At 69.5% G+C, this 110,496-nt stretch carries 109 protein-coding genes and 11 pseudogenes (2 of these 120 running past the window's edge); 52 read left to right on the top strand and 68 right to left on the bottom strand.

Translation table 11 applies throughout. The features are described from left to right. Positions 1–495, bottom strand: the 5' portion of a protein-coding gene (locus ACIQ5Y_RS01615; RefSeq protein WP_403873818.1) for a hypothetical protein. 6 nt of this gene lie to the left of the window's left edge; 495 of the gene's 501 nt are visible here — the first part of the coding sequence; its start codon is at positions 493–495; its stop codon lies off the left edge, out of view. 9 nt (positions 496–504) lie between these two features. Continuing rightward, on the bottom strand, positions 505–1,443 hold the full coding sequence (locus ACIQ5Y_RS01610) for a MerR family transcriptional regulator (protein WP_403873815.1): 939 nt from the start codon (positions 1,441–1,443) through the stop codon (positions 505–507). Between the two features lie 280 nt (positions 1,444–1,723). Here ACIQ5Y_RS01610 and ACIQ5Y_RS01605 point away from each other — a divergent pair, with 280 nt between their 5' ends. Together ACIQ5Y_RS01605 and ACIQ5Y_RS01600 are read left to right on the top strand one after the other, a co-directional pair. Then, positions 1,724–2,272 (top strand): CbrC family protein, encoded by a 549-nt coding sequence (locus tag ACIQ5Y_RS01605; RefSeq protein ID WP_403873812.1) that lies wholly within the window; start codon positions 1,724–1,726, stop codon positions 2,270–2,272. A 61-nt stretch (positions 2,273–2,333) separates the two neighbouring features. Next, positions 2,334–2,813, top strand: coding sequence for an NUDIX domain-containing protein (locus ACIQ5Y_RS01600; RefSeq protein WP_403873809.1), 480 nt, complete (start codon positions 2,334–2,336; stop codon positions 2,811–2,813). Positions 2,814–2,901: 88 nt separating this feature from the next. Here ACIQ5Y_RS01600 and ACIQ5Y_RS01595 read toward each other — a convergent pair whose 3' ends face one another. Next, complete coding sequence (locus ACIQ5Y_RS01595) at positions 2,902–3,240, bottom strand: TfoX/Sxy family protein (protein ID WP_403873806.1); 339 nt, start codon at positions 3,238–3,240, stop codon at positions 2,902–2,904. A 108-nt stretch (positions 3,241–3,348) separates the two neighbouring features. On the opposite strand from ACIQ5Y_RS01595, the gene ACIQ5Y_RS01590 reads away from it, so the two are divergent. Continuing rightward, positions 3,349–3,990, top strand: coding sequence for a carbonic anhydrase (locus ACIQ5Y_RS01590; protein ID WP_403873803.1), 642 nt, complete (start codon positions 3,349–3,351; stop codon positions 3,988–3,990). Between the two features lie 11 nt (positions 3,991–4,001). Here the strand turns inward: ACIQ5Y_RS01590 and ACIQ5Y_RS01585 are convergent, their stop codons facing one another. The 9 genes from ACIQ5Y_RS01585 to sigK all read right to left on the bottom strand — a co-directional run bounded on the left by ACIQ5Y_RS01585 (position 4,002) and on the right by sigK (position 11,874). Then, entirely contained in the window at positions 4,002–4,646 is a 645-nt protein-coding gene (locus tag ACIQ5Y_RS01585; RefSeq protein WP_403873800.1) for an L-threonylcarbamoyladenylate synthase, read from the bottom strand. 179 nt (positions 4,647–4,825) lie between these two features. Then, positions 4,826–5,539, bottom strand: coding sequence for an alpha/beta hydrolase (locus tag ACIQ5Y_RS01580; protein WP_403873797.1), 714 nt, complete (start codon positions 5,537–5,539; stop codon positions 4,826–4,828). Next, entirely contained in the window at positions 5,536–6,375 is an 840-nt protein-coding gene (locus tag ACIQ5Y_RS01575) for a DUF1295 domain-containing protein (protein WP_403873794.1), read from the bottom strand. Before ACIQ5Y_RS01575 ends, ACIQ5Y_RS01580 begins: the two co-directional genes overlap by 4 nt. Next, entirely contained in the window at positions 6,372–7,001 is a 630-nt protein-coding gene (locus ACIQ5Y_RS01570) for a class I SAM-dependent methyltransferase (protein ID WP_403873792.1), read from the bottom strand. The genes ACIQ5Y_RS01575 and ACIQ5Y_RS01570 overlap by 4 nt, the downstream gene beginning before the upstream one ends. Continuing rightward, positions 6,998–8,338, bottom strand: coding sequence for a class I SAM-dependent methyltransferase (locus ACIQ5Y_RS01565; protein ID WP_403873789.1), 1,341 nt, complete (start codon positions 8,336–8,338; stop codon positions 6,998–7,000). Before ACIQ5Y_RS01565 ends, ACIQ5Y_RS01570 begins: the two co-directional genes overlap by 4 nt. Beyond that, on the bottom strand, positions 8,335–9,078 hold the full coding sequence (locus tag ACIQ5Y_RS01560) for a DUF1365 domain-containing protein (RefSeq protein ID WP_403873787.1): 744 nt from the start codon (positions 9,076–9,078) through the stop codon (positions 8,335–8,337). The genes ACIQ5Y_RS01565 and ACIQ5Y_RS01560 overlap by 4 nt, the downstream gene beginning before the upstream one ends. Further along, complete coding sequence (locus ACIQ5Y_RS01555; RefSeq protein WP_403873784.1) at positions 9,075–10,388, bottom strand: NAD(P)/FAD-dependent oxidoreductase; 1,314 nt, start codon at positions 10,386–10,388, stop codon at positions 9,075–9,077. The genes ACIQ5Y_RS01560 and ACIQ5Y_RS01555 overlap by 4 nt, the downstream gene beginning before the upstream one ends. A 146-nt stretch (positions 10,389–10,534) precedes the next feature. After that, positions 10,535–11,284 (bottom strand): anti-sigma factor domain-containing protein, encoded by a 750-nt coding sequence (locus tag ACIQ5Y_RS01550; RefSeq protein WP_403873781.1) that lies wholly within the window; start codon positions 11,282–11,284, stop codon positions 10,535–10,537. Further along, positions 11,281–11,874 (bottom strand): ECF RNA polymerase sigma factor SigK, encoded by a 594-nt coding sequence (gene sigK, locus ACIQ5Y_RS01545; RefSeq protein ID WP_403873778.1) that lies wholly within the window; start codon positions 11,872–11,874, stop codon positions 11,281–11,283. The genes ACIQ5Y_RS01550 and sigK overlap by 4 nt, the downstream gene beginning before the upstream one ends. A gap of 446 nt (positions 11,875–12,320) precedes the next feature. On the opposite strand from sigK, the gene ACIQ5Y_RS01540 reads away from it, so the two are divergent. Continuing rightward, positions 12,321–13,430: a substrate-binding domain-containing protein gene (locus ACIQ5Y_RS01540; protein ID WP_403873775.1), complete on the top strand. Its 1,110-nt coding sequence runs from the start codon at positions 12,321–12,323 to the stop codon at positions 13,428–13,430. Positions 13,431–13,565: 135 nt separating this feature from the next. On the opposite strand, the gene ACIQ5Y_RS01535 is transcribed toward ACIQ5Y_RS01540, so the two are convergent. The 3 genes from ACIQ5Y_RS01535 to ACIQ5Y_RS01525 form a co-directional block, all read right to left on the bottom strand. Beyond that, positions 13,566–14,009 (bottom strand): SRPBCC domain-containing protein, encoded by a 444-nt coding sequence (locus tag ACIQ5Y_RS01535; RefSeq protein ID WP_403873772.1) that lies wholly within the window; start codon positions 14,007–14,009, stop codon positions 13,566–13,568. Between the two features lie 508 nt (positions 14,010–14,517). Next, entirely contained in the window at positions 14,518–14,841 is a 324-nt protein-coding gene (locus ACIQ5Y_RS01530; RefSeq protein ID WP_403873769.1) for a DMT family transporter, read from the bottom strand. Beyond that, positions 14,838–15,491: an FMN-dependent NADH-azoreductase gene (locus ACIQ5Y_RS01525; protein ID WP_403873766.1), complete on the bottom strand. Its 654-nt coding sequence runs from the start codon at positions 15,489–15,491 to the stop codon at positions 14,838–14,840. Before ACIQ5Y_RS01525 ends, ACIQ5Y_RS01530 begins: the two co-directional genes overlap by 4 nt. Positions 15,492–15,603: 112 nt before the next feature. Here ACIQ5Y_RS01525 and ACIQ5Y_RS01520 point away from each other — a divergent pair, with 112 nt between their 5' ends. Beyond that, entirely contained in the window at positions 15,604–16,164 is a 561-nt protein-coding gene (locus ACIQ5Y_RS01520) for a TetR/AcrR family transcriptional regulator (RefSeq protein ID WP_403873763.1), read from the top strand. Between the two features lie 31 nt (positions 16,165–16,195). Here the strand turns inward: ACIQ5Y_RS01520 and ACIQ5Y_RS01515 are convergent, their stop codons facing one another. The 5 genes and pseudogenes from ACIQ5Y_RS01515 to ACIQ5Y_RS01495 all read right to left on the bottom strand — a co-directional run bounded on the left by ACIQ5Y_RS01515 (position 16,196) and on the right by ACIQ5Y_RS01495 (position 20,665). Continuing rightward, positions 16,196–16,462, bottom strand: a complete 267-nt coding sequence (locus ACIQ5Y_RS01515) for a hypothetical protein (protein WP_403873760.1) — start codon at positions 16,460–16,462, stop codon at positions 16,196–16,198. Positions 16,463–17,049: 587 nt separating this feature from the next. Beyond that, positions 17,050–17,178, bottom strand: a pseudogene (locus ACIQ5Y_RS01510) (IS630 family transposase); the annotation flags it as partial. 62 nt (positions 17,179–17,240) lie between these two features. Continuing rightward, on the bottom strand, positions 17,241–18,239 hold the full coding sequence (gene gap / locus ACIQ5Y_RS01505) for a type I glyceraldehyde-3-phosphate dehydrogenase (protein ID WP_403873757.1): 999 nt from the start codon (positions 18,237–18,239) through the stop codon (positions 17,241–17,243). A gap of 117 nt (positions 18,240–18,356) precedes the next feature. After that, the gene (locus tag ACIQ5Y_RS01500; protein WP_403873754.1) at positions 18,357–19,313 is read right to left on the bottom strand and encodes a GlxA family transcriptional regulator; all 957 of its coding nucleotides are present in this window, start codon (positions 19,311–19,313) and stop codon (positions 18,357–18,359) included. A gap of 338 nt (positions 19,314–19,651) precedes the next feature. Next, the gene (locus tag ACIQ5Y_RS01495) at positions 19,652–20,665 is read right to left on the bottom strand and encodes a polysaccharide deacetylase family protein (RefSeq protein WP_403873750.1); all 1,014 of its coding nucleotides are present in this window, start codon (positions 20,663–20,665) and stop codon (positions 19,652–19,654) included. 277 nt (positions 20,666–20,942) lie between these two features. Here ACIQ5Y_RS01495 and ACIQ5Y_RS01490 point away from each other — a divergent pair, with 277 nt between their 5' ends. Both ACIQ5Y_RS01490 and ACIQ5Y_RS01485 read left to right on the top strand, forming a co-directional pair. Continuing rightward, entirely contained in the window at positions 20,943–22,499 is a 1,557-nt protein-coding gene (locus ACIQ5Y_RS01490) for a putative glycoside hydrolase (protein WP_403873748.1), read from the top strand. A 171-nt stretch (positions 22,500–22,670) separates the two neighbouring features. Beyond that, positions 22,671–23,003, top strand: a complete 333-nt coding sequence (locus ACIQ5Y_RS01485) for a hypothetical protein (RefSeq protein WP_403873745.1) — start codon at positions 22,671–22,673, stop codon at positions 23,001–23,003. A 127-nt stretch (positions 23,004–23,130) separates the two neighbouring features. Here ACIQ5Y_RS01485 and ACIQ5Y_RS01480 read toward each other — a convergent pair whose 3' ends face one another. Further along, on the bottom strand, positions 23,131–24,300 hold the full coding sequence (locus ACIQ5Y_RS01480; protein WP_403873743.1) for an aminotransferase class V-fold PLP-dependent enzyme: 1,170 nt from the start codon (positions 24,298–24,300) through the stop codon (positions 23,131–23,133). Between the two features lie 817 nt (positions 24,301–25,117). Between ACIQ5Y_RS01480 and ACIQ5Y_RS01475 the strand changes: the two genes are divergently transcribed. Next, positions 25,118–26,266, top strand: coding sequence for a M23 family metallopeptidase (locus tag ACIQ5Y_RS01475; protein WP_403873740.1), 1,149 nt, complete (start codon positions 25,118–25,120; stop codon positions 26,264–26,266). Between the two features lie 51 nt (positions 26,267–26,317). Then, positions 26,318–26,803 carry a hypothetical protein gene (locus tag ACIQ5Y_RS01470; RefSeq protein ID WP_403873737.1) on the top strand — a complete coding sequence of 162 codons (486 nt, stop codon included), beginning with the start codon at positions 26,318–26,320 and terminating at the stop codon, positions 26,801–26,803. A gap of 43 nt (positions 26,804–26,846) precedes the next feature. On the opposite strand, the gene ACIQ5Y_RS01465 is transcribed toward ACIQ5Y_RS01470, so the two are convergent. Continuing rightward, positions 26,847–27,179: an FAD-dependent monooxygenase gene (locus ACIQ5Y_RS01465; protein WP_403874477.1), complete on the bottom strand. Its 333-nt coding sequence runs from the start codon at positions 27,177–27,179 to the stop codon at positions 26,847–26,849. Between the two features lie 162 nt (positions 27,180–27,341). Between ACIQ5Y_RS01465 and ACIQ5Y_RS01460 the strand changes: the two are divergent. Next, positions 27,342–27,503: pseudogene (locus tag ACIQ5Y_RS01460) on the top strand (transposase); the annotation flags it as partial. A gap of 97 nt (positions 27,504–27,600) precedes the next feature. On the opposite strand, the gene ACIQ5Y_RS01455 reads toward ACIQ5Y_RS01460, so the two are convergent. Next, on the bottom strand, positions 27,601–28,134 hold the full coding sequence (locus tag ACIQ5Y_RS01455) for a hypothetical protein (RefSeq protein ID WP_403873735.1): 534 nt from the start codon (positions 28,132–28,134) through the stop codon (positions 27,601–27,603). Positions 28,135–28,223: 89 nt separating this feature from the next. On the opposite strand from ACIQ5Y_RS01455, the pseudogene ACIQ5Y_RS01450 reads away from it, so the two are divergent. Then, a pseudogene (locus ACIQ5Y_RS01450) lies at positions 28,224–28,547 on the top strand (DUF2199 domain-containing protein); the annotation flags it as partial. Between the two features lie 193 nt (positions 28,548–28,740). Continuing rightward, positions 28,741–29,346: a dihydrofolate reductase family protein gene (locus ACIQ5Y_RS01445; protein WP_403873732.1), complete on the top strand. Its 606-nt coding sequence runs from the start codon at positions 28,741–28,743 to the stop codon at positions 29,344–29,346. A gap of 250 nt (positions 29,347–29,596) precedes the next feature. On the opposite strand, the gene ACIQ5Y_RS01440 is transcribed toward ACIQ5Y_RS01445, so the two are convergent. The 4 genes and pseudogenes from ACIQ5Y_RS01440 to ACIQ5Y_RS01425 all read right to left on the bottom strand — a co-directional run bounded on the left by ACIQ5Y_RS01440 (position 29,597) and on the right by ACIQ5Y_RS01425 (position 32,124). Further along, entirely contained in the window at positions 29,597–30,043 is a 447-nt protein-coding gene (locus tag ACIQ5Y_RS01440) for a hypothetical protein (protein WP_403874496.1), read from the bottom strand. A 192-nt stretch (positions 30,044–30,235) separates the two neighbouring features. Continuing rightward, positions 30,236–30,430: pseudogene (locus tag ACIQ5Y_RS01435) on the bottom strand (IS481 family transposase); the annotation flags it as partial. Positions 30,431–30,526: 96 nt separating this feature from the next. After that, entirely contained in the window at positions 30,527–31,036 is a 510-nt protein-coding gene (locus tag ACIQ5Y_RS01430) for a hypothetical protein (RefSeq protein WP_403873730.1), read from the bottom strand. Next, positions 31,033–32,124: a MerR family transcriptional regulator gene (locus ACIQ5Y_RS01425; protein WP_403874475.1), complete on the bottom strand. Its 1,092-nt coding sequence runs from the start codon at positions 32,122–32,124 to the stop codon at positions 31,033–31,035. Before ACIQ5Y_RS01425 ends, ACIQ5Y_RS01430 begins: the two co-directional genes overlap by 4 nt. Positions 32,125–32,866: 742 nt before the next feature. On the opposite strand from ACIQ5Y_RS01425, the gene ACIQ5Y_RS01420 reads away from it, so the two are divergent. The 7 genes from ACIQ5Y_RS01420 to ACIQ5Y_RS01390 all read left to right on the top strand — a co-directional run bounded on the left by ACIQ5Y_RS01420 (position 32,867) and on the right by ACIQ5Y_RS01390 (position 37,765). Beyond that, a complete protein-coding gene (locus ACIQ5Y_RS01420; protein ID WP_403873727.1) occupies positions 32,867–33,283 on the top strand; it encodes a hypothetical protein in 417 nt (138 codons plus the stop codon). Between the two features lie 118 nt (positions 33,284–33,401). Beyond that, on the top strand, positions 33,402–33,821 hold the full coding sequence (locus tag ACIQ5Y_RS01415; RefSeq protein ID WP_403873724.1) for a hypothetical protein: 420 nt from the start codon (positions 33,402–33,404) through the stop codon (positions 33,819–33,821). A 132-nt stretch (positions 33,822–33,953) separates the two neighbouring features. Continuing rightward, the gene (locus ACIQ5Y_RS01410) at positions 33,954–34,694 is read left to right on the top strand and encodes an ATP-binding cassette domain-containing protein (protein ID WP_403873721.1); all 741 of its coding nucleotides are present in this window, start codon (positions 33,954–33,956) and stop codon (positions 34,692–34,694) included. Positions 34,695–34,697: 3 nt separating this feature from the next. Continuing rightward, the gene (locus tag ACIQ5Y_RS01405; protein ID WP_403873719.1) at positions 34,698–35,957 is read left to right on the top strand and encodes a hypothetical protein; all 1,260 of its coding nucleotides are present in this window, start codon (positions 34,698–34,700) and stop codon (positions 35,955–35,957) included. After that, the gene (locus ACIQ5Y_RS01400) at positions 35,954–36,544 is read left to right on the top strand and encodes a hypothetical protein (protein ID WP_403873716.1); all 591 of its coding nucleotides are present in this window, start codon (positions 35,954–35,956) and stop codon (positions 36,542–36,544) included. Before ACIQ5Y_RS01405 ends, ACIQ5Y_RS01400 begins: the two co-directional genes overlap by 4 nt. A gap of 205 nt (positions 36,545–36,749) precedes the next feature. Next, a complete protein-coding gene (locus tag ACIQ5Y_RS01395; protein WP_403873713.1) occupies positions 36,750–37,187 on the top strand; it encodes a transposase in 438 nt (145 codons plus the stop codon). 140 nt (positions 37,188–37,327) lie between these two features. Continuing rightward, positions 37,328–37,765 (top strand): SMI1/KNR4 family protein, encoded by a 438-nt coding sequence (locus ACIQ5Y_RS01390; protein WP_403873710.1) that lies wholly within the window; start codon positions 37,328–37,330, stop codon positions 37,763–37,765. A gap of 9 nt (positions 37,766–37,774) precedes the next feature. Here the strand turns inward: ACIQ5Y_RS01390 and ACIQ5Y_RS01385 are convergent, their stop codons facing one another. Together ACIQ5Y_RS01385 and ACIQ5Y_RS01380 are read right to left on the bottom strand one after the other, a co-directional pair. Next, the gene (locus tag ACIQ5Y_RS01385; protein WP_403873708.1) at positions 37,775–38,512 is read right to left on the bottom strand and encodes a hypothetical protein; all 738 of its coding nucleotides are present in this window, start codon (positions 38,510–38,512) and stop codon (positions 37,775–37,777) included. Between the two features lie 207 nt (positions 38,513–38,719). Next, positions 38,720–39,253 (bottom strand): hypothetical protein, encoded by a 534-nt coding sequence (locus tag ACIQ5Y_RS01380; protein WP_403873705.1) that lies wholly within the window; start codon positions 39,251–39,253, stop codon positions 38,720–38,722. A 132-nt stretch (positions 39,254–39,385) separates the two neighbouring features. On the opposite strand from ACIQ5Y_RS01380, the pseudogene ACIQ5Y_RS01375 reads away from it, so the two are divergent. Continuing rightward, positions 39,386–39,484 (top strand): annotated as a pseudogene (locus tag ACIQ5Y_RS01375) (AAA family ATPase); the annotation flags it as partial. A gap of 14 nt (positions 39,485–39,498) precedes the next feature. Here ACIQ5Y_RS01375 and ACIQ5Y_RS01370 read toward each other — a convergent pair. From ACIQ5Y_RS01370 to ACIQ5Y_RS01355, 4 genes are all read right to left on the bottom strand, one after another. Then, on the bottom strand, positions 39,499–39,966 hold the full coding sequence (locus tag ACIQ5Y_RS01370; protein WP_403873702.1) for a hypothetical protein: 468 nt from the start codon (positions 39,964–39,966) through the stop codon (positions 39,499–39,501). A 251-nt stretch (positions 39,967–40,217) separates the two neighbouring features. Continuing rightward, positions 40,218–40,802 carry a hypothetical protein gene (locus tag ACIQ5Y_RS01365; protein ID WP_403873699.1) on the bottom strand — a complete coding sequence of 195 codons (585 nt, stop codon included), beginning with the start codon at positions 40,800–40,802 and terminating at the stop codon, positions 40,218–40,220. Positions 40,803–41,029: 227 nt separating this feature from the next. Further along, the gene (locus tag ACIQ5Y_RS01360; protein WP_403874473.1) at positions 41,030–41,260 is read right to left on the bottom strand and encodes a transposase; all 231 of its coding nucleotides are present in this window, start codon (positions 41,258–41,260) and stop codon (positions 41,030–41,032) included. 689 nt (positions 41,261–41,949) lie between these two features. Beyond that, positions 41,950–42,234: a hypothetical protein gene (locus ACIQ5Y_RS01355; protein WP_403873697.1), complete on the bottom strand. Its 285-nt coding sequence runs from the start codon at positions 42,232–42,234 to the stop codon at positions 41,950–41,952. Positions 42,235–43,004: 770 nt separating this feature from the next. Here ACIQ5Y_RS01355 and ACIQ5Y_RS01350 point away from each other — a divergent pair. Next, on the top strand, positions 43,005–43,340 hold the full coding sequence (locus ACIQ5Y_RS01350) for a hypothetical protein (protein ID WP_403873695.1): 336 nt from the start codon (positions 43,005–43,007) through the stop codon (positions 43,338–43,340). Further along, positions 43,337–43,663, top strand: a complete 327-nt coding sequence (locus ACIQ5Y_RS01345; RefSeq protein ID WP_403873692.1) for a winged helix-turn-helix domain-containing protein — start codon at positions 43,337–43,339, stop codon at positions 43,661–43,663. Before ACIQ5Y_RS01350 ends, ACIQ5Y_RS01345 begins: the two co-directional genes overlap by 4 nt. Positions 43,664–43,781: 118 nt before the next feature. On the opposite strand, the gene ACIQ5Y_RS01340 is transcribed toward ACIQ5Y_RS01345, so the two are convergent. The 7 genes from ACIQ5Y_RS01340 to ACIQ5Y_RS01310 form a co-directional block, all read right to left on the bottom strand. Then, entirely contained in the window at positions 43,782–44,261 is a 480-nt protein-coding gene (locus ACIQ5Y_RS01340; protein ID WP_403873689.1) for a hypothetical protein, read from the bottom strand. Positions 44,262–44,363: 102 nt separating this feature from the next. Further along, on the bottom strand, positions 44,364–44,903 hold the full coding sequence (locus ACIQ5Y_RS01335) for a hypothetical protein (protein ID WP_403873686.1): 540 nt from the start codon (positions 44,901–44,903) through the stop codon (positions 44,364–44,366). Positions 44,904–45,112: 209 nt separating this feature from the next. Further along, positions 45,113–46,804 carry a protein kinase gene (locus ACIQ5Y_RS01330; protein WP_403873684.1) on the bottom strand — a complete coding sequence of 564 codons (1,692 nt, stop codon included), beginning with the start codon at positions 46,802–46,804 and terminating at the stop codon, positions 45,113–45,115. A 234-nt stretch (positions 46,805–47,038) separates the two neighbouring features. Continuing rightward, positions 47,039–47,692, bottom strand: a complete 654-nt coding sequence (locus ACIQ5Y_RS01325; RefSeq protein ID WP_403873681.1) for an SMI1/KNR4 family protein — start codon at positions 47,690–47,692, stop codon at positions 47,039–47,041. Between the two features lie 327 nt (positions 47,693–48,019). Beyond that, positions 48,020–49,195, bottom strand: a complete 1,176-nt coding sequence (locus tag ACIQ5Y_RS01320; RefSeq protein ID WP_403874472.1) for a beta-ketoacyl-[acyl-carrier-protein] synthase family protein — start codon at positions 49,193–49,195, stop codon at positions 48,020–48,022. A 66-nt stretch (positions 49,196–49,261) separates the two neighbouring features. After that, positions 49,262–49,828 (bottom strand): GNAT family N-acetyltransferase, encoded by a 567-nt coding sequence (locus ACIQ5Y_RS01315; protein ID WP_403873678.1) that lies wholly within the window; start codon positions 49,826–49,828, stop codon positions 49,262–49,264. A gap of 190 nt (positions 49,829–50,018) precedes the next feature. Further along, the gene (locus ACIQ5Y_RS01310) at positions 50,019–50,597 is read right to left on the bottom strand and encodes a TetR/AcrR family transcriptional regulator (RefSeq protein WP_403873675.1); all 579 of its coding nucleotides are present in this window, start codon (positions 50,595–50,597) and stop codon (positions 50,019–50,021) included. 125 nt (positions 50,598–50,722) lie between these two features. Here ACIQ5Y_RS01310 and ACIQ5Y_RS01305 point away from each other — a divergent pair, with 125 nt between their 5' ends. The 6 genes from ACIQ5Y_RS01305 (at position 50,723) to ACIQ5Y_RS01280 (ending at position 55,629) form a co-directional block, all read left to right on the top strand. Further along, positions 50,723–51,649, top strand: coding sequence for an NmrA/HSCARG family protein (locus tag ACIQ5Y_RS01305; protein WP_403873672.1), 927 nt, complete (start codon positions 50,723–50,725; stop codon positions 51,647–51,649). Beyond that, the gene (locus ACIQ5Y_RS01300) at positions 51,646–52,527 is read left to right on the top strand and encodes an LLM class flavin-dependent oxidoreductase (RefSeq protein ID WP_403873669.1); all 882 of its coding nucleotides are present in this window, start codon (positions 51,646–51,648) and stop codon (positions 52,525–52,527) included. The genes ACIQ5Y_RS01305 and ACIQ5Y_RS01300 overlap by 4 nt, the downstream gene beginning before the upstream one ends. Before the next feature lie 229 nt (positions 52,528–52,756). Next, a complete protein-coding gene (locus ACIQ5Y_RS01295) occupies positions 52,757–53,287 on the top strand; it encodes a hypothetical protein (RefSeq protein ID WP_403873666.1) in 531 nt (176 codons plus the stop codon). Positions 53,288–53,439: 152 nt separating this feature from the next. Then, complete coding sequence (locus ACIQ5Y_RS01290) at positions 53,440–54,213, top strand: hypothetical protein (RefSeq protein WP_403873663.1); 774 nt, start codon at positions 53,440–53,442, stop codon at positions 54,211–54,213. 203 nt (positions 54,214–54,416) lie between these two features. Continuing rightward, positions 54,417–54,923: a hypothetical protein gene (locus tag ACIQ5Y_RS01285; RefSeq protein WP_403873660.1), complete on the top strand. Its 507-nt coding sequence runs from the start codon at positions 54,417–54,419 to the stop codon at positions 54,921–54,923. Positions 54,924–55,041: 118 nt separating this feature from the next. Beyond that, entirely contained in the window at positions 55,042–55,629 is a 588-nt protein-coding gene (locus ACIQ5Y_RS01280; protein WP_403873657.1) for an Imm21 family immunity protein, read from the top strand. Between the two features lie 38 nt (positions 55,630–55,667). Here ACIQ5Y_RS01280 and ACIQ5Y_RS01275 read toward each other — a convergent pair. Then, positions 55,668–55,748: pseudogene (locus tag ACIQ5Y_RS01275) on the bottom strand (IS5/IS1182 family transposase); the annotation flags it as partial. 146 nt (positions 55,749–55,894) lie between these two features. Further along, positions 55,895–56,269, bottom strand: coding sequence for a winged helix-turn-helix transcriptional regulator (locus ACIQ5Y_RS01270; protein WP_403873654.1), 375 nt, complete (start codon positions 56,267–56,269; stop codon positions 55,895–55,897). A 74-nt stretch (positions 56,270–56,343) separates the two neighbouring features. On the opposite strand from ACIQ5Y_RS01270, the gene ACIQ5Y_RS01265 reads away from it, so the two are divergent. Further along, positions 56,344–57,027, top strand: a complete 684-nt coding sequence (locus ACIQ5Y_RS01265; protein WP_403873651.1) for an NADPH-dependent F420 reductase — start codon at positions 56,344–56,346, stop codon at positions 57,025–57,027. 127 nt (positions 57,028–57,154) lie between these two features. Beyond that, a pseudogene (locus ACIQ5Y_RS01260) lies at positions 57,155–57,457 on the top strand (transposase family protein); the annotation flags it as partial. Positions 57,458–57,489: 32 nt separating this feature from the next. On the opposite strand, the gene ACIQ5Y_RS01255 reads toward ACIQ5Y_RS01260, so the two are convergent. Together ACIQ5Y_RS01255 and ACIQ5Y_RS01250 are read right to left on the bottom strand one after the other, a co-directional pair. Then, complete coding sequence (locus ACIQ5Y_RS01255; protein WP_403873648.1) at positions 57,490–57,960, bottom strand: nuclear transport factor 2 family protein; 471 nt, start codon at positions 57,958–57,960, stop codon at positions 57,490–57,492. A gap of 94 nt (positions 57,961–58,054) precedes the next feature. After that, complete coding sequence (locus ACIQ5Y_RS01250) at positions 58,055–58,537, bottom strand: hypothetical protein (RefSeq protein WP_403873645.1); 483 nt, start codon at positions 58,535–58,537, stop codon at positions 58,055–58,057. 255 nt (positions 58,538–58,792) lie between these two features. Between ACIQ5Y_RS01250 and ACIQ5Y_RS01245 the strand changes: the two genes are divergently transcribed. Beyond that, positions 58,793–59,584 carry a hypothetical protein gene (locus ACIQ5Y_RS01245; protein WP_403873643.1) on the top strand — a complete coding sequence of 264 codons (792 nt, stop codon included), beginning with the start codon at positions 58,793–58,795 and terminating at the stop codon, positions 59,582–59,584. 105 nt (positions 59,585–59,689) lie between these two features. Continuing rightward, complete coding sequence (locus ACIQ5Y_RS01240; RefSeq protein ID WP_403873640.1) at positions 59,690–60,214, top strand: hypothetical protein; 525 nt, start codon at positions 59,690–59,692, stop codon at positions 60,212–60,214. A gap of 119 nt (positions 60,215–60,333) precedes the next feature. Here ACIQ5Y_RS01240 and ACIQ5Y_RS01235 read toward each other — a convergent pair whose 3' ends face one another. The 4 genes from ACIQ5Y_RS01235 to ACIQ5Y_RS01220 form a co-directional block, all read right to left on the bottom strand. Further along, positions 60,334–61,674, bottom strand: a complete 1,341-nt coding sequence (locus ACIQ5Y_RS01235) for an RNA polymerase sigma factor (protein ID WP_403873637.1) — start codon at positions 61,672–61,674, stop codon at positions 60,334–60,336. A gap of 10 nt (positions 61,675–61,684) precedes the next feature. Continuing rightward, a complete protein-coding gene (locus ACIQ5Y_RS01230; RefSeq protein ID WP_403873634.1) occupies positions 61,685–62,092 on the bottom strand; it encodes a YciI family protein in 408 nt (135 codons plus the stop codon). A gap of 221 nt (positions 62,093–62,313) precedes the next feature. After that, a complete protein-coding gene (locus tag ACIQ5Y_RS01225) occupies positions 62,314–63,141 on the bottom strand; it encodes an SMI1/KNR4 family protein (protein ID WP_403873631.1) in 828 nt (275 codons plus the stop codon). A gap of 118 nt (positions 63,142–63,259) precedes the next feature. After that, complete coding sequence (locus tag ACIQ5Y_RS01220) at positions 63,260–63,730, bottom strand: PH domain-containing protein (RefSeq protein ID WP_403873628.1); 471 nt, start codon at positions 63,728–63,730, stop codon at positions 63,260–63,262. A 370-nt stretch (positions 63,731–64,100) separates the two neighbouring features. On the opposite strand from ACIQ5Y_RS01220, the gene ACIQ5Y_RS01215 reads away from it, so the two are divergent. Both ACIQ5Y_RS01215 and ACIQ5Y_RS01210 read left to right on the top strand, forming a co-directional pair. Then, positions 64,101–64,250 (top strand): hypothetical protein, encoded by a 150-nt coding sequence (locus ACIQ5Y_RS01215; protein WP_403873625.1) that lies wholly within the window; start codon positions 64,101–64,103, stop codon positions 64,248–64,250. A gap of 12 nt (positions 64,251–64,262) precedes the next feature. Further along, positions 64,263–64,730, top strand: a complete 468-nt coding sequence (locus tag ACIQ5Y_RS01210; protein ID WP_403873622.1) for a hypothetical protein — start codon at positions 64,263–64,265, stop codon at positions 64,728–64,730. 151 nt (positions 64,731–64,881) lie between these two features. Here ACIQ5Y_RS01210 and ACIQ5Y_RS01205 read toward each other — a convergent pair whose 3' ends face one another. Continuing rightward, positions 64,882–65,355 (bottom strand): nuclear transport factor 2 family protein, encoded by a 474-nt coding sequence (locus ACIQ5Y_RS01205; RefSeq protein ID WP_403873619.1) that lies wholly within the window; start codon positions 65,353–65,355, stop codon positions 64,882–64,884. A 312-nt stretch (positions 65,356–65,667) separates the two neighbouring features. Between ACIQ5Y_RS01205 and ACIQ5Y_RS01200 the strand changes: the two genes are divergently transcribed. The 4 genes and pseudogenes from ACIQ5Y_RS01200 to ACIQ5Y_RS01185 all read left to right on the top strand — a co-directional run. Next, positions 65,668–66,027, top strand: coding sequence for a hypothetical protein (locus ACIQ5Y_RS01200; protein WP_403873616.1), 360 nt, complete (start codon positions 65,668–65,670; stop codon positions 66,025–66,027). A 64-nt stretch (positions 66,028–66,091) separates the two neighbouring features. Beyond that, positions 66,092–67,357, top strand: coding sequence for a hypothetical protein (locus tag ACIQ5Y_RS01195; RefSeq protein ID WP_403873613.1), 1,266 nt, complete (start codon positions 66,092–66,094; stop codon positions 67,355–67,357). Positions 67,358–67,611: 254 nt separating this feature from the next. Continuing rightward, a pseudogene (locus ACIQ5Y_RS01190) lies at positions 67,612–67,665 on the top strand (hypothetical protein); the annotation flags it as partial. Between the two features lie 160 nt (positions 67,666–67,825). Continuing rightward, positions 67,826–67,969 (top strand): annotated as a pseudogene (locus ACIQ5Y_RS01185) (ATP-binding protein); the annotation flags it as partial. A 56-nt stretch (positions 67,970–68,025) separates the two neighbouring features. On the opposite strand, the gene ACIQ5Y_RS01180 reads toward ACIQ5Y_RS01185, so the two are convergent. From ACIQ5Y_RS01180 to ACIQ5Y_RS01170, 3 genes are read right to left on the bottom strand one after another with little or no spacing between them, the layout of a single operon-like run. Next, the gene (locus ACIQ5Y_RS01180; protein ID WP_403873610.1) at positions 68,026–68,799 is read right to left on the bottom strand and encodes a class I SAM-dependent methyltransferase; all 774 of its coding nucleotides are present in this window, start codon (positions 68,797–68,799) and stop codon (positions 68,026–68,028) included. After that, complete coding sequence (locus tag ACIQ5Y_RS01175) at positions 68,792–69,148, bottom strand: hypothetical protein (RefSeq protein WP_403873607.1); 357 nt, start codon at positions 69,146–69,148, stop codon at positions 68,792–68,794. Before ACIQ5Y_RS01175 ends, ACIQ5Y_RS01180 begins: the two co-directional genes overlap by 8 nt. 34 nt (positions 69,149–69,182) lie before the next feature. Beyond that, positions 69,183–70,328: a HEAT repeat domain-containing protein gene (locus ACIQ5Y_RS01170; RefSeq protein ID WP_403873604.1), complete on the bottom strand. Its 1,146-nt coding sequence runs from the start codon at positions 70,326–70,328 to the stop codon at positions 69,183–69,185. 195 nt (positions 70,329–70,523) lie between these two features. On the opposite strand from ACIQ5Y_RS01170, the gene ACIQ5Y_RS01165 reads away from it, so the two are divergent. Then, a complete protein-coding gene (locus ACIQ5Y_RS01165; protein WP_403873602.1) occupies positions 70,524–71,249 on the top strand; it encodes a DUF4241 domain-containing protein in 726 nt (241 codons plus the stop codon). A 205-nt stretch (positions 71,250–71,454) separates the two neighbouring features. Here ACIQ5Y_RS01165 and ACIQ5Y_RS01160 read toward each other — a convergent pair whose 3' ends face one another. From ACIQ5Y_RS01160 to ACIQ5Y_RS01150, 3 genes are all read right to left on the bottom strand, one after another. After that, positions 71,455–72,105 carry a hypothetical protein gene (locus tag ACIQ5Y_RS01160; protein ID WP_403873599.1) on the bottom strand — a complete coding sequence of 217 codons (651 nt, stop codon included), beginning with the start codon at positions 72,103–72,105 and terminating at the stop codon, positions 71,455–71,457. Between the two features lie 20 nt (positions 72,106–72,125). Further along, a complete protein-coding gene (locus ACIQ5Y_RS01155; RefSeq protein WP_403873596.1) occupies positions 72,126–72,470 on the bottom strand; it encodes a hypothetical protein in 345 nt (114 codons plus the stop codon). 300 nt (positions 72,471–72,770) lie between these two features. Continuing rightward, entirely contained in the window at positions 72,771–73,733 is a 963-nt protein-coding gene (locus ACIQ5Y_RS01150) for a GlxA family transcriptional regulator (RefSeq protein ID WP_403873593.1), read from the bottom strand. A 159-nt stretch (positions 73,734–73,892) separates the two neighbouring features. Between ACIQ5Y_RS01150 and ACIQ5Y_RS01145 the strand changes: the two genes are divergently transcribed. The 3 genes from ACIQ5Y_RS01145 (at position 73,893) to ACIQ5Y_RS01135 (ending at position 76,284) form a co-directional block, all read left to right on the top strand. After that, complete coding sequence (locus ACIQ5Y_RS01145) at positions 73,893–74,792, top strand: NAD-dependent epimerase/dehydratase family protein (RefSeq protein ID WP_403873590.1); 900 nt, start codon at positions 73,893–73,895, stop codon at positions 74,790–74,792. A gap of 204 nt (positions 74,793–74,996) precedes the next feature. Further along, entirely contained in the window at positions 74,997–75,569 is a 573-nt protein-coding gene (locus tag ACIQ5Y_RS01140) for a DinB family protein (RefSeq protein ID WP_403873586.1), read from the top strand. A 202-nt stretch (positions 75,570–75,771) separates the two neighbouring features. Then, positions 75,772–76,284 (top strand): protein phosphatase, encoded by a 513-nt coding sequence (locus ACIQ5Y_RS01135; RefSeq protein WP_403873584.1) that lies wholly within the window; start codon positions 75,772–75,774, stop codon positions 76,282–76,284. Positions 76,285–76,608: 324 nt separating this feature from the next. Here the strand turns inward: ACIQ5Y_RS01135 and ACIQ5Y_RS01130 are convergent, their stop codons facing one another. Continuing rightward, positions 76,609–76,995, bottom strand: a complete 387-nt coding sequence (locus ACIQ5Y_RS01130; protein WP_403873582.1) for a DUF6221 family protein — start codon at positions 76,993–76,995, stop codon at positions 76,609–76,611. A gap of 63 nt (positions 76,996–77,058) precedes the next feature. After that, positions 77,059–77,946 (bottom strand): DUF3710 domain-containing protein, encoded by an 888-nt coding sequence (locus tag ACIQ5Y_RS01125; RefSeq protein ID WP_403873579.1) that lies wholly within the window; start codon positions 77,944–77,946, stop codon positions 77,059–77,061. A gap of 87 nt (positions 77,947–78,033) precedes the next feature. On the opposite strand from ACIQ5Y_RS01125, the gene ACIQ5Y_RS01120 reads away from it, so the two are divergent. Next, on the top strand, positions 78,034–78,543 hold the full coding sequence (locus ACIQ5Y_RS01120) for a hypothetical protein (RefSeq protein ID WP_403873577.1): 510 nt from the start codon (positions 78,034–78,036) through the stop codon (positions 78,541–78,543). A 773-nt stretch (positions 78,544–79,316) separates the two neighbouring features. After that, positions 79,317–82,145 (top strand): BTAD domain-containing putative transcriptional regulator, encoded by a 2,829-nt coding sequence (locus tag ACIQ5Y_RS01115; protein WP_403873575.1) that lies wholly within the window; start codon positions 79,317–79,319, stop codon positions 82,143–82,145. 74 nt (positions 82,146–82,219) lie between these two features. Here ACIQ5Y_RS01115 and ACIQ5Y_RS01110 read toward each other — a convergent pair whose 3' ends face one another. Continuing rightward, on the bottom strand, positions 82,220–82,582 hold the full coding sequence (locus ACIQ5Y_RS01110; protein ID WP_403873572.1) for a hypothetical protein: 363 nt from the start codon (positions 82,580–82,582) through the stop codon (positions 82,220–82,222). 7 nt (positions 82,583–82,589) lie between these two features. Next, complete coding sequence (locus ACIQ5Y_RS01105) at positions 82,590–83,357, bottom strand: TSUP family transporter (RefSeq protein ID WP_403874470.1); 768 nt, start codon at positions 83,355–83,357, stop codon at positions 82,590–82,592. A 314-nt stretch (positions 83,358–83,671) separates the two neighbouring features. Here ACIQ5Y_RS01105 and ACIQ5Y_RS01100 point away from each other — a divergent pair. Both ACIQ5Y_RS01100 and ACIQ5Y_RS01095 read left to right on the top strand, forming a co-directional pair. Next, a pseudogene (locus tag ACIQ5Y_RS01100) lies at positions 83,672–83,821 on the top strand (helix-turn-helix domain-containing protein); the annotation flags it as partial. Positions 83,822–83,914: 93 nt separating this feature from the next. Next, positions 83,915–84,184, top strand: coding sequence for a hypothetical protein (locus ACIQ5Y_RS01095; RefSeq protein WP_403874494.1), 270 nt, complete (start codon positions 83,915–83,917; stop codon positions 84,182–84,184). 425 nt (positions 84,185–84,609) lie between these two features. On the opposite strand, the gene ACIQ5Y_RS01090 is transcribed toward ACIQ5Y_RS01095, so the two are convergent. Further along, a complete protein-coding gene (locus ACIQ5Y_RS01090) occupies positions 84,610–88,821 on the bottom strand; it encodes a ricin-type beta-trefoil lectin domain protein (RefSeq protein WP_403873570.1) in 4,212 nt (1,403 codons plus the stop codon). Positions 88,822–89,559: 738 nt separating this feature from the next. Here ACIQ5Y_RS01090 and ACIQ5Y_RS01085 point away from each other — a divergent pair. After that, positions 89,560–95,559 carry an RHS repeat domain-containing protein gene (locus ACIQ5Y_RS01085; protein WP_403873567.1) on the top strand — a complete coding sequence of 2,000 codons (6,000 nt, stop codon included), beginning with the start codon at positions 89,560–89,562 and terminating at the stop codon, positions 95,557–95,559. A 523-nt stretch (positions 95,560–96,082) separates the two neighbouring features. Beyond that, positions 96,083–96,181 (top strand): annotated as a pseudogene (locus ACIQ5Y_RS01080) (IS5/IS1182 family transposase); the annotation flags it as partial. Positions 96,182–96,302: 121 nt separating this feature from the next. Here the strand turns inward: ACIQ5Y_RS01080 and ACIQ5Y_RS01075 are convergent. The 3 genes from ACIQ5Y_RS01075 to ACIQ5Y_RS01065 form a co-directional block, all read right to left on the bottom strand. Beyond that, on the bottom strand, positions 96,303–96,836 hold the full coding sequence (locus tag ACIQ5Y_RS01075) for an SMI1/KNR4 family protein (RefSeq protein WP_403873565.1): 534 nt from the start codon (positions 96,834–96,836) through the stop codon (positions 96,303–96,305). Between the two features lie 816 nt (positions 96,837–97,652). After that, entirely contained in the window at positions 97,653–98,663 is a 1,011-nt protein-coding gene (locus tag ACIQ5Y_RS01070; protein ID WP_403873563.1) for a hypothetical protein, read from the bottom strand. 169 nt (positions 98,664–98,832) lie between these two features. After that, positions 98,833–99,660, bottom strand: coding sequence for a hypothetical protein (locus tag ACIQ5Y_RS01065; RefSeq protein WP_403873560.1), 828 nt, complete (start codon positions 99,658–99,660; stop codon positions 98,833–98,835). A gap of 969 nt (positions 99,661–100,629) precedes the next feature. Here ACIQ5Y_RS01065 and ACIQ5Y_RS01060 point away from each other — a divergent pair. After that, the gene (locus ACIQ5Y_RS01060) at positions 100,630–101,556 is read left to right on the top strand and encodes a hypothetical protein (protein WP_403873557.1); all 927 of its coding nucleotides are present in this window, start codon (positions 100,630–100,632) and stop codon (positions 101,554–101,556) included. A 189-nt stretch (positions 101,557–101,745) separates the two neighbouring features. Here the strand turns inward: ACIQ5Y_RS01060 and ACIQ5Y_RS01055 are convergent, their stop codons facing one another. Together ACIQ5Y_RS01055 and ACIQ5Y_RS01050 are read right to left on the bottom strand one after the other, a co-directional pair. After that, positions 101,746–102,168 carry a DUF6924 domain-containing protein gene (locus ACIQ5Y_RS01055; protein ID WP_403873555.1) on the bottom strand — a complete coding sequence of 141 codons (423 nt, stop codon included), beginning with the start codon at positions 102,166–102,168 and terminating at the stop codon, positions 101,746–101,748. 95 nt (positions 102,169–102,263) lie between these two features. Then, positions 102,264–103,757, bottom strand: a complete 1,494-nt coding sequence (locus ACIQ5Y_RS01050) for a hypothetical protein (RefSeq protein WP_403873552.1) — start codon at positions 103,755–103,757, stop codon at positions 102,264–102,266. Positions 103,758–103,972: 215 nt separating this feature from the next. On the opposite strand from ACIQ5Y_RS01050, the gene ACIQ5Y_RS01045 reads away from it, so the two are divergent. After that, entirely contained in the window at positions 103,973–104,776 is an 804-nt protein-coding gene (locus ACIQ5Y_RS01045; RefSeq protein ID WP_403873549.1) for a metallophosphoesterase family protein, read from the top strand. Positions 104,777–104,845: 69 nt separating this feature from the next. Here the strand turns inward: ACIQ5Y_RS01045 and ACIQ5Y_RS01040 are convergent, their stop codons facing one another. The 3 genes from ACIQ5Y_RS01040 to ACIQ5Y_RS01030 all read right to left on the bottom strand — a co-directional run bounded on the left by ACIQ5Y_RS01040 (position 104,846) and on the right by ACIQ5Y_RS01030 (position 108,239). Next, on the bottom strand, positions 104,846–105,946 hold the full coding sequence (locus tag ACIQ5Y_RS01040; protein WP_403873546.1) for a hypothetical protein: 1,101 nt from the start codon (positions 105,944–105,946) through the stop codon (positions 104,846–104,848). Between the two features lie 3 nt (positions 105,947–105,949). Further along, positions 105,950–106,933 carry a serine/threonine-protein kinase gene (locus ACIQ5Y_RS01035; RefSeq protein WP_403873543.1) on the bottom strand — a complete coding sequence of 328 codons (984 nt, stop codon included), beginning with the start codon at positions 106,931–106,933 and terminating at the stop codon, positions 105,950–105,952. 805 nt (positions 106,934–107,738) lie between these two features. Then, positions 107,739–108,239 (bottom strand): hypothetical protein, encoded by a 501-nt coding sequence (locus tag ACIQ5Y_RS01030; protein WP_403873539.1) that lies wholly within the window; start codon positions 108,237–108,239, stop codon positions 107,739–107,741. A 1,103-nt stretch (positions 108,240–109,342) separates the two neighbouring features. On the opposite strand from ACIQ5Y_RS01030, the gene ACIQ5Y_RS01025 reads away from it, so the two are divergent. Next, positions 109,343–109,969 (top strand): hypothetical protein, encoded by a 627-nt coding sequence (locus ACIQ5Y_RS01025; protein WP_403873536.1) that lies wholly within the window; start codon positions 109,343–109,345, stop codon positions 109,967–109,969. 437 nt (positions 109,970–110,406) lie between these two features. Then, positions 110,407–110,496, top strand: the start of a protein-coding gene (locus ACIQ5Y_RS01020; protein WP_403873534.1) for an N-acetyltransferase. The gene runs 414 nt beyond the window's last position; only the first 90 of its 504 coding nucleotides appear in the window; the start codon lies at positions 110,407–110,409; its stop codon lies beyond the right edge, outside the window.

Below are 110,496 nucleotides of genomic sequence, written 5' to 3'. Positions count from 1 at the left end.
TGCCCGGTCGAGCGTGACTTCGATGTCGATCGCAGGGGACCGCCACATCGCGCTCAGGAGCGGGTCCTGGTCGATGAAACGGCGTGTGGCCGCGAGCGCATCCGCTCTGGGCCGGCCGATGGCAGCGTCGTCGAAGCCGCTGTCTCCGCCGATGTGCAGGTCCGCCCAGGCCGGGTCCTCGGCGAAGGATGCCTGGAACTCCACCTTCCAGTACTGGGGCTGCCAGAGAGGATCCTGCCGATCGGCGTCCTCGTTGACCGCCAGCAGTCGTCCAAGGGACAGCGCCGGCCGGTTCCCGTTCCAGTCCCAGACGCCCCACTCGACGATGAAGGCGTCCCCGTCGTCCTCAGGTCCTTCAATGCCCTCGACCGGTACCTGCACGAACTCCTCAAAGGCAGCCCATGCCGCCTCCATGGTGCAGTCCCCGGCGGCGACGCCATGCCGACCCAGTATCTGCTCGAACGCTGCGGCGGTGGACCGCCAGGAGATGGACATGCCGCCAGGCTAGCTGCACCGATCACCCCCCTCCGACCCGGGACGGAGGTCCCCGCTCCGTGATCCACAGGAAACGGCCTGGTCGTCGGCCGACTCGTCGGCCGGCTCGTCGATCGGCTCGTCGATCGGCCAGGCGATCTCCAGGCGGTTGTCCGGGTCGTCCGGTGTCCCGGTCCACCGGCGGTAGACCATCCGGGCCGGGCCCGCGAAGGCGAAGCCGTGCTCGGTGATCCAGTCGGCGACGGCGTCGTACGCGCCGAGGATCTGTGGGAACGAGGCTGCCGCTCCCTCGACCTCCGTGTAGGCGAGGGTGCTCTCGGGCAGCTCGCGCACGATCATGCCCTCGGGCAGGTCCGTGGGCTGCGCGCCGTCCTCCCAGAACGGCAGGCACGCCTCGACGAGCGTCTCGTTCTCGTCGTCGCACACCCCGTGGAAGCGGACGAAGGCAGGCCCGGTGAAGGTGAGCGGGCCGCGGCCGGCGACCGCGTACATTTCCTGGAACGCACCGCGGAGGAAGGCGTCAAGCCGGGAGTTGTCCAGGGTCGCCCCGCGGACGAGGATCCGTTCGGCGGCGCCCTGGCGGACGGTGACGCGGTGGGTCATCTCTGCTCCTTCGGTCAGTCGGCTCAACAAGCTGTGGACCATCGAACGTTGCAGCGCCAGCCGCCGCTCGGCCGCCCACAGACGCGCCTGCAGGGCGGCGACCAGCTCCTCCTCGCCGCCGCCGAGCAGCCGGCGCACCTCCTCGACCGGGATGTCCAGCTGCCGCAGCGCCCTGATCGACTGCGCCGTACGTACCTGGTCACGCCGGAAGTACCGGTAGCCGCTCACCGGATCGACGAATGTCGGCACCAGCACGCCACTGGCGTCGTAGTGTCGAAGCGCGGTGATCGATAGGCCACTGGCCTGCGAGAACTGCCCGATCGGCAGCAGGTTTTTCCTGTCCACGGCTCTGACTGTGCCGTCTCGCGTTACCCGAGAGTCAAGCCCGTCCTCCGATGAGGGCTTCACCGCCATCGCCGAGCTGTGCCCACGCACCCCCGCGCAGCGCAGAGTGGAGGGTGCGGGCGACGGTCCCACGGAGCGCCTCTACCCACTCCCGACCAGCAGGACTTCAACCCCACTGCTTGATCGAGGGCCTGCTCGCGGACAGACTTCGACCCATGAGGTTCACAGGCATGCCCGCCGAAGCGCAGACCACCGGCGCCGAGACGGACCTTTCCAGGCGATGGCAGGCTCACCAGTGAGTACCGCCCTGCCCCACTTCCGCTACCACCCGGACCCCGTCGCGAGCGGGTCCGTCCGCGAGAGCACCGAGACTTGCGCCTGCTGCCATCGCGGTACGGGGTGGATCTACACTGCCACCTTCTACACCACCCAGGATGTCAGCGGGAGCTTCTGCCCCTGGTGCATCGCCAACGGGAGTGCCGCTGAACGGTTCGAAGGTGTGTTCACCGACGCATACGGGCTCGACGGCGTCAGCGAGGAGACCGCGGAGCAGGTCGCCCACCGCACCCCCGGCTTCCGCGCCTGGCAGGATCCGTACTGGCTCGTCCACTGCAACGACGCGGCCGCCTTCATCGGCGAGGTCGGCTACACCGAGTTGGCAGCCCACCCCGAGGCACTCGACCAGCTTCGGCTCGACCTTCGGATGAATGGATGGCACGACGCATCCCAGCTCGAGAATTTCCTGACCGACCTCGGGCACGGGGCAAGCGCCATGCTCTTCCGCTGCACCGTCTGCGGCACGCATCTCGCCTACGCCGACGCTTCATAGCCGCGGTCCACGCCGCAGCGCCGGCAGGCCACGCCGTTCACCTGCAGGAGGGAATTCCCACATGAACCGCATCCGCACAGCCGCAACCGGCCTGGTCGTCCGTGACGGCCACGTCCTGCTCGTCAGAGGGAACTGGCCCCAGCCGGATACCTGGCTGCCGCCCGGCGGTGGACAGAAGCCGGGCGAGGCTCTGCACCGCACGGTCGAGCGGGAGGTACTGGAGGAAACCGGGGTGGCCGTTCGCGCCGGACAGTTGCTGTTCCTACGCGAGCACATCCCCGCCAACCACGAGGACGGCCCAATCGCGAACGACCGTAACCACCGCGTTGACGCGCTGTTCTGGTGCGAGGTCGTTTCCGAGCCGCCCAAGCTGGGCGGCGGTATCCCGGACCCCACCCACACCGGCGTCGAATGGGTGGCACTCGACAAGGTCGGTGGGCTGAGGATGATCCCCCTGTACCTGCGCGACCAGCTCACCGACGTCGCTGCCCAGGCCGCTGCCGGTACCTGGCAGACGAGGTACCTGGGCGACATGGCCTGACCCACGCAGAAGGTGCCACGCCTGCCCCGCCCCGCCGAGCCGGAAGCAGCGACGGACCGTGAACCACCGTGTCGGGGGCCGTGTGACTTCATTTGGGCGGGAGCGTGTCGGCGAAGGCGGTCGCCGTCGTGATCCAGTGGTCGAGAACGGCGTCCTCCACGAGGGCGGGACCGCCGACCGTCACCCAGCCGCGCATCGGGCGTCCGGTGAAGTCCATGGGGCGTGCCTCGGGGCGGGCGAGGGCCTGCTCGGCCCGCTCGGGGCCCACCCGGGCGATGAGTTCGTCGCCGACCACGCCCACGGTCATGTTGCCGTGCAGCAGGAAGGCGAGGCCGCCGAACATCCGCTTCTCGGCGACGTCGGGCCGCTCGCCGAGCTGCTCCCGGATCCGCTGGGCCAGCCCTTCGTCGTACGTCACACGATCCATGGTCCGAGGTGGTCCCACCCGGCACACCTCGGACAGGGGCGGTGCGCCGCTCCGGACGCGGTGGGGGGTGGGCGCGCGGCTCGAGGAGCAGGGCCGTAACCTGCGGCCATGACCGATACCCCGCTGCCGACGCCGCACGAAGCCTTCGACATGCTGCTCGCCGGAAACCGGCGGTTCATCGCCGGCACGGTGGAACACCCCAACCAGGACGCCGCCCGCCGCACCGAGATCGCCCCTGCGCAGAATCCGTTCGCCGCGCTGTTCGGGTGCTCCGATTCCCGCCTGGCCGCCGAGATCATCTTCGACCGGGGGCTGGGTGACTTGTTCGTGGTCCGCACCGCAGGCCATGTCATGGGTCCCGAAGTGCTCGGCAGCATCGAATACGCCGTGAGCGTGCTCGGCGCACCCTTGGTCATCGTACTCGGTCACGACGCGTGCGGCGCCGTCGCGGCCACCCGCTTGGCCGTCCAAGAGGGCACCACCGCCCCCGGCTACGTGCGGGACGTGATCGAGCGCGTGACGCCCAGCGTGCTGGCCGCTCGTGCGGCCGGACACGCCAAGGACGAGGAGTTCATAGCCGAGCACATCCGGCACACCGTCGACCTGCTCCTGGACCGCTCCCGGATCCTGGCACAGGCCGTCGAGGAGGGCCGGGCGGCCGTGGTGGGCCTGTCCTACCGGCTGGCCGACGGCGCCGCCCACCCGGTCGTCACTCGCGGCCTCGACCTGCCGGAGGACGCGGCGGCCTGATCCTTCCCTGCTCAGCGTTCCCGGAGCCGGGGAACGACCTTGCGGATCTGGTCGGCGCTGATCGCGCCGGCCCGCAACAGCAGCGGGGCCTCACCGGTGACGTCCACGATCGAGGACGGCAGGGCGGCAGCGGTGGGGCCGCCGTCGAGATAGACGCTCACCGCGTCACCGAGCATGCCTCGCGCGGCGTCGCAGTCCTGCGGGGAGGCCTGTCCGGTGAGGTTGGCGCTGGACACGGCCATCGGCCCGGTGTCGGTGAGCAGATCCAGGGCCACCTGATGGGCCGGCATCCGGATCGCCACCGTTCCGTGCGTCTCGCCGAGGTCCCATTCGAGCGACGGCTCGTGGCGGGCGACCAGCGTCAGCCCACCCGGCCAGAAGACGTCCATGAGCAGGCGGGCCTGCTCGCTCAGGCCGGTGACCAGCCCGTCCAAGGAGTCGGCCGAGGCGACCAGGACCGGCGAGGGCATGGCCCTGCCCCGGCCCTTGGCGGCGAGGAGCCTGGCGACGGCCGCCGCGCTGAACGCGTCGGCGCCCAGGCCGTAGACCGTGTCCGTGGGCAGCACCACCAGTTCGCCACGGCGCACGGCATCGGCGGCCGCACGCAGCCCCTCGCCGCGCCCGGACGGACCCGAGCAGTCGAAACGACGGGACATTCCTGCACTCCCACCCATAGGGGATACCGTCCACTCCCTTGGCCGGCCACACCCTTGCCGGTGTGCCCGAGCACGTCACGCTACCCCGGGCTCTCCAACAGGCGGGGACACCTCCCCCAAAGGGTGAACGCGGATCGCCGGTACCCCGGCATGGTGTGGTGGTCGTCCGCGGGCCGGGGTCAAAACAAGGACGCGTCCAGAGGGCCGGCATTCCATGCCCTGCCGGGGGCCGGCACACCGGGTGGGGACGCCGGCCCGAGAACCTCGGCCGTGCACCGGGTGGCGAGGCTGTGCCAGTGGCGGGCGTGGCGGATCATCGTATGGCGTCCGCCGGGCATGCGGATGCCGCGGACGCGGGCCCCGGCGGCATCGGCACGGCGGAGGTAGGCCCAGGTGTCGGTGGCCGATGTGATCCGGTCGGCCTCGTCGTGCAGGGCGATGACCGTGCGGCCGGCCAGGTGGCCGACCGGTTCGCCGGGAGGGCACCAGGGGGCGAGGGCGACGACGCCCCGCACCCGCGGATCGTCCGCGGCACGCAGGGCTGCGCGGGCGCCCATGGAGTGTCCGAGAAGAACCACGGGAAGGGGGCCGGCCAGGTCGTCGAGTTCGGCCAGGGCGCGGCGGGTGTCCGTGACGGGGTCGGCGCGCTCCCCGTTCCAGCCGCGAGTCCGGTAGCGGACGAACCCGATGAGGACGTCCGCGTGGCGCGGGTCCTCGCGCAGCGCGCGGGCGAACGCCCTCATCCGCAGGCCCGGCAGGTTGAGGGCGGGCGGGGGCGCGAGGGAGTCGGCCCGGCCGCCGTGCAGCAGCAGTACCGCCCCGGCAGCGGGCCGGAACCGGGGCTCGGGCAGCCACAGAGCACCGGGCGCACCGCTGTGATCGGGTTCGCTCATCGGGTGCCCTCCGGCCGGTCGTGCGTGGGTGTGCGTGGCGGTCGAGGGATGAATCCGCTGGTGCGGGCGGCGTATTCGGCGTAGCCGGGGCGGTCCGCCATGTGCTTCTCCAGGAGGCGCTTGCCGCTTCCGACGGTGAGCAGCAGGGTCATGAGGACCGGGGAGACCAGGACGGCGAGGGCGGGCTGCCAGGCGGTGCAGGCGAGCAGGTACAGGCCCCACCACACGAGGCTGTCCCCGAAGTAGTTGGGGTGCCGGGTCCAGGCCCACAGCCCCCGGTCCATGATCCGGCCCCGGTTGGCGGGATCCTCCTTGAAGCGTGCCAACTGGTGGTCGCCGATGGCCTCGAAGGCGAGGCCGAGCGCCCACACCGCGATCCCGCAGAAGGCCAGGGGGCCCAGCGGTTCCGAGCTGTAGGAGGCGGCCTGGACGGGCAGGGAGATCAGCCAGACGAGGGCGGCCTGGCCGAGGTAGACGGTGCGCAGCGCGTACAGGGTCCGGTTGCCGGGGGCCTTGTCGAGGAGGGCGGTGTAGCGCGGGTCCTCGCCGTGGCCGCGGGAGCGCCGTGCGATGTGGGCCGCGAGCCGCAGCCCCCAGAGGACCGTCGCAGCGGCGACGAGCAGGCGCCGGGCGTCGTCGCCGTGGCCGGCGGAGAGCAGCCAGGTCACGGCGGCCACCGCGCTGAAGGCGAGACCCCAGGCGATGTCGACGATGCGGTGCGGGCCCCGGCGCACGGCGACGGCGAACGTGGCGATCAGCACCGCACCTGCCGTGGCCGCGGTGACGGCGAGGTTCGCGGCGAGTGCGCCCCAGTCGGTGGCGTCGGCGCCGTTCACGACGGCCTCACCGGCGGGTACCAGTCGGCGGGGGTGGCCGGCATGGCCGACGCCCCTTCGCGGGTGGGTCGTACGGCGAGGATCTGGTCGACGCCCATGCGGCGTTCGGCGAACGCCAGTGATGCCCCGGCCAGGTAGAGGCGCCACACCCGTGCGGTGGTCTGCCCGACGAGGTCCGCGACATCGCTCCAACGGCGTTCGAGGGTGGCGCGCCAGGCGTCGATGGTGGACGCGCTGTGCAGCGGGCCGGTCAGCCGCGCTCGCCCGTCGGGGCGCTGCGGCGGTGGCCCGGCGGCGCCGAGGCGTACGGCGAGGGAGGCGGCCGCGGCCAGGGAGGCAGGCCGGGGGCGGACCGGGGGCCGGTCGCGGACGGCCCGGCCGGCCCGGGACAGGGCGTCGGCGAGGTCGCCTTCCACGTCGAGTTCGCCGGTGACGTAGGCCTCGGCGAGGCCGAGTTCGCCCGGCTGCCACAGCATGCGGCGCAGGACCCCGGGTGAGCGGAGCACGACGAGGGGGGCGTCCGCAGGGCCGGCCTGGCTGCCGTCCCAGGCGCGCAGGCGCACCGGGAGGGGGCCGGGGAGGAAGTGACCCAGGAGCTCGGCGAGACGGTCGGCGGCGGGCCTCATGCGCGGGTCCCTTCGGTCAGGAGCAGTTGGCGGACGTCGAGGTAGCGGGAGCGGAATCCGGCTTCCGAGTAGGCGAGGTAGAACTCCCACATGCGCTGGAAGACGGTGTCGAAGCCGAGTGCGGTGACGGCCGGGCGGTTGGCCGTGAAGCGTTCGCGCCACAGACGCAGGGTCTCCGCGTAGTGCCGGCCGTAGCCGTGATCGACGACGGTGCTCAGGCCGGCGGCGGCGGATTGCTCGGCGATGGCCCTGCGGGAGGGGATCAGGCCGCCGGGGAAGACGTACTTGCTGATGAAGGTGTGGGTGGCGGCGGTGTGGAGCATCTGGCGGTGGCCCATGGTGATGGCCTGTAGGGCGATCCTGCCGCCGGGGGCGAGCGCGCGGCGCAGCGCGGTGAAGTAGGACGGCCAGTACTCGGCGCCGACCGCCTCGATCATCTCGACGCTGATCACGGCGTCGTGGCGGCCTTCGGCGTCGCGGTAGTCGCGCAGTTGGACGTCCACCCGGTCGGCGAATCCGGCCGCGCCGATGCGTTCGCGCGCGAGGGCGGCCTGCTCGGCGGAGAGGGTCAGGGTGGTGACCCGGGCGCCACGCGCGGCGGCCCGCAGCGCGAGCTCGCCCCAGCCGGTACCGATCTCCAGCAGCCGCGTGCCCTCTTCGACCCCGGCGAGGTCCAGGAGCCGGTCCGTCTTCCGGTGCTGAGCGGACGCCAGGGACGCGGACCGGGCGGGGAAACCGGAGAAGACGGCGGAGGAGTAGGTGAGGGTGGGGTCGAGGAACGCGGCGAACAGGTCGTTGGACAGGTCGTAGTGCCGCTGGATGTTGTCGCGGGCTCCGGCCCGGGTGTTCCGGTCGGCGCCGGGGCGGGCGGACACCCACAGGCCGCGGAGCCGGCGCAGCGGAGCCGGCACCAGCTCGTCGACGTGTGCGGCGAGGACGGTCAGCACGCCGGCCAGGTCGTCGCTGTCCCATTCGCCGGCCATGTAGGACTCGCCGAAGCCGATCAGGCCGTGGCGGCCGATCCGCCGCCGGAAGGCGTCCGGGTCGTGCAGGGTCAGCCGCGGCCCGGCGGCGGTCGCGCCGGTGCCACCCGCGGGCGCGGTCAGCGCCAGCCGGTCCAGGGCACGGCCCACCAGGTACCCGGCGACGGCGGTCCTGCCGGGTGCGGGCGACGGCAGCCGGGCCACGTCCGGCCAGCGGCCCGCGTCGACGTCCGCACGGCGGACGGCCGGGGCAACGGAACCGGTCTCTTGGGCCGCTTGCGGATTCCGCCGCGTCTTCGCCTGAGGCGGGATCCCGGCGGCGAGGCCGTGGGAGGTGGTGGCGGGCTGGGTCACGACAGCGTGCCTTTCTGCGGGGTGGACCGGGGACGGGGTTGTACGGGCAGGCCGCGCAGCAGCAGGTGGATGCCGTGGCGGCGGATGCCGGCCCAGACCGCGGCGGTCGACCACGGCCTGCGGACGGCGGCGGACAGCAGGGCGGGCACGGTGGCGGTCCGGCGCCGGCCCCGGACGACGGCGGTGAACGCCCGGCCGTGTTCGTTCTCCAGGTGCACGGTCAGCCGCAGCCGGTCTCCCGGGAGCGGCAGCCGCATCAGGTAGCGGCCTTCGACAGGGAAGAACGGCGAGACGTAGAACTCCTTGTCCACCTCGGCCTCGCCGGTGTCATCCGTCCGCAGCAGGTAGCAGTGGCGCTGCCCGTAGGTGTTGTGGACCTCGGCCACGACGCACACCAGGGCACCGGAGGCGTCGTGGCACCAGTACACGCTGAGCGGGTTGAAGACGAACCCGAACACCCGGGCGTGCGCCAGCATCGTCACGCGGCCACCGCCCAGGTCGATGCCGCGGGCGGCGAGGAAGGCGTCGAGTCCGGCACGGATGGAGCCCGCACCGCCGGTGAAGTGGTCGCGGGCGTCGAACCGGGCGAGCGGGCGCACCGGCAGGGGCAGCACCGGCAGCCGGTCGAGGTCCACGCACCACAGGTAGGTGCGGTGCCGGAAGGAGTGGCGCAGCGGTGTGCTGCGCGCATGCGCGATCACGCACTCGTACAGGGCCGCGGTTCCTTCGGTACGGGTCACCAGCGCACCCCCAGGGACCGGGCGGCCCGCACGCCGGAGCGGCAGCCGTCCTCGTGGAAGCCCCAGCCGTGCCAGGCCCCGGCATAGGCGGTCACGCCCGTGTTGAGACGGGGCAGTTCCCGCTGCGCGGCGACCGAGGCGGGGGTGTACACCGGGTGCTCGTAGACCATCCGCTCCACCACGCGGTCCGCGGCGATGCAGTCCTCCGAGCCCAGGGTGACGACGTAGTCGGCGCCCTCGGGCAGGCGCTGGAGGCGCCGCATGTCGTAGCTGACGCGGACGGGGTCAGCCGAGGGGTCACAGCCGGTCATGCGGTAGTTCCAGGAGGCGCGGGCGCGCGGCGAGCGGGGCAGCATCCGGGTGTCGGTGTGGAGCACGGTGGGGTTGCGCGAGTACGCGAAGGCGCCGAGGAGCAGCTGCTCGTCCTCGGTGGCGTCCGCGAGCAGGCGCAGTGCCTGGTCGGGGTGGGTGGCGATCACCACGGCGTCGTGGGTGTCGGTGCCGCCGTCCCGGGTGGTGACCAGAACGCCCCGGTCGGTGCGGCGGACCGCGTCGACGGGGCTGGAGGTGTGGACGCGCTGCACGCGCTTGGCCGCGGCGGCGACGTACGCGGCGGAGCCGCCGGTGACGGTCTTCCATTGCGGCGAGCCGGTCACGGACAGCAGGCCGTGGTGGTGCAGGAAGGAGAACAGGTAGACGGCCGGGTAGGACAGGGCGGTGCGCGCGGGGCAGGACCACACCGCGGCGACCAGAGGGAGGGCGAAGTGACCGATGAAGTAGGAGGAGAAGCCGCCCTCGCGCAGGAAGTCCCCGAAGGTGATGTCCGCGCGGGTCCCGCGCGCGAGCAGGCGACGGGCACCGCGGTGGAAGACCGGCACCTCGGCCAACAGGCGCAGGTGGCGGGGGTGCAGAGCCGCCCGGGAAGCGAACAGCCCGCCCGGGCCCCGGGCCCCGGCGTACTCCAGACCGCAGCCGTCGCACCGAACCGACATGCTCATCTCGGCGTCCTGCGTGCCGACCCCCAGCTCACGGAACAGCCTCAGCAGGGTCGGGTAGGTGCGCTCGTTGTGCACGATGAACCCCGAGTCCACGCCGATCGCCCGCCCGCCGGGGCCGGCTGTCTCGTGGGTGTGGGCGTGGCCGCCGAGCCGCGCGTCCGCCTCGTAGAGGGTGACCTCGCACGAGGACGACAGGACGTAGGCGGCGGTCAGCCCCGCCACCCCCGCACCGACAACGGCCACTTTCCGGTCCTCCACCACAACCGCTCCCGCCACTCGACACGCCCCCGGCTGCTGCGTTTCACCCTTCATTCGCAGCGGCGGGGCGGACGGATTGGGTCGATGACGGGATTGATGGCGGGATGGCGGTTCAGGTGGTCATACGGGGGAGTCGTGTGGTCAGGGTGGCGGAGGGAGGACGGTGCCGGCCTCCGACGGCGTGGCGGTGGGCGGTCCGGTCAGGCGGGAAGGGTCATGAGAAGCAAGGGGTCGGTGGTGGGCTGGGGGGAGCCTCCGGCGGGTTCGAGGGTGAGGCCTACGGCGCCCGCGTCTGCGGGGTTGCCGGTGAGGACGACGGTGCCGTCGTGGTCGATGAGTCCGGCCGGGCGCATGGTGCCGTCGTGGTCGAGCCACAGCTGGTAGGTCTTGCCCGCCCCGGGGGCCGGCAGGTTCGCGGCGGTGAACACGGCCTTGTTCTGCCGGTCGGAGGCGACGACGGTGGTCAGGGCGCCGTTGGCGGCCTTGCCGTGGACGGTGCGCGCGTCGGGTGCCGTCAGGACGGCGCTGACCGCGTCGAGTTGCTGCTGCGCCTGGCGGGCCTGCTGCCGGAGGTCCTGTCCGTGCTGTGCCTGCCACACCGCGACGCCGCCCAGTACGGCCGCGGTCACGCCGGCGGCCAGCGCCAGGGGAAGGGCCCGGCGGCGCACGATGCCGCGGAGGGCGGGTGCGGCTACCGGCGCGGGGATGTGCGGGGGCAGTTGGCGCACGCCGTCGATGGCGGCCATGACCTGCGCCTTGGCCGAGGCGGGCGGCGGCTGGGACACCGCGGAAGCCAGGCGGGCCGCGGTCGCCTCGAACTCGGCGGCTTCCTGCCCGCAGGCCTCGCAGGCCCGAAGGTGGGCGTCGAAGGCTTCGCGTTCGCCGTCGTCGAGTGCGCCGAGGGTGTAGGCGGCGGCGAGGGTGTGGGCGTCGGTGGCGTGGTGTTTCATGTGGTCACCCCCATGCAGTCGCGGAGCCTGATGAGCCCGTCGCGCATGCGTGTCTTGATGGTGGGAAGCGGTGTGCGCAGGGCTTCGGCGACTTCACGGTAGGTCAGCCCCCGGTAGTAGGCCAGGGTCACCGCTTGGCGCTGCAGTTCGGTCAGACCGCGCAGGCAGCGGCGGACCTGCTCGGATTCCAGGCGGGTCTCGACCTGTTCGGCGACCTCGTCGAAGGCGGTGGTGTGCTCGCGGGCGGCCTGGGCCTGCTCCCGGTCGGTGGACGCCTGGGCGGAGCGGACCCGGTCCACGGCCCGCCGGTGGGCGATCGTCGCCGCCCACGTGGTGACGGAACCGGCGTCGGGGCGGTAGCGGGCGGCCTGGCGCCACAGATCGATCATGACCTCTTGGGCGACCTCCTCGGACTGCGCCCGGTCGCGTACGACCTTGATCACGAGCCCGAAGACCATGGGTGCGAGGGTGTCGTAGAGGACGGAGAAGGCCTGTTTGTCGCCGTGGGCGACCTTTTGCATGACGGCGGCGAGGTCGCTGCGGGCGGGGTCGGCGGGGCGGCCGGTGTTGAAGGGGATCGGTTGGTTCACCTGAGGGGCTCCGGCCGTGGAGAGAAGGCGAAGGGGCGGCCTGGGGTGGCCGTCGGGGGGCGGGGCGTCCATCGCATGCCGGTCCTTGTCTCGATGCTCGTGCGGGGCCGGACCGCCCCCGGGGACGGTCCGGCCTTGGAAACCTGTGCGTGTGTCGCCTGTTCTTCGTAGCCGACGGTCCTTCGGATGGGAGGTCCCTTCGTCAGCGTCACCTGCCGGGGTCAACCCGGTGGGGTCAGTAGATGCACTCACTTTCACAAGTTGAAGTGAGATTCGCCGAACGATAGCGAGAAATGCCCCACTAACAGCCGAGATATCGGCACATACGCCCTGCTTGGAACGTTGTCATCTCGTTAAGAGTTCACTCCTTGACGGTGACATCCGTGACGAGTTGACTTCGCCTACCTCGGCCGGACGAACACGGCCTCGTCAGGGAGGTTTACGTAGTGAACACGCATCTGGGGCGGGCCGCTGTTGCCGTCGCTGCTTCCGCGATCACCGTCTCGCTCACCGCCTGCGGCGGCGACGCGGATGAAGGCGGCGGAGGATCCGGGAGATCCGCCAAGGGTGACACGGTCAAAGTCGGACTCCTGCTTCCCGAGGACGAGACCGTGCGCTACGAGAAGTTCGACAAGCCGCTCATCGAAAAGGAGGTCCGCAGCTTCACCAGGGGCAAGGGCGAAGTGATCTACGCCAATGCCAAGCAGGATCCGGCTGTTCAGAGTGCACAGGTCGAGGCGATGATCGCCAAGAAGGTGGACGTCCTGATCATCGACCCGGTGGACTCCAAGGCCATCGCCGGCCCGGTCAAGAAGGCCAAGGACGCCGGTATACCGGTCGTCGCCTACGACCGCCTGGCAGAGGGCCCGATCGACGCCTACACGTCCTTCGACAACCACGACATCGGCAGGGTCCAGGGCAAGGCGCTGCTGGACGCGCTGGGGGACAAGGCCAAGTCCGGCCAGATCGTGATGATGAACGGCTCTGTCACCGACCCGAACGCGCGGCAGTTCAAGGAGAGCGCGCACTCCGTCCTCGACGGCGAGGTGAACATCGGCAAGGAGTACGACACGGTCGACTGGAAGCCGGAGAACGCCACCGCCAACATGACGGCCGCCATCTCGGCCATCGGCAAGGGCAAGATCGTGGGGATCTACTCGGCCAACGACGGCCTGGCGGGCGGCATCATCGCGGCCCTGAGGGCCGCCGGCGTGTCCCAGCTGCCGCCTGTGACCGGCCAGGACGCCGAACTTGCAGCCGTGCAGCGGGTCGTCATGGGCGAGCAGCTCATGAGCGTGTACAAGCCGTACGCCCCCGAGGCCGCGGCCGCCGCGGAATTGGCCGTCACTCTCGCCAAGGGCGAGAGGATCGACGGCATCATCAACCAGATCGTCGACAGCCCGACCACCAAGAGGGTGCCGTCGGTGCTCGTCCCCGGCATCGCGCTGAACCGAAGCAACATCAAGACCACCGTGATCCAAGACGACGTCTACACGGTCGCGGAGATCTGCACCGACAAGCTGAAGGCCACGTGTGAGGAGATCGGCCTGAAGTAGCGGCGCCGCCGAGCCCAACTGCTTTCCGGCCCCGTTCACGGGGTCTGAGTAGCGCTCGGGCGATGCGATGGTTCGCACCGTGCTTCGGGGCGGCCGGGGGAATGCCGTGGTCGCCGCCTCGGCCCGCAGGGCGGGTCACTTCCAATCGTCGGGGCCGGGGTCGCCATCTTCTGCCCAGATCACCAGGCGGCGGAGGTAGTGCGTCCAGCCCTCGGCGTGGGCCGTGCAGGCGTCGGGGGACGGGAGGCCGCGGTGTGTCAGTCGCAACAGGGTGCCGTCCTCGACGGGTTCGAGGGTGATGTCCACGGTGCTGGAGCCGGGGGGTACGGCCGGATCGCCATGGACCCAGCCCCAGGTGAACACGATCCGCATGGGTGGGTCGATCTCGATGAAACGCCCGGCGGCGACGTCGTCGCCGCGGACGTTCGTCCGGTAGTCGCCGCCGGGCTCGAAGCTGAACTCGCCGTCCTTGCCCATCCACGCGAGCCACTTGTCGTCTTCGGTGAGGAAGGAGAACACCGTGCTGGGACGCGCGGCGATGTGTCGTTCGAACACGAGGACGTCCGTAATTGCGTTCACCTTGTGGTTCCTTCCGACTGGCTCGTCGTCACGTTCTCAGTCTCTGCGGAGGTCCTGTCCCGGGGCGAGGTCTCCGCGCATCCGACCGGAGGTCTACAAGGTGCCATACCCGTCTCCCGGCTGACCGAATGGGCAACTGCCGGAATGCTCGGATCCGAGGAACGGCGGCATCTGCCCATGCCGAGGCGGCCCGGGCGGCCGTACGTCGCCGAACTGCGTGGGCCTGCCGGCCCGGGCCGCGTGCGCGGCCCCTTCCCGAGGTGCACCGGGAACAGGTCGCGGCCCTGGCCCGCCACCCCGTCCTTCCGCGCTCCTGGACCGGCACGGTACGGCACGGCAGGGCACGGCAGGGCACGGCAGGGCACGGCACGGCACGTGGCCTCGGCCCGGACCAGGCCGCCGTACGCCCGGGGGTTCGGCGCCGGGGCCTCGGCGAGCTGGTCCTCCTCGCTCTCCTCGCCCCCACGGGGACGGTTCAGGGATCGACTTCAAGCATCACGGTGGCTCCTTACTCGGCCGGGGCGGTCGCGCGGGACAGCGCGACGCCGCCGATGATCAGGGCGAGGGCGAGGAGGCGGCCCGGGGTCACCGGGTCCTTGTGGAGCACGACGCCCAGTGTGATGGCGCCGGCCGCGCCGATCCCGGTGAAGACGGCGTAGGCCGTGCCGACCGGCAGGCCTTTCATCGCCAGGGACAGCAGATAGACGGCGACTGCGGCGAGCGCGAAGCAGAGCAGCGTGGGCAGGGGGCGGGTGAACCCGGCCGTCGGTTTGATGCTCTGCGACCAGCCGACCTCCACCAGGCCTGCGGCGATGAGGAGGAGCCAGCTCACAGGGACCCTCCTGTCTTGCGGGCGGCCTCCAGCGCGGCCGCGCGGGACGCGTCGTGCGCCCCGCGTCGGCCGGCGAGGGCGGGATCGGTGAGGGAGTTGACCAGTTCGGTGCCGAGGAAAGTCATGGCCTCCTCCGGCACGGCGAAGTGTCCGGCGAGGAAGTCGCGCAGGTAGCGCTCCTGGTGGTCGTACGGGTGGCGCGGGGTGCCCGGGCCGTACGCCCCGCCGCGGGCGTACGCCACGACGAACCGCCGCCCGGCCAGGGACATGCGCGGGAAGGTGACCTGGTCGATCCAGGCCTTCAAGGATGCCGGGATCGAGTAGTTGTACATCGGCGTGGCGATCAACACGACGTCGGCGGCGACGAGTTCGGACAGCAGCGGCTCGACGACGGCCCAGGCCGCCTCCTGCGCGGGAGTGCGCACGGCTTCCCGGTAGCGGGCGGGGTCGGTGATCTCGTGCTCCAGGACGTAGTCGCACAGCTCGGTCCATGCCTCGCCGATCTGCGGGACGGGGGTTCGGGCCAGGTCCCGGTGGACGTGGATGCCACCCGGATGGCGCGCGCGCCAGGCGACGGCGACGGCGTCGCCGGCCTCCCGACTGAAGGACTGGCGGCGGGCACTGGCATCGAGGTGTAACAGCGTGCTCATGACGGGACCCCTCGGTATCGGCGGAAACAGTAACCGGACACGGTGTCCGGTTATACCGGACGAGAGGCTCAACCGGACACGGTGTCCGGTTATTCCGGTAAGCTGAGATGCCATGGGGACGAGTGAACGTGCGGACGCCGCCCGCAACCGGGCCAAGGTGCTCTCCGCCGCCGCCGAGCTGTTCGCCGCCCGTGATCCGCGGTCGGTCACGATGGAGGACATCGCCAGGGCGGCCGACATCGGCCGCGGCACGCTCTATCGCCGCTACCCGGACGTCACGTCCATCGCGGCGGCCCTCCTCGACGAGCACGAACGCCGCCTGCAGGAAGAGCTGTTGCGCGGTGCTCCGCCCCTGGGCCCCGGCGCCCCGCCGCGCGAGCGGCTCACCGCCTTCTACGCCGCCATGGTCGACCTGCTGGACACCCACGGCCACCTGGTGCTGGGCGCCGAGACCGGCGAGAAACGCTTCACCGTCGGGGCGTACGGCTTCTGGCGCGTCCATGTCCTCGCCCTGCTGCGCGGGTCCGGAACCCCGGACCCGGAGGCCCTGGTGGACAGCCTGCTCGCTCCGCTGGCACCGGAGGTCTTCCACCAGCAGCGCGCACAGGGAGTGACGCCCGACCGGATCAAGGCGGCACTGGGGCGGCTGGCGAGCGCGCTGCCGGCCGACTGAACAGGCCGGCGCACGGGTCGGGGCTGGGCGGTCAGCGCTGGCGGGTGAGGACCCCGGTTGCCTCTCCGGTCTGGTAGCGGACCCGGTTGTCGTCCAGAAGGGTGAGTGTCTGCTCGCCGATGCTCTTGCACCTGCCGGTGGGGATGCTCTCGGTGACCATCGTGTCGAGTTCGATCGTGCTGGAGTCGGCGGCCACGAGGGTGCCCGTTCCTCTGCACTGGATCGTGCTGCCGGTCGCGTTGCTGGTGGTGCGTGTGGTGACCATCTCGTCACCGACCTTCCCCTGCCGGATGGTCATGCGCCGATGGTGTTCTCCGGTGTCGTCACTGATGGATCCCTCCCACACGCCCAGGAAGACCGCCGGTACGGCGCCTGTTGGAGAAGAGGACACCGGGGGCGTCTGGTTCGCTGCCTGGCCCGGCGACGGGGTTTCCGGCGGGGTGGTGCGCGGGGTCTGGGCCGGGGGAGGGGAAGAGCTCGGCGTCTTGGCGGAGGTGGTCCATACCGTGGCCGCGATGCCCAGGACCGGTATCACGATGCCGATGACCCACCAGGCCCATCTGGGTGGATTGCTCCCCGGGCTGCCTGACTGCGAGGGCGCTTGTTCGACCTGCGCCGTCTCCTCGTCACGAGTGTGGCTCACTTCTCCGACTCCCCCTCCAAGACCGGACTCTGATCAAGGCTAGCCGGCGAAGGGCAGGTCCCAGACCCGAAGGGGCGGATCGGGCTCGGCGAGATCGCGCCCCGCCGGGCGAACCACCTCCTGCGCAGTGGCCTTCGAACCCCGGTCCCCGCGCCGGCCCGCACTCCGGCCGGCCTGGTTGCCTGAGTCAGAGATCTCCTGGTCCGCCCGGTCGAGCCGGGCAATGAGGGGTGACCGGGTCGGGTCGCCCGGCGGCGGGGTCTGGGATCACGGTCGGGGCTCCCGTGCCGGCCGCCGGGCTCCGCCCACTGCCGACCGGGACGGGGCCGAAGGTCGAGGCGGCCGAAGTCGTCCAGGCAGAAGACGACGTCGGCGCCTGCCCCGACGTATGCGTCGGGGGAAGAGCCCCCCCGAGCCCCCCGAGCCCCCAGAGTCAGCCGGCGGCGAGGAGGGTGAGCGTGTCGATCACGCGGTTCGAGAAGCCCCATTCGTTGTCGTACCAGGCGACCACCTTGACGTGGCGGCCGTCGACGCGGGTCAGCTCCGAGTCGAAGATCGACGAGGCGGGGTTGCCCGTGATGTCGGAGGAGACGAGAGGGTCATCGGAGTACTCCAGCACCCCCGCCAACGGTCCCCGCGCCGCAGTGCGGTAGGCCTCCAGGACCTCCTCGCGCGTCACGTCGCGTGCGACGGTGGTGTTGAGCTCGACGATCGAGCCCACCGGGACCGGCACGCGGATCGAGTCGCCCGACAGCTTGCCCGCGAGGTTCGGCAGCACGAGGCCGATCGCCTTGGCGGCGCCCGTCGAGGTCGGCACGATGTTGACGGCCGCGGCGCGGGCTCGCCGGGCATCGCGGTGCGGGCCGTCCTGCAGGTTCTGCTCCTGCGTGTAGGCGTGCACCGTGGTCATGAAGCCGTGCTCGATGCCGGCGAGGTCGTCGAGTACGGCGGCCAACGGGGCCAGCGCGTTGGTCGTGCACGAGGCGTTCGAGACGATCGTGTGCACGGCCGGGTCGTAGGCGTCGGTGTTGACCCCGTACGCGAGCGTGACATCGGCGCCGTCGGACGGTGCGCTGACGAGCACCTTGCGCGCGCCCGCCTTGATGTGGCCGCGGGCGGCCTCGGCCGAGGTGAAGCGGCCGGTCGCCTCCAGCACGATGTCGACGCCGAGCTCGGCCCACGGCAGCTGCTCGGGTTCGCGTTCGGCCAGCACCGCGATGCGGCGGCCGTCGACGACGAGGGTGTTCCCATCGACGGTCACCGGGCGACCGAGCCGGCCGGAGGTGGTGTCGTAGGCGAGCAGGCGCGCGAGCGTGGCGGGCTCGGTGAGGTCGTTGACGGCGACGACTTCGAGGTCGCTGTCGCGTTCGAGCAGTGCGCGCAGCACGTTGCGTCCGATGCGGCCGAATCCGTTGATGGCGATGCGAGTCATGAGCGATGTCCCTTTCGTTCGCCATCAGGTTCGCGCCCGTCGCCGGCCCGCGACAGCGGCGAGATCGCCATGGTTCGCAAGGATCTCGCCAAGGGGGCGTCGACGGCCGATTTCGCCCTACTCCCCGCGGGTGAAGGTGCGCCGGTAGTCGGTCGGGGTGGTCCCGAGGATGCGGTGGAAGTGCAGCCGCAGATTCGACCCGGTTCCCAGACCGACATCGGCGGCGATCTGCTCGACGCTCCGCTCCGAACGCTCCAGCAGCTCCCGGGCCACGTCGATGCGGGCACGCATGACCCACTGCATCGGCGTATACCCGGTGTCCTCGGCGAAGCGCCGCGAGAACGTACGCGGCGAGACCCCCGCGTGCACGGCGAGCGCTTCGAGGGTGAGGGGCTCGCCGAGCCGGTGCAGGGCCCAGTCGCGGGTGGCGGCGAACCGCTCGCCGAGCGGTTCGGGAACGCTGCGGGGCACGTACTGGGCCTGGCCGCCGCTACGGTATGGGGCAGCGACCAGCCGCCGGGCCGCGTGGTTCGAGGCGGCCACGCCGAGGTCGCGCCGCAGGATGTGCAGGCACAGGTCGATGCCGGAGGCGGCGCCGGCCGACGTCAGCACGCTGCCCTCGTCGACGAACAGGACGTTCTCGTCGAGTTGGACGAGCGGATGGCGGGCGGTGAAGGCCCGGGCGTAATGCCAGTGGGTCGTGGCGCGCTTGCCGTCGAGCAGGCCGGTGGCAGCGAGGGCGAACGCGCCGGTAGAGATGGCGGCGAGCCGCGCGCCCCGTCGGTGGGCGGCGACCAGCGCGTCGAGCACGGCCTGCGGCGGGTCGTCGCGGTCGGGAAAACGGTAGCCGGGGACGAAGACGATGTCGGCCCACGCCAGCGCCTCCAGCCCGTGCGTCACGTGGTACGCCAGCCCGTCGCCCCCGGTCACGAGGCCGGGCTCGGCACCGCACACCCGCACCTCGTACGGCATGCTGGCGCGGGTCGTGAATACCTGCGCGGGGATTCCGACATCGAGGGGCTTGGCGCCCTCGAGGACGAGAACGGCGACACGGCGGAGATGGTGAGGTGGCACGGGCTCGAGGGTACGCGGCGGGGGCCGGAGACGGCCCGGGCGTCGAGCGCGGAGGCCTCGGCCCGCATGCGGGAGGCCGGCCTTCGGAAACCGGTGAACCGGTGCTGAGCCGTGGAGGCGGGCCTGGCATCGATGGCGGGGGAGCGGGTCGGTACGCCGGTACCTGGCCCGTACGGCGTCAAAGAGCGTACGGACCGGGTACCGGCCGCTGGGATTCCGAGCCTCGCCGCCCCAAGGAATGGGCGTCAGAACTCATTCCGGACGCGCGGCTGGACCCAGCCCGGACCCGCCATGCTCGCCAATGCCGGCCCAGCCGTGCCGCGCCGGCCGCTAGGTTCCTAGTACGGCAAGGCCCGAGGCGCGAAGGCCGGGGCCAGCTTGTCCTGCGAGGCGCGAGGGAAGGCGACCGTGTTCGGGTCCCCGTCGGAGACGTACCGGTTCGGGCCGGAGGCGAGCTTGTCGAGCCAGCGCGACGAACCGAACTCGGCGTCCACGTCCTTCGGCCCCGCCGAACGGATCCGCGGGATCGCGCCGGGGCTGAAGGCCTTGGCGTACGGCGAGACCGAAGGGTTCGCCCCCACGAGGTACACCCCGTCGTAGCGGTAACCCGTTCCCCGTGCGGCGACCCCGTCGGACTGGGGCATGGCGCCGAAGGGCAGGGCGAGAGAGGTGACGCGGGTGCCCGGCGCGGCCGTCTCGATCGCACGCTGTCCGGCGGTGATGGCCTGCGCGGCGCCGGCCTCGTCCAGGGAGCGCAGGTTCTGGTGGCGGTCGGTGTGATTCCCGACCTCGTATCCGTGCGTCTTCAGCCAGGTCAGCGCCTTGGCGGAACCGGTGGCCGAGAAGGCGTCCGCGTTGACGAAGAAGGTCGCGACCGGCTTGAACGGGGGGTACTTCTTCGCAGTCTCCGCCAGGATGGCGACAGCCGTGTCCGCTGCCGGTGCGCCGTCCGGGCCGAGGCGCAGCTGGCTGTTGGTCGAGTCGTCGAACGTGAGGACCACCGGGTGGGTTCCGGCCGGGATGTCGATGCGGCCCGTCTGGAAGGCCTGGGCGGTGACCGGTACGTAGTTCTCCCGGGCCAGGCGCTCCAGTTCGGCCCGGAAGTCGGCCGGGCTCCGGTCGTAGACGCTGTCCGGTTTCACGGTGAGCTGGTGGTACATCAGAACGGGCACGTCGCCGAGCTCGTTGGCGCCCACTTCCGCCGGGGATTTCGCGGCGCCATGGGTGGCCGCAGCCGCAGCCGATGGAGCCATCTGGCGCTCCCCGGGGGCCGGTGAGGACCCAGGGGAGCAGCCTGCGGCGAGCAGGGCGGCGCCGGCCAGGGCGCAGAGCGGGACGAACGGGTGGCGCATGCGGGACCCCTCCCGAGGTGAACCGGACGAGCCATACCTACCGGCGACGCGGGTGCCCGTATCGCACCGTCCCCTGAACGGCGCAGCCGCCACGCCGGGGCGGACCCCGGCCGTTCGCGTGAAATCCGCTCGGGAACGGAGGATCCGCGCGGCCGTACGGCAATCAATGGAGGCACCATCCGGTTACAGCGCGAAGGACGTCATGATGGCCAAGAGCTACATATCCCGCTCCTCCTCTTCCTCCGGTCTTCGCCGGCCGGCCCGTCGGCGCGGCCTCATGGCGACGACCGGAGTGCTCGCGTTGGCCGCGGCGGGAGGCGGGGCCTGGGCGTTCCTCGCGTCGGGGCCGGGAGTGGAAGGTCTCGACGACGGAGCTGTCCTCGATGCTCGCAAAGCCGCGCACGTCAGCGCCTACCTCGACACCGAGACGGCCGGTCAACGGGGCAAGGTGCACGTCGCTCTCGACGGTACGAAGGTTCCCGTCACCGCGGAGCAGGACGCCCGGCTGCGACTGGGCCTGCCACACCTGACCGAGGGGCGGCACACTCTGGTGGTGGCGGGCGACACAGGTCTCCCCTTCGCCTCGTACCGCAAAGTCGTCGGCTTCACCGTTGACTCCACACCGCCCGACCTGAAGGTCACGGACCCCGCGGTGACGAACGCCGGCGCTCCCGTGACCATCGCCGGTAGCGCGTCCGCCGACTCCCGCGTGACCATCGACGGCAAGAAAGTTCCCGTCGACGGGTCCGGGGCCTTCAAGACCACGGTCCCCAAGGGCACCCGCGTGGTGACGATCACCGCGGTCGACCGAGCGGGGAACACCACCACCAAGGCGGTGTCCGCCCGGGGCCGCCGCCCCATGATCCGCGCCGCGCACATCACCGCCATCGGCTGGGGTGACGACACCCTGCGGGGCAACGTCCTCTCCCTGGTGCGCAGCGGCAAGCTCAACGCCGTCGAACTGGACGTCAAGGACGAGGACGGCGAGGTCGGATACGCCTCCCAGGTGCCGCTGGCCCGGCAGATCGGCGCGGCCAAGGGCTATTACGACGCCCGCAAGGCGATCGCCGAACTCCACGCCGCCGGCGCTCAGGTCATCGGCCGCATCGTCGCCTTCCGCGACCCCAAACTCGCGGCGGCCGCCTGGAAGAACGGCAAGCGCGACCAGCTCGTACTGACCCCGGAGGGACAGCCCTACGACGGCGGCCACTACGGAGCCCTGTCCTTCACCAACTTCGCCGACCCGACGGTGCGCAAGTACAACCAGGACCTCGCCGTCGAAGCGGCTCGACTGGGCTTCGACGACGTCCTCTACGACTACGTGCGCCGCCCCGACGGACCGCTGGGGCACATGCGCTTCCCGGGCATCGGGTCCGCCACGCCGGAACAGTCCATCACCTCCTTCGTCGCCGACACACGGACCGCCCTTCGTCCGCACGCGACGTACCTGGGCGTCTCCGTATTCGGCATCGCCGCGACCCGGCCCACCGAGATCGCCCAGGACATCGGGGCGCTGGCGAAGGTCACCGACTACATCGCGCCCATGGTCTACCCGTCCCACTGGGGACCGGGGGAGTACGGCGTCGCGCAGCCCGACACCGCGCCGTACGCGATCGTGCAGCGCTCGCTCGCCGATTTCGCCCGGCAGGTGAAGGGCACCCAGGCCGAGGTCGTGCCGTGGCTGCAGGACTTCTCGATGGGCAGCACCTACGGGCCGACGGAAGTGGCCGCTCAGATCAAGGCCGCGGCGGCGAACAAGATGAACTCCTTCATCCTGTGGAACGCCGGTGCCCGCTACCAAGGTGCGGCGCTCCAGCAGATCGCCACGCACTGACACGGTCGACGCGAGCACCACGCCCGCCACAGGCGCCGACACCCCGATGGTGGCCGGCGCCGCGGTGGGGCCATCCCCACCGGCGCCGCGCACGGCAGGCCGGGGCCGTGGCTGCTGTGCCCCGCGCACCGGCAGCAGGCGGCCCCGGTTCCGTGTGCCTACGATCGGTCCATGACGACGACGGATGACTCCCGCTGGTCCCTCTGCTCCCGGAACTCGTTCCTGTCGATCGGATCCGTCGGATCGACGCTGTCGATCGGATCTGTCGGCTCGTTCCTGTCGATCGGGTCGATCGGCTCGGCCGCGTCCGTCCTCTCGGTCGGCTCGTGGGCGAGCCTCGGCTCACTGCTGTCCGCCGAATCCCGGTGGGCGGTCCTTTCCTGGCGCTCCCGCTGCGGCGTCCTGGCCACAGGTACGGCCCTGGCCCTGGCGACGACCCTGGCCATCACCCGGCGCGGGCCCAGTGGCGGCCGGGATCACCGGCCCACTGGTGGCCGGAGTTGAGGGTTCCACCGTCGGAGGATCGCGTCTGGCCGCACGGTGTGCGGGTGACGCGGCGTCGGCTGCCTACCTCCACCCCCTCGCCGTGGTGTGCGTCCAGGGCCCCCTCGCGGGCGAGGGGGGTGTGTCGTCAGGGCGTGGACGGATGCCCGAGCGCGGTGTCGAGTGCGTGGAAGAGCCGGTCGATGTCGTGGGAGGTGGTGTGGAGATGGGGGCTGATCCGTAGGGCGTTGCCGCGTGCTCCGACGAACACACCGGATCGCTCCAGTGCGCGGGCGGTGGCGTGCTGGAGGTGGGCGGGGAGGGTGATGCCGAGCATGTGCGGGCCGCGGGGGCCGGGGATGTCCAGACCGCGCAGGCGGGCGTGCTGCGCGATGAGGGCGGTGGTGGTCTCCAGGGTGGCGGCGATGCGGGGGACCGTCCATGTGGTGAGCTGCCGGAGCGCGGCGATCGCCATGGGGGTCAGCTCGAAAGCGGTGCGTGCCCCGGCATCGAAGCGGCGCGCCCCGGGCTGATATGCGTCGCGGTAGTCGACGAGGCGGGCGAAGTCCTGGGCTTCCTGCCGCAGGATCCAGTTCTCCTCCAGTGGCCGGCCGTCCTGGTGGGCGGGAGCGGCGTACAGGTAGCCCAGACCGAAGGGTCCCAACAACCACTTGTATCCGACGGAGACCAGGAAGTCGGGACGCAGCACCCCGACGTCCAGCGGGACGGCGCCGGCGGACTGGCTCGCGTCGATGACGAGCGCCGCGCCCACGGCGCGAGCGGCCCCGGCGATGCGGTCCAGCTCCAGCCACGTCCCGTCGGTCCAGTGCACCTGGGGGACCGACACCACGGCGACTGTCTCGTCCAGGACGGCCAGCACGGCGTCGGTCCACGTCTGGCCCGCCCCACGCCGCACGGTCAGCATGCGCGCGCCGGTGCGCTCGGTGAAACGCCACCAGGTGTAGATCCCCGACGGGTATTCGTCGGCGAGGACCAGCACCCGGCTGCCGGGGGCGGCCTCGAGATTCGCCGCGGCCACCGCCATGCCGTAACTGGTCGCCGGCACCAACGCGACATCGTCCGCGCCCGCCCCGATCAGCGCGGCGAACAGACCTCGCCGCTCCTCGGCCGCATCGAACCAGTCAGCGGCCTGGATCCGCCAGGGCTGAGCCCGCCATTGGAGTGCCGCACCTCCCGCGTGAAGGCCGGCGCGGAGGGTGGGAGCCAGGCTGGCGGTGTTGAAGTAGGCGACGTCATCGGGAATGTCGAACAGCTCACGGGCCGGATCGAGCGGCCGCGGGCGGTGGGGTGCGGACATCGGGAAGCCTCCCGCGAAGGGCCGTGCCGCTCTGGCCGGCCGAGACCGTGGGCGGACCGGACCGCCCATGCTGCCAGCATGAGCCCATCCCGGGCGGCCGCGAACGAACGGCACACCCGCGCCCTGGCTCACCGATGAGCGCGGCCCAAGACGGCGAGGCCCTTACCGCCTACACCGATACCGGCCCGGTCGAGGCGTCCTGGAAGCGATCCGGCTCCTTTTCACGGCCATGAACAGCAGGATTCCGCATGAGAACCGCCCGGCTGGCACCAATATCACGGTCGTGCCAGGATTGGGAGAATCGATCAGGCCGTCAAAAGCGCTGCGGCGAAACCGGACGCCCGGACCGACCTTCCGCCCAGAACCGCCCCAAGCAGCTCACCAACGCAGCGCCCAGCCGCTCTGGACCGGGCCGTCGGGCCCCAGAGAACGTTTCAGCTGTTCGGTGAAGTCGGCGCCCTGCTGACACAGCGGCCCGGCCCGAGCCCGCCGGATGGCGACCTGTCGCTTCGCGACGAGTGCCGATGTACCGGGACACCTGGCCATGCGAGGTGGAGTGATGGACATACAGCCCTCCCGACCGGACTCGAACGGGATCACCAAACGGTTCGCGTCGCGAGCAGCGCGCCCAGGACAACGGGCGCGGTCGCACCCGGGCCGGCGGCGGACGCGCCCGATGTCGCTGTCCGCGACGCTGGTCACGGTGCTCCTCGTCGCAGGGTGTACGTCGGCACAAGGAGCGTCCCCGGGCCCTGGTGAGCAGGCCACTTCCCCCGGCGCACGGGCCGCCGTGACCGTGCCGGACAGTTTCACCCCCGTGGTCGTGACACCGATCAGCAATCCGACGTTCCCTTGGCTGGGCAGCGACCAGAAGTACCACGTCTCCTACGACCTGCAGTTGACCAATGCCTCGCGGCTGCCCGCCACGCTCACCAAGGTGCAGGTGGTCGACGCCCAACACCCCGACACCGTCGTCGCCTCCCTCTCGAGCCGCCAACTGGTCGATCCCGACTGCGAGTACGGGGCCTGCAATCTGCTGCGGACACTGCCCTCGTCGAACGCCACCGACACCGTCATGCCCCCCGGCCAGTCCCGAGCCCTGATGGTGGACCTGACCTTCGACTCGCTGGACCAGGCGCCCGCCGAGGTCATGCACAGGCTGTTCGTCACCGGGCAGGCCGTGCCCCCGGCCACCAAACCGAGCCCGATCAGCTACCTCGCCGCGCCGTTCGACATCTCCTCCGGCAAGCCGCGGGTCATCGCACCCCCGCTCAAGGGGGACGACTGGGTCGCCGCGAACGGCTGCTGCGGCACCGGCGGGCCGCACCGTCCCTCGCTCAACTCGGTGAACGGCAAGCTGGCCAACTCCCAGCGCTTCGCCATCGACTGGATGAAACTCAACGACGAGGGCAAGTTCTACAGCGGTGACAAGACGAAGAACGAGAGCTACGCCGACTACGGCGAGGCGGTGTACGCGGTCGCCGACGGCACCGTGAGCTCGACGCTCGACACGGTCGAGGCAGGCACCCCTGGCATCCTGCCCGCCAACGACCCTGTACTCGGTCCGAAGATCACCGTCCAGAACGTGGACGGCAACCACATCATCCAGGACCTCGGCGGTGGCGTCTGGGCCATGTACGCGCATCTGATCAAAGGCAGCCTCCTGGTCAAGCCCGGTGACGAGGTCAAGAAGGGCCAGAAGATCGCGGAGCTGGGCAACACCGGCAACTCCAACGCCCCTCACCTGCACTTCCAGCTGATGGACGACCCGTCGCTGCTGCAGGCCGACGCCGTCCCCTACGTCATCGACCGCTTCACCTACCAGGGCCAGATCCCCTACACGGTTTGGCTGGCCACCGACGACCACCTCAGCGGCACCTTCCTACAGGGCAGGCTGCCCGAGCCGCAGTCCCGCACCGATGAGCTGCCCCTCGTCCTGTCCGTGGTCGACTTCCCGGACTCGTGAGTGATGATCTGTGTCGGTTTTCCCTGGTCGGGAGCCGGGCAGCATGGCGAGGTGGCCGATCTGCTGTGGGATGACGTGAAGTGCTTCTTCGACCCGGACCTGATGGGGTCGCTGCCGGACGTGCGCGTCCCGAATACCTCGGCAGAGGATTGGCAGTCGGTCCTCGATCTGGTCACCGAAAAGGGCTGGAATTGCCAGTACTCCGAGGGAGGGACGGTGCTTCCGGTGCCTCGGGCGAAGACCGTGCTGTCCCGTCCGGTGGATGCCGAGTGCCCTGACCTGCGGGTCTGGCCGACTGCGGATGTGTTGGCGATCTTCAGGTTCCATGCCGTCGATGAAATCGACTTCGACGTCGATCTGCGGGAGTTGCAAGGCCAGGAGCGACTTGACGCGTTCTGCGGCTTCCTCCGGGAGATCGGGCGGCGGCTGGGCAAGCCGGTGCTGATGGACCCGGAAGGCGACGACGGCCATCCGGTGCTCGGCTTCGATGTCGAGGCCGATCGAGTCGTTCTCCTAGCAGACCCGCAGATCAGGTGACTGAGGCCGACGGCTGCGGTTCGGCCGTCCTCGATGCGGAAGTTCAGGGGAGCTGCGTCCGGTCAGTGGATACTCGCTGCCGAGGTCGTACCGGATCCACGATCCCGGCAGCTTCCCGAACACGTAGGCCGCTCCGTCTCGGGTCCCGATGAGATCGCGGACCACTCCCTGGATCGCCTGGGCGTACGGGTCCGGACGCATGATCGCCACCTGCGCGCGCCGACCGGTCGAGCATCGCTGCGCCGATCGGATGACGCTCGTCGGCGTAGGTGTCGACAAGCCCGTGCGGCGCGTACCGGTGCACGGTCGCCGCGAGCTTCCACCCCAGGTTCACGGCGTCGCCGGCCGGCAGAACGCGTCCCCGCCGGTAGGCCATGGCCAGCAGCGCCCGATCGGTGAAGCCGGACGAACAGTGGGCGATGTCGGGGCCGTTGTCGCCGAAAGCGAAAAGGGCGGGGCGGCCGCCCATCTGGCCTCGGCGGCAGCTGATCGACCGGATGCGGTTCCGGATCCGGACAGTCCCCTGTCCGCGGCGGAGGCCGGGACGACAGTGATCGCGGACGGCGCCTACCTCGGCACCGGCCTGATCCTCCCGCACCACGGAAGGGCCGGCCGGCCCCCTCCTGCGCGGGCCCAGGAGGAGGACAACGCCGAACACCGACGCGTCAGGGCCCGCGTCGAGCACACCTTCGCCCGGATGCACTCCAGGCCGCCCAAGCCAGACCTTCTGCAACACCCTTTATGCCGTGTCCTTCGGATCAGACCGGGATCGCCCGGCACCGCGCCGCAACCATCCGTCAGTCGGGGAAGGAGAAATAGAGCGCCTCGCTGTAGAAGGAGGCGAAGTGGTTCTGCCAGTCGGCTCGGACCGAGGCCAGCCACTCCTCGTCCTCGGCGGCGATCGCGGCCTCAGCCTTGGCGACGGCGGCGGGGATGCCCTCGGACGCCAGGCGCCGCACGCTTTCCACCGGATCGTCGCCCGACATAGAGACGATCTCCCCGGTCTCGAGGACGAAGTACTCCGCCTGCTGCTTCTCGAGGTGGGCCGTGGTCCGGGCGACGCATTCGGCGAACTCGGCGTCGTCCTCCAGTCCCTTGCCGACCGCGTGAAGGAGATCGAGCAGCAGAGCCGCCCCGCCGGCGTAGTCCGCTGCGATGCCGATCGGCGGATTCCAGATCATGGACGGGACGATCGTCGTTCCGCGTCCCACCATGATCTTGTGCGCGAGCGGGATGTCCCAGTTGTGCTCGGACACGCATCGGATCTGCTTGGGGATCCCTGCGTCGTTCGGCATCGAGTCTGCGGAGTAGAGATATGAACGGTTTGCCATGGTGGTGACGCTAACACCAGGGACCGACAAGGCGGCGCCGTCGGACTCCTGGCGCACGGTCAGAACCCGCGGGGGGATGGCGTGGCCTCAGCGACGACGTGTTCTCCTGGGGCGTGTGGGTATCGCCGAGCCGAGAGGACTTCTCCAGGGCTGCGGACCTGTGGGACACCCCTGGCCGGGAGTCCGAGAAGCCGTACTTCGGCTGGCTCACCACCGTCCTGCCGGTCTACCCGGCCACGACTCTCAACCTGAAGACGTACGTCCACACCCGCCCGGTCGGCGAGCGTCCCTTGGTAGAGCTTGAGCCCACCGACCACCCCCTCGCGGTCGAGCAGCCCACGGGGATCGGCCTGGACCGTGTGCGGGGGATGGCGGCGGCCGTGCTCCACGCAGGCTATGGTGCGCAGCGGTGAAGGCCGGCAGCCCGGTATCGCCCATCCCGCTCGGGCCACAGCGAGCGTTTCAGGTGGCTCCTGAGCGTTGTACTCGGCCCAGCTGAGCGTGATGGTCGGCCCGGGTCTTTTCCTCGTTGCTCCACGGCGCGGCCGATGAGTTTCTTGCTCCCAATCGGTCCAAGCTCATGACACCTCAGGAAAGGACACCGCCATGTCGGAGCTTCTCGTCGACTTCATCACCTCCCTCGACGGCTACGCATCGGGAGAGGGATGGCCCGGGTTCTGGGGCCTCGAGGGCCCGGAGTACCTCGCCTGGCTCGGCGAGCAGCCCGAGGCCACCTACCTGATGGGAGCGAACACCTACCGTCTGATGTCCGGCTTCGCCGCAGGCGAGGTCCCGCCCGGCCAAGACGAGTTCAGGCCCGAGGAAGAGGCGTCCGTCGACGAGCTCACGCAAGCGTCCAAGGTGGTGTTCTCCTCCTCACTCAAGGAGCCACTGACGTGGGCCAACTCCACGCTCGTTCGGGACGATGCCGTCGAGGTGGTCCGCGCCATGAAGTCGAGTGGCTCGGGGCTCCTCAGCACGATCGGCAGCCTCAGCCTGTGCCGATCCCTGCTACGAGCCGGACTCGTCGACCGTTTCCGGGTCGTGATGTTCCCGGTGATCACCGGGGCCACGGGCGCAGAACGCATCTACGACGACTATCCGGACGTTGCCCTCGAAATGATCGAGCACCGCACATTCGACGGCCGCATTCAGCTGGTCGAGTACAAGCCCCGCGTGCTGGAACACCCGCCGCTCGACGTACCTGCGTGACGTCGCCCCGTCCGCCGGTCTGGACGGCTGCCAGGCCGGCGCCGACACACGCGGAGCGAGACCTCGGTAGGGGGTGAACGGCCGACGTCAGGCCGCCCGGCCCACCTGGACGTGAACCTGGACAGAGTCTCGTGAGCTGAGCGTTCCATGTGGCCGAGGCCGGCTGAAGCGCTCAGTCACCATGGCTGTGCCTGCGCGCGATGGGTGGCGTGGAACCGGCGGCTGCGGAGGACTTCGTCCCGAACCATGCCTAGTCGTTGGGGTCTTCCCGGGCCTCGTACCCTTCGAGGCCGGCCCAGAGCAGGGAGGGGACGAGTGCGTGCAGGTACCAGGCGAGGTCGGTGAACCGTGGCGCGTCCGGGATGCGACGCCGGTTGATGGTGGGAAGGAAGGAGACCTTCCTGCGCTGCGCTGAGAACACGAGCATGCCGCCGGTCCCGCCCTGCGGGTGGTAGATGTTCAGCGCCACGGTGTAGGGCAGGTTCGCCGTGGCGTCCAGCTCCGCGAGCACGGCGTCGAGGCGGTCGGGGGTGCTGTCGTACCACTCGTGCATATCGTCCGCATCGTTGATCATGAACGAGATGTGGCCGAAGTTTTCCTCGGCGCACCAGCCGGCCGGGGTCAGCAACTCCAGCAGGCCGCGCACGGTGGCTGGGCGCTGGAAGGTGAAGTCGATGTCTGCTTGTCGGTTACCCACGTGCGTCTCCGGGAGCTTGAGCGGTCGCGTCGCATACTCGCCGTTACGCAACGCTCCGTCGAGCCGATTTCCCTGGGACCGCCGCTCCAACTGGTGGAGTGGCCGACGCAGTGCCCGCACCGAGCCTGAGCATCGGTCGGTTCCTCGGTCGGCCGCGAGGTCGATTCCGAGCATCGGAGTCGTCCATCCGCGGCCACCGCGCCCGGTGTCCTTCTTCCGCCGGTCTACGGCTTTGGCCCGGTCGCTTCCGTATCTGTGCGCGCGCCGGCCTCCGCCTTCGGGGATGCGGCCTACCTTCTTCACGTCCACGTGGATCACGTGGCCGGGTCGGAAGGCGTGGATTCTCCGCGGCTGTCGGTCGGCGTGGGCCTCACCATTGGGGTCGAGATCCCCATCTCGGCTGCGACGTGGGCTGTGGGCCTCGTGCGGCAGCACTCCATGAGACGACTCGTCCTTCCACGGCGAGGGGTGCGTTCTTGTGGGTCACGCAGCAGAACCGGGCGCAGAGGATCGCCGTGTGCGGTCCCGCCTGTCGATGGCCTCGGCGACCTCTCGGATGGCGCCACGGAGAAGGTCACCGTAGGGATTCCGAGGAAGCCGGGGGGCGTGCTCTTCGGCCGCGTTGATGTGCTCGGCGGCGGCCTCGAAGGAGCCGAGCCGGCGGTAGTCGTCGGCAAGGTTGAGGTGCAGGGAAGGGTAGAAGCCGGCGATGTGGAGGCCGGCGTGGTGCTCCTGAACGCGCTGCTCGGTGACGGCGTCGGCAGCATCCAGTGCCCGGACGTCCCAGGCGAGGGCCTGGGCGGGATCTTCGTAGAGGTCTGCCAGGTAGTGAGCCAGGGAGCAGCGGTGCAGCGGATCGCCGGTGACACCGATCGCGGACCACAGGTTCAGAAGTATTTGGCGGGCGGACGCGATGTCACCGGCTTGGCCTACGGCGACGGCTTGGCCGATGGCTTCCATGGTCGGGTCGGGGCCGGCGGGTGCGGTCGTCATGGGGTGTTCCTCGTCGTCTCGTTCAGGCAGGGGGCCTTGATGGGCATGGCCAGGGTGGTGAAATCGCCGCGGTCGGCGGAGCGGATTGTGACGGGCTGGTCGTGTCCCCTCAGGTCGAGCATCACGTCGGGGCCGATCGCGGCGCTCACGGCGGGATAGAACGTGGTCAGTTCGAACCAGATCCGGAGGGCCGGCCCCGTCGCAGTGGACGAGAGCGGGGTGCCGGGGTGCTCGTCATCCGCTGACACGACGTTCACTCCGCGGTCGGCGACGTGCAGCCCGATGTGCTCACCGGGATGTTCTTCCAGGGTCCTCAGAAGCAGTTCCTTCGAGACCGTCACACGGGTGGTGACCTCACCCAGCGACGCGAGCATCAACCGATAGTCGGGGAAATCCTCGGACAGCAACCGGCAATGCCGGTCCTTCCGGCCGGCCACGCGGAACCAGATGCCGTGCGGCACCGCTTCGACCCGAACCAGCGAGCTGCGGCGGATCTCGGCGGCTGCTGCCCGCAGCTCGTCGCCATCGACTGTGCCGGACCACGTCTGCGCCGGTGGTTCAGCCGGCACCAAGGTTCGGGTGGCGAGCCGGTAACGGTCAGTTGCAGTCAGGGTCACCGCCTCATGGCTCGCCTCGATGCGCAGGCCGGCGAGTACCGGCATCCCGGGCTCGTGTGCGGTCGCGGTCAGCACCTGCTCGACCGCATCCGCCAGCACCGGACCCTTCAGCGCCGCAATCGGAAGACTTGGCACACTGCCAAGGACGGACTTGATGGTGGCAGCCTTCTGCTGTGCCGCCACCGCGTCCCCGACGACCTTCGCGATGTGCTCATCGAGCAGCCGGGATGCCGCGTCAGCCCCGGAATCCAGCACCGCCTCGACATCGGCGAGGGGCATGGCGATCTCACGAAGTTGACGCAGCACGGTCGCCCGAACCAGCTGGTCAGCGCTGTAGTAGCGGTAACCCGAGACCGGGTCGACCTCGGCAGGGGGCAGGAGCCCGGAGTCGGCGTAGAACCGCAACGCGCTGGACGTCAGTCCACTGCGCTGGGCGAAGACTCCGATCGGCATCAGATCATCTTTTGGCACCGCGCCATCATCGAGGTTCAACCAACTTGAAGGTCAACACCGACGAGCGGCGTCACCAACCTCATGGCCGGCAACGCCTGGATACCCATCAGGTCGAAGAGCGTGGGGTGTGTTGGTCCGGAGTAGCAGACTCCGGCCCCGGATTGCCCACGCCGATGATCTCGAGAAGGTCCAACAAAACGGCCGGTCGAGTGGAACTGGCAGCTCCACAATCGTGGCCGCGGAGAGCTGTCGCAGACGGTTCGCGGGACGGTGGTACTCGATATCGGGTTCCCCGCCCAGGACCAGTTCCGCGATCTGGAAGGTGACGTATCTTCCGAGCCCAGGCAGCGTGCTGAGAGATGTCCAACTTGCTGAGCGTACGCACCCTTATGACGTCCGGTCAGGAGTAGTCGCGGTGAAGGTCGCCCACGAACGGCGATTAATTCCCAGCCATCAGGCAGGGGTTGCCCGCGGGTTTGCGACGTAGGACTCCCTTGGTCCGCTCTACAAGGGGCGACTGTCAGACCAGGCAAGGAGATGCGGCGATGGCGGCGATCCACTGCCGCTTCCCGGCCACAGCCCTGCCGGACGGCGTGCGTGGGGCCTGGCTGCTTTGAGCCATTCTCCAATCCTCTCCTCTGAATATGACCTTCCGTGGCTACTGTTCGGACCGTCTCGGGGGGAGGCGCCGCAATACATCTCTTCCCCCCTGCCTGCCCTCATCCAGGGCACGCGAGGAAAGGAAGGAGAAAAGTTGAGCATGCTGCGTAGAAAGGCAGCCGGTCTGATGGCCGGGGCAGTGCTGCTGGGGTTTGCCGGTGTCAGCCCGGCACACGCCGGGGCGTCGGCCGAGGGCCAGTTCGAGTCCAGCATTTCTTGGTGGACGGCCCCGACCGAGTCGCGCCGGTGGCGGGACTACAACGACACGTGGGACTACACCGGCATCTACTTCGAGGGATGTCGGTCCGATGACGACTACTGGGGTTACGACTACGCGTCGCTGCGCCTGTGGAAGGACATCTCCGCGGCTCCGGATCGCAGTTACGGAACGCGGAACAACTATTGCGGGTGGGTCGACTACGGAGATCCGGACTCGGCTGGGAACTACTACTTCCAGCTTTCGGACGTCGGTAACGGCGACTGGATCGACATCAGGTACGTCAAGGTCGCCTGGTAGTGGCCGGACGTTGCGGGCTCCTGGCGGATTCAGCTCCAGGAACCCGGACGGCCGGCGGTAGTCCGCTGCGGGGGTGCGCCAGTGGGGGTTCGTCCTGTTTCGGGAAAGGAAAAGTGAGTTGAAGATCGGGATGAAGTCGCTGGCCGGCGTGGTGGCCGGGGCGGCGCTGCTGGGCGCTGTGTCGGTGGTTCCGGCGTATGCGGGGGCCCAGGCGGAGGGCTGGTTCACCTCCTCGCTGACGAACTGGAAGCGCGGGGATGAGTCGCGTCGCTGGTGGGACAACAACGACACCTGGGACTACACCGGGATCTACTTCGAGAACTGCGTCTCGGACGGTGCGACCGGGTTCAGTCACGCGGAGCTGGACCTGTACAAGGACATCTCCTACGCGCCGGACCGGTACAAGGGCAGCGAGAACAACTACTGCGGCTGGGTGGACTACGGCGACCCGGACGATGCGGGTAACTACTACTTCCAGCTCTACGACATCTACTCGGGCGGCCGTCTGACGGTCAAGTACCTCAAGGTCGCCTGGTAGCGCGGTAGCGCGGTAGCTGGAAGAGCGCTGTAGGGGGTCCCGGTGGATTCAGCACCGGGACCCCCGTCTCTCTACTTTCCCACGGACTTGGCTCCCCCTGTGCGGTGGGGGCAGCAGATTGTGTGTTGATACATGTCTTTGGTTTTTGACCAGGTCTCGTTCAATTACAGGCGGAACACTCCGGTTTTCGACGATTTCAGTCTGTGTGTGGAAGCCGGAGCGACCGTCCTCCTGGGACCCAACGGGGCGGGAAAGTCCACCCTCATGTCACTCGCCGCCTCCCACCTCAAACCGGCCGCCGGTTCAGTCGCCTTCAACGGCCTCGACGCCCACGGCCGCCGCCAAGCCCCCTACAGGGAACGCGTCGCCTGGATACCCCAGCAGATCACCCCGATACCCGGCCTGACCGTACGCGAACAGGTCGCCTACGCAGGCTGGCTCAAAGGGATGCCCCGCCACCTGGCCTGGACCGCATCCGCCGACGCGCTACGTCGTGTGGATTTGATCCGCCTGGCCGACCGCAAAAGCCACCAGGTCTCCGGCGGACAACTGCGCCGCATGGGCATCGCGGGCGCTCTTGCCCACCGCAGTGAGCTGATCCTGATGGACGAACCAACCGCCGGCCTCGACCCCACCCAGCGCCTGGTGTTCAGAGAACTCCTCGGCGACCTATCAGGCCAGGTACAGATCATCGTCTCCACCCACCAGACCGAAGACCTCGCCGACCTGTACCAGCACGTAGTGGTCCTCTCCCAGGGGAACATCCGCTTCCAGGGGAGCCCCCGAGACTTCCATGCTCTCGCACCATCCTCCGGCCAAGGCCGTGAGCAAGCCGAAGCGGCCTACGTCCTGCTGGTCGGACGGGAGATCTGAACGGTGCGCACCTCCACTCTCCTTCGCTCCTCCTCCGCCGGCCTGATGCTGGTCTTCGCCGCCGGATACGTCTTCCTCCTGCTGTCCGAACCGATCCGTGTCAACGTCACCGCCTCCTACGGGCCCTCCGTCCTCGGGGCCGCGTCGTACGCCATCCCCTTCGCCGCCGCGGCATGCGCGGCCTCCGGAGCATGGGAAAGCTCCCGGCTGCGCCGGGGCCGCGTGTTCGCCCAGGCCCCCGCACGCGGACATCTGACCATCGCCCTCCAGGTCCTTGCGCCGGTATGGGCGCTGGGCGTGATCAGCATGGGGATCGCGTCGGCCATCGCCTCCAGCGCGGCGGGGGCACTTCCGCCACTGTCGTACCTGGGCATGTTCGCCGTGTACGCGCTGCTGATGGCGGCCGCGTCCGGAGCCGGCTACCTGCTGGGGGCGCGGATCCACCATCTGGCGGCCGCGCCGATCGCGATGATCGCCGTGTTCTTCTTCACGGCGTTCCCCGGGTCCTGGAAGACTCCCTGGCCCCGCCACCTGGTGGGCGGCGGCTACGACGCATGCTGCTCGGTCGGATCGGTGATCGACCCTTCCGCGGTATGGGCCCCTCTTCTCTTCGCCGCCGGCGCCACCGGGGCCTGCATCCTCGCCATCGCCCGAAAGCCCTGGTGGACGTCGGCGCTCGCCCTCGCAGCAGCGTCCGGCGCCGCGATCGCCCTGGTCGCGGGTATGGGTTTCAACCCGACCAAGGCCCGAAGCGCCGAAGCGATGGTCTGTGACCGGCGGGCGGTCCCCGAGGTGTGCCTGTGGCCCGAGACCCCCGGACGAGACCGGATCATCGATGCCACCCGAGTCCAAAGCGCACGCCTGGAAGCGGCCGGGCTGCCTCTTCCCGACTCCTTCACCCAGAGCCGCACCCTCAAGGACGGCCAGGCCGGATTCGGAGGAAAGGGACAGGTACGCGAAGGGTCCATCACCCCGAACCTGGTGAACATGCTCCTGCCCCCCATCCCGCGATGCGCACGTACGGGCCAGAGCTACCCGGCGTTCCCCGCCAGAGGCCCCCTCACCGGCTGGCTCGCCTCCATCGCCACCGGCACGCCGCCGCAGCCCATCCAGGGAACCGTCTCCTTCGAGGACGCCAAACTCGCCCAGCAGGTCCTGACGCTTCCCCCCGAACGTCAGCACGCCTGGTACGAGAAGAATCGCCAGGCGCTGACCGGATGCGAGCAGAGCCCCTCCCTCAGCCCCGAGGGAGCAGGCTCTTGAACTGGTGGGTGCTGTCCAGGAAAGTGCCGGCTCTCGCGGCGCTTACCGCCGCCACGACCTTCATCTCCCTCGCGCTGGGCCAGTCCTATCTGCCTGTTCCCGCGCTGGTCGGCGGCGCCGGTCACTTCCTTCTGGCCGCCCTGCTGACCGTCATCCCGGCCGTGATGTGGCTGGCGTTCACCGCCCGAGCCCGCATCCCCGCCGAAACGGTGTCGGTACGCGCCGTGCACCGCTTCGACGTGTCTCTCGCCGCGGCCGGCGCAACATTGTCCTTGAGCCTGGCCGTCCTGGGACACTTCCTGGGAGCCGACGCCGTGGCCCTGGCCGTGGGCCGCAACACCGCCTTCTACTTCGGCGTCGCACTCGTCTTGAACCCGCTGACCGGCGCACGGGCGGGCGCGCCGCTCCTGGTCGCCGTCCCCCTGGTGCTGGCAGTAGGCGGCTGGCAGGCCGGCGGCCGCGGACCTCAACCCTGGGCAATCCCCCTCCACGACGCTGCCAGCCTTCCCGCGCTCTGCGCAGGCCTCGCCGTCTTCCTGACCGGCACCGTCTTCGGCAGCATCCGAGCGCCACGCCTCATCCCCTGAGTGGTCGGCTCCGGAAGTCCTTCGGGGGTTGACTCTGACGTTGGCTTCAGAAGCTGTTGTCGTACCGATCACGGTGGACATCGGTTCAAGTGTGGCGACTCTGTCGGGTGATCTCTCGCTTGTGCGCGCATGAAGGCAGGGCCTCCGGTGCCTGGTCCGAGAGGAGGCCGGCCGTGATCCGGAGCCGACCGCGGCGGTGGTCGACGTGCAGTCACTGCGGGCGGCGGCCTCGGTGCCGGCGGCCACCCGCGGCTACGACGGGGCCAAGAAGGTGCCGGGGCGCAAGCTGCACATCGTGGTCGACTGCCTGGGGCTGCTGCCGGCCGTGATGGTCACCGCGGCGAACGTGACGGACCGGGACGCCGCGATGCCGCTGCTGGAACGTGCCCGGGCCCGCTATCGCAGGATCGTCCTGGTGTGGGCCGACGGCGGCTACGCGGGTCGCCTGGTCAGCTGGGCGAAGCAGCAACCCGGGCTTGCTCTGGAGATCGTCAAGCGCAGCGACGACGCCTCGGGGTTCGTGGTGCTGCCTAGACGCTGGGTGGTGGAACGCACGCCGAGCTGGCTGATGCGCTCGCGGCGCCCGGTACGCGACTACGAGACGCTGCCCGCCTGCATGAGCAGATGGTGCTGCTGTCGATGACGATACTCATGAGCCGCCGCTGACCCGGCGGCGAGTGTGAACCATCCCGGGGTGGGATCGTCGGCCCAGCTCCGGTCAGCGCCGAGGACAAGATCTGGCTGGGGAAGAGCTCACTTCGGAGGGTCACTACCATTTTGATCATGTGGAGAGAGACGGCCTTGCAGGCATCCCCAAGCGTTGGGTTTCGGGCACCGGCTCGTGAGCCTGAACTCGCCGAGGCCGAGCGGCGGCTTGGACGTGAGATTCCTTCAGAGCTGAAGCAGATGCTCCTGGAGAGCAACGGAGTGATCGGACACAGCTCGGTCGACACCGTCTGGCCACTCGACCAGATCGTCGAACAGAACCTCCTCTTCTGGTCCGACCCATCCTTCGCCCAGTTGTACATGTCGTTCGACGCCCTGCTGTTCTTCGGAGACAACGGAGGCGGTGATCAATTCGCCTTCGTGCAGAAACCACAGCGTCCCGACATCTTCGTTTGGGAACACGAGACCGACAGCAGGCGGTGGGTGGCCGGCGACCTGCGGGACTACCTCGGGCGCTCGCTTCGACATGGTGGAGACGACTGGTACCAGATGTAGGCCCCTGGCTCAGCGCATGCTCTTCGCGGTATCGCGTAGCTGCTGTATCTGGTCCAGTGTCAGGCGGCGGACATCCCAGATGAGGCCGGTCACGTCGACGGCGACCTCCGACGGGGGCGCGGTGTCCGGCAGCTCGACGCCGGTCAGTTCGGCCAGGTCGTCGGCGCGAATACCAAGCACGATGGCGTAGTCAGCCAGGAGATCCGGTGTCAGCTCCTTGAGGCCGCGGCCGACCTGCCCGTACGTTGCCGGAGACCAGTACCGGCCGGTCAGGGGCAGGAATGTCTGTGCCCCTGCTACCCACCCCAGGTTCCGGTTGGCGAGCAAGCGCATGAGCAGTCCACCGGGCCCCGGCGGGTACTGCAGATACCCGCGCGGTTCTGGAACCGGCTGGGTGCGGCGCTCCTGCGGCAGCGACCGCGCGAGCCGACGCAATTGGTAACGTCCAGCCCTCGGCAACTGGGCTGTGTGCCAGGCGAGTCGAGCCACAGCTGTTCCGGCCCGGGGGTCCAGGGGCGTCATGTCCAGGGGCAAAGCCACAGCAGCAATGACATACAGGTCCGCGGCCTCCAGTTGGAAAACAGGGGCGAGCCGTCGCAGCAGCGACGGGCCAGGCGCTGCACCGTCCAGAACCGCCCCCAGCTCAGCCTCCGGGACAGCGGACAAGCGGGACAGATCCTCAATGCACAGCCCGCGACGCTCCGCCAACCGGTTCAACATCACATCGAATCCTGGGATTCCCGTCACCCGGGGCAGCCTAGGCCCCCGTGAGGCGGCCTCAGCCCATCACCAGATGATCTCCGGCAATCACATTGGCTCGGGCCTCGTTCGGAAGATCACTGGCATGCCGAGATCGGTGGACCCCCGTCCTGGGCAAGGAGGGGTGAGGCCGGGTGCGGGCTGCCACACGGGATGCGTATGGCAGCCCCGAAGGTCGCGGGTGACGGCCTGGTGTCATAGCTCCTCGTCCTCGTCTTCTCCGGGTTCGGAGTCGCGGACGAACCAGAGGTCGAGGCTGTAGCGCTCGGGGACAGGACTCCGGTCCCAGGCCCGTCCGATCTGCTCAGTGCTCCAGCCGGAGTCGATCTGGCGAAGGGTCTTCGCGTAGTAGGCCGCGGTGGCGGCGCGTCCCGTCCAGGAAGCGTGTCCCTCGTAGCAACCCGGTCGGGGCAGTGTCATTTCACCTGCGGGTCCGAAAACGAACTGGCCGACCACCAGTGTCCCGGTCTCCGACTCGATTGCCACGGGGAGGGTGCCTTCCACCTCCGCCGGGCACGGCTGGGGGGTGTCCCAGATCCGGATGACCACCTCGACCGTTACATCGGGTTGCAGGCTGTACATGTACAGGTGGTAGCCGTTCCCGCCGACGACATGTTCGTGGGCCAGGTCGATGGCTGCCTCGTCGGTGAGATAGGCGTCGGCGTCGTAGACCTCCACGAGACGGTAGTTGGGTCGGGCGGGCGTGCGGTACTCGGTGATCAGTGCCATGGGCTTCCCCATCCGTCAGGGAGTGATCTTCACGTACAACGGATCGTTGTCGATATCGCGGTTCTCTTCGTACATCTTCTGTATCAGCAGGCCGGCCTTGCCGTTGTCCGTCCCGTCGATGAGGCGGACCGAGTAGCCCGCTTCACCTTCGGCGGCAACATCATCGAGACCGGAACCGACTCCCACCGACTCGCCACCACCCGAGCCCGCGCCGAGCAACAGGTAATCGGCTGCGTGGCGAAGGTTCAGATGTGGGCCCGGATCTGCTTGACCGGATGGCCGAGCAGGTCCGCCAGCGCCGTCAGCTCGTCCTCGCTGAACCAGAGGCGTTCGGGGTTCCAGATGGCGATCTCAAAGCGGGCGAAACCGCAGGGCCAGTCGTATTCCAGGGCGTCCAGGGTGGTTGATCCTCCGCAGCACGGGACCTCGATCGCGAGCGTGGTGAAGCCGTCGTCGCAGTGAGCCTCGAGGAGGTCTCGCCACCACCCCGTGTCGATGGCCGCCTGACACAAGGGGCAACCGATCCTCTCCAGGTTGTCCCCGCAGTCGACGGCGGTCACGACGTCGTGCCACGTCGCGTCGATCTCCACGTCCACGCCGTCGGCAGCTCCGGGAGCCAGGTCCTCGACGAGCGCGAGGACGCGATCAACCACATCGCGATCCGGCCGCCACCGAGGATCACTCGGAATGATCGACAGGATGTCATCGCTCACAGCTTCCCCACCTCGTCATGCCACTGCATCCTTGCGACGCGATGTCATCGATCGCACGTTCCGGTGCTGCATCTTCCTGGACCCGAAGCGCGAAACGGGGCAGCGGGGCGTTCCAAGAACTCGGCAACATTCCATTGTCAGCCCAGCATCAGGTGATGCTGAAACCGGCCGACATCCGTTCCTGGTTCTCAGGCTCTGGTCCACTTCTTGTGGTGTGGGCACTCGGGGCGATTGAGGGGCAAGACCTTGAGTCAGAACGGTGGGTCTTCGGTGTAGCCGCCCGTCCAGTTGCTGCGGGCGGCACTGAGGCGGGCGTAGTGCTCGCGGGCCGCAATGTCGGACGCGCTTTCCAGGCAGCTGGTGTTGTGTCCCCATGCCTTCAGCGCCTCCAGCACGCGGTCTCGGTGGTGCCGGTCAGTGCTGCCGGCCAGGAGGCGTCGGGCGTGGTCGGCCAGATCGGCCTGGTGATGGGTGAGGAGGGGGTGCTCGGCGAGGGGGATGGCAGTGACAAGGGCGGTGTGGCGCACGTCGACGTTGTCATGACCGAGGAACCGATGAACAGCGGAGTGGATTGCCGGGCGCGCGTCCCGAAACGCCCGCATCTGCTCGTCGTGGATTCCCTCACCGTAGAGGCGTTCGTCGATGGCAACGCACTCGTCGTTGGCGTCGTAGGCGGTGTCGCCGAGCCAGTCGAGTAGCTGCACGAGAGTCGGGCGGTTCTGTGTCTCGGCGTCGGGGTTGTCGTGGTCCGCCGAGATGGCCGGATGGTTGAGGATCGCCGCGACGTAGAGCGCCACTGGGACGGTGGCCTCGTAGATGCTGTTCTGGTGCGTCACGGGCCCCAGTGCATCGTGGAGAGCGGACTCCCTGATGACTGGGTCAGGGTCGGTGAGGAGTCTCAGTGCCGCCGGCAAGGCCTCGCCCGTCCCGCACGCTGTGGCGAGCGACCCCCAGTTCGTACTGTCCAACAGTGTTTGAAAGGGAGGGAGGGAGGGCGGCAGGGTGAGGCTTCTCGTTCTGGCTGCTGCTGTGGGTCACAGGCTGAGGCTATTGCGTTGACGAGTCAGTGTCGTGCGCGGGCCTCACGTGTAAAGCAGACCAGCTTGCGGAGGAGTTCGAAGCCTGCGCGGCCGAACATCTGGCGCTTTAGCATCTTGATCCGATTGACATGGCCCTCGACGACTCCCGAGTTCCACGGCTGTGAGAGCCCGGCGGTGACAACCTCGAGGTCGCGTTCCAGGTGCCGGGCGAATCGCTGAAGGCTGGGCAGGTCGGTGGTGGTCGCGGCATCGATCCATGCCGGCAGCTGGTGGCTTGCAGGTGAGTGAGCATGTGGGCGAAGGAACGGACGTGACCCGCGAGTGCGTCCAGTTCAGGGCAGTTCGCCAGGAGCGCGTGGACGGTTGCATGCTTGACGCGGGTCCGCTCCGAGAACCGGTGCCCGGTCGGCCACGGCGACGACACGGTCGGCTCCGACGCCTGCGGAGGCTCCTCCAGCGGTGCCAGCGCCGGTCGCAGGCAGGCGCGGTGCCGGAAGACGCACTGCTCGGTGGCTTCGCCGAGGTTGTGCCACAGGTGCCATCGGTCGGCGACCTGGAGGGCTTGCGGGCGCCGCGGGTAGCGCCTTCGGCGTAGAAGACGGCGGGGGCACGGCAGATGCTCTCGATTCCGGGCCGCTCGGAAAGCCAGGCCGCGAGTGTGTCCGCCTCTCGGTCCGGAAGGAGGTCCACCGGCCGACGCGTCTCGACGACGACGAGCACCGTTCCGTAGATCCGGCCCTTGCGCTGCGGGTACTCGTCCACGCCGACGACCCGGGACGTGGCGCTGGGCGGATCCGGCAGCGAGGTGATCAGCCTCAGCAGCGTGCCGTCACGCTGCGTACGTGGCCACAAGAAGTGGACCAGAGCCGGTTCTCACCTACGCAGCCAGCCAGGACGCTCTCCACCTCGCCGCCGTCCTCATCTGGGCGCGACCATGACCACACTAGAGGTCCAGAGCGTGGGCGAAGGCCGAGAACGTGGGCGTGACCAGGCGCCACTCGCACTGGCGGGGGTTCGTCCAGAAGTCGCTGCCCACCACGCGGGGATCGGCGGGATTTGTGCGGTAGTCCAGAGCCAGGGCCACGTCGTCCCCAGCATGTCGGTTCACGGCAACGAGGACTGCCTGCTCGACATCCAGCCAAGGTAGTTCGACCGCGGCCTGCTGACTGTTGCCCCGCACTCCGCGGAACAGCGCAGAAGAGCGCGCATCATCCGCGAAGCGGTCCATGGACCGGGATTCCCTCGTCATCTGCTCCGTGTCTGCAAGGAAGTCGAGTGGATCCTCGAACCACGGGATCAGCCTCGCCAGCTTCCTATCCCCGGGATGGTGCCACCGGCCTTGGCGGATCAGTGACGTCAGCTGCACAGGCAAGACCAGCCCGCGGACCAAGGTTCTTTCCATGGCGAACAGCGTGTCACGCCCCTGCCACTCATTCGATCCGGAGGTTCTTCTTCAATCAGCCGGCCAGAGCACCAAAGAGACACCCCTTAGCCGTGAGAACGGCTCGGCGAACGTCCGGCGCGGGCAGTCCGCCGACCCGCAGGTGAATCGCCGGACTGTCAATCCGATCGCAAAGCCCTGCTCAGCGAGCGGCAGGTCCTTCAGCCGGCGCAACCGACGATCCGCCGCCATGACCTGTCACGACATGGCCTTGCGCGGCCTCTGCCGGCGAGGGGTGCTCGCCGGCAGGTTGCCCGAGGCTCCAGCTCCCGTTGGTGGAAGATCCCTCATCGCGCAGTCCGGGCGTCCGCCTTGGGACGTGCGCGGTGGGCAGGTGGTCGTCGCCCTCGTTGATCAAGGTCGAGGCCATGGCGCGGCCGTCCCGACAGGCGAACCTCGCGTCCGAGAAACTACTTGCCTGGCGGGAAAGTAAGTGTGAGGGTGGAAGCATGGAAAAGCTTCCCACTCCAGATGAGGCGAACTCGGCTCTCGCCGTGGCCGGTTCGGCGAGTCGTGCCGCTCGCGGACCCCGCCCGATGCCCTCCTGGCTTCCCCCGGTGGCCGGCCTGCTGCTCGCCGGAGGGTTCGTCAGTTTCGGTCTTGCGTATGGATATCGTGATGAACCGGCCTTCCTCGTCGCGGCCGCCGTCTTGCTTGTTCTCGCCCTTCTCGCCATCGCTTCCACGGTCCGTGCCGGTGGCGTGGTGCCCGCTCCCGCGGGCACCACGCGGGAGCGGACGCTGCGTCAGCTCCCCGCACTGCTGCCGTTCGTCGCCGGCGGTATCGGGGCGCTGTTCGCCGGCGTCGTCGGCTGCCTGGCGGTCGCCGGGATCGGTCTGGGCGTACTTGCCTGGTTCCAGCTGGTGCGCTTGAGGAACGGCATCGCGGCGTGATCGGACCGGATCCGCTGCCGCAGCTGGACGCGGTCGTCCAACATCCCAGCAAACTCGCGGTCGTCGCCTTCCTGTCCAGTTGCACGGAGGCCGAGTTCAAGGCGGTGCGCGACGGGCTGAACCTGTCCGACTCCGCCCTGAGCAAGATCGTGACAGCCTTGGAGGACGCCGGGTACGTCGCGGTGCGGAAGGGGTACGTGGGCAAACGCCCTCGCACCTGGCTGACGCTGACCGGTACCGGCCGAAGCAAGCTCGCCGGCCATATCTCGGCCCTGCAGCAGATCGCCGATCAGGCCCGGGAGCGTGGCGCCGGCCTGGGCTGAGCCGGGCGCCCCGGATCCGGTACCGGGGGCGGGACGGGCCGGCCGGTCGGAACGCCTCGGCAGGCGCCTTCTCCACCGGAACACTCAGACTCCACCGGCCATGGCCGGGGCCCCGGGGTCATCCCGGCAGCGCAGCGCCTTCGCCGAAGGCGGCGAGCAGTTGTAGCGGCCACTCGGGATCAGCCTGGCCGATGGCCAGGGCAATCCAGCGATCGGAAGCAGGTGGCCGCCACACCTGCATGCTGCCGGCCAGACCGCACAGGAAGTCCATCGGCTCGGGCGCCTGAAAGTCCGGATCCGGGTTGTCGAATCCGAGATAGGGCCCGAGGTCGACCGTCTCGGGAGCGCCCCAGCGCTGTGTGAGAAGCGCAGCCAGACCGGCAAGATCAGCAGCGATGCTTTCCTCGGCTTCCTCCACCACCCCGGAGCTTCGGTCCTCCCAGAAGTCCTGGCTTTCCACCAGCACCGCCACGTGATGTCCGGGACCACTCCACCGATCGGCGGCCTTCTCCTCGCCCTGGAAGAACGGCATCGCGTGAAGGCTCTCCACAAGGTGCAGCAGTTCCTCGGCGGAGCGCGTCAGGTGCTGGGGCGGCATGCGCGCAGCCTAGTCCGTCGGTTGAACCGATCCACCGGCGACTCGGATGCTCACTCGCCAACAGCCCTGACCGCTCATATATGGATGGTCGGACACGGGTACTCACATCTGGTTGAAGAGCGACTCCATTTCGCCGAGTTCGGATTCGGTGAGGTCCGTCCGCAGGTTCACGAGCTCCGCGACCCATGCGGGGGTGCGCAGGGTGAGGATGCTGTGGAGGGTGGGGTGGATGGTGGCTTCTGCCTGGTAGGTCGGGTGCTCGGTGTGCCGGAACACGGCCCGGATGCGGCCGTCGGTGGTGCTGTCGGTGACGGGGACGGAGGGGTCCAGGGTCCAGTCGTCGCCTGGTGCGCCCTCGATGCCCCGGTAGCGGGGCAGGAGCAGTGCCACGGCCGAACCGAAGGACGGTGTGGTCGGGACGCTCTTGCGGAGTTCTCCGTCACGCCCCACGTACCAGGAGCCGTGAGGGGTGCTGACGGTCCGGCCCCCGTGGTCGACGTCCAGGATCCACCGGTCGGTCGCCAGGTAGCGCAGGGTCCCGGTCTCACCGATCTCACCATCCGCGAACGTCGTACGGAACCCGCAGGCCGCTTGGGCGGGATCGGCGGCGAGGAGCAGCCGCAGGAGGGTGGCGTGGTCCATGGTCGTGGGGTTCCGTTCCGTTCCGTTCCGTTCCGGGCTCAGGTGTCGCCTTTCTTGAACTTGCGGCTCGTCGTTTTGTAACAGCAGGTCGCACGATCGCTCGGTAACGACCCGGCCGTCGCGATGGTGGCCGGGTCGTTACGGCGCTGACGATGTTCCAGGCGGCCCAGAAGCGGCGTTTGCCGTCGAAGGGCAGGAGGTCGTGTCGGTCAGCGCCGGCGGTGGCGGCTGATCTCCTCGGCGTCGTGGCGGCGGCCCGCCTCCACGAGCCGGGCGGTCAGGTTGTCCAGAGTGCCGGGGAAACGGTGGCGGGCCGCGGCCTGGACGATCTCCTCGCGCAGCGAGCCACGGCCGAGGCCGTCCAGAGCCCCGAGGACCGCGACGAAGTCGTCGGTCATCCGCTTCGCGCAGAACTCGATGACAGCGGCCGCATCGGCATCGGGGGAGACGTACGGGACGTCCCGTACTGCCCGCAGCCCGTCGACCAGGGCGGCCACCTCCGAGGCGGACCGGCGCTGGCCCCCGGCGACGAGCAGGGTACGGGCCTCGTCGGCCAAGTCGAGGGCGCGCAGCCGGGACAGCAGCCCTGGTACGTCGCTCACGCGGACCCGTGCCCCCGCTCCGAGCAGGAGCTCTCGGACGTCGCCGTCCGCGTCCCTGGTGGCCTGGAGTTGGTCGAGGAACGCCGTTCCTCCGGGGCTCACGCGGCCTCCGGGCCCTGGCCTCACAACCGGGTCCAGGGCCTCCTCCTCGACTGCGGCGGCATCCGAGGCGGGGACGACACCCGCGCCCGCCGGCGGTGCGTCCAGGGTGGGGGCGCCGCTCAGCGTGTCCCGGCCCGGCGGCGGAGACGGGGGTCGGGCGGGCGTGGGTACCGGATCCACGTCTGCCTGCCGTGTCGCCGGGGCGGGCACTGTGGGGCTCTCGGCCGTTGGGGTCGGCACTGTGGGGCTCTCGGCTGACGGGGTCGGCGGGTGGACTGGTTCCGTCACCGCCGTCGGGAGGGCCACCGACACCGCCGGGGGGAGCCAGTCGAGCTCCGTCAGGATCCGGGTGGCCGCGCCCCCCTCCCCGGGCGGAGCGGTGGTGGTGTCCGTGTCTCCCAGGGCCTCGGCCAGTTCCGCCATCACTTCCGGCACCCCCGGACGCTCTCCGGGCTCCCTGGCGAGGCAGCGCCGGACCACCTCCAGTTCCGGCGGCAGTCCCGTGAGGTCGGGTTCCTCGTGCACCGTGCGGTAGTGCACCGCGAGCGATGCGCCCGTGCCGAACGGCGGCGACCCGGTGGCCGCGTACGCCAGGACGGCGCCGAGGGCGAAGACGTCCGATGCGGTCCGGGCCCGCTGGCCCTTGATCTGTTCGGGAGCCATGTAGCCGGCCGTACCGACCTGCGCTCCGTCCTGCGTCACTGTGCTCAGGTCCGCGGCGATGGAGATGCCGAAGTCGATGACCCGCGGCCCGTCCGCCGCGAGCAGGATGTTCGAGGGCTTCAGATCCCGGTGGACCAGCCCGGCCCGGTGGATCGCCTCCAGCGCCTCCGTCAGACCCACCCCCAGTGCGAGCACCGACCTCTGCGGCCACGCCCCGTGCGCCTGGACCGCCTGCTGGAGCGAGGTGCCGTCGACGTACGCCGTGGCCAGCCACGCCGGTGTGCCATCCGGATCGGCGTCCACCACCGCCGCGGTGAAGAAGCCCGTCACGCGGCGGGCCGCCTCGACTTCCCGGGCGAACCGCAGCCGGAACTGCGGGTCCTCGGCCAGCTCGGCCCGTACCACCTTGATCGCCAGCGCCCGGCCGCTCGTCGACCGGCCCAGATAGACCCTGCCCATGCCTCCCGACCCGAGCCGGGCCACGACCCGGTATCGCCCCAGCTGCTTCGGATCCCCGGGCTCCAGCTCCTGCACGGCAGCCTCCTCGGTGTGTGAAGGGCCCCTCCCCGGAGCCGCCCCTTGTCCTTGATTTAACGTCAGAAAGGGTCTACCCGGCCGGAGTTGTGCAATGCCGATCGCTCGGCCCTCGGCCCCGGCCGGCTGTGCGATGGGCTCGCGGATGAACTCCGCGAGTGCGGCTGTGGCCGTAGCGGTCGAGCGGGGGCACTACGAGGGTGTCGCCCGGGTCCAGGAAGGCGTGGTACGCCTTCAGCTCCGGGCGGAGCGCGTTCTTGCCGGCCTTCTGGTCCGCGGAGATCTTCCGGCATCCGGAGGCGATGAGCGCGTCGCGCCTTCGACGACCGGGTGTCCGGTTTCCGGGCTGTGGGCCCGGGGCCCCCACGGGGGGTTCGCGACGATCCCTGGGGAGGACAGCCCCAGCGCGGCGTTGTCCTTGCCGTCCCGCATGTGGTCGAGCCAGCGCTCGTACCAGCTGAGGAAGTCCTGCGCCGAGGAGACGTTCGGAGGCCAGAAGCCCGCCGAGTTGCCGGTGACCACACGGCCGGCAAGGGGACCGGTCACGCCGATGAGGCACAGATCGCTGCAACCCATCTCGATGATGTGGAGGAACAGGTCGCCCTGCATCGCGTCCGGGTGGTTCACATGGGTGAATCCCCGCGGGCTGCCGTCCGCGGGCTTGCGGTTCATGGTGAACAGCCTGCACTTGTCCAGCGGCAGAAGCCCGTAGAAGGGTCCGGCACCACTGCCCCCGAGTTCGACCAGGAACGCCCGGTAGGCCGCGGGCAGGACGATGCCGTGCTCCGCCTCGAAGGCATCGGCTTCTGCAGAGCTGATGCACGGGCCGAGGCGGAACCGGTGGCGTTCTCCGCAGACGGAGTGGCTGCGCTGGGCCTGGTACGGCATCTTCGCGAGCTTGGAGCGTATGCGGGATGTACGGGATGTGCGGGATGTGCGGGAGTCCATCGGAGGATCTCTTCTCTTGTCTCGCCGAGACCTTACCGATCGGTCCGGTGCACCGGTGGCCCCGGGCGAGAATCGGGGACGGGTCGGAACCACACCTGGACGACGCGATGGCCTGGTACGCGCCGGCGGACGAGCAGCGGGCCACCGCAGTACTACTCCTTCCCCACGAGCGGCTCCAGGACCCCGGAGCCGGGCAGCGCCGCGGCCATGTCGCAGCCGAGCGCTCCAGCCATCGGCGCCCCCGACCTGGCCCCGCCCGGGAAGCAGTCAGGCGGAGGTGAAGAGCAGGGCGGCGTTGTGGCCGCCGAAGCCGAAGGCGTTCGCCAGTGCGGCGGGCACACGCATCCGGCGGGGACCGCCCGCGACCACGTCCAAGCCGACCTCCGGGTCCGGGGACGCCAGGTTACGGGTCGCCGGGACCACCCCCTCGTACACCGCCCGCACCGCCGCGATGGCGCCCACCGCGCCCGCCGCCCCGAAGAGGTGCCCCGTCATGGACTTGGTCGCCGTCACCGCGGCGTGCGTGCCCACCGCCTCGGCGATCGAGCGCGCCTCCACCAGGTCGCCCGCCTGCGTCGACGTCGCGTGCGCGTGCACGAGCGCGACGTCGGCGGGGGCGAGCCCGGCCGAGGCCAGTGCCGTTCGGATCGCCCGTACCTGTCCCGGCGCGTGGGCGGCGGTGATGTGGTGGGCGTCCGAAGTCACTCCGGCCCCCGCCAGCCGCGCGTACACCCGCGCTCCGCGCGCGGCCGCGAACTCCGCCCGCTCCAGGACCACCAGCCCCGCGCCCTCGCCGATGACCAAGCCGTCGCGGCCGGTGTCGAAGGGGCGGGAGGCCGCCGCCGGGTCGTCGTTGCGCGTCGAGTGGGCCTTGGCCTGCGCGAACCCGGCCAGCGGCAGCGGGTGCACGCAGGCCTCCGTACCGCCGGCGACCACCACGTCGGCCCGTCCGAGCCGGATCAGGTCCAAGGCGAGCGACAGGGCTTCCCCGCCGGAGGCGCAGGCGCTGACCGGGGTGTGCGCACCGCCACGCGCGCCGAGTTCGATGGACACCCAGGCCGCCGGGCCGTTGGCCATCAGCATCGGAACGGTGTGCGGGGAGACATTGCGCACGCCGGAGGCCTCCAGGACGTCGTCCTGCCCGAGCAGGGTCAGCGCCCCACCGGTCCCGGTACCGATGACCACGGCGAGCCGCTCCGGCTCCACTTCCGGCTGTCCCGCGTCCGCCCATGCCTCGCGGGCGGCCACCAGTGCGAGCTGCTCGCAGCGGTCCAGGCGCCGCGCCTGCACCCGGTCCAGCATCTCGGCGGGCTCCAGCCGCACCCGCCCGGCGATGCGTACGGGGAGGGATGCGGCCGCCTGGGCGGTCCCCGAGCCCGCACGGTTCAGCCGAGGGCCGCGGTCACTTCCCGGCGGCTTGCCTCCGACAGGAGCGGAGTCCAGCGTGTGAAGAGCTCGAGCAGGTCCGCCCCGTTGCGCTCGGGGAAGGGCGACTGTCGACGGATGGAGTCAGACAGCCGTGCGCCGTATGTGCAGATGGCCGTCCGCAGGGTAGGAGGGAGGGGCCGACGGCAGGGTTCTGTCGAGCTGGTAGCCGTTCTTCTCGGCGACGCGGCAGGAGGCCGGGTTGTCGACCTGGTGGAGGAGTTCGAGGCGCTCCAGACCGCTGGCTCGGAAAGTGTCGAATGACCAGGTGGTGAGGGCTTCGAGGGCACGCGGGGCCACGCCCCTCACGCGAGCGCGGGCTGCCGTCCAGTAGCCCACCTCGGCGGAAGGCTTGCCGGATGCGACTTCCTTGAGTACGACGTTGCCCACCAACCGCGGTGGCGCCGCGTCAAGGGCAGTTTCAAGGACGGCGAAGGCGAACCGGTCGCCTGCCGCCCAACCCTGCTCCTGAGCCCGTACCCACCTCAGGCCATCCTCCTCGCTCTCGATACGAGTGCTCACCCAACGCCGCAGTCCCGGATCCCGGTACACCTCGACCAGTGCGGCAACGTCGTCCGCACACCAGGGGCGAAGGACCAGAGCGGGAGCGGTCGGTGTCGAGGCGGCCTTGAGTATGACGGGAGCATCCATTGCCGGAGCATATGCGGCACGGGCTTGAACTGACGCGATATGCGGCCGCCATCGTGCGGATGGCCCCCCGGTTCTTCCGAATCCGCCACGAAGCGATCAGTGACCCGGCGTGCCGTCAGGGCCTTGGCTTCCGTGCGGGGTTCAGGAGATTGGTCTCGCTCGCGCGAAGGACCGTTCGCGCGGATCCTGGTCAGCGTGTACGTACGCCGTCGATGGCGATCGACAGCAGGAGGTCGGCCTCGGCTCGGCCGTCGATCTCCTGCTCTGTGGCCAGCGCGATGGCGCCGACGAGCTTCAGCAGTGGGGCGATGGTGATCCCGGCGCGCACGGCGCCCGCCGCTCGGGCGCGCGCGAGGAGGGTGTCTCCGGCGGCGGTGATCAGGTCGTGGCAGGTTTCGCCCAGCGCGGGGTCTCCATCCCGCATCAGCGAGGCCCCCAGGCCCCGGTTGGCCACGGCGTGCGCGCCGACCGCGTGAAGCCAGGTGGTCAGCGCCTGGCCGGGGTCGGATTCGCCGAGGAGTTCGTCCGCCGTCGCACACAGGGCCTCCACCCGGTCCTTGAAGACCGCCTCCAGGAGTGCCTGCCGGGAGGGGAAGTGGCGGTGCAGGGTGGCCGATCCGACTCCGGCGCGGCGGGCGACCTCCTCCAGGGAGGCGTCGGCGCCATGCTCGGCGATCAGTTCCCCGGCGGCGGCCACGATCTTCTCGGCGTTGCGGCGGGCGTCGGCGCGCATCGGCCGACCGGGCGAGGCGGCGGCGTTCTTGGGCACGGGGACTCCTGACGGCTTGATAAACGGGGTGGCCCTCCATATCGTAGCGAACAAGAAACGGAGGGCCACCCCGTTTATGGCTTACGGGATGGCTCCCCCTCCGCGTGGACTTGATGGAGATGATCGTGAATCCGGCAGAGAAGACCGTCGTGGTGGCGGGTGCGACCGGTCTGCAGGGCAGGGCCGTGACCCGTCACCTGCTCCGCGACGGCTGGCAGGTGCGCGCCCTGACACGCGACCCGAACGGGACGCAGGCCACGGCGCTGGCGCGGGCCGGCGCACAGGTGGTCCGGGCTCGCATGGAGGACATCGACTCCTTGAGGGCCGCGGCCGAGGACGCCTGGGGCTTGTTCAGCGTCCAGCCCACCGTCGGCTCTCCCGGCACCGCGCCGGACTTCACCGCCGACGACGAGGTGCGCTGGGGGGTGAACGTCGCCGAGGCCGCCCACGCCGCGGGCATCGGGCACTTCGTCTTCACCTCGGTCGCCGAAGCGGACCGGCACCTTGAGGAGAAGCTGCCGGTGAATCTGGTCAGCAAGTGGCGGATCGAGCGGCACATCGCCGCGCTCGGCCTGCCCGCGACGATCCTGCGGCCGGTGTCGTTCATGGAGAACTTCGCCGGCGGATACGCGCTGCGGAACGGGAACCTGTCCACCGGACTCGCGCCGGAGGTCCCCCAGCAGATCATGGCCGTCGACGATGTCGGCGCCGTCGCCGCGCTGGCGTTCTCCCGGCCGAAGGAGTGGATCGGCCGGGCCGTCTCCCTGGCCGGGGACGAACTCACGCCGGTTCAGATCGCCGCGGCCATCGGTAAGGCACTCGACATACCGCTGCCCTACGTTCGGATCCCGATCGACGCGATCCGAGCCCTGAGCGAAGACTTCGCCTACGCCAATGAGTGGCTCAACGAACACGGCTACCGCGCGAACATCCCCGCCACCCGGGAGATCCACCCCGGCACGATGGACCTGCGCACCTGGCTGGAGCGCACCGGCGGGGCCCGGATCGCCGCGTTCCTCGACTCCGCGCGCACCACGGGGCAGGACCGATGAGCGCCCGCACTCACGGTCTCGGGCGCGTCGGTATCTGGGCGGCGGACTTCGACCACCTTTCAGCACCCGAGATCCGCAAGGCCACCGCCGCGGTCGAGGACCTCGGCTTCGGCACCCTTTGGTTCCCCGAGACCACGGGACGTGAGGCCATGGCGCAGGCCGCGATCCTCCTGGCGGCTACCCGGCACATCACCGTGGCCTCCGGCATGACCGACATCTACGCCCGCGACCCGGTAACGGCCGCCGCCGCACAACGCACCCTGGAGGAGGCGTTCCCCGGACGGTTCCTGCTCGGCCTGTGGGAGAGCCACCCCAGCCTGGCCGAGGACATCCGAGGCCACCGCTCCGGCCCGGCTCCGGCCACCATGCGCGCCTACCTCGACGCACTGGAGAACGCCCCGTTCGGGCCGCCCGGCACGGTCGCCTCACCGAACCGCATACTCGCCGCCCTGGACCCTGGCATGCTCGCCCTCGCCGCCGAACGCGCCCGGGGCGCCACCGTGCTGGGCATGCCCGTCGAGTACACCCGAGAGGCGAGGACCGTCCTCGGAGACGACGGCCTTCTGGCCGTCACACAGCTCTGCGTACTCGGCCACGACCACGCGGACACCGCCGACCTGGCCCGCACCACGGCCGCGGCCGCCCTGCCGAACCGCCGCGACCTGCTGCGCGGACTCGGACACCCGAACCCCGACGCGCTCGACAGCCGGCTGGTCGACGCGCTGGTGGCCCACGGTCGCGCCGAGGACATCGCCCACCGCGTCCACGAGCACTTCGAGGCCGGAGCCGACCACGTCAGCCTCCACCTTGTGACCACCACTCCCGACTCCCCGTCCGTACGGCAGTGGGGGCAACTCGCCGCGCACCTGCCCGTTTGATCCCCCATACCCGCGTAGGGATGCGGCACGAGTGAGTGCGGCGGCCGGGAACCGTCACGGCTGGTTCGGGACCGCGTGCGATCCGGCCGCCCGTCGGTGAGCGGGTCTTCAGGGTGACCGTTGCCATGAGTGCTGTCGGTGGGCTGGGACAGCACCGTCCAGTGATCGTTTCCCATCCTCGCCGCTGACCGCAGAACCGAATGTCAGTGGGAACGCCTACGGTTCTGTCGTGCCGAACTCCTATACGACCCTGTGGACCAACGGTCTCTGTCGAGAGCTCGAGCGATCCGGCTACGCCGGCCGGCGTCTGACGATGATGTTCGGCGGCCCCCACCAGTCGCTGCCGAGCTTCGAGCGTGCAGGCGTACGGCCCGGTGACACGATCCACCCCGTCCGGGTCTTCCGCACCCGCCTCCACGTGCTGGGGGCGATGGAGGTGTCCCGGATCATCCCGTACGAGACGGCGGGGTCGGAGCTCCACGACGATGACTACACGAAGCTCCTGGACTGGCGACCGCTGAAGGCCGGCTGCGTGACCGAAGTACTGCTCGGGCCCCCTGGCGCTCCCCTGACGTTCGACACGGTCGTTGCTCCTGACCTTCTGGAGCGTCTGACCTTCACCTCGCGCCGGGGTGAGCGCACGCTCAAATACGTCGAGGAAGGACGGCTGATCCGATCGGTGAGCCTTCAGGGCATCTACCGGCTCGCGGCCGATTCCGCCGCAGAGCTCCACGAGCTCGTCCTGGACCACAGCCGCTGACCGCTTGGCGCCGAGGCCGGCACCCCAGCACGTCACGCGCGTTCACGCACAATCACGCGCGTTCACACGCAGCCTCGCCGACCCCGCCGCCGGACGGAAATCCGCGGCTCGCGCCCTACAACCCGCAACTTTGTTCGTGAGTCAAGAAGGGCATGATCAGTCCCCAAGTCCTCTCCAAGGGCGCTCACATCACGGTCCTGAGGCCGGATCACCTGAAGATCACCGAGGACCGGCTGATCACGACCATTCCGCTCGCCGCCGTCCAGGAGGTCCGGCCGGACGGCGAGACCGCGCTGACGCTGGTGCTGACGGACGGGGTCACCCGCCGCCTCCCCGGCGGCAACGCGTACTCCGCCGAAGCCTTCCGTACCGCCCTGACCGCCGCCCTGCCCGAGCAGCGGGACCCCGCCGGCAGTTCGCTCATCACCACCGAGACCGGCGGCCTGACGATACCGGTCTGGGCGGTATGGGGTGGCGTGCTCGCCTTCCTCGCCGCCTGCACCGGATACGTCTGGTGGACCGGCTCCGCGCACGGCGGGAACATGGGCCTGGCCGCGTTCGGAGCGCTGCTCGGCCTGCTCATCGGCGGACCGTCCACGGCCGCTCTCGTCATCAGCGCCAGGGACCGGGTGGCACTCGCCCGGCGCGGCATCACGGTCGTCGCCACCCGGGTCTACTACCCGAACGGCAAGCGGGCGAGCCACTACCGCTTCACCGACGCGAGCGGCAACGAGCTCACCACGACCTACGGCTCCGGCCGTACCACGGACGAGATCCACGTCGTGTACGACCCCGAAGGACCCTCCCACCGCCACGCCGCCGTCGAACCGGTCTACTCGACCGTCACCAAGCACCTCATCGGGGCGGTCTTCGCCGCCGGCATCCTCGTCCTCGGTGTCTGGGGCGCGGCCGCGCCCTACCTGTGAGCACCCGTCAGCGCCCCGGTAGAGCGTCTTCCATCTCCGCCCGGACCGATCCGGTGGCGGTGTGCCGTGTGCACCGGGGCGTTCCCCGCCCCGCCCCGCGTCCCGCACACGCAGCCCCACGGGCCCCGGTGTCAAAGACCCGCGCGGGCTCCGAATGGTTGCCGAGGTGCTCACGAGCCACGAAGCTCTGCCAAGATGACGCAATGTTCGATTTTGGCATTGCGGGCTACCAGCCGTTGTGGTTGAATCGCCGCAGTGACGTTGTGCGGGAGCATGGGCATCGCCTGCGTGGTCTTGCCGGCCGGACTCTGACGAGGGTCTGGATGGTCTGGGACCGTCAGGACGACGAGTGGTTCAGTGACTGCCCGGTCCTGTTCGACTTCGAGGGCGATCAGGTCGAGATCAATCATCACAAGTTCGACGACCTTTCCCTCACGTGGAACACGATCGCCCCCAGTGACCCTGTCCGGTGGCCCGACTTCGATCTGCAGTGGCGGTATGAGCCTCTTCCCGGACTTCAGGCTCTGCGGGGGCTGTCTCTCAAAGGGGTCGAACTCCTCGAGTGGACAGGCAGGGATTTGGCTGGGGGAAGCGTCGACGTCAGTTTCGTCTTCGAGACGAGTCGGGTGACCGTCTTCAACGCTCTCGACGAGAACGGGCTGGGCTTCGCCCCGCCTGATCGGCATCAACGGCCCCACCCGCTTTACTGAAGCCTCTGGAACTACGGCAGTCCCGTAACTGCTGCTTGCCGCAGGTGCCGAGCCCTTCCCTGTGCTGGGTTCCAATGAGCGCGGGGGCGTTGTCAGTGGGCGAGGGCACACTGACTGCATGATCACCTCTTCATCCACCGCAGACGATGCCTCCCGCCCTTCCCCTGTCTGGGTGGAGTCGATGGGTGGCCCTCTGATCGTCGTCCCCGTCTCCGACCTGGCCGCCTGGGGCGGGTGCACGGAGAGTGGTGCCATGGCGGGAGACGCCACCGCTCCAGACGACTACGACCGGGCCTGCGCGGTGGACGATCTGGCCGGTGTGATCCCCGTTGGCGAGAACGGTTCGCAGGCGCTGGTGCTGGCGGACGAACCGGCCACCAGCTGCTATCTGCCCGAGCACCGGGCCTTCCTGCGGTGGCTTGCCGCCGACTCCGAGGCCGGACTGAGCGCCGCGGCAGCCACCGTCCTCGCGGACCCGGCCACGGTGTGGGAGGAGTGCGGCACCTGGGTGTCGGACGGTCCGGCGGTGCTCATGGACTCCGCTGAAGCGGGTGCCGACTTGGGCATCGAGTACCCCGACGGCGGGATGCCCGCCGAGGCATCGGTCCCGCTGCCCGCCGGCTGCTGGAGGGTCCGCGCCACTCACACCAAGGTGGACGAGGAGAACTGGGTCGGCCTGGTCCAGCTCCTGCCCGCCGAATCCTGAACGGACCGTGCTTCGGCCGGGTGCACTCGGTTGCGGCGCGCAAGGTTGTGCAGATGCACGATGCCGAGCACCGCGTGGTGTGCGCCATCGCCCTTCAGGCGGCAGTCGCGCAGGATCTTCCGCCCGGCCTGATCGACGGTGCACTCGTGTGGCAGGCGGCAATCGAGCCCGGCCAGAAGGACCAGTGGGAGCCGCTCACCGCTTAGGCCGGGCACGGCAGGAGGGTCTGCGACTCCAACCGGGCATTCACGGGCGGCACCCGCGCTCATTCAGAGGGGGACCGGAGGGTGGTGGTGCCTTCGGATTCCTGGGCGGCCATCAGCTCATCGCCGTGCTCGAAGGCCCATGCTCCGACAGCGTCGATGGGTGCCAGCAGGGTCCGCCCCAGCGCGGTGAGTCGGTACTCGACGCGGGGTGGCGCTCCGGGGTGTGCCTGCCGGTCCACCAGTCCGTTGGACTGCAAGCGCCGCAGCGTCTCGGTGAGGACCTTGGAGCTGATCCCCCCGATCCGCCCGCGCAATTCGACCGGGCGTCTGGGCCCGTCGCGCAGTGCCCAGAGCACGACGGCGTTCCAGGTGTTGGAGAGGAGGTCGAAGGCGAGGCGGGCGCGGCAGTCTGCGAGGAAGGCGTCGGTCGTCACGTACCAAATGGTGCCCGACGGGCCTTCTAGCGTCGTCGTGAACGGTCCGAGCAGGTCTTGGGAGGGAATACGTGATGAGAATCGGCGTACTGGGCACGGGCAACATGGCGGACGCGCTCGCCACCCACTGGGTACGGGCCGGGCACGAGGTGGTCCTCGGCGGACGGGACACGCACAAGGCGGAGCGGCTCGCGAGGCACATAGGGGGCAGCGCGAAGGCGGCCGGTCTGAGTGCGGCGGCCGAGTTCGGTCAGGTGGTACTGGCCGCGCTGCCCTTCGGCGCGGGGGTGAGCGTGGTGCGGGAACTGCGGGCGGCCTTGGACGGCAAGGTGCTGATCGACTGTTCCAATCCGGTTGGTCCGGGCTTCCTGCTGCTGACAGGGAGCGGCCCCTCGGCCGCACAGCGACTGGCCGCGGCGGCACCGGGAGCTCATGTGGTCAAGGCGTTCAATCTCTGCCATGAGGACGTGTGGCGCATGACGCCGCCCGTCTTCGACGGGCGGCCACTGGCCGTTCCGGTCTGCGGAGACGACGAAGCGGCCGTCGCGCTCGTACACCGGTTGGTGCGGCAGGTCGGCTGCGAGCCGGTGGCCGGCGGCGGTCTCGAACGAGCGGGACTCCTGGAAGCGACCGCCGCGCTCTTCATCGGGCTGTGGGTCGGTGAGGAGGCCGATGCCCAAGCGATCGCGCCTCCGCTGGCCTATGCCGCCGGACCGAGGTACGAGGAACCAGAGGACGCCGAGAAGGCTTGTGGCTAGGGGTCCTTCGAGGTGGTCCCGCCGGAGTGGAGCGGAGCGGACCGGACCGGCCTCGCCGAGAAGCTCTGCTTGTGCGCCAGACATCCAGAACGCGGGTCTGTCCATGAACCGAAGATAGTTGTGGCTGGTGAACGGATACCACCGGCTCAACGCGCTCGCTCCGGCGGCTGGTGTGATCACGGCGTCGGAACCGTCCTGGACAGCCCCGTTCACCGGGCTGAGCCCGTACTCCTTCGGCAAGTTGATGACCGTCGAGCCTTTGGAGGATCGGGTGCTGCTGGTCGCGGCCTACTGGCGAACGAACTTGACGCTGCGCCGGCTCGCTCCGCCTTTCGGTGTCTCCACGTCCGCCGCCCACCGGATCATCGATCATCTCGGTCCCAAGCTCGCGCTCCAACCGCGCGGGCGGTTTGCGAAAGACACCGTGCTCAAGGCTACTCAAGATCAATTACGGGACAGCCCTCAGGCCGCGGGGAATGCGGCCGGCAGCCGCGGGGGTGGGCCCTGGGTCCACACCACCCGCAGGGCCGAGGCCGAGATCCGCCAGCCTTCGGCCGTCCTGACCAGTTCGGTGTCGGCGTGGCCGGCCGAGATGAAGACGCTGCCCGAGCCGTCCGCCAGGACGTGGGTGCTCAACTGTGCGCCCTTGGCAGTGGCCCGGGCGCCGTTGACCTCGATGACGGCGTTGGTGCCCAGATGCACGGTTCGCTCGAACAACGCCATGGCCTGCCGAATGTGGGCCAGCAGGTCATCGCGGCCGTGGACGGTGCCGATGGGCATCTCCGCGGTGACGTCTTCGGTGTGGAAGGCGCGAGCCCACTCCTCGTCGAACACCCCGACGTCCAGGGAACGCAGATAGCGGTCCATCAAGTCGGTGATCTCGGCGCGGTCGGTCAGGGCCTGTAGCTGTCGGCGCATTTCTTCGGTGTCCATGGAGGAAGACTCCTCCCTCAAGCGCGCTTGAGGTCAAGGCCTGCCGAGAGTTCCCGGTTTCCCGGATCCGGTTACGGCTGCTGCCGCGGCCCCGCTACGTCTGTGACGGGGAACGTCTGGCGAGGCGCCCGTTGAGGCGGACTTGCAGCCAGGTGTAGCAGTCGGCGGTCCAGAGCCCGACCTCCGCTCCACACCCGGCGCAGGCCAGATTGGGCCCGTCGTACCCGCCCGGCCCGCAGCAGCCGGCCCATCGACCCAGGATTTTCGTGGTCCCGATGATGTCGCCCGGGCTCAACAGGAAGTCCACTCCTGCTTCGTGAGCCGCCCGGGACTTCCCGAAGCCCTTCGGTGGCGCTCCCCAGCTGATGCTTCCCGGCTCCGGGTCGCGTGCGAAGGTGCCGGGCGCCATCCTGGGCGGGCAGGGGTCCACGGGAGAGTCGAGCGGCGTCCAGGCCTCGCCCTCGCCCGGCGGCCGCACTTCACGCACAGGGGCGGACAGCCGGGTGCCGCACACGGCGCAGGAGAAGACCTCGGCACCGGCGATCTGCATTTCTTCCACCTTGTCGTTCGGTGCCAAGGAAGCTACCTCACGTCACCGACACGCCCGCCCGGGACGTCCTTCGACAGCGGCCGGGTCGACCGCGAGGTCGTTCACGCGCTGGAGCAGTGGGCGGCGTACGGGATGGCCGGTGACCACGGGGACGGCCGGCAGGCCGAGCGGGTGGAGACGTCCGGGCTGATCGGCTGGACGACGCTGCCGCCACCGCCAGGTCGTCGACCTCGTGGGCGAGGGTGCGACGCGCGAGCAGCCGCACCCGCGCACACCACCCCAGTGCCGGTCTGGGAGCGCACCACGGTGCCGCTGCCCGACGCGATCCTGGCCGACGTCACCGCCGGCGAGGCGACCTGGTTGGTCGGCTACGCCTGGACGTCCGACGGCGACTTCGCCCCCCGGGCCACCCGGAGGGTGAACGGGGCCTGGACCGGCGACACGGCCGCCGGGCTGCCGGCTCCCGGCCGACTGGACGGCATCGACGCCGCTGCCGGCCGGGTGTGGGCGGTCGGCACCGAGAACGTCCATGACACGGCGGGGAACCTGACCGGGTTCCGCGCCCTGGCCGCCCGGTGGGACGGCACGGCCTGGCGCCGTGCGCGGCTGCCGCTCGTCCAAGACGACCATAACCGGGCGACCCTGAACAGGGTCGACGTGCTGCCCGATGGGCAGGTGTGGGCGGCCGGCACCTGCACGCGCCTGTCACCCGACCCGGATACGCAGGTCACCGAGCCGACCGGGGTCGTACTGCACTTCGACGGGACCCGCTGGGAACGCTTCGATGTTCCCGAAGGAAGCGGCCATTTCACCGACTTGGCCGTGGTCGACGGCAGTGTGTGGATCGCGGCGGAGTCCGGTTTCGACGGCGCCGGGGTGTGGACCCTGCACGCCGAACCACCAGGACACCCCACCGGCCTGTCCGGCAGCCTCCGCGCCGTCGCCGCCGGTCAGAGCGGTACCTGGACCGTCGGAGCGGACTTCGACGACCAGGGGACGTACACCCCGGTGGCAGCCGGTTCCCCGAGACCGTTCGAGTCAGGGGGGAGTACGGGGCCCCCGACCTTCCGCTAGAGCCGGGGACGGAACCTCGGGAACCGGGATCGGTGATTGGGTGTCGGGGGATATGGGCCGTGACGGTGAGCGCGGTGCCCCGTCCTTGGATGAGGAGCAGAACCGGTGAAGCGCAGGGAGGCCGCGGTCGCGGTCGGGGTGGCGGGGGTGGCCTTGACGGCCGCGGGGCTGGGCATCGCCGTCGGCTGGGTGCCGGAGCCGAAGGACACCAGGCCCGTTGCCCCTCGGTGGCTGGAGGGGGTGGGAGGCGAGGAAGCGGCCGCGTACCTTCGTGTGCGGATTCCGGCGGACGCCCAGGACGTGAAGGGGGCGGGCGTGGACAACTGGGACGCCGACAGCTACCTGCTGTCCTTCACCGTGCCGCACGCCGAGGCCGAGGCCATCGCCGCCGATCTGCGCCTCGACCAGCCGCTGGAGTCCTACCCCCCGCTGCCTCCGAAGGAGCATCCGGCCCCGGTGTCGTTCGAGCACCTGGGTCTGCCCAGCCCCGACACCGTGCCGAACGCGCGCACGGGCAGCGTCTGCCCGGCGTGCGTCGGGGACGCGCGCAGGTCCATGTTGCAGAGCATTGGCATCACCCTCCAGGACCTGGGAGGCGGGATCAGCAGGGTCTACCTCGGAGGGCAGTGAGCGAGTGCGGCCGTGCCGCCACTGCTTGAGTCGTTGAGCCGGTTCTTCATGGTCCGGACTCGATGCGGCCCCGGGCTCCGGCATCCGGTACCTCCGCGCCCCGCGGGACCGGATCCGCTTCACGTGGGGCCGCCCGCTTCGGCGTTGAGGCGGGCCGCCTGGCGGGTGAGGTGGGTGCGTTCGGCCAGGGTCGGCGCGTGGTGGGCGGCTTCCGCGTAGAGGCGGGCCGCGGTGGCGTGGTCGCCGTCGCGGTCGTGGAGCCAGGCGTTGACCGCGGTGTAGCGGGGCAGGCCCGGGTCGAGTTCGGCCAGTGCGGCGAGGCCGGCGCGCGGGCCGTCGGCTTCGCCGATGGCGACGGCCCGGTTGAGGCGGGCGACGGGGCTGTCGGTGAGGGCGACGAGTTCGTCGTACCACTCCACGATCTGCGGCCAGTCGGTCTCCTCGGCGGTGCGGGCGTCGGCGTGGAGGGCGGCGATGGCTGCCTGGGCCTGGTACTCGCCGAGCCGGTCGCGGGCCAGCGCGCCGTGCAGGATCCCGATGCCCTCGGCGATGGCGGCCGTGTCCCAGAGGCCGCGGTCCTGTTCGGCGAGGGGGACGAGGCTGCCGTCGGGGGCGGTGCGGGCCGGGCGGCGCGCGTGGTGGAGGAGCATCAGCGCGAGCAACCCGGCCGGCTCGGGGTGGTCGACGGCGGCGGTGAGGCGGCGGGTGAGGCGGATGGCCTCGGCGGCGAGGTCGACGTCCCCCGAGTAGCCCTCGTTGAAGACGAGGTAGAGGACGCGCAGCACGGTGGCGACGTCGCCGGGCCGGTCGAGGCGGACTCCTGAGACGGTCCGCTTGGCGCGGCTGATGCGCTGCGCCATGGTCGCCTCGGGTACGAGGTAGGCGCGGGCGATCTGGCGGGTGGTGAGGCCGCCGACGGCCCGCAGGGTGAGGGCGACGGCCGAGGACGGGGACAGGGCCGGGTGCGCGCACAGGAAGTAGAGGCTGAGGGTGTCGTCGGCGTCGGGTGCGGGGCCCGGTTCCGGTTCGCGGTCGACGAGGTCCTCGCGGCGCCGGCGTGCGGTGTCGGCGCGGGTTGCGTCGAGGAAGCGGCGCCAGGCGGTCGTGACGAGCCAGCCGCGCGGGTCGCGGGGCGGGTCTGCGGGCCAGACGCGGAGGGCGTCGAGGAGGGCGTCCTGCACGGCGTCCTCGGCCGCGGCGAAGTCGGCGCCGCGGCGTACGAGGATGCCGAGGACGGCCGGCGTGAGCTCGCGCAGCAGGGCCTCGTCGACCGCCGGCGGAGGGGGCGTCCCAGGCGTTCCGGCTGTCCCGGCTGTCCCGGCTGTCCCGGCTGTCCCGGCTGTCCCGGGTGTCCCAGGATTTCCGGGCGTTCCGGGTACCTCGGGTGTTCCGGGTGCCGGGGCCCCGCCCGGGACGGCGGGGTCCGGGGCGGGGCGGGAATCGGGGGTGGGGGCGGTCATCGGGGGCCGGTCACTCCGTGATGGTGGGCGGCTCGGCCATGAAGGGACGCAGCTCCAGCCACTCGTGGATGGGCCGGCCGCCGGCGCCGGGGGCGGCCGACAGTTCGGCGGCGAGTTCCAGGGCCCGGTCGTGGGTGTCCACGTCGATCACCATCCAGCCGGCGATCAGGTCCTTGGTCTCGGCGAACGGGCCGTCGGTGACGGGCGGCCGCCCCTCACCGTCGTACCGGACCCAGGTGCCCTCGGGCGCCAGCGCCTGCGCGTCCACGAACTCGCCAGTCTGCTCCAGCTTCGCGGCGAAGTCGCGCATGTACTGGATGTGGGCGGAAACCTCTTCCGGGGTCCAGCGGTCCATGGGGACGTCGTTGGCCGGGGCCGGGGCGCCGCGGTAGTGCTTGAGCAGCAGGTACTTGGCCATGGCGGTTCTCCTTGATCCGTTGTGACGCGTCCATTGTGGCCGCGCTCACCCCTGGGACGGAGCCGACGCCGGATTCTCGACATCCCCGTCGAAGATTCTTTTCCGGAGGTTGGAGTGCCTCGGGGCGCCTCGCCGATCAGGCCGACGCGGCCCGGGCCAACCCGGTGGCCGGAGGCCCTGCCGCTGACCGGGCGGCGGATGCCGGTCGCGCCGGGGTCCGGTCAGTCACTCTCCCGGTAGTTCATGAACCAGTGGGTGTCGAAGAAGCGGGCCATCGTGAACGGGTGGTCAGGGTCGGTGAGAATGCGGCAGACGAACTCCGCGGCCTGGCAATCGAAGGCGACGTCCTCGCCGTCGAAGGACCGGATCACGACGGGCCAAAGGTCGGGGTCGTCCCCGTCGGCCCTCCAGCAGTACAGGTTCTCGTGCTCCGTCCCCGCCCAGATCAGCAGGCCGTCCTCCCTGAGATCCGTCCACGGCTCCTGATTCAGGTCCAGGAATCCGTCGAAGGCGCCGTGACCGAACGTTTCGACCATGCGCTTGTAATCGCTCGGCAGCGCGGTGCCCAGGCGCGACTCCATCTCCGCCCAGTCCACGTCCGGCCGCCGCGCGGGCTGCGTCCAGCCGGTGATCCGTATGAGCCGCTCCATCCAGTTGACGTCCTGGTCCGCGTCCGCGCCCCCGTCCGCGTCCTCGTCCGGAGTGACCGCGAAAAGTCCCGGCACCTCCCGGTGAGCGACCACCAACACCGGCCGCTCGGCCCCGTCGGCGTCCCGCGCCGTACCCGTGCCGACCCACTGATCCCCGTACGCCCACGCGCGTATCGTCACGGCCCGGTCCTCGAAGGGGGCCAGGAGAGCCGCGCCCTTGGACTCGTCGACCGTCGGATCGGTGAAGCCGGCGAGGACGAGGGTGCGCGGGGTTCCGTACCTGCCGGCGAGCAGGTCGAACAGGTCCTGCGGGTCCAGGTCGTCGGGCAGGTACATGTGGCTGACCTCCGGGCCGAGTCGGGCCAGCAGGTCGTTGACGGTTGCTTGCGTGAGCTCCATGGCAGACAGTGAAGCGCACCTCACTGACAACGGACGTACGTACTCACAGGCGTTGCCCACCGGCGTGGATCGACGCAGCGGATGCTTGGACGGGGGGCTCGCGACGGTGCCGCGGGAGTCATCCGCAGCCGTGGCAACCGGCAACGTGGGCCGCGTGCAGGGACTTGATCAGGGCGAGGTCGGCATGGACCGTGCGACTGGAGTACGAAGCGAGGACGCCGAGCCCCACCTGCTCACCACTCTTGAGGATCAACCCGGGAGCCCTCGCCGGCGCCAAGCCCGGCCCGTCACCGGTTTCGACCGAGCCGATCGCGCACCAGGGCACGTACTTCGAGCGCCCCAGGCCCCGCTCGGTAAGGCCCGCGGCGTCGATCCGTACTCCCATGACACAACTGCGGTACGCCGTCCAGACGCCGCCCGCGAACACCGCGACGTAGATCACGACGCCGATGGCACCGGTTGCGCCCCCGGCGGTCAACGTCGCAGCGCCCGCGAGCGCGCAAGCACCCCCCAACATGAACAGGGCGATGCGCTGTCCTGGCCTGTGGAGGGTCTGTGGGGGTATCGGGTTCGGCGAGGCGGACTCCATTGCCGCGACCCTAGGTCACTGAGGGCCGCCCCGGGCCGCCTTCACGAGATCCGCGACAGGGTCCGTTCATCCGTACCTCACGAACACCGGGCACGCCGGCGCTCCGGATCGAAGCGCCGGAGGAACACCTGCTCGCCGCATCACCGCATCACCGCATCACCGCATCGCCGCATCGCCGCGTGGGCCGCGACCACGCCACGAGCCTGATCGTCAAGGCCCTGACCTGCACCGGCGACCGCACTGAAGCCGACGCTCACGCCGCGCAGGCGGGTCGCACGAGGCCCGGCAGTACCCGAAGACCGGAGGGTTCTACCGGCGGTAGAATCGATCCGCCGAGACCGTCGCGTTCACGGCCGGAGCACGCCTGGACGTGGCGTCCTGGCCCGGAACCGACTGGCCGGTCGCCCACCCCGCGGCCATCGCCTGGCAGGCCGCGAAGTCGGGCGAGCCAGTCACCATGCTCGCCCTGACCCCCGAGGCGTACGAGGGCACCGGCATCCACCCGCTCGACCCGAGTTAGGGAACTCTCGGAATGATGCGCCCCGAAGCCGACCTCACCGCGGTCAGCCGCCCGCATCGCGCGGCGCGCGATGCGGCTGCCCCGCGCCCCGGTGCCGTCACGCCCGGCACCGTGACGGCGGCCCTGTTGGTACCGCTCCTGACCGTGGCCGGTGTGGCCACTTCCCTGCACACGCAGGAGATCGAGTACGACTGGGCCGACCGGCAACGCGAAGCCTGCCGGCACCTGCCCTTCCCGGTGACGGAGTACGCCGCGGGGTGGACCGGTGTGCTCCTCGGCCTGGCGGCGGTGGCGGTGTGCGTGCTGCTCGCACGACGGCTCCGCGGACGGTACGGACTGCGGCTCGGGGAGACCTGGCCGGGCCTTGTCGCCGGCACCACCGTTTGGTTCAACGTTCTCGCGATTCCGATGGAACTGATCCAGCTGTACGTCGTGTACGCGGCTGCCGCGGCCGGCATCAACCTCGGCGACGGGTGCTGACGAGTGTTCACTCGTCGGCACTCGTCGGCACCCTTCGGACGACGCCCGAGGCAGCAATGAAGGGCGATACGGATCGGACTCCGGGGATTCAGCGAGGGCGGCTGGGCTGCTCCGCTCGCCGCCTGGCACTCGACGAAGGTCTCGTACGTGGTCATGACTGGCCGGGTGCGTCCAGGCGTTCAGTGGGACCGGCGAAGGCGAGGAAGAGAGTTCGCGTGGTGAGCAGCCAGGTGTCGTCCACCTTACGGAACGCGTCTTCGTAGTGCCCCACCTGAACCGGGGGCCGCGGCGGTACGAGGCCTTCGCTGTAGCCGTCGACACGGTACGTGGTGAAGTAGGTGGTGGCGGCGGCGGTGTCCGCCGAGGTCACGGTAACCAGGATGTTGGTGCACAAACGGCGTGACAGCCGGTCTGCGGGCCGGTTGCCGAAGTAGGTGCGCAGGGCTTCGTGGCCTGCAATGCGGCGATCGCCCGCAGGCCATTCCCAGGTGCCGTCCTGAGTGAAGAGGTCCGCCACCGAGCCCGGGTCCCCGAGGTCGAGCCGGTGCACGAAGTCGACGACCAGGCGCTCGCAAGCCCGCTCTGCGAGCAGGCGCTCCATCGGGTCAAGAGTTCCAGCATTCATGATCAACTCATGCCAGGTCGCCCTGGCTGAGGCAGCCTCACCCGAGTTGGGCCCCGGTTCCGGGCGCATGTTTTCCAGAGCCGTGCCCGTCCGTGGCCCCCACCTGGCGATCCGTGACTCAGTGTGGCCAGGCCATGGAACTTGAGCCAGAGACCGAGTTGTGAAGTCACCGGGGTGCTTGCCACGGGAGTATCGGGATGCAGGCAAGGCCGTCCACCGACCCGTTGACCGCGCTACCGGCGTGTCCTACGCCTCGGCGTGGTGAGGGCGAGGAGCCTCCGTTCGGGATACTCCCGATGCGACGGAGACGCGATGGATCACGATGCGGTGATCACCGAACGCGAGGTGTCCGGCCTGGCGGTGGCACGGGTCGGCAGAGTGGAGGCGACCACTGCCGCCGCACTGCCCTGGGTGGTGCTCGATGGCGCCGGGCGGGCGATCATGCCGGCAAGTGAGTTCCTGCGGTCGTTGCCGGCCTGCGGCAACACTCCTGCTTCCTGCCGTTCCTATGCCTTTGACCTGCCGCGCTGGTTCCGGTTCCTCGCCGCGGTGAACATCGAATGGAGCCGTGCGAACCGCGTAGACGTACGCAACTTCGTCCTTCGGCTGCGGACGTGCCACAACCCGGCGCGGGACCGGCGCCGCCCGGACGCGCCCGCTCCGGGTCATTGAACGCGCGCACCGGCAAGCCGTACCTGCGGTCGGACTATGCCCCGGCGACGCCATCAACCACGAGGTGTCGGTGCCGGCGGCGTTCCATGACCACCATCTGCGGGCCGGGCAGGGCCCGTTGGTCTCCCCGGAGCCACCGCAATCCCGTGACGGGCGCCGGCTGGAGGCGCATCACAACCCGCTGGAGCCGTTCCGGCTGTACCGTCGGGGCGCCTACCAGCAGAAGCAGGTCGATCGTGAGCCGCGGGTGGTCCCCGACGATGTCGTCGAGGACCTGTTCAACTCGCTCGGCTGCCACCGTGACCGGGCGCTGTTCTCCATGTTCTTGTCCAGCGGCGCGCGGGCCGCCGAGATGCCGGGCATGACGATCGGCGACATCCACCCGGGCGAGGGCCGGATCTACGTGCAGACCAAGGTCCTGGGCGGCGCGAAGGAAGCATCACGGTCATCCGCCACTACCGGCAGTTCGTTGACCAGCGCCGGACCCAGCGTCCCAGCGAGGAATACCGCGAGCCCAGCGATACGGAGTGGCACAAGCAGGGCTGGGAGAGAACGGAGCCGGATCCCTCAGCTGAACAATCACATTGACCGGCGTGGGCGGGACAGAGATCGTAAGCCCATGATGGACAGCACCTGGCTCAACCGCGATCACCAGCTCATCCCCGGCAAGGAGCTCTTTCGCAGCGAGCGCAGGTTCCACCTCTTGGCCTACACAGCGAGCCACAGCCAGCTCCTGATGCGGAGTGTCGGGCAACCCGACGAACCCGGCGAGCCCGAAACAACGATTGACCTGCTGTTCAAGCCCGCCACCGTGGTGAAGATCAGTACCGGCTACCGCGGCTTGGCGATCAGATGCGCGACCGAGGCCGAGAGCGAGCAGGTCAAGGCCGACCACGCCGGCATGTCCTTCGGCCGGGACGATCACGTCTTCGTTCTGGAGAGCCAAGGCGAGTCCGACTACGTGGTTGCCATGGCCGTCGGCTGGACAGAAGGAGTGCTCGGCCGCACTCAGCAGAGCTTCTTCAACAACTTCTACCCCGCCAGGCCGATCATCTGGCCCAGCCGGCCTCTTTGCGGAGTCGATGCCGGCCTCGACATCGCCTCGGCCGAAGAACTCATCGAGGCGCTGTCGGCTGAAGAGAACGCCCTGATCCGACGAGAGCGTCACCGCCACGTCTACGTCGTCATGACACGGATGATCCGCCCCGACGGACCCGATGTCACCGGAGCGGGCGTCTTCCTGACCAGAGCCGACGCCGAGGACGCCCAGGCCGTGATCACCGCGAAGTCAGTCGACTGCTGGATCGAGGAGCTCCCGATCGCTCTCTGACCGGGATCCGCCCAGGCTCCCTCGACAGTGCAGAGAAGGGGCGTCGCGTCCTGCGGCCAGGAAGCCTTCTTCGAAGGGCACGTTCACGCGCTTCGCACGCTGGGCGGGGTCCCGCGCAGCAAGGTCCGCTACGACTGTGAGGATGTTCGGGTGCGCTCCAAGGCGGTGGCCTGACTCGCGCTACGACTGGCCCTGGTGCCCGAGGTCGATTCGCCGGCCGAGCTGAACGAGCTCGTCGTACGAACCGGTACTCGGTGCCGGTCCGGCTGATCGGCAAGCGGGTCCAGGGCGTGCTTCACGCGTCTCACCTGGTGGTTTACGACCGGAACGTGAAAGTCGCCCGGTACGAGCGTCTGATCGCGAAGTGCGGCTGCCGCCTGGATCCGGACCACTACCTGGAGGCCCTGACCCGCAAGCCGGGAGCCCTCCCCGGCGCGACGGCGCTCGAACAGGCCCGCTCGGCCGGCCATCGCCCGCTACGGCCGCGTCGACCCCCTCTGCATCGACGAACTCGGCTACATGGAACTCGACCGCCGCGGCGCCGAACTCCTCTTCCAGGTCTTGGCCAAACGCGAGGAGAAGAGCAGCGTCGCCATCGTCTCGAACGAGTCGAGCAGGCAGCCAAGGCCGGCTGACATCAGCCATCCCACGCCGAGCGATGGAACCACCTACCCGCCGGCGCGGGCCACAAGCAGCGGCTGGAAGAAGCCAGTCTCCTGCGGCATCCGCCACTGAGGGTCGACGAACCCGGCCTCGGCTGCGAGGCCGGCCAGCCGGTCCCGGCCGAGTGCCCAGTAGGTCGTCCGGCGGACCTGGACGCGCCATTCTCCGCCTGCCGGGAGGAGTTGGAAGTGCTCCAAGTCGTAGTGCTCCCCGTCGTCGTGCCAGTGCCAGAGCTGGAAGGTGACGGTTCGCTCTCCGCCGTCGGGCTCGGCGACCCTGGAGACTTGGGGCGGGGTCGAAGCCGGACGATCGTGCAGCAGGTCGTCGTAGGGCCGTGTGCTGATCAGCAACTGGCCGCCGGGGCGCAGGACTCGGCGCATCTCAGCCAGGGCGGTGTTCACATCCTGCTCTGTCAGCAGGTGGGGCAGCGAGTTGTCGGCGCAGACGACCGTGTCGAACTGGCCATCGGCGAACGGGAGGCGCCGCATGTCGGCGGCGGCCGTGCGCAGGCTCAGGCTCCGGCGGGCAGCCTCCCGGGCGGCGCGGGTGGCGGCGCGGGGGCTGATGTCGGTCCCGGTGACCCAATGCCCGTGCAGAGCCAGGCCGATGGCCTGGGTGCCGATGCCGCAGGAACAGTCGAGCACCGCCGCGCGATCCTGGCCGATCAATGCGTCCAGGGCGCCCCCCTGCCGACGGATGCTCGCGTCCCAGTCTGAGTAGATCAGGTGGTAGTCGTCGGCCAGTTCGTCGTAGAAGTGCGCCACTGATGTCTCAGGCATGACCTGAGATTACCGTGCCGGATTCCCAGGAGTCGCTGGTCGCCCTGGTGATCGGCACGAACGTCCCCGCTGACGACAGCGCCGTCATTGTCCCGGGTTCTGGCACAGATCTTGGGGAGCAGTCGCAGAGAGTGATGGACGTTCGAATCTGCTCACGGGATGGCGATTCGAGGGCGGGGCAGTCAGGTGACGGATGAACAAGCTCGGGATGATCCGTCTCGTACCGATCGCCGTGGATCGCCGGCATCGCCCAGTGCCAGGCCTCATCGTGCAGGATCAATCCTCGATCGGCCGCTTCGGTGGGCTTGTGCGGATACCCGTCGAGGTACTCCGTTTCGCTCCATGCCACAGCCCAACGGTCGTGCTGTCGACGGTCAGACAGTTCAGGTGCGCGCGCGAATGCGGTGCGCGGTCCGCAGTCCCTGCTTGGCGGCGGTTGCCACGAGGCCGCCGAGGGTGGTTCTGGCGAGGTCGTGGGCGGCGAGGCGTTCCAGTGGCGGCAGGGCCCGGTCGTCGGCGGTGGAGCCGAGAGCGCGGCAGGCCAGTGCTCGGAGGTCCGGGTCGGGATCGGTGGTCAGGGCAATCAGGTCGTCCACCACCGGCGGGCCGAAGGCAGCGATCGCTGAGGCGAGATGACTGGCCTTCGGGTTCCGGCGTTCCATCATGGCCTGCCAGAGCACGGCGAGTGCCCGGTCGCCGCCGATTCGGCCGAGCGCCAAGGCGGCCCTGCTGCGTACCCAGTTGGTCTCGTCGTTCAGCCGGGCTGCCAGGGCGGGCACGGCGGCGCGTTCCTCAAAGAGGCCGAGCGCCTCGCAGGCACCCTCGCGGACCATCGGATCGGGATGCTCCAGCAGGGCGGTGATCAGCGGAACGGCCCCGCGGAAGCCGAGTTCGGCACAGGCGAGCGCCGACCACCGCACCCCGCGGTGCCCGGTGTCGGCGAGCGCGCGCAGTAGGCCCGGTTCGACGCTCGCGTCGCCGAACAGGGCGATCCGGTTGAGTGCCTTGGCCCAGACGGTGACATCCTGCGTCCGGTGGTCGGAGGCGACCTCGGACAGAGCCGCCCGGGCCTGCGGATGGCCGAGCTCGGCCCACTCCAACAAGGCATCGATCGCCCGCAGTCGGATCGAGCGGCGGTTCCTGCTCAACTCGGCGGCGTGAACATTGACGAGGGATGTCGGCCCGTCCGGCGGATGTCCGAGCGCGTCCCCGAGCGGGCCGGCGAGCGGTGGTTCGAGCTCGCCCAACCACAGGGCCAACGGGCCGATGCGGGTGCCGACGTCCGCGTCGTAGCGGCCGTCACCCCGCAGGTTCGCGGCCAGCTTGGCGACCGTACGGAACAGCAGCCATGCGCGGTCCGATGGGGAATCGGCGAGGGCCTCGAGTCGGCCGGACATCGCCGCGGTGACAGCGGTCGGCGGGCGACCGGTAGCCTCCAGGACCGCCTCCGCCCAGGCGAGTGGCTCGCCCTGACGCTCGTAGAGCCGGCGACCCCACAGGCGGAGGACAGCGTCACGGTGGTCGGCCATCCCAGGATCGTTCCAGCAGGGAACACCGACGGCCAACGGATTTTCCTCGCGGTCGGTCGGATGCCAGATCGTCTCGGCATTACCGTGAGTTTGATCGGTAGCTCGCCCTCGGGAACGATGCGCGAAGTGGCGATGTCAGCGGGCCCACGTACGTTTTGGTTGACCGCCCGGCCGGGCGGCGAGGAGGGGTGACACATGGAATGGGTCGGCGACGCGCGGCTGGCAGCTGGGCCTGAGGCCGCCTGGTACCTGGAGACGGCTTTCACGCCCGGCGCTCACCTGGGGACGGTGTACGACGATCCGACAACGCCCATCGTTGTGACCGAGATCGAGGAGGTGACCACCATGCGCATACCCAGCGGCCGTCTTGTCGTCGATGCTCCGTTCGACGACGACGACGTCTCGAGATACGAGCAAGAGTTGCCGACAAGGCCCCCGCGGGAGCTGGCGGTGAGTATTCCGCCGGGCGTCTACCGGGTGGAGATCGCGTGGACGGCGGGCCCGTACGAGTTCTTCGGCGAGCACTTCGATGGCGTTGAGTGTGCCGCGACGCGCCTGTGTATCAGCGACGACCCAGTGATCGTGTGGGAGATGGGCTTGGGTGTCGGCGACGACATCGAGAGGCTTCAGCCAGGCAAGGAACCCCGATTTTACTCCGACGCGAATGTCGGCTGCTTCGCCGACGCCGGTGCGTGGACGACCTTGTCCGCGCCGTTTCGCGCATTCAAGGACGGCAGTCCGGTGCCGCGTGAAACAGAACGGCTGCCCGGATGGTGCGAGCGGGTGCGCGACGAGTCGCAACAGGCCGATCTGGTCACGTTCATGGCTGAATCGGGTGGCGTCGTCTGGTTGGGCCGCACGAAGTCCGGCGACGTGGCCACGATCGTCGTCACCAGCGGCATGCCCGGCACCAAAGCCTGACGTACCTCCCACCTCTCCATGTTCTGCGAGTCGCACGTCCGAACGTGGATGACCACTTCATCGGGAGGAACCGGCCGAGGAAAGGCATCAGGAGTCGCAGCGCCAGTTGTGGCTACGACCGAGTGAGCAACCTGCGGGGATCTGGACGACCGAACTCTGACCTCAAGAGCGCCGGCCAGCGACACGGAGAAGCCACAGAGAGGCGCTACTGCAGCAGGATCATCTTGCGAAGTAGTTCGAATCCGGCTCGGCCGTAGAGCTGCCGCTTGATCTTCTTGACGCGGTTCACGGCTCCCTCGATGCTGCCGGAGTTCCAATGCAGGGTGAGCCCCGCCGCCACGGCATCGAGGTCCCGGAGCAGATGGAGTGCGAAGCCGGTAGGGCCAGGTAGTTGGCCTGCGTCGACCGCGCCGATCCAGGCGGGGAGCCTGGCACCCTGACGATCGCTGGGTATCTCGCCGAAGTCGCGGACATGCCCGGCGGCTGTGTCCAGTTCGGGGCAGCGGGCCAGGACATCCTTCAGGCCTGCGCGGTCATCCTGGCTCGCCGCGGTGGGGTGCCGGGTGAGCCGGCCGGTCACCTGGCGCACCGTCAGCGGCCGGGTCGGAGCGTCGGCCGGAGCAGTGCGCAGGGTGGCGATGTGGGCGCGGACCATCTGGTAGGTGACAGGTGCGTTGTCGGCGACGAGTTCGCTGTGGGGTTGGGTGACGCCGTAGCCGACGCATTCGAGGGGGACGGTCTCACGGCGGAGGCGGAGGAGGGCACCGCGGTCGAGCTGCTCGGCGGCGCCGTGAGGCAGATGGGAGTTCGGTTGCCGGACGAGCTCGTGCCCAGCCCGTGCGGTGCCACCGGCCACGTCGCTCCATCCTCGGAAGATCAGTTCGTGGCGTCCCACTCGTCCGAAGTCATGGGTCTGGCGTCCGGGTAGTGCCGTCGGATCTCACTCAGCACCCACGCGTCGGCTGTACGGACATCCCAGCTCGAACTGTCGAACTCCCGCAGGGTCAATATCGGTTCGCCACCCGCATACCCCTCGAAGTCTCCGTCGACCGCCTGCAGGTACGGTGCGTCCATGGCCAGCAGCTCAAGGGTGGGGATTCCGGTGTCCACCGAGGCCTTCGTCATCCGGGCGAACGCCGGGTGTGGCTCATCGTCGAAGAGGCGGGCCTTCCAGGTCAGCCCGAGTCCGTAGCTTCCCAGTCGGACCAGGAGTTCAGCCAAGGTGACGTAGTGCCGCCGCCCCGCTGGGTGGCCCGAGTGCGGGGCGGCATCCCGCCAGGCCGAGAAGGTGATCATCTGCATTGTGGGCGACGTTTCGGTCATCGGCTCGGCAACCTGCTTCGGTCTGGGAGCGTCGCCACTTCCAGCTCCAGCTCCTCCGTCATCGGGCATACGGTATTCGTACGAATCGGATCAGGTCCCGGCCACGACCGTGGGAGCGGACAGCGCCGAGCAGGGCAGTGGTGTTGATGTGCGCCCGGGCCGCGCAGCGGGCGACTCGCGCCGCCGAGACAGCCGCGGTCACCGACCGGCCCTCGCTTTCGGGCGGTGGGCGAAGGCACTTCGGTAAGCGGCCGGGGTCATGCCGATATGCCGGTTCAAGTGCTGGCGCAGGGACTCGCCGGAGCCGAGGCCACTGCGGCCGGCCACGTGGTCGACCGTGAGATCGGTGGTCTCCAGCAGCTCGCGGGCCCGCAACAGCCGCTGCTGGAGTAGCCATTGGAACGGGGTCACACCCGTCTCGGCCGTGAAGCGGCGGGTCAGGGTCCGCACGCTAACCTTGGCCTGACCGGCCAGGTCGTGCAGAGAGATCGGCTGGTCCAGGTGCCGCAGTGCCCAGATGCGGGCCGCGTCCAAGGGGGAGTCGGTCTCGGCCGGCAGCGGGGTCCGCACGAACTGAGCCTGACTGCCGTGGCGCACCGGGGTGACGACTGCGGCGCGGGCCGCCGCATTGGCCGCGGCGGCGCCGTGGTCGCAGCTGATCAGGTGCAGGCACAGATCGATCCCGGCGGCCGAGCCCGCGCCGGTGATGATCCGCCCGTCCTCGGCGAACAGCCGGTCGGCGTCCACGCGCACCGCGGGGAAGGAGCGTTGGAGTTCCTCGGCGAGAGCCCAGTGGGTGGTGGCGACACGGCCGTCGAGGAGTCCGGCCTGGGCGAGGACGAAGGCGCCGCTGCAGATCGAGGCCACGCGCTTGCCCGCGGCGGCCGCCTCCCGCAAGGCGTCCAGTACGGCGGGCTCGGCGTCGTGCCGGTTGGCGGTCGAGGGAACGATCACCGTGTCCGCCGTCGCGACCACATCGAGGCCGTGCCTGATCACCACCTCGATACCACCGGAGGCGGCGACCGCACCGGGCGTGGCGGTGCACACCGTCACCTCGTAGCCGGGGTGTCCGTCGAGTTCGACGGCGCCGAGAAGCGCCGACGGCATGGACAGGTCGAAGGGTTTGACCGCGGGGACGGCCAGGACGGCGACACGATGCATGGCTGGATCCTTGGACCTCATGACCTTCAGGCCACTGACCCTACCCTGCGGCGGCACGGCACAGTTGGGCTCGCGGTCGGGCCCCCGCGCACCGCGTTTCCCCCTCCGGGGAAGCGCTCTTGAGGGAATACGCGAATGCGGGAATACGGAGACAACGTCATGGCTGAATCAGTCGTCATCGGGGCGGGCGCGACCGGGGCCGCGACCGCCAGGCAACTGGCCGACAGAGGTGAGCGGGTCCGTCTGATCACCCGCAGCGGCAGCGGCCCCGACCACCCCGGTATCGAACGGATCGCACTGGACGCGGGCCGCACCGACGAGCTGGCCGAGGCACTGATCGGAGCGGCCACGGTCTTCAACGCCGCCATGACCGCCTACCACACCTGGCCGAAGACCATGCCGCCGCTGTTCGCCTCGATCCTCGCCGCGACCGAGCGGGCCGGGGCCGACTACGTGATGCTCGGCAACCACTACGGCTACCAGCGGACCACCGGGCCGGTCACCGAGCGCACCCCGCTGGCCCCGCACACCCGAAAGGGCCGGGTGAGGGCCGAGCTGTGGCGGCAGGCCAAGAACGCCCACGACGAAGGGAGGCTGCGGGTCACCGAGGTGCGGGCCGGCCAGTACCTGGGCCCGGGTGCGGTCTCGCCGTTCACCCTGCTGGTCGCGCCCCGGGTCCTAGAGGGCGAACTGGCCCTCGTCCACGGCAACCCCGACGCGGCGCATTCGTTTTCGTACACCGAGGACGTGGCGGCGGCGCTGGTGGCGGTCGGCGGCGACGACGACCGGGCATGGGGACGGGCGTGGCACGCCCCGGTCATCACCACGACCCTGCGCGGGGCCGCGACCGAGCTCGCCGAACTCCACGGAGCGCCCGAACCGCGGCTGGAGCCGCTCACCGAACGGGACGTGGCGCTGCTCTCCTTCACCGATCCGCTGTGGCGGGAGTTCGCCGAGATGAACTACATGTCCGAGCGTCCGTTTCTCGTGGACGACAGCGATATCGGCGAGTCCTTCGGACTGGGGCCCTCGACGCTCCGCGCGGCGCTGGCGGCCTGACGGCCCCGGTGGGCGGGCCGGGAGTCCCAGGCCCGCCCACCCGCCCACGCCCACCACAGAACCTCGGCAGGACGAGCAAGGCGCGGGGGAGGGGGAGCTGGGTTGCCGGGCCGCACGGGCGCGGTCGGGCGGGACCCGCCGGGCGGCAGGATCCGCCACCGAAAACCAGTGGCGGACGGAATCGACGCACGCCACGATGCGATCATGGACTCAGGCGAGCGCAACGAGGCAGTGGTGACGCGGTGGACCCCTTCCACCCGCTACCCCGACATGTGGGTCGACCCGGATGACGACCCGCGTGAGACCGAACTCGAGACGGTCGGCGAACGCGCCACGCTGCTGGAGAGCCTGCGCCATTTCCGCCTGACCATCGAGATGAAGTGTGCGGGCCTGGACGCCGAACAGATGGCCCGGCGCTCCGTGCCGCCGTCCACGATGTCCCTGCTCGGGCTCGTGCGGCACATGGCCGAGGACGAACGGCACTTCCGCCGGATGGCCGGCGAGGACCTGCCCAGGATCTACCGCACCCCTGACGACCGCGACGGCGACTGGAACGGCGCGATCGCCGACCCGGCGGTCATGGAGGACGCCTGGCGGCAATGGAGGGCCGAGAGCGAGGTGACCGACCGTTTCATCGCCGACTTCGCCGACCTCGGCACGCGGACGGGGGAGGCGCCGCTTCGCGAGATCCTGGTGGCGCAGATCGCCGAGTACGCGCGGCACTGCGGCCATGCCGACCTGCTGCGCGAACGGATCGACGGCCGAGTGGGCCAATGATCGGCAGCGAGGAAGCTCTGCACCTGGCGCCGTACCTGAGTGAGTGGCACTCCGGGCCGACGAGCGGGCCGTAGTCTTCGAACGCCCAATGGTTTGCGTCCGCGAGCAGCATGAGCGGCTCGACGGAACACTCGAGCCGTGGACATGGAACGTGGACATGGACCGGGAGCTGACTGATTCACCCATCCGGAGGGGAATCACGTTGAAGACACGTCAGAAGGACCGCGGGGTTCCCGATCCGCGTGACCCTTGGAACGAGATCACAGCAGGACTGTGGATGGGCGGTCACCACTGGACCGACCCCTTGGGCGAAGGGCACGCGGCGGTCGTCGGCACCGAGTTCGGGCTGGTCATCAGCCTGTTCAGCCGTCCCGGTCACGGACCCGATCCGGGCATCGAGCACCTGGTCGCCGAGATGCCCGACAGACCGCTCACGGCCGGGCAGATCCACACGGTCCAGCAGCTCGCCCGCACCGCCGCCCTGGCGGTGCGGACCGGGCGCACCGTCCTGGTCCGCTGCCACTCCGGCTACAACCGCTCCGGCCTCGTCGTGGCCCAAGCCCTCATCGAGCTGGGCTGGGAGACGGCGACGGCCATCGACACGATCCGGAAGAAACGATCCTCCTCAGCCCTGAACAACCGGATCTTCGAGGAGTACCTCACCACGGGCCTCGATGTCGCCCAGCTGCTCATCGACTTGGACACACTCACCTGACCGGATTGAGGCCGAAGAGCAAGTCGAGAACCTGATGTCAAAGCCCAGACTGTGCCGGCGACCACGCACGGCGACCGCGGAGGGTGGGATCTCAGGCGGCCGACACACTGAATGAACTCGCAGATCGGGCACCACCTATCGCCGTTCCGGCCCGAGGTCGCGGTCGACGGCCTCCACCGAGTGGATCTGGAAGAACGCCCGGACATGTGACTCGACGACCCCTGCAGTCGACATGCTCGCTTCACTCACCGAGCGATGATGCCAGGCCTTGATCACCCGGCGTCCCCGGCGACTGACTCGGGGCCATGGGGCCGGCGACTTCAGCTACGACCTCCAGCTCTCGCGGTAGTCGGAGTGATCGGCGTACGCCAAGGCGAGCAAGGCCAGTGCTTGTCGAAGACCATCAAGGTACTCGGCTGTCAGGCCGGTCGCCTGCGCGGTTTCGTACAGATCCAGGAGGGCTCGCTTGGCCTCGACCTCTCTGAAGGTTCGTGCAGGATCGAACCGGGCGATGTGGTCGGCCGTGCCGAGGTAGATGTCTGGGATCTCGGCGCCGGTGTCCAGCACGACAACGGTCCGTTCAGCCTTCCACTCTCCGTCCTCCACCATGGCGTCACGTGCGTGATACCAGTCGTCCTCAACCCTGGAGCGAAGGAACGCGACAAGCGCGGAATCCGAGGACTCGGGACGGTCAACGGGGATCTGAGGCATGACCAGATTCTCGCGTCCCCCTCCGAGCCGGTCGAGAGCTTCGCGCGATGGCTGCTGTTCGACCTACCTGGACGGCAGACGCAACGAGATCACCCGACCCGGCCGCGGCGGCGCCGCGGGAGCGTAGGTGCCGGGTGCGGCCGAGACGGATTGAGCGGGTGCAATGTAGGAGGGGACGACTACGACCCGTTCGAAGTACGCGTACGCCCAGTCGTCACGGCTCTCGGGTTGTGCCACCTCGCCGGTCACGACCCCACGCAGCAGCCACCCCGGACCGTCGCATCCGAGGAACCGAACGGTCATCGAGTCCCGCCCGTGGACGTCACTGACGACAGGGACCACTGCCCTGAGCTCGACACCCACTCGTCCGGCCCACGGCTCCGCCTCACCCCCTCGGGCCCGGATATCCGACTGCAGCTTGGCCCGGACGACGTCCCACCACGCACTTTCGTCCGAACGGAAGGCCTGCAATTGCAAGGCCGCCGTCGTGTCGCGGATCAGCACCACTTCTTCAGCGGACGGCCCGGGCACTGCTTGCTTGAGCTGGATCTTCAGTCCTGACTCCTGCGGGATTCGCAACCCTCCCAGATCGGTCAGGTTCAGTCCCTGCCAACCCGTCTCACGCACGTCCCACGGCCCGACATCGACGCCACGGTAGAGAGGACGCAGCAGGTCGTCGGCCTGTACCACTTCCTTCCCCATTTCCAGCGCCGCCTGGAGAAGGTGGTCGATCTCCTCTTCCGTGAACCTCTCTTCAGCGATGGCTCCGGCCAACAGGGTGAGCACGCCTTTCAGGGTCAGCGTTCCTTCCTCTCGCGCGACGCGTGCAGCCGAGAGGTTGCCAAGCAGGGCCTCGATGAGCTGGTCGGCTGCACGGCGGGAGATCCCAGACGGAAGCTCGGGCAACAGTTCCGAACCGGAGCGGCCTTCCTCCCAGCGGATGAGCAGCAACGACTTGAGGCTGAGCAGGAGAACCCAGGCGGGTGTGACCTGGTCCCACGTCCCCCATCTGGTGCGCCCCGTCGCACTCTCTCCCAGATGTCCATCGCGGGTGAACTGATCCAGAATCGCCCGTGCTTCCCTACGAACGGCGTCCACGCAACCACCCCCTCGGCAACTGCCACGCTCGCCGCCCCCGCCGGCATCGAGATCGTCAACGGCCGAGTACCCCAGGACATCAAGCGGAAAACGAGCGCGCTCACCCGCAGCCCGATCGACCGGAGGCTCGTCTGCGACACCACCGCAGGCGGCGCCTTCACCGGCACCCTGCCGGCCGCCCGCTTCGACCCTGTCGAGTACGTCTTCAAAGACGTCGGCTCGAACAACCTGACCGCAGTCAGACGCCACTGTGCGGCAGGCCTACTCCCCAGACGGTTTCCGCCACGGCCGGTCACCAGGGTTCAGCAGCGTTTCCGGCGGCCGACCACTCGCACGGCGCTCGCCGGCCGTGGACACGCCCACGAACAGGATCATCAGGCCGCCCACCGCCGTCAGCCACAACGAGACCCAGAACCCCACGATGAACAGCAGCAGGCCCACGGCCAGTAGGCCACGCGCCCAGTCCGGACTCTGTTGCTCAGCCATCTCGACTCCCTCGCCAGAGATCGCACACCGTACGCCGAAGGAGGTGATGGCCGTGGCCAGACGGACAAACCGGCGGGTGTGCATCCGGCGTGAGCTCGTCGACCAAGGCCTTGACCCACACCGAGGCGGGCGCGATTCCCCGCCACGTCGGCTTCCTCGAACGATTGGCCGTGTAGGAGGGAGCCAACTCAACGGCAAAGCCGCTTCCCGTATTTGCATTGCCGTAACAAAGCCATGGTGAGCTCCTTGCCGAGGTGGACCGTCGGGATTCGGCCTACGGGGAGCGGCCGGGAATCGACCCTGTGGGGCGTGTGGCTCATGGCTGGTTGTCGACGGGTCGGCGAAGCCGGCGCTGTGAGGGTGATCACTTGATTGCATGGCCTTGACCTGCACTGATGTACCGTCTGGCGAGAGTGGACCAGGGGGATTTGGTGTTACGGGGAACAGCGGAAGAACTTGTGGAAGTGCGCCTGCTCGGGCCGCTGGACGTCAGGGTCAAGGGGGTGTCGGTACCCATCACCGCGCCCCGGTTGCAAGCGGCTCTGGGATCTTTGCTCCTTAGCGCCGACAACGTCGTTCCCACCGGGCGATTGGTCGAGAGCATCTGGGAAGGTGAGCCGCCGACCGATCCGGCCAATCAGGTCGCGGCGTGCATGTCCATGCTGCGGCGGCGCTTCAGGAGTGCCGGGGCGCGCGGCGAGACGGTCGTCACCCAGCCCCCCGGCTATCGCTTTCCGATGGCCGGGGTATGGCTGGACACCCACGCCGTGCGCGATCTGCGGGCCGATGCCCAGCGGCACCTGGCCGACGGGGACGCGCAGACGGCGCTCTCCCGCCTGAAGGAAGCGCTCTCCCTGTGGCGGGGGCCGGTCCTGTCCGGGGTGAGCCGGCACGTGTGGCAGCCGGATGTGCACCGCTGGGAGGAGGAGCACGCGGCGATCCGCATGGCCTGCTCCGAGCTACAGCTCGACCTCGGGCACCACGAGGAACTGATTTCGGAGCTGTCGGCCTTCATACGGCAGCATCCCCTGCTGGAGAAGCCGCGCGGTGTGCTCATGCTGGCCCTGGCGCGGGAAGGTCGGCAGGCCGATGCCCTGCGGCTGTTCCGCGACACCGCCGATCTGCTGAGGGAGGAGCTGGGGGTCGTGCCCGGCCCCGAGTTGCAGGCACTCCATCAGCAGGTGCTTCTCGGGCAGACGGCGTCGCCTGCGGCAGGCGTGTTGCCCGGGGCGATCGCGTCGCCTGCGGCACCGGCACCGGCACCGGCACCGGCACCGGCACCGGCACCGGCACCGGCACCGGCACCGGCACCGGCACCGGCACCGGCTCCGGTACCGGCTCCGACGCCGATGTCCGTCCCGACGACCCTCCCGGCTCCGCAGGCCGGCGCCCACAGCGGGCCGACCGGGCCGTGTCAGCTCCCGGGGGACCTCGCCGAGTTCACCGGCCGCACCACCGAGCAGCTCACCGTCGAGGCGGCCCTGACCAGGGGATCCGCATCGGTGCCCGTCGTCTCGCTGGTCGGAGCGGGCGGCACGGGGAAGACGGCGTTGGCCGTGCACACCGCCCACAAGCTGCGGTCCGTCTTCGACGCGGGACAGCTGTACGTCAACCTGCACGGCATGAGCGACGCCCCGCTGGCTCCGGAGGAGGCGCTGGCCCGGTTCCTGCGCGAGCTCGGGCCGCAGGGGAACGTCCCGGAGTCGCTGGACGAGCGCGCCGCGATGTTCCGCAGTCTGGTCGCCGACAAGCGGATGCTCATTGTTCTCGATGACGCGGGCGACGCACGGCAGGTGCTGCCCCTGCTCCCCGGTACGGAGAGTTGCGCGGTCGTGGTGACCAGCCGGATGCGGCTGGCCACGGTCCCCGTGACGTGCACGGTCGAGCTGAAGGTGCTGGACCAGGCCCAGGCGCTGGAGCTGCTGTCCGGTCTCGCTGGGGCGGGGAGGGTCGCGGCCGAGCCGGACGTGGCGCTGCGGATCGTGGAGTACTGCGGGACGCTGCCGCTGGCGCTGCGCATCGTAGGGGCCAAACTCGCCGCCCGGCCGCACTGGCCCCTGCGCAAAGCGGCCTCGCGGCTGGCCGACGAACGGCGACGGCTGAACGAGCTGGCCCACGAGAACCTGGAGGTGCGGGCCTGCCTCGAAATGTCCTACCAGGGCATCAGCCCGCGGGCGCGGATCCTCTTCCGCAGGCTCGCGCTGGCCGGCGCGTCGGACTTCTCCGAATGGATCTGCGCTCCCCTGGTCGAGGTACCCCTCGCCGACGCGGAGGACCTGCTGGAGGAGCTGCTGGACGCCCGCCTGCTCGATGTCACCACTCCGGCCGGCTCGACACGGCCGCGGTACCGGATGCACGATCTGGTCCGCCTCTACGCGGTCACCCTGGTCGAGGAGATGGAGCCGGGAGAGGAACGGTCCGCTGCCCTGCTCCGGTTGGGAACGGCCGCGCTGGCCATGACGGACCAGGCGCACCAGCGCGTGTGCGGCGGGGACTTCGCCACGGTCCACGGCCTCGCCGACCGGGGACGCACCCGGTCCGACGTACTGGAGGCGGTCGGGCGGGACTGGCTCGGATGGTACGAGGCGGACCGGAGCCTGCTCACGGCGCTCTGCCAGAAGCTGGCGTACGAGGGCCACGACGAGTTGGCCTGGGACCTCGCGGCGACGACCCGCTGCCTGTTCAGCCTGCGGTTCCACTTCGACGACTGGAAGGCCACGCACGAGGCCGCCCTCGACGCCGCGGAACGCAATGGGAATGGCAGGGGCATGGCGGCAATGCTGCTGGGGCTCGGGGACCTCCACCTCACCAGGCGGCGGTACGACCAGGCCATCCCCCTGCTGAGCAGGTCCCGGCGGCTGTTCGAGAAGGTGGGGGACGAGTACGGTCTCGCCCTGGCCCTGCGCAAGATCGCCTGCGCCGACCGCGTCCAGGGGCGGTTCGAGGAGGCGCTGGACAGTTGGCGGGAGGCGCTCACGGTCCTGAGGGGGAAGGGCGACGTGGAGGCCCAGACGCAGGTCCTCCGGTGGACCGGGCAGACCCTGCTCGAATGGGGCAGACCGGATGAGGCCGCGCCGTTCCTCTTCCAGGCCGAGGAGGTGGTGGACGGGTTCGGAGGGCGCAGCGCGGCGCAGGTGCGGCTCAGCATCGGCGACCTCCGCCTGGCACGCGACGACATCGACGGCGCGGCGGCGGAGTTCGCCCGCGGGTTGGAGATGACGCAGGCCAACGGAGACCTCAGCGGCCGCTGCTACGCCCTGTGGGGGCTGGGCTGGACCGATGTGATGAGCGGACGGGTGGCGCAGGCCGGCGAGCGGCTCCGCGAGGCCCTCTCGCTCGCCGGTGACATCCACGACCCGTTGATGGAGGCGCACATCATGCTCGCGCTGGCCGAGGTCGCCCGCCGCGGCGGCGACCTCGACCGGGCCGTCGCCGTCCTGAAGGAGGGGGCGGAGCTGTGCCGGGCGATGGAAGCGCCGGCGCGTCTCGACCTGTTCACCGCGGCTCTCGCCCAGTTGGGCCGCCCGGGCCGGTCGGGTCGGATGGTGGCCACCGTCCCTTCATGAGAGCGGCCGCCGGACCACGTACGTGTTCGTTCCCTCCCTCATGCGCAGGACGGCCTGGCGACGGGGTCCGGCGGTTATCTGTACGGTCCTCTCCTCGCTCCAGCCGCGCAGCCGGAACTCGCCGTCGCCCACAGCCGGGCCCCTCGCACGGGCCCGGGCAGGCTGTCGATGACCTTGCCGAAGTACGGCAGCCGGCGCAGCCAGGGTGTCGCGCGGAAGCCGTGGACGTTCGGACCGCCCGCGTCCGTCCGCCGAGGGTCCCCGCCCGGGCTGCGCAGGGGCAGGACCCGGCGTCCGCCGGCGGCGCCGAACGCGGTGCCCGAGCCGGCCGCGAACGCGGCGAGCTCCGCGCGCATGCGTGCGGCGTCGTACCGGCCTTCCAGCTGCACGGCGTTGGGCAGAGTCGCGTCCTGGGGATCGAAGGCCCGCTCGGACATCACCGACTCAGCCGAACTGGTCGAAGGCGAGCTTGACGACCATGCCGGCCACCGCCACGAGCAGGACGGCCCGTACGAACCCGGACCCTCGGGTCAGGGCGGTCCGGGCGCCGAGGGCGGCACCGGCGATGTTGCAGACGGCCATGCCTGCCGCGAGGGTCCACAGCACCTGGCCCTGGGCGGCGAAGACGCACAGCGCCCCGAGGTTGGTCCCGACGTTCACGACCTTGGCCAGCGCCGAGCTCTGCAGGAATTCGAGCGACAGGAGGCCCGTGAACGTGAGGATCAGGAAGGTCCCCGTTCCGGGCCCGAACACCCCGTCGTAGAAGCCGATCCCACATCCCGCGAAGGCGATCACGAGGATGCGCCTGCGCCGGCCGACCATTCCCTCGCCCTCGACCGCACCGAACCGCGGACGCATGGCCACGAAGACGGCGACGGCGACGAGCAGGGCCATGACCACGGGCCGGAACCAGTCCTTGGGGACCATGGACGCCGACAGCGCTCCGAACCCGGCGGCGGGAACGGCGAGCAGCGCGGCCGGCAACGCCACCGAGTGCGGCAGTTTCGTGCGCCGGGCATAGGTGACGGCGGCGACGGTCGTCCCCGCGATGGCCGTCGCCTTGTTCGTGCCCAGGGCAACGGCCGGCGGCAGGGAGGGAAAGGCCAGGAGGAGGGCCGGGATCAGGATCAGCCCACCGCCTCCCACGACGGCGTCGACCCACCCCGCGCCGGCCGCGACGGCCAACAGGCCGCCGACATCGATAACGTCCACGTCCACGACCTCTTTCTGATTCGGCCTCGGTTGCGTCTGCTGTCTGGGGGCCGCTCAGAACACGCCGGAGATCTGGGCCAGGTCGGGGACCACGCGCCGCGAGTCCATCATTTGCTCCTTGGTGAATGGAGCGGGTCCCCACGGCCCCGCTCGCTGCATTCACCCTAGGAAGAGGCGATGTCGAACCTCTGCCGAAATCATGTCATCCACATGTTCCCGGATGTTCTTGACAGGCGAATGGCCGGCGCTCCTGGCTTTCAGGTGGTCGGTCGCGGCGAATTCCGCCTTGTGAAACCGGAGAAGGAGACATCTTTTTGGGCGCCCTGCTCCACGGTGACGGCAGACGTGAGCGCGTTTTCGATCGCGCTTTCAAAGTCCTCGGTGTCCTACGGGAAATGGGGGCCGGCCCGCATGCGCTGCGGTCGATTGCCAGCCGGATCGGACTGAGTCGTTCCACCGTGCAGCGGCTCATTCGATCGGCGGACGGGGCGGGTTCGTCCCCGCCGGCGTTCTCCCCCCGGCAGTGGATTCCGGCGTCCGGGACCGCGCTTCGCGCCATGGGCATCGTGGCGGAGGAGTCCGGGCACACCGCCGGCCTGCACGCCGCGGTACTCACCGACGTACCGGTCCAAGTGTGCGTGGGCTGCATGGACAACCCCGGCGGTATCCCGCAGGAGGCGTCTCTCGGGCTGCCCCGGCGGCTGGGAGAGGACGCCGCCGGGCAGGCCTTCCTGGCCCATCTCGACCTGCCGCACCCGAGGCCCGGCGAGCGCGCGGCGGGGCGGCTCCAGAGCGGCGCAGGCCGTTCGTACGCCCAGGCGCGGTGATCCCGTTCCGCTGATGAACGAACCGGTCTTCCGCGAGGTCCAGCCGTTCTCGGTCACACACTCCGCCCAGGCGCGCACCTGGCGGCCGCAGGGGTTGCTGCTCACCCTGACCGTCACCGTGTCCCCGCCCGAAACGGTGGCGTTCGCAGTGGTGATGCAGCTGGGGTCCGCGGAGGCCGTCGAAACGAATGCGGGAAGCGCACTGAACGCCACCGCGGCCGCAAGGCCGAGCAGTGACTTCTTTGACAATTCCCTGGGGCGCCCGATCGGCCAAGTGGCGGGCAACGTTGATCGTCGAAAGGGGCACCGGATGACTCGATGGGGGCGGAAAACCCTGTACATGCTGCGAGGCCCGCCTCCTCCCTTGTTGCCGGGCTGGGGAGAGAGACGGGCCTGCGGTCAGCGGCTGCGGTCAGTGGCCGGGGTCAGCCGGCGGCGCCCAGGGGTGAGGCCAGCCCTGGGGCGAGCCAGCGTTGGTTGTTGCCGTAGGCGCAGTCGTAGATCTCCAGCCGGTTGCCGTTGTCGAGGCGGGCGCCCGGGAGATCGAGGCAGCGGTTGGAGGTCGGGTTGTAGAAGCCGCCGGTCGCGGTGGGGAGCCACTGCTGGTTCCAGGCGCCCGTGGCGCACGTCCACAGCAGGACCTGCGTGCCGTTGGCGATGCCGCCTCCGGCGATGTCCAGGCACATTCCCCCGACGCGGAGTTCACCTTCTTCCGTGACGGTGATCTTCTGGGCCAGGTCTTCGTTGGTGTTGCTGCAGTCCCAGATCTGGACGCGGTTGCCGTTGGCGCTGGTGCCGCCGGCGTTGTCCACGCACTTGGCGGAGCTCAGGGCCGAGATGAGCTTGGTGCCGGTCGCGGTGGGGACGGTGGAGTGGTTGTAGACGGCGACGTTGCTGATGCCGCCCTCGAAGAACGAGGACGGCTTGCTCGCCGTCTTGTACCGGCCCATGACCAGGGGGCCGGTGGCGTTCCAGGCGTTGGCCTTCGCGTGGTAGCCGGTGCCGGCCAGGGTGCCGTTGACGTAGAGGGCGATCAGACCGGTCTTCTCCTCGTAGGTGGCGGTGAGCTGGGTCCATACCTCGGGCTGGACCTTGGCCGCGTCGTTCATGGTGGTGGTCTGGTCGTAGTCCCAGTTGTCGTCGTCCTTCTTGGACATGCCGAACCGCCAGGTGCCGTCCTGGTCGTGCCAGAGGATGAAGCCGCTGGCGTGGGCCCCCTCCTGGCTCAGCAGGACTCCTGTGGGCTTCTTCGACCTGGCCCAGGCGGAGACGGTGAAGCTGCGGCTGGTGTCGACGGCGGCCTTGGCGGCGGTGACGGTACCGGTGGCTCCGTCGAGGATGACGGCCTTGGTGACGGTGCCGGCGACGGTGTCGTCGGCCCGGGTGGCGCCGGTGGCGCTGAGCGTGGCGTTGTTGCGGCGGCGGAGGTCGATGGCGCTGTTGCCGGCGTCCTCGTTCAGCTTCCAGTGGGAGGTGGAGATCCGGGCGTCGCCCATGGTGTGGCCGGCGCGGAAGCCGGTGACCTTCCCGGAGGTGGCGACGCCGTCCCAGGTGCGCAGCCGGTGCTGGCTGTCCAGGGCCCACAGGTCGGGCACGCCGTCGGCGCTGGTGTCACCGGAGGTGCCGACGACGGGGTGGGTGCTCGCCTTCACGCCCGAGCCGATCTTGGTGCGCTTGGTGTGGTCGCCGAGGGCCGAGGGGTTCCCGGCGACGTTGGCGTACTGGTAGACGTCACCGGTGGTGTTGTCACGGGCCCACAGGTCGGGGAGGCCGTCGCCGGTGGCGTCGCCGGGGGCGATGAGGGTGAGGTTCTCCCAGCCGGAAGGACTTGAGGCGAGCACAAGTGGTCTCTCCAGGACGCCGGCGGCTCCCACGCCCTGGAAGAGCAGCAGGCGACTGCCGTTGCCGTCGCTCTCCACGGTGATCAGGTCGTTCCGAGGGTCGGCTCCCGCTTCCGGCCTGGCGTCACCCACAGCGAGAATCTGCTTGGTTGCCGCCCAGTTCGACGCGTAGTCGAGGCTGCCACAAGGAGCGCCCGTGGCTGCCACTGTGCACGTCAAGGCAGGCGGACGCGTGACAGTCGCCTGCTTGGAGGTGGTGAAGTAGAGCCCACCGTTGGCCTCGACACCGCCGTAGCCGAGCGAGTTGCGGTACAGATAGAGCTCTCCGTTGCGATGGGTCCACAGGTCGTCGATGCGGATGCCGTTGCCGCCGCGGTGGGTGATCAGGGTGCCGTTGCCCCAGCCCTTGCCCTCTGGGCTGTTCGCCGCGTTGGAGGCGATCACACCGCCGGCCGCCGGGTCGACGGCGGTCGGGTAGACGACGAGGTCGCCGTTGTCCGCCGGTGCGACGAAGTCGACGCGCTCGTCGCCGGTGATGTCGCCGAGGGTGGTCTTGGCGTTCGGGTTGTCGGGGACGTAGAAGGTGTAGGTGAGCTGCTGCGAGCGGTTTCCCGCGCGGTCCACGGACTGGACGCGCAGGATGTTGGTGCCCCAGGTCGTCGGAGTCAGCGGGATGGCGGCGCTGCCGTCGGCGGCCGCGTCGATACGGTTGGCACCGCCCACGGGGATGGCCGAGTTGAAGGCCCACTCGTAGTACAGGACACCACTGGTGGCGTCGGCGGACTTCATGGTGAAGGTGCCGGGCTGGCCGATGTACTTGGTGGAGCCGGGCAGGGTGCCGGACGGCGGGTACTCGGCCGAGGTGACGACCGGGACGGACGGCGCCTGGGTGTCCATGCTGAAGGTGCAGCCCTTCACCCGGTTGGACGTCATGTCGTGGTCGGCGCTCTGGACCTCCCACCAGTAGCTGTGGCCGTCGGAGAGGTTGGTGGGATACGCGGCGGCCCAGTGCGTGCCGGTCGCGTCATTGCCCCACCCGCTGTCATAGGCCACGGCGCCGTTGACGTCGTGGACCAGGAAATGCGCATCGTTGGGCTGGTCGTCCGGATCGCCGACCCACGCGTCAATGCGGAGCCCGCCGTAGCCTGTGGCGCCGACCCAGCCGCAGCCGTTGCCGTTCGCGTTCTGCGGCGTGGGGGTCATGCCGAGGGCCCACGGGTCGTAGGGCGGCCGGTTGTACTCGATGTACAGGAACGGCAGGTTGTTCTTGTCGCGGGTGAACCGTTTGAAGGAGTTGTTGCCGGTGGTCTTGGACTCGTTCGACGCGAAGAGGGCGTAGGTCAGGCTGCCGCGCCATTCGTTGGCGGCGAGGTGGTCGCGTACGTCCCACTCACCGCGGGTGGTCGAGCCCGGGCAGCCGGAGCCGCCCGCGCTGTTGAGGGAGGTGGTGCGCAGGACCTCCCAGTCGCGGGGCTGGGTGTACCAGGTGATGTTGGAGAGCAGCGGTTCGGTGGAGTGCAGGTCCACGTTGTAGGTGTTGGAGCAGGTGGCGTCGGCCGCGTACGACTGGGTCGCGAAGAAGGACGCCTTCTTGATGCTCTTGTCGTGCAGGTCGCTGGTGTCGAGCTGGACGTAGTAGCGCTCCAGGCCCGTCCTGGTCCGCCAGCGCTGGTAGCCGACACCCGGGTCGTAGGTGTCGCCGTAGTCGTCGTAGCTGGTGGTGGTGGGGTAGGCCTCCTGAACCCAGGCCCAGTGCTGCGTGCCGCGGCTGGTGGGCGTCCAGGCGGGGTCGATGTACACCGGGTAGGCGGTGGCCGGGTCGGTCAGGAAGGCCTGGTCGGGGGCGAGCGCGAGTGAGTCCTTGCCCAGCTCGGTCCGGAGGCGGGTGACCTTGGCGGAGTTGCCCGGGCCTTCACTGGTCGAGGCGGACTTGGCCGGCTCGTGGTCGTCCGCGTGCTCGGAGGCGGTGGCCGCACGGGAGAAGGCGGTGGCGCCCGGTTCCTTGGCCAGGGGCGCCTTGAGCTCGGCGGTGGAGTCCCACATGGTCGGGGTCGGGGCTTGGAAGACCGTACGGCCGGAGGCGTCGGCTGCCTTGAGGTTGCCGTTGGCGTCGGCGGAGACGGTCAGCCCCCGGCCCTTGAGGCCGGTGGTCAGCTTGGCGAGTTTCGGGTTCTTGGCCGCTTCGGCGCTCTTGACGACGAGGACCTGGGAGATGCCGCCGCCCTCGTCGGCCGTCACCTTGAGGTCCGTGCCCGGCACGACCTCGCGGTAGAGGGCGCTTGATCCTTCGAGCGTGGGTGCGGGGAGCGGCTCGGGCCAACTCAGCACCAGCTGCTTGCCGTCCTGTTCCAAAGTGGCGAGCGGCGCGGTGCCGCCACCGGACAGGGTCAGTCCGTTCGACGTGGCCTTCGGGCTGATCGTGCCGTCGGCGGCCCTGACCAGGGTCGGGTCCAGGGCGGCCCACTTGCCGTCGCGCCGCGTACGTTCGGGCGCGACGCTGCGGGTCAGCCCCAGGGTGCCGTTCGGGTTGGCCACCACGGTGTCGGTCTCGGTCGTGGCCAACGGCACGGGCACGGGCTTTCCGGTGCGCTTGGCCTCCGCGAGGGCGGCGGCCTCAGCCCGATCGCGTTCGGTCGTCGGCCGCTCCGGTGGTGTCTGGGCAGATGGTTTCGACGGTTTGTCCGCGGCCGACGCGGCCGACGCAGCCGACGCGATCGGCGCGGTACCGACGGACGTGACGGACAGGGCCAGTGCGACCAGTCCCGCCAGCGCGACCGGCCGACGGGCCGGTCGCATTCTTCGAACTATTCCCCCCACGGGAACTCCCCAGTGTGATCGTTTGCGCCAACTGGGCGTGAACGCTAACAGGCCGTCCGATCAGTCCACCGGTGGTCGAGAATTCGGAACTCGGCATTCCTGGGAACTAATTCGAAGTATCGCGGCAAATCGATCGGCGCAATCCGGCCATCGTGTCGTCGAACAGTCGGGTTTCAGGCAATCTTCAGGTCTTTCCAGGTCAGGCAGAGGCGTCTTGTCCGGATTGGTTCACGTATTCGCGAACGCTCAACAAGCTAGGCTCTCGGGCCAATTGATCCACTCGGCGACCGTGGGGGGAATGCCGTGTCGGCACCACCAATTGATCTTCGGATGACGAGAAGACGCTCGAAGATCAAAAAGCGCATCGCAATTCCGGTGTTAGTGACACTTTCTTTGCTGGTCGGCTCGGGAACCGCCCAGGCCGCGCAGTGGCGGCCAAAAGATCAACGCCGCTGGTCACCCGGCTCGTTGAAGAAGACAGAGTCGGTGCGGGGCAAGGACGCTCCGAAGCCTGAGGTGCAGGCTTCGGGAGAAGGCGGTGCCGCTGCCTGGCATCCCAAGGATGTGTACTGGCCGCCCGCCGCCCATGCGGAGGTGGATCTGGGCGCCGCGCTCCCCGTGGGTCCGAAAGGTTCGCTCTTCACGGCAGCCACTCATTCGGCCATCCCCTCCGCTCCCGCCGCCGACCCGAGTCGCGCGGGTGCCGCTCCCGTCTGGGTGAAGCCAGCGTCGGCGAAGGACCCGCTGAGCACGGGCAAGGCCGCCGTACACCTCATGGACAAGGCCGCCGCCGAGAAGGCCGGCGTCCAGGGCCTGCTGCTCGGGGTCCGTCCGGCCGGGGGCGCGGCTGCTGCGGGCGGCCGCGTCAAGGTCTCGGTGGACGTCTCGCACATCGAGGGCGCCTTCGGTGGTGACTGGCTCTCCAGGGCCCGCCTCGTCACACTGCCGCAGTGTGCGCTGACCACACCCGAGCGCGCGGAGTGCCGTACGCAGACCCCTGTCACGACGGTCAGGGACGGAGACCGGGCCGGACTGCTCAGCGCGGAGGTGACCCTCGGCGGCGGACCCGCCTCAAAGGGCACTTCGAGCGCCGCCGCGGACGGGGCCGTCGTCATCGCGGCCGACGCGGCTCCCGCCGGCAGCACCGGTGACTACAGGGCCACCAGCCTGGCCCCTTCCGGCACGTGGAGCCAGGCCGGCAGCACGGGAGGCTTCGCCTGGTCGTACCCGATCAACGTGCCTGACGGGCTGGGAGGCGGCAAGCCCAGCGTCTCCCTCTCCTACAGCTCCCAGTCGATCGACGGCCGCACCGCGGCGACGAACAACCAGGCCTCCTGGATCGGTGACGGCTGGGACTACTCGCCCGGCTACGTCGAGCGCCGCTTCAAGCCCTGTGCCAAGGACGGACAGTCCGAGTCGAGCGAGCAGTGCCTGGCAGGTGAGAACGCCACCGTCTCCCTGGGCGGCAAGTCGTCGACCCTGGTCCGCGACGACACGTCGGGCACCTGGCGACTGGAGGGCGACGACGCCTCGAAGGTCGAACGGCTGACCGGCGCGAACAACGGCGACGACAACGGTGAGTACTGGAAGATCACCACGACCGATGGCACCCGGTACTACTTCGGCGCCGGCCGCAAGCCCGGCAGCACCACCGCCCCGGCCACGAATTCGGCCTGGACCACTCCCGTCTACGGCAACAACACGGGCGAGGCCTGCCACCAGTCCACCTTCGCCGCCTCCTGGTGCCAGCAGGCGTGGCGCTGGAACCTCGACTTCGTCGTCGACCCGCTCGGCGGCGTGATCACACACTGGTACGACACCGAGACCAACCACTACAAGCGTGGTGCCTCGGCCGCCACCCCTGAGGGAACGCTCACCCCGTACATCCGGGGCGGCTACCTCAGCAAGATCACCTACGGCTCGAAGCTGGCCGACGCGGACACCGTGAAGCCGACCGCCCAGGTCCTGTTCAACACCTCCGAGCGCTGCATCCCGGACGCCGCCTTCGACTGCGCGGCGGACAAGCTGACCAAGGAGAACGCCGCCACCAAGTGGCCGGACATTCCCTTCGACCAGAACTGCGCCTCCACCGGCACCTGCGAGAACTACTCCGCGACCTTCTGGACCAGGAAGCGCCTCACCAAAATCACCACGCAGGTCCTGAACAGCACCGGCGGCTACGACAACGTCGACTCGTACGCCCTCACGCACCAGTTCCCCGACCCGTACGACAAGACGGGCCGCAACCTGTGGCTCGCCTCGATCACCCGAACCGGCTACCAGGGCGGGGCCACGCTCGGCACCAAGCCGGTCCTCTTCTACGGCAAGACGCGGAACAACCGCGTCGACACCAGCGACGACAACCGGCCCGCGATGAACCGCTACCGCATCGTCAAGATCAAGTCCGAGACCGGCCAGATCACCGACATCGGCTACGCGGACCCGGACTGCGCACCGGGAACCGGTCTGCCCACGGCCCAGGATTCCAACGGCAAGCGCTGCTACCCCGTCTACTGGAACCCGGACTACAGGAGCCCGAACGACCCGACCCTGGACTGGTTCCACAAGTACGTCGTCACCCGCGTCACCCAGACCGACCCCTACGGCGGCTCCCGCCCCCAGGAGGTCCGCTACGAGTACGTCGGGCCTGCCGCCTGGCACCGGGACGACGAGGAACTTACCGAGGACAAGTACCGCACCTGGAACCAGTTCCGCGGCTACGAACAAGTCATCACCCGCTCCGGCACCGCCCCCGACGTCATCTCCAAGACCGCGACCTTCTACCTGCGCGGTATGGACGGCGACACCAAGGCCGATGGCAGCAAGCGCACCGCGACCTTCACCGGCATCTCGGGAAACACGATCAAGGACTCCAACCCGTTCGCGGGCACGGTCCGCGAGACCCAGACCTTCGCCTCCGACGGCGGCGAACTCGTCTCCTCGTCCAAGACCGACCCATGGCTCTCCAAGGAAACCGCCGGCCACAGCCGCGGCACGAAGCTCCCGCGCCTCACAGCACAGATGCAGAGCGCGCGAGCAACCCAGACCAAGGCCCTGCGCGCGGACAAGACCTGGCAGTCCACATCGAAGACCACCGAGCATGACGAGACCTACGGCATGCCGACGTGGACCCTCAGCAAGGCCGACGGGCTCCCCGACATCTGCGGCATCCCCACCTATGCCCGCAACACCGCTGCCTGGATGGTCGACCGGGTCTCCGAGACCGTCGAGTTCCAGGGCAGCGACTGCGCCGCGACCAACGCGGCCACCGAGGCGAACACCCTCAGCCGCAAGCGCACCTACTACGACAACCAGCCCCACGGCACGCTGACCGGCCCCGGACTGGTCACCAGCACGGAGGAACTGGACCGCTTCGAAGCCGGCCAGCCGAAGTACACGCTCAAGTCGGCAGTGACCTACGACCCCTACGGGCGGGTCACCAGCTCCACCGATGCGGCAGGCGCGAAGACCACGACGGCGTACGAGCCGGCCGCACCCGCCCGCGCCACCACCCTCAAGGTCACCAACGCCAAGAACTGGACGACCACGACCACCGTCGACCCGCTGCGCGGCAGCCAGATCAAGACGGTGGACCAGAACAACCGCACCACCGAGGTGGCCTACGACCCCCTCGGCAGGATCACCTCGGTCTGGCTCCCCGGCCGCGCACGCACCGAGAGCGCGAACACCGTGTACACGTACGACCTCACCAACGCCGCCACCAGCTCGGTCACCACCCAGAACCTCCGGTCCAACGGGTCGTACGCCACCTCCATCAGCATCCTCGACGCCCTCGGCCGAGAGGTCCAGGCACAGTCGGTACCGCAGAACGACGCGGCGGACACCCGCCTGATCAAGGACACCTTCTACGACAGCCTCGGCCGGGCCTTCAAGACCAACGAGACCTACGCCAATGCCACCTCCGGCCCCGTGAAAACCCGGTTCATCGCCGACGAGAACACGGTCCCGGGCCAGAGGACGACCCTCTACGACGGCACCGGCCGCACGGTCGCCACGGTCTTCTCCTCCAAGGCGATCGAGCAGTGGCGCACCACCACCACCTACCCCGGCGCCGACCGCACGGACACCACCCCGCCATCGGGCGAGACGCCCACCAGCGTGATCACCGACGCGCGCGGCCGCACCGTCGAGCGGCGTCAGTACAAGGGCACCAAGCCCGAAGGCACCTACGACGCGACCGGCTACACGTACGACACCACCGGAAGGCTGACTCGTCTCACCGACGCGGCCTCCAACACCTGGGCGTACGAGTACGACCTCCACGGCCGCAAGATCCGATCCGTGGACCCGGACAAGGGCACGACGACGACCACGTTCGACGCCGCCGACCGTCCGATCACGGCCACGGACGCTCGCGGCACCACCACCGTCACCACCTACGACATCCTCGGCCGCCCCACCTCACGCAACCTCGGCACCGCGGGCGGCACCAAGCTGGCCACGTACGAGTACGACACCCTGCTCCTGGGCCAGGCAACCGCCTCCAGTAGCTGGTTGGGCGGCAAGGAGTGGCGACAGGAAACCACCGGCTACGACATCGCCTACCGGCCGACGGGCACCAAACTGACGGTCCCTTCGGGAGAAGGCGCCCTCAGCACCACCTACTCCTCGTCCGTCACCTACGACCCCATCACAGGCCTTCCTTACTCCACTGAAGTGCCCGCAGCGGGCGGCCTCCCCAAGGAAACGCTCTACACCAGCCGCAACGTCAACGGCCTGCCCGTCTCGATGGGCAGCAGCACGGTCGACTACGTCAACTGGACCGACTACGACGAGTTCGGCACCGTGCAGCGCACCACCCTGGGCGACATGCCGAAGCAGGTGAGCTTCACCAACGTCCACGACCCGGCCACAGGCCGCCTCCTGCGCACGCAGCTGGACAAGGAGGACTCGACCACTTCGGTCGACATCACCGACTACACCTACACTCCGGCCGGCGATGTCACCTCCGTCACGACCGCACAGGGCGCGGCGCGCGACACGCAGTGCTTCACCTACGACTACCTGCGCCGCCTGACCCAGGCCTGGACGGACACCGGCACCATCACGGCCAAGCCCGGCCCGTCCGTCCCCGGCATCGGCAACTGCGCCAACACCGAACCCCAGCCGGGCAAGATCGGCGGTCCGGCCCCGTACAGCCAGTCCTTCACCTACGACGTGACCGGCAACCGCACCTCCTCCACCGACCACGACCCCGCGGGCGACGCGGCGAAGACCACCACGACCACGAACACCTTCCCGGCCCCGGGCGCCGCCCGCCCGCACGCCCCGACCTCCACCACCAGGAAGACGGGCACCGGCGCGGCCGTCACCAGCGACATCACCTACGACGCCACCGGCAACACCCTCACCCGCCCCGACGCGGCCGGCGCCACCCAGACCCTCACCTGGACCGACGAGGGCCGGCTCGCCTCGGCGACCTCCGCCGCCGGAACCTCCACGTACGTCTACGACGCGGCCGGCAACCGCCTGCTGCGCAAGGACCCGGGCAAGACCACCCTCTACCTCGGCTCCATGGAACTCACCCTGAACACCGCCACCGACACGGTGGCCGGTACCCGCTACTACCCGACCCCCGGCGGCCCGACGATCGTCCGCACCTCGGACGGCAAGCTGTCCTACGTCGCCACCGACCATCACAACACCGGCACCACCGCCATCGACGCCACGACCCTCCAGGTCCAGCGCCGCGCCACCAAACCCTTCGGCGAAGACAGGGGCTCGGCACCGGCCGCCTGGCCCGGCGAACGCGGATTCGTCGACGGGACCAAGGACAAGGCCACCGGCTTCACCCACCTCGGCGCCCGCGAGTACGATCCCCTCACCGGCACCTTCCTCAGCGTCGACCCCGTCATGGTCCTCGACTCCTCGCAGGGCCTGAACGCCTACAGCTACGCCAAGAACAGCCCCGTCACCACCTCCGACCCCACCGGCCTGTGCCCCGAGGTCGACTGCCCGACCCGGCCGAGCCCCGACCACGAGAACACGACCCCGGGGCACACGCCAGGGCCTCCCAAGCGCACGCAGACGTCCCAGACGAAGAGTCCGAGTCTTTCTTCACCAGGTCGTACTTCCCCCAAGACGCCCTCGGGAAATGCGGAGTTCAGGTCGAAGTGGCACTGGTACAACGCGTACAGCCCCGTGCTCGGCGCGAAGGTGGCGGAGTTTGACGCATTGACGATGGGCGCCTGTGCTGCGGGGCTGGATTTGACGTGCGAGCTGTGGGGGTATTATTCGACAGGGGAGGGTGGGGAAAAGAGAGTAAATGTAGACAAACTCCTGGAAACGGATGAGGGATTCCGTACGGGAGAAGGGGTCGAAAAGAAGTCGATTGGTGTTGAGCAGATGCTCGGCATCTGGGCGGAGGAAGCTCGGTCGCGTTGCGGATCCGGGGATTCCTGCTCATTCTCGGCCGACAGCATGTGGATGGGGGCCCAATTTACCGGAGCGGATGGATCCGTAGCGATCGGGCACACGCAGATGCGGATAGTCGGCGAGTTCCAGGTATCCGGACCGGAGGCCGAGAGAAAGGTCACCGGAGATTATCAGGTGAAGCTCTACAAGGACTGGAACTTCGATAAGGGGGAGACGGCCAAGGGGATCTCGCTCACTCCATTCGCCGAGCTTCACGAGTACGGAATCGTGAGAGAGTTCGCGATGGTCGGAGAAAGCTCTGTTCGGAAATATCTGGGGTGATGGCAGTGTGGTGTAGGCGGTCTTTCGGAGTCTTTGCCTTGATGGTCGGCCTGGTCGTGCTTACTGGCTGTACAAGTGCCGGCGAAGAAGGGCCGCCGAATTCGTCATGTGCCTCCACTCCGATGTCGCCATCTATCCTCAAGAAATATTCCCTGCCCGGCATTCCCGAGGGGGATGATGTTCGGTTCTGTGAGGCATCGGACAAGGACGGGTTCTCCGCGCAGCTGACCTTTCGGGGTGACCCGGGACAATCAAGCTCGTACCTGAAGAGCCTTGGCATGGATCCCGCATCCTTCACCAAGGTGCCCCCTGGTAAAGTCGAGCGGCTGGCGGAGTCGGATGGTGATGGATGGTCTCTGACCAAAGGCCTGGAATATCGATGGGGGCAAAAGTCGCGGGATTGGAATGGCCAATGTCTCGTGGACTATGGGGCCTACATTCGGGATCCATCGGATTGGGATGGGCGAGTGTACATCGCCATGTACTGCCAGTCTTAGTACCGCCCACCGGGTGAGGATCGCTCGCCCAGGCCGACGCCGAGGATGACCTCGACTCGGTCGTCGCGGTCGACTCCACCGTCGTCCGAGCCCATCAGCACGCCGCCGGGGCCCGTCAAAAGGGGCCCCGGCGGCGAGCCGCACGACCATGTGCTCGGCGGATCGGCTACCCCAGGATCACGCCGGATACGGTCCTGGCCGACGGGGCCTCGGCGTCCGCCGGCCTGGTGACCCGAGAGGGGCGGCCTATGCATTCCGCCAGTTGACGAAGGACGCCTCACCCAAGGTGACGCTGATCCTCCCCTGCTGGAAAGCCGCATCGCCCAGGACCTTGCGAAGGAACTCGGCCATCCCGAAGGGGTGCAACCGCATCTTGTCGGTGTACCTCACATATGTCAGGACGGGCCATAGATCCGGGTCTTCGTTCGTGGTCACCCAGCAGTAGATGTCCGCGCCCGACGTCACGCCCCAGGCCACGATGGACTCAAGGTCCACATCGAAGTCGGCCTCGTCGCGGCACGTCTCCCAGAGCTCTCGGGCGATGCTCGTCTCGTCCTCCAGGCCCGGGCCTGGAGGGTACGCGTGGCCTTCGACCGGCAGTGACGGCAGCAGGATGCTGATCCCGTCGCTGATCACCCCCGACCCGTACACCTCCATGAAACGGACGTAGTCCGATGGGAAGCGGGTCTCCCAGGCTGCCTCGACCTCACTCCAATCGACCCGCTCGTCAACCCCGTGAGCCACCGGCATGAACTCGGCAAGTGCCTCTACGGCTTCCATCCCGCGCATCCCCACACCCCTCGTCCTTCGAACCGCACGGTGCGGAGCGTCGTCTTGGAAACACCCAATCTACGAGGGCCGGCCTTGCGATGGATCCGCGGGCTCCACCTTCGAAGCTTGGCAAGATCCGAAAGAGGCCGGCCAATCCCCCTGGGGGGATTCGGCGTCTGGGCTCCAGCCCCGCAAGTACCGCGTGCAGGCGGCGGCCTGGTTCGCCGCCCCGTCAAGTGCCGACGCCATCGGCGTCAGGTCTGTCAGCCATTCGACGGGAACCTCCGCGTCATCCGGACCCCATCGCCACAGGGTTCGCCCCAAGGTGTTGGGGGACCCGATCGACGCGAAGGACGGTATCCGCCCGCCCGCCCGGCTGGACCAGAACGATGGCCCCGCCTTCCTGCGGTGTGGTGCTGCCCATGTCCATGCCCTCCTCGTGCAGGAACAAGTAGGCGAGTCGTACCCCGCTCCATGGCACCCGGAACCGGCCGATGAACACAAGCGGCTCACCGTACGCGGATGCACCGGCCACGCCGGGCCATACAGCCGGACAGGCTCCTGCCGAACTTCGACACCGGTCCCGTGACGGCCCCAAACGGATCCCTTCTCCGCATCCTGCCTGACCGGCAGGATCCGCAAGACACGGCCCAGAGGGTCCGGGCGGAGCAGGAAGATCGAGGGAAGTCGAAACAGGAAAGACCGATGGCCCTGCGGGGGAGTCGAGCCGGGACCGCGGGATCAGTGCCGCGGTCCAGGCTCGGGTTGCGGTCCCTCGGAGGCCCGATGTCCGAACGTACCGACGTACCTCTGAGGCAGATTCCCTCACCCCGGGCAGGAAAGCGGGGCGAGGCCCTCACTGGTGAACACGTAGCTGACCGACCGCTTGTCCGGTCCCGGATAGGAGACGACGACGGCGGACCCGTGGCTGTTGGTTCCGCCGTACTGCGGTGTCATCTGCGTGTACGCGCGCCCGCGCAGGTCGGCGGCCCACGTCGCGGTGGAGTCGGTCCAGGTGATCACATCCCCGGCGACGTGGACCCAGTCGATGGGCGCCCCCTCGACCACCACGATCGGCGCCGGCCATCCGGCCCTCCAGGCGTACAGGTTCTTGTGGCCCACTCCGGTCCACGCCCAGGTGGTTCCGTCGCTCGCCGAGGCCGGTGAGCCGTCGGCGGCGGCCAGCGCCTCGGGGAGGCCGCCCGGCTTGCCCTGTGCGGTGCCCGCGGTGAGCTTCGTGGGGGTGTCGATGGCGAAGGCCTCAGGCCAGACCACTGTGTCTCCGGCGAAGAACGAGGGCGCCATGTGCCCGGTGTGCACGATCTTGTCGGTCGCCGAGGCGAGGTCGTAGAGATGGACCTGCCGCTGGACATCGGTGAGTTTCTGGTTCTTGGTCCCGTCGCTGACTCCCTGGACCCAGGTCGCCTTGCCGTTGTTGACCCACGGGATCATGAACGGCCCGGGTACCGGGTTCCCGTCGGGGCCGACTTGGGTCTTGGCGATGCTCTTGGGGGCCCCGCCGGCCCGGGAGTCCCAGGCGAACAGCTCCCACTTGGAACCCACATCGTTCGAGGCGAGGGTGTTGAAGACCAGCCAACGGCCGTCGAAGTCGGCCAGGCCGAGGCCACCCCGGCCGGAGTCGGCGACGGTGTGGATCGTGGTGCGCTTGCGACCCTGGTCACGCAACCAGACCAAGGTCACTCGGCCATCGCGCCGGCTGGCGGCGATCACCGAGGAACCGTCGGGCGCCACGGCCATCGGGTCCAAGGATTCGCCCTGCTCCGCCTGGAGCGTGCCGGCGGTCTGGGCCTGCTTCCAGGCGGCCGGGGTCTCCACCTTGCAGAACGACTTGCCGGAATCGGTCGGGGCCAGGGAATCGGACGGTTGGGAAGGTGCTGCGCTGCTCGGGGTAGGAGACTCTGCTGTCGCCTTGGAAGTGCGCGGCGCCGACGAGCACCCGAAGGTGCTCGCCAGCGCCACGCCCACCGCTGCGATCAGCAGCCTCCTACCAGTTGTAACCACGGCCGCCCATGATGGTCACGAGGGTGCTGTTGGGCATTCCGCTCCGCGGAGGCACGCTGGACCACACGGTGGTCGCCGAGTCCATGTAGGCCGCCCAGTCCCCGTCGTAGCCCTGGAACGGGAACCAGTGGTAGATCGTCGAGCCGTTGTTGGGGTGGCCGACGAGGTGCGGGCCGTTGTAGACCTCCATCGCGTTGCCGACCAGGGAGGCGTTGGCGTCGGTGTCGCCTATGAGACGGTTCTTGAACGCGGCGACGTCCGAGCTGCTCGGGGTGTAGGGCAGGTTGATCCTGACGTAGGGGAAGCCGCCCGCTTCGTCGTTCAGCTGCTTGCCCATCGCGTCCACGCCGGTACCGCCGTTGTTCGGCGAGATGCCGATCCAGCGGGCGAAGGTCCCCTGGTCGTTGCCCCAGATACCGCGCATGCCCAGGGCCATCACCAGCGTGGCGGGCCCGCAGTAGTTGTTGTACCACTGGCCCTCGTGGACGTACGGGAGCATGTTGGTGGTCGCGGAAGCGAGGCCCTTCGGCTTGTGGGCCGCCATGTAGGCGTCCTTCGCCTTGAGTTCGGCGGCGGTGGCGTTTCTGCCGCCCCAGCCGTCCTTGGACTTGTCGTTCCGGTCGTCGTTGGCGGCCTTGAGCGCCCCGACCTCCTGCGCGGATAAGGTGCTGCCCCCGGTCTCCTGCGCGGGTGAGGTGCCGAGCGCGGTCGAGGACGGGGAGTCGGCCGAGGCGGCCTGCGGGGCGATCAGTCCGGCGAATACGAATGCGGCCAGCACTCCTGCCGTGGTGGCCTTCGCTGAAATTGTCATGACGTCCTTCGGTTGGTTGGTGGGCTGTGAGGATCGGCGTGCTGAGAGACGGAGCCGTGCCCCCGAAGTGCGGAAGGGACTGTCGTACTGGTGGCTGTTGCGGTGGCGCAATTTCTCTTGCCGATCCAGGTTTGACGCAGACAGTGACGGAAGGACGGGTCGTCAATCCATCACTCATCCACAGGAATGAGATGGCGACGCCCGGGATTCCGAACGAATCACGGCGCCCTTCCGGCGGAGGCGCAGATCTTTGCACGCCGAACCACTTGAGGGGGATTTGAGGTTGACTAATAAACTCCAGCCACAACTGGCCGGACTGTCCAAAAGCGATGAGTGTCGATGGCCCTCGCCCGCCCCACGCCGCCCCCTCGTCACAGGGGAAGCGGAGCTTCCACGGTTACCGCCCACGATCGACTCCGGATGAACCCGTCAGTAGACATCACGCCACCCGTGTCCACGGACACGGTGACATCCGGGTGATCGGCCTCCGCCCGTCGGGAACTTCATCGGCCGAAGCCGGGGTCACGGAAGAGCGCGAGGAGTGGCGCCCTGCTTGCCGCTGCCAAGCCGCACCCCTTCAGGCCCCCTGGCCCCGGAGCACTACTCCAGTTCCTTGAGTGCACGGCTTCATCTGGACGGGGCCGGCGCGGTACGACGGCCCGCGCCGGTGGATCTTCGCGTCGTTTCCGGCGTTGGAGTCGACGAGCCGGCTTGACGGTCATGGACATGACCGAAAAGCGTCGGGTGGTCCGGCGCGCGCGGTCCAGGCTCGGCCGACGCGATGCTCCTGATGAGGGGCGGCTCCTCGTGCCGTGAACGGCCGTCGACCGGGTTGTGGGACACCGGCCGATTCGGCACCCGTCACGCGGGGGTTCCGGGACCTGCGCGGGCCCCTCGTGTACGTCAGCCCGCTCCAGGACCCAGACCTTGAGGAGCCGTCACCGGATCCGCGTCGATATCCTCGCGGACGTGATCTATGAGGGAACGATGGGCATGGATGAGGGCGCTCCGACGACGGCGCGCCTCCGCGATGTACTGGACCGCGCCGGGCGCGTCGTGATCGTCGAGGCATCTCCTGACGAGGCGGAGTCCGCCGGCGCGGCACGGATCGTGGTGACCGATGCGGAGATCGCGGACCTGGCGGGAGTGCTGGCCCTTGTGGACGGCGGCACCGGCGACCGGTGCCTGTGCAGCGGCTGGCCGACGATCACGGTGTACGACGTCAAGGGCGAGCCGATCGCCTGCTGGACGCTGCACCACCAATCCGGCCTTCGAGGCATCGGTGACTGCGACGCCGACCTTCTGGACGGTCCGGCACTCACCGAGTGGCTGGCGGAGCGCGGCCTGACCGGATCGCGGGAGGTTCAGGCAGAGCTGGCGGTGCAAGAGGCGGAGGAGGACCAGCGCCGACTGCGTTGGCTCCAGGCCGCGCCCGCCGAGCTGCGCGACGCGGCCATGGAGGTCTCCAACCCGCCTGGGCGGGACTTGGAAGCCTGGTCGGATCGGCTTCGCGAAGCCACGGCCCGGCTCGCCACCCTCGCCCAGGACCGCTTTCCCGACGGGATCGAGCGGGCCGGTGCCCTGCTGGCATGGGCCGGGGTCGCAGCCCGGGAGTCCACCGGCGGCCTGAAGTGGTACGACATGGCGGTCCAGCAGCTGCTACTCGCCGAGGGCCCCGACATCATCGTCGCGGCGCTCGCCACCGATTCGCCGAGCCCGGGCCGGCTCGACGGCGCGGCCGAACTCTTCAGTTCCCTCAAGTGGACCGGAGCGCACGGCAAGGACCTGCCCGAGCCGCTGCGGTCGATGCTGATCGGGCACATCCAGGCGTACGGCACCGACCCCATGAGGTTCCGGATGCGCCACGGCTACTACGGCGCCGAACGATCTGCCTGACCGCAGGCCGCTGCTCCCGGAGGGGAGGTCGTCGAAGGCGAGGACGGTGAGCAAGCCGGTCAGGGCGAACTCCAGGCCGGTGACGCTCTACGGGACGAGAGAGCCGAGCAGGGCTCCGGCCGTCGCGCCCGCCGCCCCGGTACAGGTGCACGGAGAACTGCAGCCACAGGATGCGCTGACGGCAAGGCGTCAGCCCTGGTCGAAGCCGCTGAAAGTGCCTGTGCCATCAGCGGCGTCGGCGAACTCGGCAAAGTCCATGTTGGCGATGCTGAGGTTGGCCGAGACGTCAGGAAACCACTGAGCAGGGAGCCTGAACGTCCGCCCGGGCTCGTCCCAGAGGTCCACGGCCAACAGCGGGTGACCTGAGACCTTCATCGTTTCCGCGTCAGCCAGAAAGACGTGGATGATCTGGGCGTCTTCATCCGCGGCAGCCTCTTCATCCATCAATGCCCGGACCTCCACGCCGGCGAAGCGAAGATCGCTGACATACGTGGCATGGGGGTACCCGTCGGCCGCGTCGAGCGCGGCTCGAACCGCGTCCCAGGCACCGTCGTCCCCGAAGTCGGTACGCAGGACCAATGAGGTCAGATCAGCAGGCTGAGGCAGAGGCATCCCGTGATCGTCTCACCCGACACGGACATCGACCGTCACCGACAGGGCCCCGGCCACGAAGGCACAACCCCTCCGGCAACCCGGCGATGCGGCGGTCACCTCCACTCTCCCCGCATCGCCACCATCCGGTGCATCACCTCGGGGTCCAGCGCCGGGTTCGCCGCGGCCACGTGGGCCAGTTCCTCGTCGTCGAGGAGTTGCCCCAGCCGTTGCTGCGGAAGGTTCGGGTGGCGGGCGAGCGCGGCTCGTACGGCAGGGTCGGGGTCCCGGGTGAGGCGTGCGACGGTCGCCGGTGCGGCCTGGGGATCGAGGGCGGCCAGGGCGCGGAGCTCCGGGTCGTCGTGGTCGGCGTAGGCGGCCAGGCCGGTGGTGGGGAAGTTCGGCCGGGTGGTGAGGTGCGCGCGCTCGTCGCCGTCGTACTCGAGGAAGCTGCGCAGCAGGAGCGGGGCCGGGGCGTCCGGATGGTTCTGGGCCAGCAGTACCCGGACGCCGAGGTCGTCGTCGGAGGCCAGGCGTTCCACGAGGTCGGGCGGTAGGGAGCGGTCCGAGGCCGCCCGCCGGCGCAGCAGCGGGTGGCGGGAGTCCGCGTTCCGGCGGACGTCCCGGGGGTCTCGGGGCGTGTAGGAGTCGCGATACGGGGGGAAGTAGCCGCCGCCGGGGACTTCGTAGTCGATCGCGTCCCGTTCCTCCTCGCTCAGTGCGGGGTGCACGGACAGGGCGAGCCGGACCTTGGGGTCGGGATCCGTGGCGAGCGCCCGGAGCTCGGCGGGCCGCAGGTCGGTGCGGCGGGCGATCTCCTCACGTACCTTCGGGTCGGGATCGGCGGCCAGGAGGACCACCACGTCGGCGGGCAGGCTGGGGTTGGCGGCGATCGCCGCCCGTTCTCCCTCGGCGACGGGGGCGGTGAGGACGCTGTCCACGACGGCTCTGCTGAGGGCCCGGTTCAGCAGCAGGTCCCAGCGTGCGTGGCAGGAATGGGCGGGCAGTTCGCGCTCCACCCACGCCGGATCCTGAAGCCGCACATGCCGCTCGGCGCGGTCCCTGACGCCCTCGTCGTCATCGGCCAGCAGCGCGGCCCGGGTGGTGGCGGGCAACTGGTCCCACATTTCGACCCCCAGGCGGCGGACCTTCGCGACCGGATGGGTGGGCATGGACCGGCGCAGCTCCGGTGAGACGTGCGGGTAGATGGTGCCGTGGAGGAGCTCGTCCTCGTACGTGTCGATCATGTACACGGTGGTTTCGTCGGGCAGTGGCCTGGGCGTACCGCCGACGGGCACCTTGGGTCCCGCGGCGAGGTGGGCGCGGACGAACCATTCCGGATCGTCCACCAGCCGTGCCCGCTGGGCCGGATCGACATGCGGGTTGCGGGCGAAGAAGCTGCGGGTGCGCGTGTCGGGGTGGTGGAGCGCGGCCTCGACGACGGCGTCGGGCAGGATCCGGTCCCGGCACAGCACCATCCGTACCGCCTCCGGCCCGTCGGCGAGCAGCCGCAGCAGGACGTCCTCGGGAGATGACGGATTGAGCGCCACCCCGGCGAGCCGACGTGCGGGCAGGTCGGCGGCTGCCCATATTTCCTCGGGCGTAGGCATGTGTCGTGTCCCCCGTGTGTCCACCCGGCCCCAGCCCTCTCGGGGCCACCGGGTCACAACCCTACCGACCTCGCCCCAAGCCCCATGGCGAACGTGGGCCGCGACCCCCGCTGTTCCCTGCGCCTTGCGGCTGACCACACGCCGAACGGCCTCCTCGACTACGCGCCGGGCGAAAGATCACACCGTCCGCCTGCCGTCACCCCACAGTGGTGACCATGACCACGACCACGACCACGACCACGACCACGACCACGACCACGCCGAACCGAATCGCCGTCCTGTCCGACATCCACGGAGTCCTGCCGGCCCTGGAGGCGGTGCTCGCCGAACCGGACGTCAGCGCCGCCGATCTCATCGTGCTCACCGGCGACATCACCGCCGGCCCGCAACCGGCCCAGGTCCTCGACCTGCTGACCGGTCTCGGCGATCGTGTCGTCTGGATCAGCGGCAACGCCGACCGCGAACTCCTCGAATTCCGCCGGGGGCAACGCGAAACGATCCCCGATCCGATCGCCCCCTGGGCGGCCACACAGCTTCGCGAGGACCACCTCGACCTTCTCGACTCACTACCGCGATCACTCTCCCTGTCGGTTCAGGGCCTGGGAAAGGTGCTGTTCTGCCATGCCACCCCTCGCGACGACGAGGAAGTCGTCCTGGTCGACTCCCGCCTCGACCGCTGGGAGGAGGTCTTCGACGGGCTCGACGCCGACATCCGCACCGTGGTCTGCGGCCACACCCACATGCCGTTCGTCCGCCTGGCGCAGGGCCGACTCGTGATCAACCCCGGCAGCGTCGGCATGCCCTACGGGCGAACCGGAGCGCACTGGGCCCTCCTGGGCCCGGGCGTCGAACTCCGCACCACACACTTCGACCTTCAGGCCGCGGCCACCCGGCTCAGCCGGGAATCCTCCTATCCCGACATCGTGGAGTGGGCCGACTACTTCCTGCACGCTCGCGCGAGCGACACCGACGCCCTCACGGCCTTCGCCCCACGGGACGGACGCGACCCCAGCCCGTGACATCCGCTACCCGCTACCCGCTACCCGCTCCGGCCTTCGACATGAGGAAAGCCGCACCCAGCCTCTGACCTACCGACGGGAGGCCCCTCCACGAGTTCCTTCGGCCCCGTGGGTTCTGGTGCCACTGCCCTCAGCCTGCTCGGGTGGGCTTTCGCTCCGTCCTGCTCTGAAGCGGTCCAGTTCCGCCGCGCGTTCGTGATGTGGCAGCTTCGACATTTTGGAGACCAGGGCCCACATCTTGCGTTCACCCGCCAGGTCGTTCGGCAGGCGGAGGCCGAGGGCTTCCGAGAGCGGTTTGCGTGTGGTGTTCACGAGTGCCCGTACGGCTGCCGACCATTCATCGGTCGCCGAAACCGCCGCTCGATACCAGACCGGAATCAGGAAGCCGGGCACAGCGATGGCCGTGAGGAGGAGCGGCACATCGGGGCGGGCCGTTGTCAGAGTCAGGGCCGCGCACAGGACGACTGCGCAGTGGCCGTAGAGCAGCGCGACGAAGAAGTCGACGTTCGCGCGAGCCAGGTCGACCTGGCGGCGCACGGGCTCCGCGGCGCTACCGGTCAGTTCGTTCCACAGCACCTGGGTGTCCAGGCGGAACCGGTCGTGGCCGTACTCTTCGAAGCGGCGAATCGCATTGCCCAGTGTCGTCGGTGCCAGCTGCCCGTCGTCGATCGGAAAGCGAGCGAGCCGCTCGCGCAGCAGGGCACGCTGGACCGCGGTGCGCCGCCGGTCCTTCCGGGCAGGCCGGGCAATCCGCGGGTTGGCGCGCAGAGCGGTCAAGAGGGTGGTGTCCTCGGGGGACAGGGGACGATCCCGTTCCTGCCGTTCGAGTCGGAGCAGCAAGATGCGGTCCTGCAGATCTTCCTTGGCCCGCCGCCGGCGAGCGCAGCCGTGTGAGGCGAGCGCGCTCGGCCAGAGGGCGTAACCCTCAAGCACGCGGTAGAGGGGGTTCCGGAGGGCGTTGAGCGCCAACCCGAGCAGTACCGAAACGGCCATCACCCCGAGGGACAGGGGTGCGACATCCGATGACCACAGCTTCGGCGACCATCCGGTGCGCCGCAGACTCGGCCAAACGGCCACGACGAACAGGCTCACGTTCAGCGCGGTCGGCAACAGCCACCCGACGAGTACCGTCCACGCTCCGCCGAGGGCGCTCCTGGCGATGTCACCCACAGGTCACCACTCGTCGTCATCGTCGTCGAAGGGTGGTCCGGGCGGTGTGGCCGACTCGGCGGGCGACGGGGGGTGCATCGGCGCGGGTGGGGAAGGCCTCGCTGCGAGCGGCCCGGAGGGGGCTCCGTCAGGCTGCTCGGCGACACGGCGCATCGCGGCCACGAACTCCAGGCAGGAGTCGTAGCGGTCCTCCGGGGCCTTGGCCAGGGCCTTGGCCAGCACTTCGTCGGTGGCGGGCGCGATTTCCGGGCGCCGCCCGGTCAGCGGCGGAGGCTGGTCGTACAGGTGCGCCCACAGCAGTGGCAGGTCCTCGTCGCGTTCGAAGGGCGGCCCGCCGGTGAGGGTCTCGTACACGACGCAAGCGAGGCTGTAGAGGTCGGACCTGCCGTCGACCGGACGGCCGGAGATCTGCTCGGGCGCCGTGTAGTCGAGCGTGCCGGCGAACTCGCCCGCGGTGGTGAAGCCGGTGAGCGCCGGCGTCCTCCTCGTCGATCCGAAGTCCGTCAGGTACGCGTGCTCGGGGTGGCCCCGGTCGGGCCCCGTGTCGACCAGGATGTTGCCGGGCTGGACGTTGCGGTGCACCAGATGGTGCTCATGCGCTACGTCAAGTGCGGATGCCACCTGAGCGGCGATGCGCAGGGCGGTTTGAACGGAGAGGGGGCCGGCCTCCCGCACAAGGGTCCCCAGGTTCGGACCGGGGATGTATCGCATGGCGACGTATAGGACGCCTTCGGCCTCACCGACGTCGTAGATCGGGACGATGTGCGGGTGGTCGATGGATGCCACCTCCCGCACCTCGTGGGTGAAGCGGCGCCGGAACGAGTCATCGCGGGCGAGCTCGGGGGCGATCAGCTTGAGCGCCACGGTGCGGTTCAGGAGCAGGTCCTCGGCGCGGTAGACGAGGGACATGTCCCCCTGGCCGATTTCGCGTTCCAGCTGGTAGCTCGCGATCCTTCGACCCTCAAGAAAGTCTCGGCGTGCCTCCATCGAATTGCCACCACCCTCACGCGGGAAACTATCGGGAGCTCGGAGTCCTCACCGCAGCACCGAAACGAGGAAGCGCGGCCGGCCCGACGAACGTCCGGGGGCCTGGGCCATCGGCTCAGCGCGTGCGCGAACATGATGATTCGCCGAGCCGGGCGGATTGACGAATCTGCCGTCCGTGGGCGCGGCGGTCGGCGTACGTCCCTGGCTCCGACCTCGGGGAACACGGCTACAGCGGTGATCGGCGAGAACGACCACGGTCCGGTGTCGGCCCCGCGGGCGGGAGCCGACGGGTCAGCAGGTGGCGACGGCCGTGCCGTCGGGTCCGATGAGGGCGGTGCCGACGCCTCCGCCGTCCCGCCTCCACCGTCCCGCCCCCGCCGGGGCCGAGGCCAGGAGATCCAGGCCCGACCGTGCCTCACGTGTCGAGGAGGCCCAGTTCGCTGTTGGGCCGGGACAGCGGGCAGGCGACGGCGTGTCAGGGGCGGTCGGCAGGATCTCCCGGACGCTCTGCGCGATGCGGGCCGACCGGCAGGCTGACCAGCCCGAACGTAAGATATTCCCGGCCAACACGGGTCTCGCCATCACCAACACCTCCAGCACCAGCCCCACCCGGCCAGCGCAGTCTCACTGGCCAGTGATCGCACCCGAGACGCCCGAGATGCTCAGACTGTCCAGGAGGCCGAGGGCGGAGTCGGCGCGGCAGACTCCGCAGGCGTGCTCCGGGGTGTTGTGGAGGGTCCGGAAGCGGACCTACACATGGTCGTCACTGCACCGTCTTGCTCGCTGCGGCACAGTCACCCGCTCCTCATTCGTGTTCTCGACACGGAAGGCTCGCGTGGGCTCTCCAGAACTCAGGGTCCAGTGGTCCGGCGAGCCGTTGGATGAACCGATGTGTCACAGCCTCGAAAGCATCAGCCAGCGAAGTCGATCCGATGACTGTCCGTTCGACAGGGTCGATGTAGTGAGCGTTGTGGTCCACCTCGCACCAGCAGGCCACGCTGATGGCTGACCAGACATTGAGGAGGCCCTCCTTGGTCCACTCCACGTCGAGTGAGGCCTCAAGCCAGTCAGCGTCTTCGTCGTAGAGGGAGACCTCAGCCAACAGGATCTCCGGTGTTCCCGCCATAGACTGCCCCGGGAACCTGACGTGCTGTGGGAACCACTCCCAGAGCTGGGGTTTCCCCGGTGTCCGGACTCGATCGATCCCATCTGCTGAACGTCGAAGGCGGCCGAAATCGGCGACACTGGCTTCTGGGAAGAGGGCCTCCAGGGGCACGGCATCGAAAGTCCCGCTTCGCGAGTTCATGAGCCTAAGCATGATGAGCAGCTGGTGCAGGGGCAAGGCTCGGAGCGCCCCTTGACCAGAGACATTGCCGTGTCCGGCCCATCGTCGAGCGAGACCCTGGGGCTGTCCGCGAAGCCTCAGGTGCCCCTGCCCGCCGCTTTCGGCGGGCCGAAGGTATAGGTACCGGCGAGTACCGGGAAGGGGCGCGCCATGGCACAGACCACCGACCACACCCGTACCCGCCGGGAAGCAGCGAAGCTGTTCCCCCCCGGTTCTCCTCACCGCCCCACCCGACTGCGCCCGCTGCCAGGACTACGCGCAGCGCCGTGACACCGCGACGCGCCGGCTGCGCGGCACGGTCGTCACCGGCATGCCAGTGCTCATGAAGCGCTGCGTGAGCGCGGGTCACCCGTGACGGGCCGAGGGTTCAGCGTCGGGCAGAGGGCGTTCGTCCACGACTGCCAGGCCGGCGGCGAAGCATCAGGGCTCTATCTGTCCCCGCTCGTGGTGCGCCTCGCGGACACGGGAGGGTTCCAGTGGATTGCCCGGACCGTGGCTGGCGAGGTGCCGGGCACGAGCCCGGTGGCGCGCGAGAGGGGGCTGGGCGCGGTGCGGGTTCCGCCGGAGTATGCGGCGGTGGTGGGGTGCGGTGTCGCAGCTGCCTCACTGAATCTGTGAATGGGTGCGGTGGTGGCACCGGATGGGCGTCAGCCGGAACGGGTGACTGATTGGAGTAATGGATTGTGGACCGGGCGACGACGGGGGCTTCACCAGCCTGTCGGGCGCTGAGCCGGCCTGATAACGGAGGACGTGTCGTTCGGCTGGTGCAAGTGAGTGTCGTTTTGCGGGACGGTGGCATGGCGCCCGTGGAGGGCAGGCGGCCACGTTGTGCGGCCCCGCGGGGTTTACCACGCCACTGCATTTCGAGGTGGGCGAGGGCAGTGAGCCGGCTGGTGTCGAGTCGGTTGCGGCGTTGTTTCCGGTTGGCGATCCAGGAGGTCAGGTACTGACGTGACAGCGAGAGATCGCGGCAGGGCGATCGCTGACATACGTCACTTCCGGGCCGTGCGGTCGGGTCTGAACCTGAGAGGGACGACGGAGCATCGCCGGGACGGGGAGAGCGTGTGACGGAGCAGGAGCGGATGATGGGCACCGTGATGGACAGGCCCACGTTGGCTGCGATCGTGCGGGTGTGGGGCGTCTGCCTGGTCCGGTGGGTGCTCCTGCGCCGGGCCGAGCCGGGGCTGCGGCATTCGGCGTCGACGCGGCAACTGGTGTTGGTCATGGCGGTGACGGAGGTCGTGACGGCCTTGGTGCTCTCCTCGTTGCTACCGCCCGCCGTACGGCTGGTGCACGCGGTGTGCGAACTGCTCGTGATTCTGGCGGGGCTGGGCCTGGTGGCCGCGCTCCTACGGCATCCGCACACGGTGGACGACGAGCATGTGGCGCTGCGGACCGGGTTCCTGGGGGACCTGACGTTGCCCCGGGCTGCGGTGCGTTCCACGGCGCCGGCCATGCGCACCGTGCCGGGTCGGGGCCCGCGCCTCGTTCCGGGCGAACCGGGCGCCGTGGCCTGCTCGGTGGAGGCCTCCCTCAACGTCGCACTGCACTTGGACCCGCCCGTCCATCTGGACCTGGGCCGTGCAGGGCGGACGGAGGTGACGGTGGTCTACACCTCGGTGGACTCTCCGTCCGACCTCGCGGCAGCGCTCCGCGCACCCGTCAGGGGGCGGGCCGGCCCGGGAACGTGAACGCGTAGCCCTGAGACAAGAGCCAGGGGAGGACTGCTCCAGGACGGTCGCCGCCGCCGTTGTCCAGAGTGTTCATTTGGGTGGGTCAGGCCAGCGGGGGCTGCTCGCGGGGACAGCCTGATGCGGTGCAAGTGGTGTCACCGGGATGAGTTGAGCTGGACAGGGGGACGAGATGTCGCAGGAGTCAGAACCTTTGCACCGGGCCGCTCGGCGCAGTTCCGCGGAGCGGCGACAAGTGGTTTGAGGCGTTGCATGTCTGGGGAACTGGCCCCTGTCCATTCCTAGAAGCCGTTGCCATACCGATCATGGAGTCTGTCGATCGAACGGGAGTCTCGATCGGGTGATCGCGGCCCTTGCCCGGCATGAGGGCAGAGCCTGGCGGTATGCGGGGAAAATCCAGGGGAGCGGACGGCCGCGTGCTGCTACGGTCGGACGCCATGAGCTGGCTTCCCGATGACTTCGTCCACCCCGTCCTGGTACCACTGCCGGGCGGTGGTCATCACCTGCGGCCGATCCGGGAGGTGGAC

Source organism: Streptomyces sp. NPDC096339, assembly GCF_044762985.1.
Classification (GTDB): domain Bacteria; phylum Actinomycetota; class Actinomycetes; order Streptomycetales; family Streptomycetaceae; genus Streptomyces.
Note: the sequence above shows the minus strand (reverse complement) of the source record. Positions and strands in the feature narration are given on the sequence as shown.

What these genes read in the sequence shown, in the direction of transcription:
- ACIQ5Y_RS01410 (WP_403873721.1), top strand. Translation starts at nt 33,954, where the DNA reads ATGTCTTTGGTTTTTGACCAGGTCTCGTTCAATTACAGGCGGAACACT.
- ACIQ5Y_RS01150 (WP_403873593.1), bottom strand. Translation starts at nt 73,733, where the DNA reads ATGCATCGTGTCGCCGTCCTGGCCGTCCCCGCGGTCAAACCCTTCGAC.
- ACIQ5Y_RS01480 (WP_403873743.1), bottom strand. Translation starts at nt 24,300, where the DNA reads ATGTCCGCACCCCACCGCCCGCGGCCGCTCGATCCGGCCCGTGAGCTG.
- ACIQ5Y_RS01335 (WP_403873686.1), bottom strand. Translation starts at nt 44,903, where the DNA reads ATGGACCACGCCACCCTCCTGCGGCTGCTCCTCGCCGCCGATCCCGCC.
- ACIQ5Y_RS01170 (WP_403873604.1), bottom strand. Translation starts at nt 70,328, where the DNA reads ATGGCCGACCACCGTGACGCTGTCCTCCGCCTGTGGGGTCGCCGGCTC.
- ACIQ5Y_RS01265 (WP_403873651.1), top strand. Translation starts at nt 56,344, where the DNA reads ATGAGAATCGGCGTACTGGGCACGGGCAACATGGCGGACGCGCTCGCC.
- ACIQ5Y_RS01165 (WP_403873602.1), top strand. Translation starts at nt 70,524, where the DNA reads ATGGAATGGGTCGGCGACGCGCGGCTGGCAGCTGGGCCTGAGGCCGCC.
- ACIQ5Y_RS01325 (WP_403873681.1), bottom strand. Translation starts at nt 47,692, where the DNA reads ATGCCGTACCAGGCCCAGCGCAGCCACTCCGTCTGCGGAGAACGCCAC.
- ACIQ5Y_RS01595 (WP_403873806.1), bottom strand. Translation starts at nt 3,240, where the DNA reads ATGGATCGTGTGACGTACGACGAAGGGCTGGCCCAGCGGATCCGGGAG.
- ACIQ5Y_RS01230 (WP_403873634.1), bottom strand. Translation starts at nt 62,092, where the DNA reads ATGGCCAAGTACCTGCTGCTCAAGCACTACCGCGGCGCCCCGGCCCCG.
- ACIQ5Y_RS01525 (WP_403873766.1), bottom strand. Translation starts at nt 15,491, where the DNA reads ATGAGCACGCTGTTACACCTCGATGCCAGTGCCCGCCGCCAGTCCTTC.
- ACIQ5Y_RS01055 (WP_403873555.1), bottom strand. Translation starts at nt 102,168, where the DNA reads ATGCCTCTGCCTCAGCCTGCTGATCTGACCTCATTGGTCCTGCGTACC.
- ACIQ5Y_RS01120 (WP_403873577.1), top strand. Translation starts at nt 78,034, where the DNA reads ATGTCCATCGCGGGTGAACTGATCCAGAATCGCCCGTGCTTCCCTACG.
- ACIQ5Y_RS01570 (WP_403873792.1), bottom strand. Translation starts at nt 7,001, where the DNA reads ATGAGGCCCGCCGCCGACCGTCTCGCCGAGCTCCTGGGTCACTTCCTC.
- ACIQ5Y_RS01590 (WP_403873803.1), top strand. Translation starts at nt 3,349, where the DNA reads ATGACCGATACCCCGCTGCCGACGCCGCACGAAGCCTTCGACATGCTG.
- ACIQ5Y_RS01555 (WP_403873784.1), bottom strand. Translation starts at nt 10,388, where the DNA reads ATGAAGGGTGAAACGCAGCAGCCGGGGGCGTGTCGAGTGGCGGGAGCG.
- ACIQ5Y_RS01285 (WP_403873660.1), top strand. Translation starts at nt 54,417, where the DNA reads ATGTTCGATTTTGGCATTGCGGGCTACCAGCCGTTGTGGTTGAATCGC.
- ACIQ5Y_RS01255 (WP_403873648.1), bottom strand. Translation starts at nt 57,960, where the DNA reads ATGGACACCGAAGAAATGCGCCGACAGCTACAGGCCCTGACCGACCGC.
- ACIQ5Y_RS01235 (WP_403873637.1), bottom strand. Translation starts at nt 61,674, where the DNA reads ATGACCGCCCCCACCCCCGATTCCCGCCCCGCCCCGGACCCCGCCGTC.
- ACIQ5Y_RS01115 (WP_403873575.1), top strand. Translation starts at nt 79,317, where the DNA reads ATGGCCGGGGTATGGCTGGACACCCACGCCGTGCGCGATCTGCGGGCC.
- ACIQ5Y_RS01380 (WP_403873705.1), bottom strand. Translation starts at nt 39,253, where the DNA reads ATGGCACTGATCACCGAGTACCGCACGCCCGCCCGACCCAACTACCGT.
- ACIQ5Y_RS01110 (WP_403873572.1), bottom strand. Translation starts at nt 82,582, where the DNA reads ATGTCCGAGCGGGCCTTCGATCCCCAGGACGCGACTCTGCCCAACGCC.
- ACIQ5Y_RS01550 (WP_403873781.1), bottom strand. Translation starts at nt 11,284, where the DNA reads ATGAAACACCACGCCACCGACGCCCACACCCTCGCCGCCGCCTACACC.
- ACIQ5Y_RS01210 (WP_403873622.1), top strand. Translation starts at nt 64,263, where the DNA reads ATGATGCGCCCCGAAGCCGACCTCACCGCGGTCAGCCGCCCGCATCGC.
- ACIQ5Y_RS01455 (WP_403873735.1), bottom strand. Translation starts at nt 28,134, where the DNA reads ATGGCAAACCGTTCATATCTCTACTCCGCAGACTCGATGCCGAACGAC.
- ACIQ5Y_RS01045 (WP_403873549.1), top strand. Translation starts at nt 103,973, where the DNA reads ATGACCACGACCACGACCACGACCACGACCACGACCACGACCACGCCG.
- ACIQ5Y_RS01445 (WP_403873732.1), top strand. Translation starts at nt 28,741, where the DNA reads ATGTCGGAGCTTCTCGTCGACTTCATCACCTCCCTCGACGGCTACGCA.
- ACIQ5Y_RS01200 (WP_403873616.1), top strand. Translation starts at nt 65,668, where the DNA reads ATGGATCACGATGCGGTGATCACCGAACGCGAGGTGTCCGGCCTGGCG.
- ACIQ5Y_RS01485 (WP_403873745.1), top strand. Translation starts at nt 22,671, where the DNA reads ATGACGACGACGGATGACTCCCGCTGGTCCCTCTGCTCCCGGAACTCG.
- ACIQ5Y_RS01280 (WP_403873657.1), top strand. Translation starts at nt 55,042, where the DNA reads ATGATCACCTCTTCATCCACCGCAGACGATGCCTCCCGCCCTTCCCCT.
- ACIQ5Y_RS01605 (WP_403873812.1), top strand. Translation starts at nt 1,724, where the DNA reads ATGGCAGGCTCACCAGTGAGTACCGCCCTGCCCCACTTCCGCTACCAC.
- ACIQ5Y_RS01520 (WP_403873763.1), top strand. Translation starts at nt 15,604, where the DNA reads ATGGGGACGAGTGAACGTGCGGACGCCGCCCGCAACCGGGCCAAGGTG.
- ACIQ5Y_RS01145 (WP_403873590.1), top strand. Translation starts at nt 73,893, where the DNA reads ATGGCTGAATCAGTCGTCATCGGGGCGGGCGCGACCGGGGCCGCGACC.
- ACIQ5Y_RS01580 (WP_403873797.1), bottom strand. Translation starts at nt 5,539, where the DNA reads ATGAGCGAACCCGATCACAGCGGTGCGCCCGGTGCTCTGTGGCTGCCC.
- ACIQ5Y_RS01220 (WP_403873628.1), bottom strand. Translation starts at nt 63,730, where the DNA reads ATGGAGTCCGCCTCGCCGAACCCGATACCCCCACAGACCCTCCACAGG.
- ACIQ5Y_RS01180 (WP_403873610.1), bottom strand. Translation starts at nt 68,799, where the DNA reads ATGCCTGAGACATCAGTGGCGCACTTCTACGACGAACTGGCCGACGAC.
- ACIQ5Y_RS01600 (WP_403873809.1), top strand. Translation starts at nt 2,334, where the DNA reads ATGAACCGCATCCGCACAGCCGCAACCGGCCTGGTCGTCCGTGACGGC.
- ACIQ5Y_RS01050 (WP_403873552.1), bottom strand. Translation starts at nt 103,757, where the DNA reads ATGCCTACGCCCGAGGAAATATGGGCAGCCGCCGACCTGCCCGCACGT.
- ACIQ5Y_RS01490 (WP_403873748.1), top strand. Translation starts at nt 20,943, where the DNA reads ATGGCGACGACCGGAGTGCTCGCGTTGGCCGCGGCGGGAGGCGGGGCC.
- ACIQ5Y_RS01290 (WP_403873663.1), top strand. Translation starts at nt 53,440, where the DNA reads ATGATCAGTCCCCAAGTCCTCTCCAAGGGCGCTCACATCACGGTCCTG.
- ACIQ5Y_RS01495 (WP_403873750.1), bottom strand. Translation starts at nt 20,665, where the DNA reads ATGCGCCACCCGTTCGTCCCGCTCTGCGCCCTGGCCGGCGCCGCCCTG.
- ACIQ5Y_RS01035 (WP_403873543.1), bottom strand. Translation starts at nt 106,933, where the DNA reads ATGGAGGCACGCCGAGACTTTCTTGAGGGTCGAAGGATCGCGAGCTAC.
- ACIQ5Y_RS01300 (WP_403873669.1), top strand. Translation starts at nt 51,646, where the DNA reads ATGAGCGCCCGCACTCACGGTCTCGGGCGCGTCGGTATCTGGGCGGCG.
- gap (WP_403873757.1), bottom strand. Translation starts at nt 18,239, where the DNA reads ATGACTCGCATCGCCATCAACGGATTCGGCCGCATCGGACGCAACGTG.
- ACIQ5Y_RS01065 (WP_403873560.1), bottom strand. Translation starts at nt 99,660, where the DNA reads ATGACAATTTCAGCGAAGGCCACCACGGCAGGAGTGCTGGCCGCATTC.
- ACIQ5Y_RS01205 (WP_403873619.1), bottom strand. Translation starts at nt 65,355, where the DNA reads ATGAATGCTGGAACTCTTGACCCGATGGAGCGCCTGCTCGCAGAGCGG.
- ACIQ5Y_RS01130 (WP_403873582.1), bottom strand. Translation starts at nt 76,995, where the DNA reads ATGCCTCAGATCCCCGTTGACCGTCCCGAGTCCTCGGATTCCGCGCTT.
- ACIQ5Y_RS01390 (WP_403873710.1), top strand. Translation starts at nt 37,328, where the DNA reads ATGTGGAGAGAGACGGCCTTGCAGGCATCCCCAAGCGTTGGGTTTCGG.
- ACIQ5Y_RS01090 (WP_403873570.1), bottom strand. Translation starts at nt 88,821, where the DNA reads ATGCGACCGGCCCGTCGGCCGGTCGCGCTGGCGGGACTGGTCGCACTG.
- ACIQ5Y_RS01095 (WP_403874494.1), top strand. Translation starts at nt 83,915, where the DNA reads ATGGGCATCGTGGCGGAGGAGTCCGGGCACACCGCCGGCCTGCACGCC.
- ACIQ5Y_RS01340 (WP_403873689.1), bottom strand. Translation starts at nt 44,261, where the DNA reads ATGCCGCCCCAGCACCTGACGCGCTCCGCCGAGGAACTGCTGCACCTT.
- ACIQ5Y_RS01140 (WP_403873586.1), top strand. Translation starts at nt 74,997, where the DNA reads ATGGACTCAGGCGAGCGCAACGAGGCAGTGGTGACGCGGTGGACCCCT.
- ACIQ5Y_RS01515 (WP_403873760.1), bottom strand. Translation starts at nt 16,462, where the DNA reads ATGACCATCCGGCAGGGGAAGGTCGGTGACGAGATGGTCACCACACGC.
- ACIQ5Y_RS01075 (WP_403873565.1), bottom strand. Translation starts at nt 96,836, where the DNA reads ATGGAAGCCGTAGAGGCACTTGCCGAGTTCATGCCGGTGGCTCACGGG.
- ACIQ5Y_RS01420 (WP_403873727.1), top strand. Translation starts at nt 32,867, where the DNA reads ATGCTGCGTAGAAAGGCAGCCGGTCTGATGGCCGGGGCAGTGCTGCTG.
- ACIQ5Y_RS01225 (WP_403873631.1), bottom strand. Translation starts at nt 63,141, where the DNA reads ATGGAGCTCACGCAAGCAACCGTCAACGACCTGCTGGCCCGACTCGGC.
- ACIQ5Y_RS01430 (WP_403873730.1), bottom strand. Translation starts at nt 31,036, where the DNA reads ATGACGACCGCACCCGCCGGCCCCGACCCGACCATGGAAGCCATCGGC.
- ACIQ5Y_RS01465 (WP_403874477.1), bottom strand. Translation starts at nt 27,179, where the DNA reads ATGGCCTACCGGCGGGGACGCGTTCTGCCGGCCGGCGACGCCGTGAAC.
- ACIQ5Y_RS01585 (WP_403873800.1), bottom strand. Translation starts at nt 4,646, where the DNA reads ATGTCCCGTCGTTTCGACTGCTCGGGTCCGTCCGGGCGCGGCGAGGGG.
- ACIQ5Y_RS01355 (WP_403873697.1), bottom strand. Translation starts at nt 42,234, where the DNA reads ATGGACCGCTTCGCGGATGATGCGCGCTCTTCTGCGCTGTTCCGCGGA.
- ACIQ5Y_RS01030 (WP_403873539.1), bottom strand. Translation starts at nt 108,239, where the DNA reads ATGAACTCGCGAAGCGGGACTTTCGATGCCGTGCCCCTGGAGGCCCTC.
- ACIQ5Y_RS01315 (WP_403873678.1), bottom strand. Translation starts at nt 49,828, where the DNA reads ATGGATGCTCCCGTCATACTCAAGGCCGCCTCGACACCGACCGCTCCC.